Origin of the sequence: Couchioplanes azureus (assembly GCF_014648355.1) — a bacterium.
Classification (GTDB): Bacteria; Actinomycetota; Actinomycetes; order Mycobacteriales; family Micromonosporaceae; genus Actinoplanes; species Actinoplanes azureus.
This window is the reverse complement of the sequence record NZ_BMQY01000004.1, coordinates 285,862-399,743: the sequence shown is the minus strand read 5'-3', so window position 1 is coordinate 399,743 and position 113,882 is coordinate 285,862. Positions and strand designations below refer to the sequence as shown.

Below are 113,882 nucleotides of genomic sequence, written 5' to 3'. Positions count from 1 at the left end.
ACCCGGGTTGCGATGACGCCACCTCTTCCTCGTTGTCCCCGTCCCGCCCGTGGCCCGCCGCGCCGTCCGGCGGGGCCGGCGCGGGCGTCGCCGGGAGCCGGATCTCCGGCCCGCCGGCGGTCGCGACCAGCGAGCCGCCCACGGCCGCCAGCCGGGCGCGCAGCCCGGCGGCCACCTCGCCGCCGGGATCGGCGGGCATCGGCGTCACCGCGATCCGCAGCGGGTCGCCGGAGCGGTCCACCCGGACCGTCACCGGCCCGGTGTCCCCGGCGAGCAGCAGCTCCACCACGCGGTAGGCGGACAGGTCCACGTCCGGGCCCAGCGTACGGTCCTCGCCGGTCGTCTCGACCGCCACCGTCCGGCCCTTCGCACGCCAGCGTTCCACCAGCGCGGGCAGCGCCGCGAGGGTCGGTTGGGGCGTGCGGTCCTCGTCGGCGGGCGCCTCGCGCAGGTCGTTGAGCAGCCCGCGCATGCCGTCCAGCGCGGCCCGGGCGCGGGAGACGACCTGGTCCAGGTCCCCGCGGTCGGCGGCGTCGGCGACCAGGGCGGTGTCGCGCAGCACCGCCGCGCGCAGGCCCTCGGCGACCCGGGCCCGCTCCGCGGCGGCGTCGGCGAGCGCCCAGGCCGTGGCCGCGGCGACCGCGTGGTCCTGCTGGGCGCGGGCCCGCTCCCGGCGGCGGCGCACCACGAAGCCGGTCAGCCAGGCGCCGAACAGCGGCAGCGACAGCGGGATGCCGCACACCCCGGCCATGAACAGCAGCATGGCCCCGGGCGGGTCGCCGGCGAAGTCCTCGGGCGGTTCCAGCATGAGCATGAGCGTGACCGCCGGGATCGTGCTGAACAGCACCGCCAGCATGGCGAGCCAGGTCAGCACCGCGTCCCGGCCGTACCGGGCCACCGCGTGCACCGCCAGGATCTCGACGCCCAGACCGGCGAGGCCGAACCAGCCGAAGTCCTCCGGCAGCACGTGCGTGGCCACCAGCGCCGGCCAGGCCCAGGTCGTGACGGCGGCGACGCCCAGCACGACCCACGGCCGGTGGCGCCGCCACACCAGCGGGACGGCATGCGCGATCAGCGTCAGCGCGATCAGCGGCACCCACCCCGCCCCGGGCACGGTCTCGGAGCGGAACTCGGGGTCGGTGGCGACCAGCAGCATGGCGCTGGCCGGGACGAACAGCGCGAGCAGCAGCACCGCCGCGTCGATGACCCGCTCGGCGCTGGGCCGCCGCGGCCCGGGGCAGCCGGCCACGGGCAGGACCGCGCGCACCCGCCAGCCGCCGTCCTCGCGCGGGCCCGCCTCCAGGGTGCCGCCGAGCGCCTCGGCGCGCTCGCGCATCCCGGTGATCCCGCGCCCGGACCCGAGCCGATGCGGCGACGGCTGGTCCGCCGCGGCGGCGCCGTCGTCGGTGACGGTCAGCTCCACGCCGCCGGGACCGTCGTCGAGCCGGACGGCCACCGCGGAGCCCGGGGCGTACCGCAGCGTGTTGGTCAGGGACTCCCGGACGATCCCGTAGGCGGCGTCGGCCACGCCCGGCGCCAGCGCCACGGCCTGGCTCACCGTGACCCGCTGGCCCAGCCGGCGGAAGCCCTCCGCGAGCTCCTCCAGCCGGGGGCCGCCGACATCCGGGCGCTGGTCCGGCAGTTGCAGGAGCGCGACCAGGCGGTGCAGCGCGGCGAGGGTCTCCCGCCCGGTGCGCGCGGCGAAGTCGCGGGCCTCGGCGACCAGCTCCGGACGGGAGCCGCCGATCCGATGCGCCGCCGAGGCGATCACCACGATCGAGGTGAGGTGGTGCGCGGTGACGTCGTGCAGCTCCCGGGCCAGCCGGTGGCGTTCGGTGTCGGCGGCCCGCAGCCGCCGGTCCTCGGCCTCCGCCAGCTCGGCGGCCGAGCGGGCCCGGTCGGCGTGCCAGCGGTGCCGGGCCCGGCCCAGCGCGACGACGCACACGTAGAAGACCACGTTGATCGCGACGAGCAGCGGAAACTCGCTGCCGACGGGCTGGTACGCCGCGAAGGACACCGACTGCCAGACGATGAGGAACAGGCCGGTCAGCACGGCGGTGCGCTGGGTACGCCAGACCGCCACGCTGTAGAGGGTGATGAAGTCGGCGGACGAGATCCCCGTCGTCGCGTCGGTCGGCAGCCCCCACTGGCCGAGCGACAGCGCCGGCACGATCACCGCCAGGGCCGCCACCGGGGCGGTACGCCGCCACAGCAGCGCGACCGACGTCACCGCGGTGACCGCCAGCGCGGTGCAGGCCTGCACGGCGGTGACCGGGTCGCCCGCCAGCATGGGCAGCACGGGCCACGCCGCCAGCTGCAGCACGGCGAGCGCGGCGGGCACCAGCCAGATCGGAATCCTTCTCATGACGCCTGAGACCCTAGGCGGCGCGCGCACGTGCCACATCGGCCGCGGGTGCGATCGCGTCCTCTATCCCAGGTTCAGGGCGGTCCGCGCCGGGTGCCGGAATTCTCAGCTTCCCGTCCCGGGCGCCGACTTGTCTCTCGCCAGAGAACCGCCGACCGCAAGAGGGAACCGTGCCCAGCATGACGCCAGCAGCCCAGCGGGTGGGCCGCCGGCATGCGCGTCGACCGGCACGTCCCGCCCCGCTGCCGCTGGCGGCCGCGGCCGGCACGGTGGTGGCGGTGCTGGTGTGGCTGCTGGTGCGCGATCCGGGCGGGTCGATCCGTCCCGGCTACGCCGCCGGACCGGTCGCCATGGCGGCCGCGTTCCTCGCCTGCCACCGGATCGGTTCGACGATCGTCGTGGCCCGCCCGGTCCGCGGCTTCTGGCGGCTCTACTCGCATGCCGCGATCTGTGTGGGCGTCGGCGCGACGGTGAGCTTCGCGCTGTCCAACAACCGGCCGGGCATCTCACCGTACGTGGCCGGCCCGATGCTGATCGGCGTGGCCCTGCTGATGCTGGCGTTCCTGCATCTGCCGCGCGAGCGGCGGTCGGTGCTGCGCTGGGCCCAGCTGATGCTGGACGGCGCGACCGTCGCCGTGGCCGGGACCCTGATCTTCTGGTACGTCGTGCTCCAGCTCGCCCCGCCGGGCATCGACGCGCTGACCCAGTACGGCGCCGCCGTCGTCAACGTCGGCGGCCTCATCGCGTTCGTGGTGATCGGGCGCGCCGCGATGAGCCCGGCCAGCGTGGTGGACTCGCTGGCGCTGCGCATCCTCACCGTCGCGCCCCTCATCGGCGTGGTGGTGTCGGTGCTGATCGTGGTCGGCGGGGACACCGGGCGGCTGTGGCTCTCGGTGCTCGCCATACCGGTCGTCGGGGCGGCGATGGCGCTGGCGGCGTACCGCCAGCAGCTCGTCCTGGCGCGGCCGGGCGGCGCGCCGAGGCCGGCCGGGGGCCGCAGCCTCTACCACGCGCTGCCCCTGGCCTCGGTCCTCGCGACCGCCGCCCTGGTGGTCACCGTCTCCGCCCGCCAGCTCGACTCGGGCCCGCGGATGGTGATCATCGGCGCGGTCCTCATCGCCGCCTTCGTCGTCGCCCGGCAGTTGCTCGGCCGGCGGGAGAACGACCGGATGCTGGAGGGCACCCGCCGCCAGCAGGCCGAGCTCGCGCACCTGGCGATGCACGACCCGCTCACCGGCCTGGCCAACCGGGCGCGCTTCGGCGCGGTGCTGGCCGAGCGCCTGGACGCGCACCTGGCCGCCGCGGTGCTGCTGGTCGACATCGACGACTTCAAGATGGTCAACGACACCATGGGACACGCGGTCGGCGACCAGTTGCTCTACGAGGTCGCCCAGCGGCTGCGCCAGCACAGCGCCGTCACCCACCTGCCGGCGCGGCTGGGCGCCGACGAGTTCGGCGTCCTGGTCGGCACCGACGAGGCGGCCGAGGCCGAGGAGGCGGCGGCGGGCCTGCTGGCGGCACTCGCCCAGCCCTTCCGGGTCGGCGAGCACCAGCTGCTCGCGCACGCCAGCATCGGGGTCGCCCTGGCCGGTCCCGGCGACAGCGCGGACGAGGTCCTGCGCAACGCGGACATCGCCATGTACGAGGCCAAGGCCGCCGGCAAGGCCTCCTGGGCGCGCTTCGAGCCGCGGATGCGCCACGAGGTGGTCAACCACGCCCGCCTCGGCAGCGAGCTGCACAACGCGCTCGTCCGCAACGAGCTGCACCTGGTGTACCAGCCGGTCTTCGACCTCGTCACCGGGCGCATGGCCGGCGCCGAGGCGCTGGTCCGCTGGAACCACCCGGCCCGCGGCATGGTGCCGCCCGGCGAGTTCGTCCCGGTGGCCGAGCGCTCCGGGCTCATCGTCCCGCTCGGCTCCTGGGTGCTGCGCGAGGCGTGTACGCAGCTCGCCGCGTGGCGCGCCGAGTACGGCGAGGCCGCCATCGCCTCGGTCAACGTCAACGTGGCGGGCCGCCAGCTGCGCGACCCGGGCTTCGTCGACGAGGTGGCGGCGGTGCTGTCCGACACGGGGCTGGCGCCGGCGAACCTGGTCCTCGAGGTGACCGAGTCCTCGGTGGTGGACGGCCGCCAGGTGCGCGACACCCTCGAGGCGCTGCACGGGCTCGGCGTGCGCCTGGCGCTCGACGACTTCGGCACCGGTCAGTCCAGCCTGAGCCTGCTGCGCGCCTTCCCGGTGGACGTGCTGAAGCTCGACAAGTCCTTCGTCGACGGCATCTGCGAGGGCGAGGACCGGGGCCGCCTCGCGGTGGCGGCCGCCGTCTCCCAGCTCGCCGAGCACCTCGACCTGTACGCCGTGGCCGAGGGCATCGAGACCGCCGACCAGGCGGAGCGGCTGCGGCGGCTGGGCTACCGGCTCGGCCAGGGCTACCACCTGGCCAGGCCGTTGCCGCCGGCCGAGGTGGCGGTCCTGATGACCAGTCCCGCCACCGCGACCGTCGCGGTCTGAACCTAGGCGGTGACCTCGTTGCGGTCCGCGCCCCACATGGTGTGGAAGGAACCGTCCTTGTCCACCCGGCGGTAGGTGTGCGCACCGAAGAAGTCGCGCTGGCCCTGGATCAGCGCCGCCGGGAGCCGTCGCGAGCGCAGGCCGTCGTAGTAGGCCAGCGCCGAGGCGAAGCCCGGCGCCGGGATGCCCTGCTCGGCGGCGAGCGCCACCACCCGCCGCCACGCCGCCTGGGCGCCGCTGACCGCGTCGAGGAAGTAGTCGTCCACCAGCAGGGTCTGCAGGCCGGCCTGCTTGTCGTACGCCCGCTTGATGTGGTCGAGGAACTTGGCCCGGATGATGCAGCCGTCGCGCCAGATCTTCGCCATGGCGCCGGGGTCGATGTCCCAGCCGTACTCCGCGCTCGCGGCCTGGATCTGCTGGAAGCCCTGGGCGTACGCGACGATCTTGGAGGCGAAGAGCGCCTGCTCCACGTCCGCCTGCAGGTCCGCGGCGCCGGCGGTGGCCGACGGGCCGGGCAGCCGGCCGGCGGCCGCCGCGCGCACGTCCGCGCCGCCGGACAGGGCGCGGGCGAAGACGGCCTCGGCGATGCCGCTGACCGGGACGCCCAGGTCCAGCGCGGACTGCACGGTCCAGCGGCCGGTGCCCTTCTGCTCGGCCTGGTCCACGACCACGTCGACGAACGGCTTGCCGGTCTCGGCGTCGACCTGCTGCAGCACCTCGGCGGTGATCTCGATCAGGTACGAGCCGAGCCGGCCGGAGTTCCAGCCCCGGAAGATGTCCGCGATCTCGGCCGGCGCGTGGCCGCCCGCCTGCCGGAGCAGGTCGTACGCCTCGGCGATGAGCTGCATGTCGGCGTACTCGATGCCGTTGTGCACCATCTTGACGAAGTGGCCGGCGCCGTCCGGGCCGACGTGCACGCAGCACGGCTCGCCGTCGACCTTGGCCGCGATGTCCTCGAGCAGGGGACCGAGCGCCTCGTAGGACTCCGGCGAGCCGCCGGGCATGATGCTCGGGCCGTGCAGGGCGCCCTCCTCGCCGCCCGAGACCCCGGCGCCGACGAAGTGCAGGCCCCGCTCCCTGAGCGCCGCCTCGCGCCGGCGGGTGTCCGCGAAGTGGGCGTTGCCCGCATCGATGATCATGTCGCCGGGCTCCAGCAGCGGCGCGAACTCTTCGATCACCGCGTCGGTCGGCTCGCCGGCCTTCACCATGATCACCACGCGGCGCGGCCGTTCGAGGCTGGCGACGAAGTCCTCGGCGCTCTCCGCGGGGATGAAGGTCCCCTCGTGGCCGAACTCCTCGACCAGTTCCTTGGTCCGCCCGTAACTGCGGTTGTGCACGGCGACCGGGTGGCCGTGGCGGGCGAAGTTGCGGGCCAGGTTGCGGCCCATCACCGCCAGGCCGGTCACCCCGATTCGGGCCTTTTCCGTCATGAACGTCCTTCCTCCACGCGAGAGGCGGGCTGCAACCCGTCCGTCGCAAGCCGTTGCGCTCATTGTTACGGATCCACCACGTCCAGGGTTCGACCGGTCGTGAGGATCCCTCACCCGCCGGTGCCGGGTCGCGCGACGACCGGAGATCCGCCCGACGGTACGCTCGGCGCGTGAAGCGCGGCGAGATCTGGACCATCGGCAGCCGCACCGACCTGCGCTACCGGGTCCTCGTGCTCTCGGCCGACAGCTACAACGATCGGACCAACGCATCTCCGTTCTGCGCCCCGATCGTGCGCCAGCGCGGCATCACCGAACTGCCGCCGTACGCGGTGGCCCTCACCGAGCAGGACCCGATCACCGGCGTGGTCGTGATCAACCGGATGCGCCGCCTTCCGGCCTCCGTCGGCGCGGAGCGCATCGGCATGGTGACGGGCGCCAGCATGGCCCGGCTGACCGAGGCCATGCGCGAGTTCTTCGAGCTGTGACCGCCGTTGCGGCAGCGCCCGGTGCCCGCTCGCGGTAGCCCGTCCGGGTGATCCCGCCGCGCATGCGCCGCTGGTCGGATATGGGTGGGGGTGTTCGGGGGATGACGTCGTCGAGCGCCCTGGCGTATCCAGGATGACGATGGTGTCCGGCGGTGCTCGCGGGAGAGGGGGCGGGAAGGCGGATGGGCGGTCGGCAGGCGTACATCGAGGCGGTGGAGAGCCTGCGGACGGCCGCGAACCGGCCCGCCGAGGACGCCTCCCGCGCCGTCGTCGACCGGGCCGTCGGGCTGCTGGCCGGACGGACCCGGTGCCGGCTCACCGATGCGCACCGGCACCTGCTGCGGATGAGCGCCGAGCAGCACCGCGACCTCGCCGACGTGGCCGCCGGGGTGATCCGCCTGCTGGACGTGCCCGAGCACCGGACGGACGGCGCCGCGCTGCTGGTGCCGCCGTACTCCGCGGCCACCGCCGCCCCGCCGGACGCCCCGGGCCCCGCACCGGCGACGGGCTCTCCGGGGGCTGCCGCGCCGGCGTGCCGGCCGGAGGGCTGGCCGGACGTGGTCCAGGCCGTGCTCGACGCGATGCCCGGCCAGCACGCCCTGCTCATCCCGGTCCGCGACGCGGCCGGCCGGCTCGCCGACCTCGAGTTCGCGGCCACCAGCCCGGAGGCCGCGGCCGCCGACGGGCGGCACGGCCGCGGGCTGGTCGGCTCCCGGATCAGCATGCTCTTCCCGCAGACGCTCGTCACCGCCCGGTGGCTGATCTACGAACGGGTGCTGGACACCGGGGCACCGGCCGAGATCGGGCCGTTCGACCATGCCGGCGACCGCTACAGCGTGCGCGCGCACCGGCTCGGCCCGGGGTTGCTCGTGACCTGGGAGCAGCACGACCCCCATCCCGCCGAGAGCGACCGGATCGCGGCCACCGAGCGCCTCGGCAACCTCGGCTGGGGGGAGTGGGACCTGGTCAGCGGCGAGGTCCGCTGGTCCGAGCAGCTCTACCGCATCTACGAGCGCGACCCGGCGCTCGGCCCGCTGGCCCGCGAGGAGTCCGAGGCCCTCGGCGTCGCGGAGGACCTCCCGCTGCGGCTCGCCGCGGCGGAGGCGTTCCAGCGCGGCGAACAGGTCGACGTCACCACCCGGATCCGCATCAACGGCCGGATCAAGCACCTGCGCTCGGTCGTCGACGCGGTCCGCGACGGGGCCGGCGCGCCGCTGCGCATCTTCGGCATCGTCCAGGACGTCACCGCCCGCGAGACCAGCGTCCAGCGCCTCGCCGAGGTCGAGCACCAGCTCGCCGAGCAGCGCCGCTCGCTCGCCGCCGAGCACGAGCTGGCATCCCGGCTCCAGCAGATCATCCTGCCCATCCCCGACGGCCCGCTGGCGCTGCCCGGGCTGAAGGTGGCGGTGCGCTACCTCCCGGCGGAACAGGAGGGCATGGTCGGCGGCGACTGGTACCACGCGGCGGCGCTGCGCGACGGCTCGGTGCTGCTCGCGGTCGGCGACGTCGCGGGCCACGGCACCCAGGCCGCCACCACCATGGCCCAGCTGCGGCACTCCCTGCGCGCCCTCGCCGTCACCACCAGCGACCCCGGCGTCCTGCTCGGCCACCTCAACCGCCTGACCTGCGATCTCGACGAGGAGACCCCGGAGACCGCGGCCACGGCGATCGTGGCCCGCTTCGAGCCGGCCCGCCGCCGGCTCACCTGGGCCCAGGCCGGCCACCCGCCCCCGCTGCTGTCCCGGGGCGGCCGTACCGCCCCGCTGCCCCGCCCGACCGGCCCGATGCTCGGCGTGGTCGCCGACGCCGAGTACGGCTGCGCGGTCCTCGACCTGCAGATCGGCGACGTCCTGCTCTGCTACACCGACGGGCTCGTCGAACACCGCAGCCGGGGCCTGGACGACGGGCTCCAGGCGGTCATCCGCACGGTCGACGAGGCGGTCGCGGCCGCCCCCCGCCAGCCGCTCGCCGAGCTCCTCAGCCGCCTGCGCCGGGCCAACCCGGACGACGACACCTGCGTCCTGGCGGTCCGCCCGATCACCGGCGAGACCCAGGACCTGCGGCACTTCCTGCGTACCGGCTGATCCGGGCCGCCGAAGCCCGCCGTCAGGCCTCACGGGGCCGCTGGCGGGCCGGTGACGTCGACGGGGCGTTCGAAGAACGTCTCCAGCACGACGATGGTCTGGGTGCCGGTGACGCCGTCGATGTCGAAGAGGCGGCGCAGGACCGCCTGTAGATGTTCCGGCGTGGCGGCGCGGATCTTCACCAGCACCGACGCCGGTCCGGCGATGATGTGCGCCTCCTGGATCTCGGGGACGGCCGCGAGCGCGTCGTGCGTGGCCGGGTCGCCCATCCACGCGTCGGCCTGCAGCATGACGAAGGCGAGCACGCCGCGGCCGACGGCGGCGGGGTCGACGTCGACGGTGGTGCGCCGGATGACGCCGCGCTCGCGCAGCTTCCGGACCCGGTCGTGGGCCGCGCCCGCGGACAGGCCCACTTCCCTGGCGAGCGCCGCGTAGGGCTGGGTGGCGTCGGCCTGCAGGGCCGCCAGCAAGGCCCGGTCTGTCTCGTCCAACGCTTCCCCCTCCGAATGTCAGTTGCCTGCGCTCAGGCTTGACCATACCTGATTCGGAGATGATAGTTTTTCGCCGAACGAACCTCAGCTCTCTGCAGAGGAGTGCGCCATGGTGGAGACCATTCCCGCCGAGTTCCGGGTGCTCGACGAACGCTTCCGGTACATCGACGGCGACTTCGTCGTCGAGCGGCTGCACACCGGCGCGCGCAAGACCGAGGGGCCGGCGTACTTCCCGGCGGGGCGTTTCCTCGTGTGGAGCGACATCCCCAACGACCGGCTGCTGCGCTGGGACGAGACGACCGGCGCCGTCGGCGTCTTCCGGCAGGGCTCCGGCTACGCCAACGGCAACACCGTCGACCGCCGCGGCAGGCTCGTCACCTGCGAGCAGGGCAACCGGCGCGTCACCCGCACCGAACACGACGGCACCGTCACCGTGCTGGCCGACCGCTACCGGGGCCGGCGGCTCAACAGCCCGAACGACGTCGTCGTCCGCGCCGACGGCACGGTGTGGTTCACCGACCCGCCGTACGGCATCAACTCCGACTACGAGGGCAACCGGGCCGAGAGCGAGCTCGGCGGCGCCTGCTACGTCTTCCGGCTGGATCCGGCCACCGGTGAGCTGCGCGTGGTCGCCGACGACTTCTGCCGGCCCAACGGCCTGGCCTTCTCCCCGGACGAGCGGCGGCTCTACGTCGCCGACACCCGGCAGGAGCCCAGCCACCTGCGCGTCTTCGACGTCGCCGCGGACGGCACCCTGACCGGGGGGAAGATCTTCGCCGAATGCGACAACGGGCGCTTCGACGGCCTGCGGGTCGACGACGGCGGACGGGTCTGGGCCGCCGCCTGGGACGGCGTGCACTGCTTCGATCCCGACGGCACGCTGATCGGCAAGCTCCTGTTGCCCGAGCCGGCCGCCAACCTCACCTTCGGCGGCCCCAAGCGCAACCACCTCTTCATCACCGCCGGCGCCGCCGTGTACGCGCTGCGGGTCACCGTCAACGGCGCGGACTACCCGCGGCGGCCGGAGCCGATTTCCGCGGAATCGCCGACCGCGCACGGGATCGGCCAATCATCGGACGTATGAGGGTCCGGGGGTGGGGTATGCGACGGTCATGTCCCGCTACGGCGACGAAGTCGCCTCGCTGGCGACCGAGCTCACCGATCCCGGCGACCTCGACGTTCTCCTGGATCGTGCCTCGGGCGCGCGGGTCGTCATGCTCGGCGAGGCCAGTCACGGTACGCACGAGTACTACGCCTGGCGCTGCGCGTTCACCCGGCGGCTGATCGAGGAGCTCGGCTTCTCCTTCGTCGCCGTCGAGGGGGACTGGCCCGACTGCGAGCGGGTCGACCAGAGCGTGCGGGCGCTGCCCGGCGCGCCGGCGGATCCCCGCGAGGCGCTGCTGGCCTACGACCGGTGGCCGACCTGGATGTGGGCCAACGAGGAGGTCGTCGACTTCTGCCGGTGGCTGCGCCGGCACAACGAGACCCGGGAGCCCAGGGTGGGGTTCCACGGGCTCGACGTGTACTCGCTCTGGGAGTCGTTGCGCGAGATCCTGGTGCACCTGCAGGAGCACGATCCCGAGCGGGTGCCGGCCGCGCTGGAGGCGTACCGGTGCTTCGAGCCGTACGCGGAGGACCCGCAGTCGTACGCCTGGGCGACCCGTTTCGTCGGCGCGACCTGCGAGAGCCAGGTCGTCGACCTGCTGGTGCAGCTGCGGTCCCGCGCGGCGCAGCGCTCGGGCGAGTTCGCCGCCTGGCAGAACGCCGAGATCGTCGCGGGCGCCGAGCGGTACTACCGGGCGATGGTCACCGGCGGGCCGGAGTCGTGGAACATCCGCGACCGGCACATGGACGAGACCCTGGACCGCCTGCTCGCGCACTACGGTCCGGACGCGAAGGCCGTCGTCTGGGCGCACAACACCCACGTGGGCGACGCCCGGGCGACCGATCAGACGCTGCACGGCGAGGTGACCATCGGCGAGCTGGCCCGCAACCGCTTCGGCGCCGAGCGGGTGCTGCTGGTGGGCTTCGGCGGGCATCGCGGCACCGTCGTCGCCGGCAACGCCTGGGGTGCCCCGATGGAGGTGATGGGTGTGCCACCCGCCCGGCCCGACTCGCTGGAGGACGTCCTGCACGCGACGGCGCCCAGCCCCGCGCTCTTCGTCTTCCCGCCGGTCGACGACCAGCCGCCCCTGCTGACCGACGAGCTGGTCCACCGCGCGATCGGCGTGGTCTACCACCCCGAGCGTGAGCGCTGGGGCAACTACGTCCCGACGATCCTCGGCGAGCGGTACGACGCCTTCCTGTGGTTCGACGACACCAGTGCCCTGCGCCCCCTGCACACCCTGGCCGTCGACGTCCGCGAGCCGGAAGCGTTCCCGTCCGGTGTCTGAGTGCTGCTTCGCCGACCGCGCCGCGGCGGGACGACGACTGGGTGCCAGGGTGGCCCGGCACCTCGGGAACTTCGGTCTGGACCGGCGCCCGCTCGTGCTGGCTCTCCCGCGCGGCGGCGTGCCGGTCGCCGCGCGGGTCGCGGCCGCCGTCGCCGCCGACCTCGACCTCGTGGTCGCCCGCAAGATCGGCGCGCCGGGCCGGCCGGAGCTGGGCGTCGGGGCGATCGCCGAGGACGGCGAGCCGGTCTTCGACGACGGGCTGCTCGCGACGCTGGGGCTCACCCAGGCGGACCTGTCCGGGACCGTCGCGGCCGAGCGGCGGGAACTGGCCCGCCGGATCCAGGTCTACCGGGGCGATCGACCCCCGCCGGACGTCACCGACCGGCTGGCGATCCTGGTGGACGACGGCGTGGCGACCGGGGTGACCGCCCGGGCGGCGCTGCGCTGGATCCGGTCGCGCGGCGCCCACGCGCTCGTGCTGGCCGCGCCGGTCTGTTCCCGCGAGGCGGACCACTCGCTGGCCGCCGACGCCGACCTGGTGATCTGCCTGGAGCGGCCCGCGCGCTTCGGCGCGGTGGGCTGGTTCTACGAGGACTTCACCCAGCTCACCGACGCCGATGTGCGCGACGGCACGGCCGTGCCGGACCGCCAGGATCACGCGGTCTCGCCCGGGCGGTGACCCGGGCGGCGGGCGGCGGTCACCTCCGGGCGGCGATCCGGCCCGGGCCGGACCGCCACGGCGCGACGGTGGTGCGGCCGGCGTGGCGCAGCATCGCCCTGACCACCAGCGGGTGCACCAGGCGGACCACGGCGAGGTAGGCGCGGCCGGCGGGGGACCGGGTCGCCGCCAGGGTGGACACGGTGACCGTGGTGCCGTCGGCGTCCGGCTCGACCAGCACACCGGCGCGGAAGTCGAGGTGGCCGGCGTCGGTGCCGAGCAGCACCTCGCGGTCCGTACGGGTGATGGTGGCGAAGGCCGACTCGTCGCCGCGCTCGATGCCGAACGGGGCGACCAGCCGGTTGCGCAGCCGCAGCAGCGCGACCACCGCCCGGGGCGGGTTGCGGAACACCGCGTCCGCCCAGTCCTGCGGGTCGGTGGTGGTGCCGGGCGGCACCCGCAGCGCGAAGGCGTCGGCCAGGTCCGGCCGGCCGATCGTGCCCTCCAGCAGGGTCGCGGCGGGTACCGGCACGGCCCGCACCCGCACGCTCTCCACGCCGACGGCGAGGCGGGCCCGCCACGGGTACCGGACGGGGTGCCGGACGGTGCCGGTGACGGCGCGCTCGGCGTTGTCCAGCAGATGCTCGATGACGGTGTCGTGGCAGACGCGGACCACGGCCGGCCAGAGCAGCCGCATGCGCGCGGCCGGCCGGCCGGTGAGCCGGTGCCGCAGCACGCAGGCGTGCGGGCCGCGGTCCTCGATCTCCAGCGTGTGGGTGCCGGTCAGCCCGGTGTGCGGGTGGAACGTCAGCTCCACCCGGCGGCCGGGGTGGTAGCCGGTGACGTGGTAGCGGATCCCGCCGTGCCCGCCGTCGGCGCCGACGGCGAGCGGCCGGTCGAAGCGCACCGGCAGCCAGGCGGGCGCCGGCCAGAGCGGGTCGTCGACGGCGCCGAGCCGGTCGAGCAGGCGGCCGACCTCGGCCGCGGGAACCGGCAACTCTCGTTCGTGGACGTTGTGCACCGTGGACGTCATCATCGCCTCCATACGGTCCCGTATGTTTTCCATACGGTACCGTACAGTGATGAGCGAGCGACCCACCCCCCGCGGTGCCGGGAGACGGACGTCACCGCGGCTGACCGCCGACGACTGGACGGCGGCGGCCTTGGAGGCGATGGCCGGCGGCGGCCTGGCCGCGGTCGCGGTGGAGCCGCTCGCGGCCCGGCTGGGTGCCACGAAGGGCAGCTTCTACTGGCACTTCGCCAACCGGGACGCCCTCATCGAGGCGGCCGTGCTGCGCTGGGAGCGCGAGCACACCGACGCGGTCATCGGCCTCGTCGACGCCGAACCCGACCCCCTGGCCCGGCTGCGGCTGCTCATCGGCCTGGTCCTGGGCTCCACGGTCGTGCCGGACGAGGGCTCCATCGAGCTGGCGATGCTCGCCACCGCCGACCACCCGCACGTCGCGCCCGTGCTGGCCCGGGTGACCGAGCGGCGGGTGGCGTACACGGCCGGGCTGTTCGCGGCGCTCGGCTGGCCGGCCGCGGAGGCCCGGCGCCGGGGGTTGCTGGCGGTCACCGCGTACCTCGGCTATGCGCAGCTCGCGCACGTCGCGCCCGGCACCCTGCCCGCCGGCGAGGCGGCTCGGCGCCGCTACGTCGACCGGGTGGTCGGCCTGCTCACGGCCCCCGACGCCGGCTGACGCCGCCGGCCCGGGGCTGCTGGTCCTCGAACTCCGCGCCAGCGGCGGCGCGGGCAGCGGCATCGCTGCCCGCCCCGCCGGCGAGCGCCGAAGGCGGCCCGGTCAGCCGTACGGCAGGTAGTACGTCCCGCTGCCGCTGAAGTTGTGGCCGCCGCCCGCCGGGCAGTAGCCCGCACCGTTGCCGCTGTACGCCAGGCAGTAGCACTTGTTGCACCAGCGCCAGCCCGGCTGCTCCCCGGAGGGTGCGGTGCCGTAGGCGACCCGGTAGTCGGTGGTGGTGCGCAGGTGGGTGCCGCCGTTGTGGCAGCGCCCGTCGGAGGCGCTTCCCGCGTACCACAGGCTGTAGCACCGGTTGCACCAGCGCCAGCCGACCTGCCCAGCCCCCGAGGTGTGGGTCACGATGTAGTTGCTGCTGCCTCCGTAGTCGTGGCCGCCGCCCACGATGCACCAGGCCGTGGTGGTGCCGCCGCCGAAGAACAGGCACTGGCACCGGTTGCACCACCGCCACTGGGACTGCACCGAGGCGGTCCCCGACTCGCCGGCCCGCGCGGGGCCGGAGCTCACGGTGGCGGCGCCGATCACACCGGCGGTGACGGCGCCGGCCCGCAGGACGGCGCGGCGCGCCATTCCGGAATGCCCTGGAACAGCTGTCTCCACGATTTCTCCCTTCGACGGAAACATTGCCCATTCGCCATGGAAGGCTGCATCCGGCCGATGCGCCGGGACAAGGTGCCGTGCAATTGGCGGTGAAATGCGATTTCGACATCGGTGTGGCGAATTCCGGCACGCCGCTTTCATTTGTTCACGAGAATTCGTCCGGCCGGCGATCGCGGACGGCGGGCCCGCGGGTAAGGTCGTGGGCCGGGCACGCGGAGGTGGACGTGAAGAGGGTGACCCGTCGGCTCGCTCTCTGGCGGGCGGATCTGGACGGCGGCGTCTGCGCCGCCCCGGAGGAGTGCGTGGAGCCGCTGCGCGACGGCGGGCCGGTCACCGTCGTCCTCGAGCACCGCGACCGCGGTGGCGCACCCGCGCGACGCGTCTTCCGCTGTGCCCTCCAGCAGGACGTCGAGTGGCAGTTCACCGGCCTCGACTGGCCGGCCGACCTGCGGCCCGGGGTCCTGGTCACGGTCTCCTGGCAGGCCGGCCGGGACGAGGTCGTGGTGCGTACCACCGCCCTCGCCGAGCCGCTGCGGGTCGACGGTGCCCTCTACTTCCACGAGTACGACCCGAAGGTCGTCACCCGCGAGTTCGTCCCGGACGACTCCAACCGGGCCAAGGTGCTGGCCGCGGTGCGCCGCCACGGCCGGGTGTTCGCCGACGGCAGCGCGGTGCTCGTCGAGGCGGAGCTCGCCGGGCACTGCGGGCTGGGCCGGGGCGCGCGCGGCGCGTTCCTGCTCCGCAACGCCGTCGAGCAACTGGGTCGCGAGGGGTTCCTCACCCGGCTGACCGGCAGCACCGACTCGTCGGGATACCCGTCCTATCCCGCCGTCGACGGCCAGCGAACCGCCGGGATGCTGTTCTACGCGCCGCTGGTCGAACCCACGCCCTTTCCGGACGACGACGATTCCGCGAACGCCGAGCGGCAGGACCACTGGGTCAACGGATTCGTCCGCAGATTGCCGCCCGGGGCGCAGGCGTCCGAGAAACAGCGCATTCTCCACGAGCAGGCCGGCGGGGACGACGAGGCCGGCCGGGAGCCGTTGGCGCCCGGCTTCACCTACGTGAAACGGCACCATCGCCAGGGTTGATCCGCGATGCACCCGGGATGCATCCCAAGGGCGACCGGTCGGCTGCCGCCGGCGCCGACAGTGAGGGCATGGTGCCGATCAGCCGCTGGAGCGTCGACGACAAGCCCCAGAGCCGCCTCGAGGTGGCCCGCGAGCTGGTCACGGTCTGGGCCGTGCACCTGCACCGCTCCTACCGCCTGATCCGGGACGCCCGCAGGGCTTGACAGTGCCGCCGCCCGGGGTAGTCTCAACCCATCGGTTGATAAACCGAGTGGTTGATAACCCAGGTGGTTGAGCGCAAATGACAGCGGACCCTCTCAGCGGCCTCTTCGCCGCCCTCGCCGACCCGACCCGCCGGGCCATCCTCGCCCGGCTGGCCCGCGGTGAGGCGACCGTCGCCGAGCTGGGCGCCCCGTTCCCGATCACCGCCCAGGCCGTCTCCAAGCACCTCAACGTGCTGGAGCGCGCCGGCCTGATCGTGCGGACCCGCGAGGCCCAGTGGCGGCGCGTGCGGATCGAGCCCACCCCGCTGCGGGACGTCGCGGGCTGGGTCGCGCAGTACCGGCGGCTCTGGGAGGAGCGCTACGACGCGCTCGGCAGCTACCTGGACGCCCTGCAGCAGGAGCAGAAGGAGGAGTCGTGAGCACCATCGCCATCAGCACCCCGTCCGACACCGAGCTGGTCATGAGCCGCTCGTTCGACGCACCCCAGGAGCTGGTCTTCGCCGCGCACACCCAGGCCGAGCACATCCGGCACTGGTGGGGCCGGGGCAACCCGCTCGACGTCACCATCGACTTCCGGGTCGGCGGCGCCTGGCGCTTCGTCGAGACCGCCGACGGCCGGCAGCACGCGTTCCGCGGCGAGTTCCGCGAGATCCAGGCGCCGGACAGCTTCACCTGGACGTTCGAGTACGAGCCCATGGCCGGGCACGTCGCCGTCGAGCGCTACGTCTTCACCGAGCAGGACGGCAGGACCACGGTCACCAGCACGACCAGGTTCACGACCCGGGCCGACCGGGACGGCATGATCGAGTCCGGCATGGAGGCCGGCGCCGAGCAGAGCTACGCCGCGCTGGACGTCTACCTTGCCAAGCTGAAGGGCTGACCTTGGTCTAGAGTCGCTTCCATGGGCGTCCGTACGTGGATCCGGGACTGGCCGGTCTACCGGCAGCTCACCGGCCCCGACCCGCTCGGCCGGGGCGCGGCGGCGCAGTCCGCCCGGTCCCGGAGCCTGACGGCACGCACCGAGACCGCCGACTCGACGGCCCGGTCCGTCTGCCCGTACTGCGCGGTCGGCTGTGGCCAGCGGATCTCCGTGAAGGACGGCGAGGTCGTCCAGATCGAGGGCGACCCGGACAGCCCCATCTCCCGGGGCCGGCTCTGCCCCAAGGGCTCGGCCAGCAAGAGCCTGGTCACCAGCGACCGCCGGCAGCGCAAGGTCCTCTACCGCCGGCCGTACGGCACGCAGTGGGAGGAGCTCGACCTCGGCACCGCGATGTCCATGATCGCCGACCGGGTCCTCGCCGCGCGCGAACAGACCTGGCAGGACGCCGACGCCGACGGCCGCCCGCTGCACCGCACGACCGGCATCTCCAGCCTGGGCGGCGCGACGCTGGACAACGAAGAGAACTACCTGATCAAGAAGCTCTTCACCGCGCTGGGCGCCATCCAGATCGAGAACCAGGCGCGTATTTGACACTCCGCCACCGTCCCCGGTCTGGGGACCAGCTTCGGCCGTGGCGGGGCCACCGGATTCCTCCAGGATCTGGCCAACGCCGACTGCATCGTCATCCAGGGCTCCAACATGGCGGAGGCCCACCCCGTGGGCTTCCAGTACGTGGTGGAGGCGAAGAACCGCGGTGCCAAGGTCGTCCACATCGACCCGCGGTTCACCCGGACCAGCGCGCTGGCGCACACCTTCGTGCCGGTGCGCGCCGGCGCCGACATCGCCTTCCTGGGCGGCGTGATCAACTACATCCTCACCCACGAGAAGGACTTCCGGGAGTACGTGCTCGCGTACACCAACGCGTCCATGCTGGTCGGTGAGGACTTCCAGGACACCGAGGAGCTCGGCGGCCTGTTCTCCGGCTACGACCCCGAGACCCGCACGTACGACCAGAGCACCTGGCAGTACGCGGGTCAGCAGGAGCACGGCCAGCAGGAGGACGAGTCCCACACGGACCGGGAGACCGCCTCCGGGCTCGAACAGGAGGCGCACGGCCCGCCGATCCCCGCCGGCGTGCCCCGCGACCCGACGCTGCGGGATCCGCGCTGCGTCTACCAGGTGCTCAAGCGCCACTACGCCCGCTACACGCCCGAGGTCGTCGAGCGGCTCTGCGGCGTACCGGAGGACAAGTTCCTCGAAGTCTGCGAGGCGTGGACGGCCAACTCCGGCCGCGAGCGGACCACGGCGCTGGTCTACTCGGTCGGCTGGACCCAGCACAGCGTCGGCGTGCAGTACATCCGGGCCGGCGCGATCATCCAGCTCCTGCTGGGCAACATGGGCCGGCCCGGCGGCGGGGTGATGGCGTTGCGCGGGCACGCCAGCATCCAGGGCTCGACCGACATCCCCACCCTGTTCAACCTGCTGCCCGGCTATCTGCCGATGCCGCACCACCGCAGGCACGAGACGTTCCGGCAGTGGGTGGACACCATCCGCCACCCCGAGCAGAAGGGCTTCTGGGCGAACGCCGAGGCGTACGCCGTCAGCCTGCTCAAGGCCTACTTCGGCGACGCCGCCACCGCCGAGAACGACTTCGGGTACGACTGGCTGCCCCGGCTCACCGGCGACCACGGCACGTACCAGCAGGTGCTCGACATGATCGACGGCAAGATCAAGGGCTACTTCCTGCTGGGGCAGAACCCGGCGGTCGGCTCCGCGCACGGCCGCGCCCAGCGCCTGGGCATGGCCAACCTGGACTGGCTGGTCGTCCGCGACCTGTTCCTGATCGAGAGCGCGACCTTCTGGAAGGACGGCCCGGAGGTCGCCACCGGCGAGATCGTGCCCGAGCGGTGCCGGACCGAGGTCTTCTTCCTGCCGGCGGCCTCGCACGCGGAGAAGGAGGGCACCTTCACCCAGACCCAGCGGATGCTGCAGTGGCGCGAGAAGGCCGTCGAGCCGCCCGGCGACTGCCGCTCCGAGCTGTGGTTCTTCTACCACCTCGGCCGGCTCCTGCGGGAGCGGCTGGCCGGGTCCACCGCGGCGCGCGACCAGGGGCTGCTCCACCTCACCTGGGACTATCCGCTGCACGGCGAGCGCGGCGACGAGCCCGACGCCGAGGCGGTCCTCAAGGAGATCAACGGCTTCGAGGTCGCCACCGGGCGGCCGCTGTCCGCCTTCACCGAGCTGCAGCCGGACGGCTCCACCGCCGGCGGCTGCTGGATCTACACCGGCGTCTACGCCGGCGGCGTCAACCAGGCGGCGCGCCGCAAGCCCCGCACCGAGCAGGACTGGGTCGCCCGGGAATGGGGCTGGGTGTGGCCGGCCGACCGCCGCACGCTCTACAACCGCGCGTCCGCGGACCCGCAGGGCCGCCCCTGGTCCGAGCGCAAGAAGTACGTGTGGTGGGACCCCGACGCCGGCGAGTGGACCGGCTACGACGTGCCCGACTTCGAGCGGACCAAGCCGCCGTCGTACCGGCCGCCGGAGGGCGCGACCGGCGTCGAGGCGATCTCCGGCGACGACGCGTTCATCATGCAGGGCGACGGGAAGGGCTGGCTCTACGCGCCCAGCGGCCTCATCGACGGCCCCCTGCCGACCCACTACGAGCCGGCCGAGTCGACGGTGCGCAACCCGCTCTACGAGCAGCAGGCCAACCCGACCCGCAAGGTCTACGACCGGTCCGACAACCCGACCAACCCGAGCCCGGACACCACCGTCTTCCCGTACGTCTTCAGCACCAGCCGGCTCACCGAGCACCACACCGCCGGAGGGATGAGCCGCCAGCTCGCGTACCTGTCGGAGCTGCAGCCGGAGATGTTCGTCGAGGTGTCGCCCGCCCTGGCCGCCGAGCGCGGGCTGGAACACCTCGGCTGGGCGCACCTCGTCACCGCCCGGGCGGCGATCGAGGCCCGGGTGCTGGTCACCGAGCGGCTGCGGCCGCTGCGCATCGAGGACCGTACCGTGCACCAGGTGTGGCTGCCGTACCACTGGGGAAGCGAGGGCCTGGTCACCGGCGACTCGGCCAACGACCTCATCGGCATCATCCTGGACCCGAACGTGCTGATCCAGGAGAGCAAGGTCGGCACGTGCGACATCCGGCCGGGCCGGCGGCCCACCGGGCCGCAGCTGCTCGCGTACGTGAAAAGCTACCGTGAACGCGCGGGCCTGGAGCCGGGGGAGAGCTGACGTGGCCGGACCGAACAGCCTCTACGGGCCGCTGGACCCGGCGCCCGACGCCGGGCACGTCGACGCCCCGCCGCGGATGGGTTTCTTCACCGACACCAGCGTCTGCATCGGTTGCAAGGCGTGCGAGGTGGCGTGCAAGGAGTGGAACCTCGTCCCCGACGACGGCTTCGACCTCCTCGGCACCTCGTACGACAACACCGGCGGCCTGAGCGCCAACTCGTGGCGCCACGTCGCCTTCGTCGAACAGCCCGCCACCGCACCGCCGGACCGGGGCACCACGCAGTTCCTCGGGATGCCCCTGCGGGATCTGCCGGGCCGCACCGCCGACGCGCCCCGCAGCGACTTCCGCTGGCTGATGATGTCCAACGTGTGCAAGCACTGCACCCACGCCGGATGCCTGGACGTCTGCCCGACCGGCGCCCTGTTCCGCACCGAGTTCGGCACGGTCGTGGTGCAGGAGGACATCTGCAACGGTTGCGGCTACTGCATCCCGGCGTGCCCGTACGGCGTCATCGACCAGCGCAAGGACGACGGCCGCGCGTGGAAGTGCACGCTCTGCTACGACCGTATCGGCGACGGCCTCACGCCGGCCTGCGCGAAGGCCTGCCCGACCGCGTCCATCCAGTACGGCGAGCTCGACGAGCTCCGCGGCCGCGCCCGCCACCGCGTCGAGAAGCTCCACGAGCAGGGCGTCACCGAGGCCCGCCTGTACGGCCACGACCCGCACGACGGCGTCGGCGGCGACGGCGCCTTCTTCCTGCTCCTCGACGAGCCGGAGGTCTACGGCCTGCCGCCGGACCCGGTGGTGCCGACCCGCGACCTGAAGGCCATGTGGAAGCGCGCCGGGCTGGCCGCGCTCGCCATGGCCGCCACGGTCGTCGTGTCGTTCGCGGGACGCCGCCCATGACGCCGCGCCGGGGAGACCGGGCGATGGTGCCGCCGGCCGACTTCCGGTCCTACTACGGGCGGCCGATCGTCAAGCCGCCGGTCTGGCACCACGACATCGCCGCGTACCTGTTCACCGGGGGCCTGGCGGCCGGATCGGCGCTGCTGGCCGCCGGCGGCGACGCCACCGGACGGCCCGCGCTGCGCCGCGCCGGGCGGCTGACCGCGCTCGGCGCGCTCGGCGCCAGCACCTACTTCCTCATCCACGACCTCGGCCGCCCCGCACGCTTCGCGAACATGCTGCGGGTGGCGAAGCCCACCTCGCCGATGTCGATGGGTACGTGGATCCTCAGCGCCTTCGGCGGCGCGGCCGCGGTGGCGGCCGTCGCGGAGGCGGCCCCGCTGCTGCCCCGGCGGGGCATGCCCGGCCTCGCGCGCCGCGTCCTGCCCCCGGTCGGCGCCGCCGGCCAGTACGGCGCCGCCGTGCTCGCTCCGGCGCTGGCCACGTACACGGCGGTGCTGCTCGCCGACACGGCCACCCCGAGCTGGCACGAGGCGTACCCGCATCTGCCGTTCGTCTTCGCGGGAAGCGCGCTGGCCAGCGGCGCCGGCATCGGCCTGCTGGCGGCTCCCGGCGACCGGGCCAACCCGGCCCGGCGCATGGCCGTGGGCGGCGCGGCCCTGGAGCTGTACGGCGCCCACCGCATCGAGACCGGCCTGGGCATCCTCAGCGAGCCCTACCGGCAGGGCCGGGCCGGCCGCCTGCTCCGGGCCGGCCGCCTGCTGACGGCGGCCGGGACGGCCGGGGCCCTGCTCGGGCGGCGCAGCAGGGCGGTGTCGGCGCTGTCCGGTCTGGCCCTGCTCACCGCGTCGCTGGCGACCCGCTTCGGCATCTTCGACGGCGGCGTCGCGTCGGCGAAGGACCCGAAGTACACGGTGGTGCCGCAGCGCGAGCGCCTCGCCCGCCGCGCCGCCGGTCCCGGCTGAGCCCTCACCGGCCTCGTCGGGTCAGCGAACCTCGAGGGTCGTCCCGCCGGCCCGCGCCGGCACCAGCTCGCCCACGACCGGAAAGCCCGGCACCTCGCCCGCGACCAGTAGCCCACCGGAGGTCTGCGCGTCGGCCAGCAGCAGCAACTCGTCCATGGCGGCGCCGCCGGTGTCGGCGTGCGGCAGCACCCAGTCGAGGTTGCGCCGCGTGCCACCGCTGACGTACCCGGCAGCCAGCGCCTCCCGCGCACCGTCCAGGTACGGCACCGCGGCCGCCTCGATGCGGGCCGTCACCCCGCTGGCCCGGGCCAGCTTGTGCAGATGGCCGAGCAGCCCGAACCCGGTGACGTCGGTGGCGCACACCGCCCCGGCGGCGAGCGCGGCCCGCGAAGCGGCCCGGTTCAGCTCCACCATCGCGGCCACCGCCTGGGGAAACACCTCGCCGGTGGCCTTGTGCCGGCTGTTCAGCACGCCGATGCCGAGCGGCTTGGTGAGGGTGAGCGGAGTCCCGGGCACCCCGGCGTCGTTGCGCATCAGCCGGTCCGGGTCGGCGACACCGGTCACCGCCATGCCGTACTTCGGCTCCGGATCGTCCACACTGTGCCCGCCGGCCACGTGACACCCGGCCTCCCGCGCCACGTCCAGCCCACCCCGGAGCACCTCGCCGGCGAGCTCCATGGGCAGCACGTCCCGCGGCCAGGCCAGCAGGTTCACGGCCACGACGGGAGTGCCGCCCATGGCGTACACGTCGGACAGCGCGTTGGCGGCGGCGATCCGCCCCCAGTCGTACGCATCGTCGACCACCGGCGTGAAGAAGTCGGCGGTGGCGACCACGGCAAGCCCGGCATCCAGCCGCACCACGGCGGCGTCGTCGCCGTCGTCGAGGCCGACCACCAGCTCCCCGGGCCCCCGCGGCGCCGCCGGCCCGACCAGCCCGGCCACCACGGCCTCGAGCTCGCCGGGAGGAATCTTGCAGGCACACCCGCCGCCGTGCGCGTACTGGGTGAGCCGTCCACTCGTCGTCACCCCCGCACTGTCCCACGCCCGCCGGGCCGCCCGCCGGTCACGGTGGACCGGCGGCTAGGGTGATCGACGGAGGCGTTCAGGTGGCTGGTGCCCCTCCCGGTCTTCAACACCGGTGTGACGCGGTATCCGGGTCAGGCGGGTTCGATTCCCGTCCGCCTCCGCCAACCAGTGAGCATCCCGCCTGAGCAGCAGAAAAGCAGCCAGACGAGGTCGCTGGACCGATCCCCACGAGTTCTCGGTGAGTCCCACTGATGACCGCTATGGCCCACTGGTCGCGGCAAAGACGCGGCAAAGATTCGAGCGGATCAGACGGCGTCCGGATCGTCGCGCTCGTGGAGCGCCCGCTCCATCCTGCGCCGCGCGGCCTCCTGCTGTCCGTCGACGCACTTGGTACAGATCGTAGGGGCGTGCTGCGAGAGGCGAACGCTGCTGTGCCTCAGTGAGGGTCGCTTGCGGGCGAGTCGCCACGCGTAGGCGCAGGTCCACTACGAGACGGGTCTGCTGCCGTAGGTCGGGCTGCACGACACTCTGCCGTCGGGTTCGGGCGGCACGATCACGGCAGACCCTCCGGCGCCCGCCGCGCCGGGTACCGAGTATCAAGGCCGTCTTGACGCGGCGGGCGGCGGGTGCCCGCTCCTACGGTGGGCGGGTCGAGGGTGACGGGATGGCTGGGGCCACTTCCGCCCGGTTCTGCTTCGGAAGGTAGCGGCGAGGCTGACTGGGGTTGCGGCATTCTGGTAGACCTGTGGTGACGTTGTGCAAGGAGTTGATCACCCATGGTTGATCTTGGACTGTTGGTGCAGGACGTGATGCCGTTCCTCTCGGCTGCTGCCGGCGTGTACGGGGGTGCGGTGGTACAGAAGGTGACCGATACCGCCGCTGATGCCGGGGCCGACGCGACGCTCGGTTTGGGACGCCGGTTGTTGCGGCGGCTGTTCACGTCCGGTCGCGGCGATGAGGTGCAGGCGGCGGTGGTCGAGATGGCCGAGTCCCCGGGGGATGAGGCGACGGCGGCGATGTTGCGGGCGCACCTGGTGAAGGCGTTGTCGCAGGAGCCGGAACTGGTGCGGGATCTGTCGCAGATGCTAGGTGAGGCCGGCGTGGGCGGGGACAGGTACACGGTGACCGTCTCGGGCGGACAGGGGGTGCAGGTCGGCTCGGGCAATACCCAGACCAACACGTTCACGTCCTCGACGTGAGTGCCGACAAGCCGCCCGCGCCCACCACCGACGGCGGTAGTTACGAGGTGGAGGTCGCCGGCGGCCAGGGTGTGCAGGTCGGCTCGCACAACTCTCAGATCAACATCGGTGTGGCTGCGGACGGGCTGCCGCCGCCGCAGACTGCCGGTGTCGGTGCGATAGTCCACAACCTGCCGCGGGCGTCGGCGGTGTTTCTGGGCCGGGATCTGCGGGTGCTTGCCGATCAGCTCGGCGGCAACGACTCCGGTGTGGTGGTCGGGCAGGCGGGCGCGGTGCACGGCCTCGGCGGGATCGGTAAGAGCGAGCTGGCCAACCACTATGCCCGCGCGAACCTGACGCGGTACTCGCTGGTGTGGTGGATCACCGCTGACAGCACCGAGAAACTGAGTCTCGGGCTGGCGGCGCTGACCCGCCGGTTGCATCCGGTCGCGACGCTGGCAGACGCGCAGACGTGGGCCCTGGGATGGCTGCAAGCCCACACCGGCTGGCTGCTGGTGCTGGACAACGTCGAAGATGTCAACGACATCGCCGATCTGCTCGGCGTCGTCGGCGGTAACGGGCACATCCTGGTGACCACTCGACGTGATCTGGGAGCGGCCAGGTGGGCGACGCTCGGGTTGACCCCGTTCCGGCTAGGTGTGCTGGCCCGGGCGGCGTCGGTTGATCTACTGACCCGGCTCACCGGCCGGTCCGGTGACCGCGAAGGCGCTGACCGGCTGGCCGCCGAACTCGGGGACTTGCCGCTGGCCTTGGAACAGGCCGCCGCCTACGTCAGTCAGCACGATCGGATGAGCTTCGACGACTACCGCACCCTGCTCACCGATCAGTTCCCCCGGTTGGCCGGCAGCAGCGGCTTCGGCGGGAAAGACGGCCGGGCTGTCGCCTCGGTGTGGACGCTCACCATGAACTCCATCGCCGCAGACAACCGGCTCGCCGCGCAGGTGATGGACGTGCTCGCGTGGCTGGCTCCCGACGACCTGCCCGAGGACGTCCTGGTCTCGCTGGCCGACGACCCCGCGGACGTCGATGACGCCCTGGCTCTGCTGGCCTCCTACAGCATGATCAACCGGACCGATCGCACGGTGAGCGTGCACCGCCTGGTCCAAGCCGTCACCCGGTACAACCAGCAGGAGGCCACCACCGTTGCCGCGCAGCAGCAGGCTGCCCGACTGCTTGCGGACGCAATCCCGGACGACCCGATCAACAACGTGCAGGGGTGGCCGCGATGGGTCGCCCTCTTGCCTCATATCGACGCTCTCACCACCAACCTTGCCGACGATCACGAAATCGCCGCGATCCTCCATGTGGGAGATCGGGCTGCCACCTACCGGCAGTTTCAAGGCCAGACCAACGCTGCGATCGACCAGTTCGAGAGGGTGCTGGCCGACCGGCGGCGGCTGCGCGGGGTGGACCATCCGGACACGCTGACCTCGCGGAACAATCTTGCCTTTGCCTACCGGTCGGCGGGGCGGCTGGACGAGGCGATCAGGGAGTACGAGAGTGTGCTGGTCGATTTCCGGCGGCTGCGCGGGGTGGACCACCCGGACACGCTGGCCCTGCGGAACAATCTCGCCACCGCCTACCAGCTGGCGGGGCGGCTGGACGAGGCGATCACCGAGTTCGAGAGTGTGCTGGCCAATTCCCGCCGGTTGCTCGGCGAGGAGCACCCCAGCACGCTGACCTTGCGGAACAACCTCGCCTACGCCAACCAGGCGGCGGGGCGGCTGGACGAGGCGATCGGCGAGTACGAGAGTGTGTTGGCCGACCGGCGGCGGCTGCTCGGCGAGGAGCACCCCAGCACGCTGACCTCGCGGAACAACCTCGCCTACGCCTACCATGCGGCGGGGCGACTGGACGAGGCGATCAGCGAGTTCGAGAGTGTGCTGGCCGATTCCCGCCGGCTGCTCGGCGAGGAGCACCCCAGCACGCTGACCTCGCGGAGCAATCTCGCCTACGCCTACCAGGCGGCGGGGCGGCTGGACGAGGCGATCAGCGAGTTCGAGAGTGTGTTGGCCGACCGGCGGCGGCTGCTCGGTGAGGACAACCCGGACACGCTGACCTCGCGGAACAACCTCGCCTACGCCTACCGGGCGGCCGGGCGGCTCGACGAGGCGATCGCCTCCATCGTTCCTTGACACGGGAGAGGTCACCGAGGCGCTTCCTGGCCGATACGCGCAACGCCATTGCCAAGTTGGTGAGTCTGCTGTGCGATCCCCGGTCTTCACCACCGGTGTGACGCGGTGTCCGGGTCAGGCGGGTTCGATTCCCGTCCGCCCCGCCAGGTCGGATGCACCAGGCCGCGTGGCGAGACGCCCGAAGCGCGGCCCGTGAGGGTTCCCCTTCCGGGGTCGTCGGTGCAGGTCGAGTTGTCTGACCATGGCGATACGGCCGGCGCCCGTGTCCGGCGATTATGGTGCGCTCATGGAAAGCCTTCGGACAGAAAGCCGGAAGCCGCCCCCGGTCGCGCGACGCAAGAAACAGAATTCAGAATCTTGACCGTCTCGTCCATGTGGCGGCGGGCGGTGCCCATCGGCGCATTGATCTGACAAGTAGCGGACACTTCCCCGGAAGATTGAACTGGAGTGAGCCCTCGCGAGTGTGATCGGAGCGGCGCCGGAGATCATTTCGGCCTCCGATCGCCTGACCTGCTGGAGAGCGCCTCGTGCCGGCCATTCGGCGCATACGGGCTCATGACGGTGAGGTCGTTCATGCACCGGAGAGGATGACGACCGGCTCTGTGCGACGCTCCGCACTTCCCAGCGATCGGCCGCACCACATACTGTGAGTCCATCTTGCTCGCCCGTCGCCCAAAGCCCAAGGAGAACTCTGTTGTCGTCGGCTCCGTCCGTTGATCTCAATCCGTTCACGGAACAGACGGCGGGAAAGTACTTCGTCGGCAGAGAGGAGCAGTTGCTCAGTTTCAAGCGGACCCTGACCGGCCTCAAGCTGGGGCAACCGCGCCACCTGTTCGTCGCCGGCACACACGGCACCGGTAAGACGTCGTATCTCTACAAGCTGGTGGAATTGTCGCGAGCCGAGGACTTCCTCGCCGCATTGCCGACTCTGGACCCCGCGGCCACCGGACGCCAGCACATCGCGACGGTGGTCCAGTCCCTCATTTCGACGCTGGACGCCTGCCTCTCGGTGGATCCCCTCCAGCAATCGCGCACGCTGACCCGCGACTGGGAGAAGGGCGGGGAATCGACGAAATTTCGGCTGGCCCGCACCGAACGACTGCTGAACGACGACCTGAGAGCCGACCTGGAAACCATTCAGAGGTTGGCGAGCGAGGCCGGCAGGAAGCGCATCGTCGTCTGCATCGACGAGGGGCAGCGGATCGATGCCTTCGCTCTGTCGGCGCTCAAGAACGCACTTCAGCACCTGGACAGCTACCTGGTAGTCCTCTCACTCCGCCTGATAGACGACGCGAACGGGATCGTCGCCGGGGGCCGGGCGATCCTGGACACGAAGGCCAACGAGGCCGAAGGTGATCTCGGCGCCAGCCGTTTCTTTCTGGCCGGTGTGCCGCTCGGCCCTTTCGAGACGGATCAGGAAAGCCGCTCGTGCCTCATGAAGAGGCTAGAAGGCAACGCCGTCAGGTTCGACGACGACGTGATGTCGCTCGCCGGGCGGGTCACCGCGCGTCATCCGGCGAAGTTGATCGCTCTCGCCTCGAACCTGTACGACCTGGCAGCAGTCACTCCAACCAGGACGGCCGACATGGGAGCCTTTCGGAAGTCTTTCATCGATCACTACCGGACCGAGTACTGCGAGGCGGTGCAACTCGCCGGTTCGCTGCCGGAAACGAGCAGGAGCGTCATCATGGCCCTGCTCGACTTCGACCGTGCCGTGCGGCCGACCGAGCTGGCGCTGCACCTGGCGCCCAAGATCGATGGTTCGGCCCTGGAGATCGTCACGGCCGGGGTGGAGAGCGAACTGCACCAGCTCGAAGGGTCCTCCTTCCTCAGCGCGGCCGAGGACGGCTACCGGCTGAGCGATCCCGTGCGGCGATTCGCGCTCGGCGCGGTGCTGGGCAAGTCATGACCACCGTCGCGTCCTTCGAGCCCGACGAGCTGCAGGACCTCGAGGAGTCCTACATACCTCGGACCCTGCAGAAGTCCGTGGAGTTCCTCGCCAAGTCCCGCGAGCAGCGGGCCGCCTGGCCCCTGATGGCCGGGCTGCCGTCGAACCTGCGGAGCTCGGCGCTGGTGATAGCGGCCCTGCGGTGCGTCGACAAGGAACGTTTCGGCGTCGAGATCGCCGACGCGGCACTGTACGTGCGGGGGCAATGGGGAAGCCTGCAGAGCCCGGACGACCTCATCGACCTCCTGACGGTGGCGATCGCCGAGCATTCGGAGGCGCGGTACATCACCCAGCTTTTCGCGAGGCTGGACAAGAGCATCCGGGCGGCACGGGAGTCGGTCGAGGGTTGCCCCACGGTGGCGCTGAGCCGCGCCGCACTGGCTGCGGCGGACGGCGGGGACCGGCGGCTGCTGCAGGAGTGGTGCGACGCGCTGGTGGACCGGCAACGCACCGAGACCGGTTCGTGGCCCGACCTCGCCATCGCCAAGAACGAGTCGCTCGCCGCGACCGCCTGGGCCTTGCGCGCTCTGGTCAGGTCGGGGCTCGACAAGTACGCCGAGAACACCCGGAAGGGCTTGAGTTATCTGCTCGGCTACATCAACGAGCACGGCTGGGACGAGATCGCCGCCCAGGGGTCGTACGTGCACAGCATCGTGGTGCAGGCCCTGTCCGTCGAGACGCCTGAGGCACTGACCGCCCAGGACGGAGGGGTGCTGCTCCTTGCCCGCGCCATGAACCCCGACGGCGGCTGGGGGGTGGCCAAGGACGAGGTGAGTGGGACGGAGTACACCGCGCTCGCGATACGAGCCCTTTTCGAGGCCGGAATCGGACGCTACGTCCCGTGCCGGGCCGTGGAGAAGGTGTTGCTCAAGATAAGGACTCGCGCCGACGCCCTGGAGCTCGAACGGGACCGCATGCGGGAAAATCTCGAGGATCGCGTCAGAGAGGAGTGTGGTCGGGTGATCCAGGAGCGACGCCAGCTTCGACAAGAAATGGATGATCTCAAGAGCCGGCTCGATCGGCTCGAGCAGAAGTTGCGAGATCAGCGTCGGCAGAACGTCGCCCTGCGAAGGTTCCGTGACCGCGTGTTGTCGGGCGACGCCGTGTCGGAGTATGCCGAGGCCATGGAGGTCGCCGCCGCCGACCGTTCCAGCCGTTTCGGCGTGCTCACCCGTTACGTCGCCCTCGCCGCACTGGTTCTCGGTGCGACATCGCTGTTCATGTTCGACAGGTCCGCCACCTCCGGCGCCACCGGACAGACCGTTGCCGCCAGCATCGCCGCGGCCCTGACCGGTATAGCGCTGGCGCTGACGACCTGGGCCTTCATCTCCCGGCGTCGGCGCGCGGCCGGCGGTGCCGTTGAGCGGCTCATCGCCCAGCGCCTCGGCCTGGAGCTGGCCGACGACTCGCCGAGCCCGCTGACCGCCGTCAGTGAGCAGGTCGAGCTCTTCCGCTTCGCGACGGCCGACCTGCCGCCGGACGTCCGGGAGGAGATCATCTACCGGCTGGCTTCGGAGGGCTCGCACATGCCTTCCGAGCTCGCGCATCGCTTCACGATGGATCTCCTGATGCGGTTGCACATTCCGCCGCGTCAGACCGCAAGGCTCGAGCGCTGGCTCGAAGCCTTCGTCAAGCTGACGATAGACGAACGCCGGACGGTTCTGCTGCAGCTCCGAAGGTACGTTCTTTGAGCCTTGTCCGGGGCGCGCTGCTGATGGTGTCCCTGACGCTCCTCGGCGCGTTGTTCCTGCCGGGAGCCGCACTGTCGGCAGTCCCTCTCGTCGTCAAGGCCGCCGCGTTCCCGGCAGGTTCCTCGCACAGCGTCGTCGTGCAGCTGGAGAACGCCGGGGACCGCCCGGTGCACGTGTCCCGTGCTCTGTTGTCGGGACCTCACGCCGCGATCCCGGCGCCACGGCCCGCGGTGGTGATCCCCCCGCAGTCCACCGTCGTCATTCCCTTCGATGGGATTCCCTCCGCGCGGGGATCCTACGTCCTGGTCGAGTACTCCCTCGCGGGATCGTCGACGCCGTCGTCGTTGTTCGTGGCGGTCGCCACCGAACCCGCCGTCCCGGACAATCCCGCCGTTCTGGTCGGCGTGATCGCGGCGGTGACGAGTCTGTGCGGCGTGCTGGTCGGTGCGTTCGCCACGCATGTCATGACGGCCCGCCGGGAGAGGCGCAAGGAGCGTCACGACTGGAAGGCGATGATCTACAAGGAGCACTACGCCGACTACACCGACTTCCTGGCCACCCTGGGTGTCGATCTGAGCCCGACACTGCTGACCGAACGCTTCAGTGCCTTGCGCGCGAAGGTGCCGATCTCCGCGGACGCCATCGCGGCGTTCCGTGCCACGCAGGCGATGCTGACGAGCGCGCAGCACACCAAGGACGAGAAGCTGGCGGCTGTCGCCGTTCTCAACGATGTGATCCGCGCCGAGCTGACCGAGCTGAAGTAGCCCGGCACGGTCGTCGGCCACTGCGCCCCAGACCGGATCTGACCATCTTGTGGCGCACCCCGCCGGTCCCGGGTGTGGCCGATGTGACGGGCGGCCGCCCCGTCCCGCCGGAGCTCGGCGACGTGAGCTGGGAACCGGCCTGAGTTCGGCTCGACCCGGAGTTGTGTCAAAACGCAACATTCGAAAGATCAGGTTATGTCGGCGCGCCCGGATCTGTCGGATAGCGCCCTTCCGGCTGCCTGTTCACCCGGCAGTGACTGCTTTACTCTCACATTGATCGACGGCAATGTCCTAACTGGGCGGACGGCTCGCTCTACTAGGTACTGACGTGGAGCGTCGGAAATGTCCGTTGGACGTGCCGTAAACACCGGACAAGAAAGAGGTGGACATGCACGATCGTGCATGGAAAATCCGCGCCCGGGCCGCAGTGGCCGTCGCCGCCGGCGTCCTGGCCCTGGTAGCGGGTGGCGCTCAGGCCGCCGCCAGCCCGGCCGGCGCCGCGGACTCGTCGAGCTCCCCGGCGATCCAGATCACCCAGAGTCCCTTCGAGCTCGTCCTTCCGGGCGCTCAGGCCGGGAAGTCCGCCAAGGTACCGGCAGACGGCTCGGTTACGGCGTTCCACGGCTTCAGCACCTTCCGGAGCATCAAGATCGAGTCGCAGGGCTTCGATCTCGAGGGGCGCATTCAGGGCCGACTCCGCAGCCACAATTTCGAGAGCCTGTGGCAGGTCTACAACCTCCCGTCGTCGTCCGGGTGGAATCTCTGGGTGCTCAAATTCAAACAGGACACCAGTCAGAGCGTCCTGAAGGAGACCTTCCACCGTGAGGAGCTGATCGATGTCAACATCGATATCAGGTTCCGGGTCTCGGCAGCCGCATTGCGGAACGTTTCCACACTGCGCATCGGCTTCGAGACACTGAGGCTGGAACTCGACGGCGAGACGAAGGACTTCACCGTGGTCAACGGTGCTTCCGGCGGCGGCAGGGACCAGAACGGCAACGAGGTCCCGGTGGATTTCGAGCCGGTCTGAGGAAAGTCCGGCCAGGTCTTCGCTGACCGGCCGGTGAGGCGTTGACGGCGGCGGCCGGTGCCGGGGCGTGTCCGGTGCCGGTCGCCGCCGGGCACGCGGGCGCGCCGCCCGCGGCCCGGGACTGGTGACCGGAAAAGGTCAGATGAGGATCACGAAGGCCAGGGAGGCCGGCATGCCATCCACTCCGAGCACACCGAGATCACCCCGGACGCTGCGGCGGGCCCTGGCGAGATCCGCCGTGGCCGCCATGACCGTCCTCGCGGCCCTTGTGGCCGGCGGCTCCGGCGCCGCAGGGGCGGCCGGTGCCCGTTTCGTGCCGGAGGCCGCGGAGGCCCGCTGGGACGGCGCCGTCGCCACCGTCGTCTTCCAGGAGGTGGATGTGGCGCTGGCGGGCGACCTGACCACCATCTCCGTCACCGCGACCGTGGACGTGGACATCACCTGCCGCCGCGGCGAGTCGACTGTCGACATCCACCGGTCCGCGACCGTCACGAAGGCGAACGACTACCCGATCGGCGCCGACGGCACCGTCGCAGGCACCGCCAGGCTGCCGCTGGAGGTGACGGGGTGGCAGGTGCCCGGCTACTCGTGCGCGGCACGGCACTGGTCGGTCACCGCGGTCCTGGAGGACTTCTGGACCGGCGCCACCCTGACCCACAAGGCCTGAGGGACGGAACCGGCCACCTCCGGTAGTTTGGTGCTGCTGCATCGGCCGCGGAGGAGGAACGCTGTGGGGCAGACTCCGGCGGACCCCCGGCGGCGGATCCCGCGCACCGACGCCGTGCTCGGCGAGCCGCTCCTCGTCGCCGCCGCGGAGCGGCTCGGGCGGGCACCGGTCAAGGCCGCCGTCGTCGCCGCCCAGGCGCGGGCACGGGCCGGGGAGATCGATCCCGGCGACGTCGTCTCCGTCGCCGTCGCCGCGCTCCCGGCGGCGCCCGGTGGCCTGCGCCGCGTCGTCAACGCCACCGGGGTGGTGCTGCACACCAACCTCGGGCGGGCCGCGCTGTCGGCCGCCGCCGTCGAGGCCGTCGCCGCCGCGGCGGGGCACACCGACGTCGAGCTCGATCTCGGCAGCGGGCGGCGGGCCATGCGGGGCCGGGACGCCCTGGCCGCGCTCGCCGCCGCCGTGCCCGTGGCCGGGGGTGTGCACGTGGTCAACAACGGCGCGGCCGCGCTGGTCCTGGCCGCGACCGTGCTGGCCGCCGGGCGGGAGATCGTCGTCAGCCGCGGGGAGCTGGTCGAGATCGGCGACGGTTTCCGCCTGCCCGACCTGCTCGTCTCCACCGGCGCCCGGCTGCGCGAGGTCGGCACCACCAACCGCACCCGCCTCGCCGACTACGCCGCGGCGGTGGGGCCGGAGACCGGGTTCGTGCTCAAGGTGCATCCGTCCAACTTCGTCGTGCGCGGGTTCACCCGGGCCGTGCCGGTCGAGGAGCTCACCGGGCTCGGGGTCCCGGTCGTCGTCGACATCGGTTCCGGGTTGCTCGGCCCCGACCCGCTGCTGCCGGACGAGCCGGACGCGGCGACCACCCTGCGGTGCGGCGCCGATCTCGTCGTCGCCAGCGGTGACAAGCTGCTCGGCGGCCCGCAGGCCGGGCTGCTGCTGGGCGAGGCCTCGCTGGTGGAGCGGCTGCGGCGGCACCCGCTGGCGCGGGCCCTGCGGGTGGACAAGCTCACCCTCGCCGCGTTGCACGCCACCGTCGCCGGGCCGCAGACGCCGACCTGGCGGGCGCTGCGGACCGATCCCGACGCGCTGCGGGTACGCACGGAGCGCGCCGCCGCCGATCTCGCCGCCGCCGGTGTCCGCGCCGAGGTGGTCGCCTCGGTCGCCGTGGTGGGCGGGGGCGGCGCGCCGGAGCTGGAGCTGCCGTCGTGGGCCCTCGCGCTGCCCGGGGAGTACGCACGGCCCCTGCGTCTGGGGGAACCGCCGGTCGTCGGGCGGGTCGCCCGCGGCCGGCTGCTGCTCGATCTGCGCTGCGTGCCGGCCGAGCGGGACCCGGCCCTCGTCGCGGCGGTGTCCACCGCCGCCCGGGCGCGGGAAGCCGGCGTCGAGGAAGCCGCCGGAGGGTGACGATGCACGTCGTCGCCACCGCCGGGCACGTCGACCACGGGAAGTCGACGCTGGTCCGGGCCCTGACCGGGATGGAGCCCGACCGGTTGGCCGAGGAGCGCCGCCGCGGCATGACCATCGACCTCGGGTACGCCTGGACCACCCTGGACCCCGGCGGCACGGTCGCGTTCGTCGACGTGCCGGGGCACGAGCGGTTCGTGCCCACCATGCTCGCCGGGGTGGGCCCGGCGCCGGCCGCGATGGTCGTCGTCGCGGCCGACGAGGGGTGGATGCCGCAGTCGGCGGAGCACCTGGCCGCGCTCGACGCCCTCGGCGTGCGCCACGGGCTGCTGGTCGTGTCCCGCGCCGACCTCGCCGATCCGGGGCCCGCGGCGGCCGCGGCGGCCGCGCGGATCGCCGCGACGTCGCTCGGCGCGGTCGAGGCGGTCGCCGTCAGCGCGGTCACCGGGGCGGGGATGGCCGAGCTGCGGGCTGCGCTCGGCCGGCTCGTCCTCGGGCTGCCCGCGCCGGCGGAGGGGCCGGTACGGCTGTGGGTCGACCGGGCCTTCACGATCCGGGGCGCGGGCACGGTGGTGACCGGGACGCTCGGCGCGGGGGAGCTGCGTACCGGTGACGAGCTGGAGCTGACCGGGGCCGGCCGGCCGGTGCGCGTGCGGGGGTTGCAGAGTCTGGGCGAGCCGGTCGCGGCGGTGCGCGGCACGGCCCGGGTCGCCGTCAATCTCCGCGGCGTGCCCCGCGACGCGGTCGCGCGCGGGGCCGCCCTGCTGACGCCGGGGCGTTTCGTGCTCACCGACCTGGTCGACGTGCGGGTGCACGGCGACCCCGTCGCGGACCTGCCGGCGACGCTCACGCTGCATGCCGGGTCGGCCGCGGTGCCGGCACGGGTACGCCCCCTCGGCGCCGACACGGCGCGTCTGCGGCTGGCCCGGCGGCTGCCGCTGCGGGTCGGCGACCGGGTGCTGCTGCGCGACCCCGGCCGGCACCACGTCGCCGGCGGCGTGACCGTGCTGGACGTCATGCCGCCGGGTCTGCGGCGGCGCGGTGCGGCCGCGGCGCGGGCGGCCACGCTGTCCGGGATGGACGGTGCCGTCGACCTGGCCGGCGAGCTGCGGCGCCGGGGGCTGGTCCACCGCGACGACCTCGCGCGGATGGGGGTGCCGCCGGACCGTGCCCCCGTGGCGGGTGGGTGGTTCGCCGATCCGGCGCATTGGGCGCGGCTGCGGGACCGGCTCGCCGACGAGGTCGGCGCCTACGCCCGCGAGCGCCCGCTCGAGCCCGGGGTTCCCGTGGAGGCGGTGCGGCACCGGCTCGGCTTGCCGGAACGGTCCCTGGTGGAGGCCCTGGTGGCGCCGCCGCTCGCGCTGCGGTCGGGGCGGGTCTCGGCCGGGCCGGCCGGCGTGCCCGGCGAGCTGGCCGCCGCGGTGGGGCGGGCCTTCGACCCCGGCCGGCCGTTCGCGGCGCCGGAGACGCACCGGCTGGCCGAGCTGGGGCTGGGGGCGCGGCAGCTCGCGGCGGCCGCCCGGGCGGGGCTGGTGGTGGTGCTCGCGGAGAACGTCGTGCTGCCCGTGGACGCGCCGGAGCGGGCGGTGGGTGTGCTGGCCGGCCTCGCCCAGCCGTTCACCCTCAGCGAGGCCCGCCGGGCGCTGGACACGACCCGGCGGGTGGCGGTGCCGCTGCTCGGGCTGCTCGACCGCACCGGCGCGACCCACCGGCTGAGCGACGACCGCCGTACGGTCGCCGGGCGGGGTCGATGCGCAAACCGCTGGGGTAGGTGCGAGCCATGACCCCCCTCAGCGTCTGGCCGGGCAACCCCTATCCCCTCGGTGCGACCTACGACGGCGGCGGCACCAACTTCGCGCTCTTCTCCGAGGTCGCCCGGCGCGTGGAACTGTGCCTGTTCGACGACGACGGCGTGGAGACCCGCATCGACCTGCCGGAGCGCGAGGCGCTGGTGTGGCACGGATACCTGCCCCGGATCGTGCCCGGGCAGCGCTACGGCTACCGGGTGCACGGGCCGTACGACCCGTCGCGGGGCGTGCGGTGCAACCCGCACAAGTTGCTGCTCGACCCGTACGCGAAGGCGATCGACGGGCACCACGAGTGGGACAACGCGCTGTTCTCGTACCACTTCGGCGATCCGGGCTCGTACAACGACGCGGACTCGGCCCCGTACGCGATGCGCTCGGTGGTGGTGAACCCGTACTTCGACTGGGCCAACGACCGGCCGCTGCGGATCCCGTTCCACCAGACGGTCATCTACGAGGCGCACGTCAAGGGCATGACGGTGCGCCACCAGCGGATCCCCGAGGACGTCCGGGGCACCTACTCGGGCCTGGCGCACCCCGAGATGATCAAGCACTTCCGGGAGCTCGGCGTGACCGCCGTCGAGCTGATGCCGGTGCACCAGTTCGTGCACGACAGCGGGCTGGTCGAGCGCGGGCTGAGCAACTACTGGGGTTACAACACCATCGGCTTCTTCGCCCCGCACAACGACTACGCCTCCTTCGGCGGCCGGGGCGGGCAGGTCCAGGAGTTCAAGTCGATGGTCAAGGCGCTGCACGCGGCCGGCATCGAGGTGATCCTGGACGTCGTCTACAACCACACCGCCGAGGGCAACCACCTCGGCCCCACGCTGTCGTTCCGGGGCATCGACAACCCGGCGTACTACCGGCTGGTGGACGGCGACAGGCAGTACTACTACGACACCACCGGCACCGGGAACAGCCTCAACGTGCGCCACCACGAGTCGTTGCGACTGATCATGGACTCGTTGCGCTACTGGGTGACCGAGATGCACGTCGACGGCTTCCGCTTCGACCTGGCCGCCTCGCTGGCCCGCGAGTTCCACGAGGTCGACCGCCTCGCCGCCTTCTTCGACCTGGTCAACCAGGACCCGGTGGTGAGCCAGGTGAAGCTGATCGCCGAGCCGTGGGACGTCGGCGACGGCGGCTACCAGGTCGGCGGCTTCCCGCCGCTGTGGACCGAGTGGAACGGCAAGTACCGCGACAGCGTCCGCGACTTCTGGCGCGGCGAGCCGGCCAGCCTCGGCGAGTTCGCCTCGCGCTTCACCGGCTCGTCGGACCTGTACGAGATCGACGGCCGCCGTCCCATCGCCTCGATCAACTTCGTCACCGCGCACGACGGCTTCACCCTCACCGACCTGGTCTCGTACAACGGCAAGCACAACGAGGCCAACGGCGAGGACAACCGCGACGGCGAGAGCCACAACCGTTCCTGGAACTGCGGCGCCGAGGGTGCGGCCGACGACCCGGACATCATCGCGCTGCGCGAGCGGCAGAAACGCAACTTCCTCGCCACGCTGCTGCTGTCCCAGGGCGTGCCGATGATCTCGCACGGCGACGAGCTGGGCCGCACCCAGCACGGCAACAACAACGTCTACGCCCAGGACAACGCGCTGAGCTGGATCGACTGGGCCGACGCCCGGCACCACGACGTGCTCACCCTGTTCACCCGGAGCCTGACGAAGCTGCGCGCCGAGCATCCCATCTTCCGCCGCCGGCGGTTCTTCACCGGCGGGCCGGCGGGCGACTCGAAGCTGCCGGACATCGCCTGGCTGCGCCGCGACGGCGAGCCGATGACGCCGCAGGACTGGACCGCGCAGTCCGGCATGACGATGACGGTCTTCCTCAACGGCCACGGCATCCCGGAGCGTGACGCCCTCGGCGAGCCGATCGTGGACGACTCGTTCCTGGTGCTGTTCAACCCGCTGCCCCAGCGGGTCACCTTCACGGTGCCGCCGCGCGAGTACGGACGGACCTGGGAGAAGGTGATCGACACGGCCGACCCGCTGCTGGCCGGCCGACGCCGGTCGGTGCGGGCCGCGGGGTCGCTGGAGGTGGGCGGCCACACCATGGTCGTCCTGCGCTGTAGTTACTGAGCGTCACCGATTACTGACAGTTACCTTTGCGGCAACGCGGACGCCGCCTTGCGGTGGCCTTGAGGCTCCGCTGGCATCGTTTCCCACCTCGGCACACGACGGGAAGGAACGAGCAGATGAAGCTGGCACGCCTGGCCGCCATCCTGGGGGTGGCCGTGACGGCCGTCCTGGTGGCCCCGCACCCGGCCTCGGCTGCCGCGAGCATTCCCGGCACGCCGATGGGCCTGCGGAACGTGCGCTCGGCGCAGAACGCCGCGCAGACCCTGGTGTACTGGAAGCCGGTCGCCGGCGCCACCAACTACCGCGTCACCGTCACGGACGGTGTCACCAGCTGGTCGTACGTCGTCGCGGCGACCCAGCCGCTGAACGCCGGCGGCACCCACCAGCTGACGGTCGCCACGCCGGACAAGTGCTCCCGCTACCAGATCACGGTCGCCTCGCGGGACGCCGAGGGGCAGGGCAGCAGCATCTCCGTGACGGAGAAGTCGCTGGTGCCGACGATGGTGATCAAGGCGAAGGCGGTCCGCGGCACCGACCGCACCAAGGCGACCTTCACCTACACCGCGCCGCAGTGGAAGGGCTACCTGGGTGGTCCGACCGGCGGAGCGCAGCCGGACGACCCGCGCAACCCGAAGATGAGCTTCACCAGCACCGCCCAGCTCGTCCGGCTCTCCGACAACAAGGTCGTCGCCACCAACGCCGCCACCGGTGCCAGCTGGACCAGAGCCCGGTCGCTGAACTTCAGCGGCCTGGAGCCGAACCGGGCGTACGTTCTCAAGATCACGAACGCCAACAAGTGGGGCAGCTGCGCCGCCCAGACCGGCCGGATCCTGCTCAAGGCCAACTGACGTCATCCCATCCCCCCGAAGGACTCGCCCGGCCCTGGTGGCCGGGCGAGTCCGCGTGTCTGTCGCCAACCCGACTGTCACCGCGCCGCGCTACCTGCCATGGCGAAGGATGGCGGGATGGCGGATGTCATCGTGGTGGGCGGCGGGATCATCGGGATGACGGCGGCGATGCGGCTGCGCGAGCGCGGCGCCGACGTGACGCTGTGGAGTCCCGACGCGCCGGCGGACACGGTCTCCGCGGTCGCCGCGGCGGCCTGGTATCCGACCGGCCTCGTCTTCGAGCCACGGGTGCTGGCCTGGGCCGCCGCCACGTACGCGTACTTCCGCCGCCAGGCCCGCGACGGCGTGCCCGGGGTGATGGTCCGCGAGACCCGCAACCTCGAGCGCGACGGCGCGACCGGCGAGCCGTGGTGGGCGCCGGCCGCCGGCCGGGTGCGCTACCTGCCGGCCGAGGCGCCGTGGACCCGAGAGGTGCGCTTCGACGCCCCGGCGGTCGAGATGGACGTCTACCTGCCATGGCTGCGGCAGCGGTTCGAACGCGCCGGCGGGCGCGTGGTGCGCCGGCGCGTCGACCGGCTGGAGGAGGCGCTCGCCGAGGCGCCGGTGATCGTCAACGCCACCGGCCTGGCCGCCGGGTCGCTCTGCGGCGACCCCGAGGTCTATCCGGTCCGCGGCCAGATCGTGCTGGTCGCCAACCCGGGCGTCTTCGTCTCGGTGCGCGACCTGACCCGGCCCAGCACGTACGTGCATCCGCGCACCCGCGACGTGGTGCTCGGCGGCACCTTCGACGAGAACAGCTGGAGCACCACCCCGGATCCGGCGACCCGCACCGCGATCGTCGAGCGCTGCCTGGCGCTCGTGCCGGAACTGGCGGGCGCGCCGGTGGTGGGGGAGAAGGTGGGCCTGCGCCCGGCCCGGCGCGGCGGGCCGCGGGTGGAGGTCGAGAAGCTGTCCGGCGGGACGGTCGTGCACGCGTACGGCCACGGCGGCGCGGGCATGACCCTGTCCTGGGGTTGCGCGGACGAGGTCGCCTCCCTGGCCCTTTGATTGCCTACCGTTAACCTTCCGTTTACGCACCGTCGCCCTTAGACTCACCGCAGTCCATCTGCGAGGAGCTTTGAGGCGATGATGTCCGGGCGACCGAAGCCGCTGCCGCTGCTGTCCACCCACTCCGGCCGCGACCGGATGACGTGCCTCTACCGGTGCGCCAACGCCTGCGACCATCCGGTGCCCAACACCTCCGCCAACCCGTACCTCGGCGACCTGGTCCGGGCCGGGCTGACCCGGCGGGGTCTGGTCCGGCTCGGCGCGGCCGGTGCCCTGGTGCTCGGCGTCGGCGCCGGGTCGCAGGCCGGGACCCGGCCCGCGCGGGCCGCGGCCGCTCCCGGGCAGGCGGCGCCCCACCCCGCCGGCGCACTCACCTTCACCCCCGTCCCGCCGAACACGCTCGACGCGGTGATCGTGCCGCACGGCTACGACTCCGCCGTGGTGATCCGGTGGGGCGATCCCGTGCTGCCCGGCGCACCCGCGTTCGACGTGCACCGGCAGAGCGCCGAGCGGCAGGCCGCCCAGTTCGGGTACAACAACGACTTCCTCGCCGTGCTGCCGCTCGGCCGTGACGGGCGGCGGGCGCTGCTCGTGTCCAACCACGAGTACACCAACGAGGAGCTCATGTTCCCGGGCTTCACCACCCAGGAGGCCATGTCGGTGGAGCAGGTGCGGGTGGCGATGGCCGCCCACGGCATGTCGGTGGTGGAGCTGGAGCGGGTGGGCCGGACCGGCCGGTGGCGTCCGGCGCGCGGCGACCGGCTGCCGTACAACCGCCGGATCACGATGCTCGCGTCGCCGTTCCGCTTCACCGGTCCCGCCGCCGGCTCGCCCCTGCTGCGCACCGCCGAGGACCCGGCCGGCACGACCCCGATCGGTACGCTGAACAACTGCTCGGGTGGCGTGACGCCGTGGGGCACGGTGCTCTCGGGTGAGGAGAACTTCAACCAGTACTTCGTGGGCGGCGACCAGGCCCCGGAGGACCTGAAGCCGAAGCTCGCCCGATACGGCATCTCCACCACCGCGCGCTACCCCAGCGGCTCGCGGCGGTGGGAGCGGGCGCAGGAGCGGTTCGATCTGGCGAGGCATCCGCACGAGGCGCACCGGTTCGGCTGGATCGTGGAGGTGGATCCGCAGGATCCGCACGGGCGGCCGCGGAAGCACACCGCGATGGGCCGGTTCAAGCACGAGGGCGCCAATGTGATCGTGGCGAGGAGCGGTCACGTGGTGGCGTACATGGGTGACGACGAGCGGTTCGACTATCTGTACAAGTTCGTGTCGGCGAAGAGGTTCGTTCCGGGTAACCGGGGGCACAACCTGACCCTGCTGGAGTCCGGCACCCTGTACGTGGCGAAGCTGTCCGGTGACAGCCCCGCGGCGGAGATCGACGGCACCGGCAGGCTGCCCTCCGACGGCGCCTTCGACGGCACCGGCCGCTGGATCAAGCTCGCCTCCGGTCACCGGTCGTACGTGCCGGGCATGAGCGTCGTGGAGGTGCTCACCTTCACCCGCCTCGCCGGGGACGCGGTGGGCGCGACCAAGCTGGACCGCCCGGAGGACGTGCAGCCCAGCCTCGTCACGGGGAAGATCTATGCGGCGCTGACCAACAACACCAACCGCGGCGTGGGCAGCTATCCGGGCGTGGACGAGGCCAATCCGCGCAGCCCCAACCGGCACGGCCAGATCCTCGAGATCGTCGAGGACGGCGGCGACCACACCGGGGAGACCTTCACCTGGTCGCTGCCGATCGTCTGCGGCGACCCGGAGGATCCGTCGACGTACTTCGCGGGCTACGACAAGCGGGCGGTCTCGCCGATCTCGTGCCCGGACAACGTCGCCTTCGACCGTACGGGAAACCTCTGGATCGCGACCGACGGCAACGCGCTGGGCAGCAACGACGGCCTGTTCGCGACCGCGATCGAGGGCCCCGAACGGGGCCGTCTCAAGCAGTTCCTCACCGTGCCGCCTGGCGCGGAGACCTGCGGCCCGTTCCTCACCGGCGACGACCGCTCGGTGTTCGTGGCGGTGCAGCACCCCGGCGAGATCTCCGGCGCCACCGTGGACGACCCCGCGTCCACCTGGCCCGACGGCGACTTCGCCAAACCCGCCGTGGTCGTCACCTGGCGACCGGACGGCTGTCCCATCGGCACCTGACGGCCGGCTCGTCGCGGGCCGGGCCGGTCCGTCCCGGGGGCCCGTCGCCGAGAGAACCCCGGAGCCGTCGTGCGAAAGCCCGAGCCGTCGTCAGGCTCAGGGCCGCCGCCCGGAAGCCGGGAGCCGCCGGCCGGAGGCCGGTGGGGAGCACGCTGCCTACGCCCGGTCGGCCGGGCGGTCCCAGCCGTCGCAGCGGTCGTCGCCCTCGCCGCCGGCCGGATCGCCCGGGCCGAGCAGGTCGAGCAGATCCGGCCCGGAATGTCCCGTGTCGACCGTCCGGCCGATGAGTCCCAGCTGCGCCGCACAGTCCCGGCCGAAGCCCTTGACCATGCGGTCGGCGCGGGTGGGATGCCCGCACCGCGGACATTTCCGCATCGGCGCTCGACCGCGTCTCATGATCCGAGTATGGGCGCCCGGAGCCCGATTCAGCCGGAACCGGCCGGGCCCGTCGGGTCGTCGGAGGACGTCGCCGCCGGCTCCCCGGCGGTCGCCGGCCGGTCGAGGTGGCCGCGCTGGCCGAGGTGGTCCGCCGCGTCGCTCTGCCGGCGGCGGCGCGCGCGGAGCCAGGTGAAGGCCGCGGCGCCGCCCAGGACCACCAGCAGGGCCGCCTTGAAGCCGGCCTTGGTGAAGGCCAGGAACGACGCCGCCCGCAGCAGGCCGCTGGTCCACCACGAGAGATCGGTGAGGCGCTCCCAGTCGTCCCGCGGCTCCCAGCCGGCGACCCACCAGCCGACCGTCAGCAGGCCCAGGCCGGCGGCGCCGGCCACCAGCGCCGCGACCGCGAGATGTCCCCGGCGAATGTTCTGCGTGTCACCCACGATGTCACCGTACGGGCACAGCACCCGTTCGCCATCCGGCCATGGTAGGAGCTCCGACCCCCACCAAAGTTGGAGTCGTCAGACGGCGACCGGGGTGGGCCGCCACTGCTCCGAGCCGAACACCTCGTAGTGGATCCGCTCGTCGTTCACCCCACGGCGGTGCAGGCCGGCGCGGACGAGCTGCATGAACGGCACCGGCCCGCACAGGTAGACCTCGGCGCGCGGTTCCAGCGGGATCAGGTCGGGGTCGAGGAGTCCCGGCTGGGCCCCGGCGGCGCCGCCCGGGTTCTCGTACCAGACGAGGTGGCGGAAGGAGCGCAGCCGGGAGCCGTGGCTGCGGATGTCCGCGAGCAGTGCGTGCCGGTCGGGGCCGCGGTCCGCGTGCACGACGGTGACGTCGCGCTCCGGCCGGGTCCGGGCGACGTGGTCCAGCATGGACGCCATCGGCGTGATGCCCACGCCCGCGCTGACCAGCACCAGCGGCGTGTCGTCGTCGCGCAGGGCGAGGTCGCCGTACGGGCGGCTCAGCCGTAGCCGGTCGCCGGGCCCGACCCGGTCGTGCAGGAAGCCGGAGACGACCCCGTCCGGTGCGCCCCCGGTGCCGCGGACGCGGCGTACGGTGATGCGCAGCGTGCCCCCGGTCGGTGCCTGCGACAGCGAGTACTGCCGGAGCTGACGGCCCTCGCCGGGCAGGTCGACGGCGACGGTGACGTACTGCCCGGGGCGGAAGGCGGGGGCCGGGCCGCCGTCGGCCGGGGCCAGCACGAACGACACCGTGTCGTCGGCCTCCGGGATCCTGCTGACCACGGTGGCCTCGAGCCACGGGTCGTCGCGGACCCCCGCCTCCGCGAACAGGCGCGCCTCGCGGCCGATCAGGCGGGCGGCGAACAGCCAGTAGACCTCGTCCCAGGCGGCGGCGACCGCGGGCGTGACGGCGTCGCCCAGCACGGTGCGCACCGCTCCCATCAGGTAGCGGCCGACCATCGTGTACTGCTCGGGGCGGATGCCGAGGGCGCAGTGCCGGTGGGCGATCCGCTCGACGACGTGGTCGACGACCTCCGCCGCGCTCCCGGTGCCGACCAGGTGGGATGCGAACGCCGCCACCGCCCCGGCCAGCGCGGACCGCTGCCGGCCGGTGGCCTGCGCGCTGCGGCTGAACAGGTTGAGCAGGTCGGGGTTCTCGCCGAGCATCGTGTCGTAGAAGACGTCCGAGATCGCCGGCAGGTGGTCGGCGACCACCGGCAGGGTCGCGTCGATCACCGGGGCGCTGGTGGCGGACAGCATGGTTCCTCCTGTCGAGGGGGTGGCACGGTCAGCGGCGGGCGAGGCTCAGCAGCACCTGCCGGGCCGGCGGCGCGGCGAGGTCGCCGACCGTGATCGGGTCGAGGCTGGTGTAGAACGCCTCCTGCGCGCGCCGCAACGCTCCGCGGAGCCGGCAGCCGCCGCTGAGCGGGCAGGCCGGTTCGCCGTCGCAGTCCACGACCTCGCCGTCGCCCTCGAGGCCGCGCACTATCGCGCCGAGGGAGGCCGCCGGGGCGGTGGGGGCGAGGCGGACGCCGCCGCTGCGGCCCCGCACGGTATCGAGCAGGCCGAGGTGCTGGAGCCGTTGCACCACCTTGGCGAGGTGGTGGCGGGGCACCGCCAGGGCCTCGGCCAGCTCGTCGATGGTGAGCCGGTCGTCGCGGGTCGCACCGAGCATGAGGATCCGCAGGCCGATGTCCGTGGAGCGTTGGAGTCGCACGGCAAGGACCCTACGGAAAAAAGACTTTCATAGTCCTGTTTTATGGCCAGGATCACGACTGTCCGTCAGGGACGGTTGTTGCGGGGCAGCGCGGCGAGGCTGCGCCCGCGGACCAGGGCCTGACGGCGGCCGATCTCGCGTCCGTCGGCCGTGACCTCGACTCCGTCGACCTCGTACCAGTTGTCGTTGTCGTACAGCACCGGGCGGTTCCAGTCGATGCGCTCGACCCGCATCCGCAGCGGGCCGGCTCCGAACCGGTAGTCCGACTCGGGGAAGTGACTGACCGGACCCACCGGGCCGCGATTCCTGTCCATCATCGCTCCTCGGTCATCGCGTCCGTTGGCCCGGACGCCGTGCTCGCCGCCGCCGTCGATCCTCGGCGGCGACGCCCCCTACCGAGCACGTGCCCAAGCATGGCCATATGCCATCGCCGATGCAAGTACTGCTGCACGTGCATATGCACAATGAGCCGGAAACGGAAGGTTCGGCGGTGCGACGGGGACCGATCGGCCGATGCCGGCCGGATGATCAGTGAGCCGGACCGGCGGTCTCGTCGAGGATGGTGCGCAGGACGGCGGGTGTGCGATCCGGCGGCTCCGCCTCCACACAGGCGCGTTCCATCGTCTCGGCGTAGTGGTCCACATCGGTCCGTTTGTCGAGGTAGAGCGCGCTGGTGAGCTGCTCGATGTAGACGACGTCGGAGAGCTCCGGCTCGGCGAAGCGCAGGATCGTGAAGGGCAGGCCGGCGGCTGCGTGCGACGCCGCGCCCAGGGGTGCGACCTGGATGCGGACGTTCGGCAGGTCCGCCGCCTTGATCAGCGCCTCGAGCTGGCCGCGCATGACCGCCCGCCCGCCGATGCGCCGGCGCAGCACGGCCTCGTCGAGCACCGTCCAGAACTGCGGCGGGTTGGCCCGGTGCAGCACCCGCTGGCGGCCCAGCCGCAGCGCCACCCGCCGGTCGACCTCGGTGGCGGGGGCGGCGGCGTGGCTGCGGGCGATCACCGCGCGGGCGTAGTCGCCGGTCTGCAGCAGCCCGGGGACGAAGTGGGCCTCGTGCGAGCGGATCAGCGCCGCCGCCTCCTCGAGGCCCAGGTACGGCAGGAACCACGGCGGCGCGACGTCGGCGAACTCCTGCCACCACCCGGGCGCGCTGGCCTGCCGGGCGAGCGAGAGCAGGCCGTCGCGCTCCTCCTCGGGTACGCCGTAGAAGGCGAGCAGGTCGGCGACGTCGCGTTCCTTGAACGGCACCCGGCCGAGCTCCATCCGGCTGATCTTCGACTCGGAGGCGCGGATCTCCCAGCCCGCGGCCTCGCGCGTGATCTCCCGGTGCTTGCGCAGCCGGCGGAGCTGGGCGCCCAGCCGGATGCGCAGTGCCACGGGGCCGGTGCCACCGTCTCCACCCAGCGCCGCCATCCGCGTCACCCCGATCGGCCGTCCGTCGCCTCGGGACGTTTCATAACCCAGTGCACGTGCATCCAAACGTGCAGCTTCACCGGACGATGCGCAGTCACTTGCACGATCATAGGGCCGCGCGGCCGCCCGTCCACCTCGTTCACCCTCCCGCTGGGGTGCGCCATCGGCATCCATGGATGCGCTCGGGCCGATTGCGTGGTAGATCGATGACAGGGGCGGCCCCGGCCGGTGGCCGCCGTGGCGTACCGCAAAGGAGCGTGGCCATGACGACGACACCGGAACGGTTCGGCCGCGGAAGCGGGATGTTCCGGCGCAAGCCGGTCGAGGATCTCACCGACGAGCGAGAGACGGACCTGTCCCGCTCCCTAGGCCTGTGGCAGCTCACCGCGATCGGCGTCGGCGGCATCATCGGCGCCGGCATCTTCGCGCTGGCCGGCGCGGTCGCGAACGAGACGGCCGGGCCGGCCGTGCTGATCTCCTTCCTGCTGGCCGGCGTCGCCAGCGGCGCCGCGGCACTGTCCTACGCGGAGTTCGCCGGCATGATCCCCAAGGCCGGATCCGCCTACACGTACGGCTACGTCGTGCTGGGCGAGGTCGTGGGCTGGTTCATCGGCTGGGACCTGCTGCTGGAGTACACGGCCATCGTCTCCGTGGTGGCGATCGGCATCTCCGGCTACTTCTCGTTCCTCATGGCCGAGCTCGGCGCCGACCTGCCGGCCTGGATGCTGGGCGCGCCCGGCACCGGGGACGGGCACGTCGTGGACCTGTTCGCCGTGCTGTTGTGCCTGCTGATCGCCTACCTGCTGAACCGGGGGATCCGGGCCGCGGCCCGCTTCGAGACGGCGGTGGTCGCGCTGAAGGTCGCGGTGGTCCTGCTGGTCGTCGGGGTCGGCGTCTTCTACGTCCGTACGGAGAACTACCAGCCCTTCTTCCCGTTCGGCGTGAGCGGGGCGATCACCGGCGCGGCCACCGTGTTCTTCGCCGTCTTCGGCTACGACGCGATGAGCACGGCAGCCGAGGAGTCGCGCGACGCCCGCCGGCACCTGCCCCGGGCGATCATCTACTCGCTGGTGCTGTCCATGCTGCTCTACGTCGCGGCGACGCTCGTACTGACCGGCATGCAGAACTACCGCGACATCGACCCGGAGAGCGGCTTCTCCTCCGCCTTCGCCGCCGTGGGCCTCTCCGGGCTGGCCGACGTCATCGCCGTCGGCGCGATCGTCGGCATCCTCACCGTCATGTTCACGTTCATGCTCGGCGTCACCCGCGTCTGGTACGCGATGAGCCGCGACGGCCTGCTCCCCGGCTGGTTCGCCCGCCTGCACCCGGTGCGCCGGGTGCCGAGCCGGGTGACCTGGATCGCCGGGGCGGCCTCCGCCGTCATCGCGGGCTTCCTGCCCATCCGCGAGGCCGCCGAGCTCACGAACATCGGCATCCTGCTCGCCTTCGTCGTGGTCTGCGTCGCGGTGATCGTGCTGCGCTACCGGCGCCCGGAGCTGCCGCGCTCCTTCCGGCTGCCCGGGATGCCGGTGATCCCGGCGATCGGAGTGATCTTCTCGCTCTGGCTGATCACCTTCCTGGCCCCGGTCACGTGGCTACGCTTCGGGGTGTGGTTCCTGCTGGGGCTGGTCGTCTACCTGGCCTACGGCCGCCGCCACTCCCAGCTGAACCGCTGAGTCAGCGGCTCCAGTCGTCGAGCACGGCCGACACCTCGACCCGGTCCCGGACCGGGTCCGGTGCCGGCCGCGGCGCGGCGGCGGGCGTACGGCCGAAGCGGGGCGCCGGGGCCGGCTGCACCTCGGCGCCGACGTCCACGAAGGTGTCGCGGGCCGTGTGGTGCGGGTGGCCGGGCGCCTCCGCGGGCGAGAGCACGGGGGCCACGCACGCGTCCAGATCCTCGAAGATCTTCGTCCACTCCGCCCGGGTGCGCCGGGCGAACCGGTCCGCGAGGCGCCGCCGCAGCTCGTCGCGGCCCGCGGGATCGTCGCGGTCCGGCAGCGTGTCGTCCCCGTCCAGCCCGAGACCGGCGAGCAGCTGTGCGTAGAACGCCGGCTCGAGCGCGCCCACGGCCATGTGAGCGCCGTCGGCCGTGGCGTACGTGTCGTAGTAGGGCGACCCGCCGTCCAGCAGGTTGGTGCCGCGCGGCCCGGACCACTGACCGGCGGCGATCATCCCGTGCAGGAACGCGGTCAGCAGCGCCGCACCGTCCACCATCGCCGCGTCCACGACCTGCCCCGTGCCCGAGCGTTCCCGTTCCAGCAGGGCGGCGAGCACCCCCACCGCCAGCAGCATGCCGCCGCCGGCGAAGTCGCCGAGCAGGTTCAGCGGGGCGTGCGGGGGCTGACCGGCGCGGCCCAGCGGCTCCAGCGCCCCGGCGAGCGCGATGTAGTCGATGTCGTGCCCGGCGCGGTGCGCCAGCGGGCCGTGCTGGCCCCAGCCGGTCATCCGGGCGTACACCAGGCGGGGATTGCGCCGCAGGCACACCTCGGGCCCGAAGCCGAGCCGCTCGGCGACGCCCGGCCGGTACGCCTCCACGAGCACGTCGGCGTGCGCGACGAGCCGCAGCAGGTCGCCGACCCCCGCGGGCGTCTTCAGGTCCAGGGCGGTGACCCGGCGGCTGCGGTGCAGCGGCCCGCGGGCGGGTGGCGCAAGGCCGCCGGGGCGGGAACCGGGCCGGTCGACGCGCACCACGTCGGCGCCCAGGTCGGCGAGCACCATGCAGCCGAACGGTGCGGGCGCCAGGCCGGCCAGCTCCACCACCCGGATCCCGGCCAGTGGCCCCTGCGCGGGCGGGTTCACGACGCGGGGTGACCCGTCCCGGGCTCCACGCGCGCCTCCGGCCCGGGGAACACCAGGGCCTCGCCGCCGTTGTCCTCCCAGTGCACGCGGTACGGCGGGGTGCCGTCCGGGTGGGGCACCTCGACGATCACGCCGACCCGCCGGGGATCGCCGACGTGGATGCCTTCCAGGACGAGCCGGTCACCGACCTGCGCGTTCATCGTTCCTCCAGCGAGTGGTCGCGGTCCCGGCGGGCCGGGACGGGGTGGGGTGAGGCGCCACGCGGCGCCGGCACCGAGGGGGTGGAAACGCCGGGGATCACCACGGCGAGCGGGCAGTGCGTCGTCCCCAGCAGGCCGCGGGCCGTCCGGCCGACGGGTTCCGCGGTGCCGCCGCAGCGGCTGCGTGCGGCCACCACGAGCAGCGAGGCGCCGGCGCTCAGGGCGACCAGCGCCCGCACCGGGTCGTCGTCGTGCAGGATCTCCCGCTCGGCCTCGGCGGCCACCTCGGGACTGAGGTGGTCGTAGAGGACGGCGGACAACAGCCGGTCGGCGTCGGACATGCGGGGACAGCCCCGGGCACCCGGGCGGGCGTCGCCGCGCGCCCCCCACACGTGCACGACCCGCAGCGGCACCGAGCGCCGGCGGGCCTCGGTGGCGGCGTACCGCAGCAGGGGGCCGCAGTTGCCGTCGTCGTCCACTGCGGCGACGACGGCCGTCCCCCGGCCACGGGACTCTCCGATCACGACGGTGGTGCCGGGCTCGGCGGCCCGGACCAGTGCGAGAGACGCCGCGCCGGCGTCGCCGGACCGCGAGCCGGCCGCGGAGAGCCCAGTCGTCATCGATCACTCCTCGTGCTCGCGTCTTCACCAGTATCCGACAGCCGGTGTGACGGAGTCCACTTAAGCCTTCGCTCACGACGGCGTCATCCACCGTTCACCTGCAGGGGCGAGGATCCGTCGATGACGGTACGGACACCGGTCCTCACCACAGCCGCCCGGGAGATCGCCGAGGAGCTCCTCGCTCCGCTCGGCGACCGCTGGCGGCACACCCGGGGCGTGGCCGAACGCGCGTCCGAGCTGGCGCCCGCGCTGGACCTCGACCCCGACGTCCTCGTCGCCGCCGCCTGGCTGCACGACATCGGGTACGCCCCGCAGACCGTCGTCACCGGCTTCCACCCGCTCGACGGCGCCGACCATCTCGCCGCGCGCGGCTGGCCGCTGTCGGTGGCCGCGCGCGTCGCCCACCACTCCGGCGCGCGCTTCGTCGCCGCGGCGCGCGGACTGGGGGAGCGGCTCGCCGCGTACCCGTACGAGGAGGGCCTGCTGTCGGACGCGCTGACCTACGCCGATCAGACGGTGGGGCCGCGCGGCGAGCGGGTGACGCCCGCGAGGCGGTACGAGGAGATGCTGCGCCGGCACGGGCCCGCGTCGTGGAACGCGAAGGTCGGCCACCTGCGCGGGCCGTACCTGCGGGCGGTGGCCGACCGGGTCGAGCGGTGCCTGCGGGCGGCGCACTGACGGTCGTCAGCCGGCGGTGAGACGGCGCTGCCCGATCACCCCGTCGTGGCGTCAGGTCAGGGGCGGCAGGCCGAAGACGTCGGCCAGGCCGGTCACCTGGATCGCCTTGCGCACCGGCTGCGACGGGTTGACCAGCGTGAGCGTGACACCCTCCGCGGCCGCCGAGTTGCGGGCGCTGACCAGCGCACCGAGGGCGTAGGAGTCGATGAACGTCAGCCGGCTCACGTCGACCTGCAGGTGCCGGCAGCCGGTGCCGCGGGCGGCCGAGACGAGGCTGTCGCGCACCTCGTCGGCGCAGTCGAGGTCGAGGTCGCCGTCGAGCGCCGCGGCGAGCCGTCCGTCGGGGGTGACCGGCTCGTACGCGACCAAGGTGTTCCTTGACATCTGCCCGAGGATAGCCGGGTTCGGGCCGCCCGGCTCGCCGGGCGGACGCGGCTCCCCGGGCGGACGCGGCTCGACGGTGGGCGCGGCCTGCCGGGCCGGGCGGTCCCGTGCCGCTACGGACGGGCCGCGGTCAGCGTCGCGAGGGCGGACACCAGCCGGTCGATGTCGTCGTCGCGGGTGCCGAGGCCGAAGCTCGCCCTCAGCAGGCTCGGGGACCCGGCCCCGCACGGGGCGGACGCCCGCTCGGCGGTGAGCCGCCGGGTCAGCGGGTGGGCGCAGAACTGCCCGGCGCGCACGCCGATCCCGTAGCGGTCGGCGAGCTGGGTGGCCACCACGGCCGGATCATGGCCCGGCAGGGCGAGCGACACGATGCCGACCCGGGGTGCCGCCCCGCGGAACGCCGTCACCTCCACGGCGCCGGGGACCGTCGCCAGCCCGGCGCGCAGCCTGGTGAGCAGCTCCTGCTCGCGCTCGTGCAGCGCGGCCCGGTCGGCGCGGCCCAGTGCCGCGCACACGGCGCCGAGGGCCGCAGCGCCGAGCAGGTTGGGGGTGCCGCCCTCGTGCCGGGCCGGCCCGGTCGCCCAGGTCACCTCGCCCGGCCGGTCGCCGACCGTCGCGCTGGCGCCGCCGCCGCTGAGGTACGGCTCCGCCGCGTCCAGCCAGTCGGCCGCGCCGGCCAGCACGCCGGCGCCGAACGGGGCGTAGAGCTTGTGGCCCGAGAACGCCACATAGTCGGCGTCCAGGTCGGTCAGGGCCACGGGGGAGTGCGGGGCGAGCTGGGCGGCGTCGACGGCCACCCGGGCGCCGTGGGCGTGCGCCACGGCGGCGATGCGGCGTACCGGCCACACCTCCCCGGTGACGTTGCTGGCGCCGGTGACCGCGACGAGGGCGGGTCCGCGTACCGTCGCGAGGGCCTTGGCGACCGCCGCCACCGCCGCGTCCGGGGTCTCCGGACAGGCCAGGCGCAGCTGCCGGGGCCAGGGCAGCAGGTTGGCGTGGTGCTCGCCGTCGAAGACGATCGTGGTGGTGCCGGCCGGCAGGACCCGGGCGAGCAGGTTCAGCGCGTCGGTGGTGTTGCGGGTGAAGACGACGGCGTCGCCCGGGCGGGCCCCGACGAACGCGGCCACCCGCTCCCGGGCGCGCTCGTACGCCAGCGTCGACGTGCGGGCGCGCACGCCGGTGCCGCGGTGCACGCTGCCGTACCAGGGGAGCAGGCCCTCGACGGCGTCCGCGGCGGCCCGCACGCAGGGTGCCGACGCGGCGTAGTCGAGGTGCGCGAAGCGGACGCTCTCGCCGTCGGCCAGCGCGACGTTCGCGTTGGGGTCGACGACGTCCAGGTCGTGCCGCACGGTCGAGATCACGGAAACCTCCACGGGGTCGGGGACCCCGCCGGGGGCCCGCGCTTGCCCGCGTCGTCATCGACGCCGGCCCGGTCCTCACCCGGGGCACCCCATCGCGGACGCAAGGGTTGCCGGCCAGCTAGCCGGGGCTTGTCGCTGGCACTCATGACCAGTGCCGACGGTAGCAGACGTCACCCAGGAGGGTTCTACCGCCGAAATGGCCACTGATTGTGATAACGGAACTACGGTGAGTCCTGGCATGTGTCGGAAAATAGCGAAAGGTACGACATGAAACTGGTCAAACGTCTGGCAGTCGGCGCCGGTGTGGCCGCCGCGGCGCTCGTCCTGAGCGCGGGACCCGCGAGTGCCCACGACCACGACGACCACAACGGCAACGTCAACGTGGGCCTGCTGAACGGCAACAGCATCGACATCCCGGTGCACGTCCCGGTCAACGTCTGCGGCAACGGCCTGGCCGTCCTGGGCATCGCCAGCACCGACGCCACCTGCGTCAACGACGACTGACGACACCGCACCGGCGACGGCGTCCGGAACCGGGTGGCACGCAGGATCACCCGCTCCGGGCGCCGCGCCGTCTCGAAGATCGGCCTAATGGCTCAGCCGCGGTGATCGGGTGCCGATCGGAGGATGGGCGGCATCTGACGCCGCCATCCAAGCGGAGGGATTTCCACGTGCGGCGGTTCTCTATCGGCACCCGGTTGTTCGGGACCTTCGCCGCTGTACTCGTGCTGCTGCTCGGCGTCGCCGCGATGGGCTTCGTCACGATCCTCGCCCAGCGGGGCTCCGCCAACGAGGTCCGGCGGCTCGAGGTGCTGACCCGGCAGGCGGAGGAGATCAAGACCCACGCCGCCACGCTCAACGGCTGGCAGGCGAGCTACATCAACGACATCTACCGGCTCGGCGCCCAGCGCGCGATCGGCGGCGACTCGGTCGCCTTCAAGGCCTGGCAGCAGGAACGCGACACCTTCAAGACGTTCCTCTCCCAGGTGGACGCCGGGGCCTTCACCGGCACCGAGCGGCAGCTGTTCGATCAGGTCGGCACCGAGCTGGACACCTACATCGCGGTCAACGAGAAGCTCGTGGCCGCGTACAAGCCGGGCACCCCGCAGGCGCTGTGGAACGCCGACCAGATCGCCATCTACGACAGCTTCAACAGCTACTACCGGATCATGGTCCACTCGCAGAAGCTCGCCAGCTCGGTGGACGCCCGCAGCGTCGCGGCCGTGCAGGAATCCGCCGAGGAGGCGCAGCGCGCGCAGTGGGCGATCGGCGTGGCCACCGTCCTCGCGCTGCTGCTCGGCGCCGTCTCCGCCTGGGTCGTCACCCGCAGCATCGTGCGGCCCGTGGGCGCCGCCCGCGACGCGCTGCGCCGGGTGGCCGACGGCGACCTGACCGAGACGCCGAAGAGCAAGTGGAACGACGAGGTGGGCCAGATGGCGGTCGCGCTGGGACAGGCCGTCGACTCGGTGCGGGCCATCGTCTCCGACGTCGCCGTGCAGGCCGACGCGCTCACCCGCACGTCCGCGGACCTGGACGCCGTCTCGGCGGCCTTCGCCCAGAGCGTCGGGGACACCTCGCTGCAGGCGGACCTGGTCGCCGGGGCCGCCGAGGACGTCAGCCGCAACGTGGACACGATGGCCTCCGGCTCGGAGGAGATGGGCATCTCCATCCAGGAGATCTCGCGCAACGCCACGGACGCCGCCAACGTCGCCGCGGAGGCGGTCGCCGCCGCGGAGACCGCCAACGGCACCGTCGCCAACCTCGGCTCGTCGTCCTCGGCGATCGGTGACGCCGTCCGGCTGATCACCAGCATCGCCGAGCAGACCAACCTGCTGGCGCTGAACGCCACCATCGAGGCGGCCCGCGCGGGCGAGCTCGGCAAGGGCTTCGCCGTGGTCGCCGGGGAGGTCAAGGACCTGGCGCAGGAGAGCGCCAAGGCCGCCGAGGAGATCGACAGCCTGGTCAAGGCGATCCAGGGCGACACCGAGGCGGCCGTGGTCGCCATCGGGCACATCGGCGGGGTCATCGCCCGGATCAGCGACTACCAGACCAGCATCGCCGGCGCCGTCGAGGAGCAGACGGCCACCACCGTCGAGATGAGCCGCGGCGCCGTCGCCGCCTCCAGCGGCACGGCCAGCATCGCCGAGAACATCCGTGCCGTCGCCGCCGCGACGTCGACGACCTCGGCGGAGGTGGCCCGCGCCCGGGAGGCCGCCGCCGAACTGACCCGCATGTCCACCACCCTGCGCGACGCCGTCGGGCAGTTCCGGTACTGAGGATGCAGATGCGCAGAAGGATCACCGCCGCCCTGCTCGCCGCCGCCGTCGCGATGCTGTCGGCGTGCACCGCCGCGCCCGTCACCGACAAGAGCGGCGCCGCGCTGATCGGTCTCGGCCGCGAGGCGATCCACGTCGGCATCGCGTACGACCACGCGGGCCGGGGCGACAAGAGCTTCAACGACGCGGCCGGCGAGGGCATCGACCGGGCGAAGAAGGAGCTGCTCGTCCAGGCGAGCGAGGTCACCACGAAGACCGAGGACGACGAGGGGCGCTCGGCGGCGCTGCGCGAGCTCGTGCAGGCGGGCAGCAACCCGATCATCGCCGTCGGCTTCCTCTACGCCGGCGCCGTCAAGGCGGTCGCCGCGGAGCACCCGGACCGGCTGTTCGCCATCATCGACGACGACTCGGTGCAGGCCAAGAACGTGGTGGCGCTGATCTTCTCCGAGGAGCAGGGCTCCTTCCTGGTCGGCGTCGCGGCGGCCCTGGCCTCCAAGAGCGGCCGGGTGGGCTTCGTCGGCGGGGTGGACGTACCGGTCATCCGCAAGTTCTGGGCGGGCTACGAGGCCGGGGCGCGCAGCGTCGACCCGGGCATCCGGGTCGAGAGCCGCTTCCTGAGCAAGCCGCCGGACTTCAGCGGCTTCGGCTCGCCGGACAAGGGCAAGGCCGCCGCGGCGGCGCTGATCGCCGACGGCGCGGACGTCGTCTACTCGGCCGCCGGCGGCTCGGGCCAGGGCTCGTTCGAGGCCGTCGCGGCCGCCGGCGACGTGTGGGCGATCGGCGTCGACAGCGACCAGTACGCCAGCGCCGAGGGCAAGGTGAAGGAGCGGATCCTGACCTCGATGCTCAAGCGCGTCGACAACGCGGTCTTCCAGGAGATCCAGGCGTTCATCAAGGGCGACCGGTCCGGCGGCGTCCGGCGCTACGACCTCAAGGTCGACGGCCTCGGGTACGCGACCTCCAACCCGGCCATCAAGAAGTACGTGGCCAGTATGGAGAAGGCCCGCTTCCGCATCCTGAGCGGCGCGGAGAAGGTCCCGACGAGCTAGGGGGCCCGCAGGGCGGCCACGATCCCGGCCGGGATCCCGTCGGCCTCCGGGCCGGACAGCAGCGGCCGCAGGGCGGCCCGCAGCGCCACCACGGGGTCGCGGCCGAGCACCCCGCGCAGCGCCACCGCGAGCGCCCGCAGGTCCGCGTTGGGCCCGTCCAGCCAGCGCCGCACCTCGCGGCCCAGCCCCGAGTCCATGGTGACCGGCCGCCCGGCCCCGCGCGCCGCCTGCTCCAGGGCCTCGGCGAGGCCGGGCGCGTCCGCGACGCCGAGGGTCGCGGCGAGCCGGCGCACCTGGGCGACCGCGACCTCCCGCCGGCGCTCGTCGCCGGCCGCGTCGATCGCGGCGAACACCTCGGCGAACCGGCGCCCGGGCCGCAGCAGGTCGCCGGGGCGCGCCGGACCCACGAACCACGGCTCGATCCGCGCGGACAGCCGGGGCACGCCGAGCGCGTCCTCGGGGATCCGCGCGCCGGTGAGCCGCTGGGCCAGGACGATCGCCCTGGCCTCGGCGTCGCGCCAGGTCTCCTCGTCCTCACCGGCCGGCTCGCGCAGCCCGACGGCGCCCATCACGTGGCGCAGCAGCTCGGGGTCGGCGCCCCAGGTCAGCTCGGGCGACGGGTACGCCGGGTCGAACGCGACCGTGGTGGTGCCGGCCACGGCGTAGGTGAACCGCGGCGACGCCGCGTCGTCGCGCAGCACCGACAGCGCCTCCGTGCCGCGGGAGACCTCCTCCAGCAGCACGTGGTCGGCACCCTCGGCGCCGCCCGGCTCGATCACCACGCTCCACCGGCCGAGGTCGATCGCGGCGGCGGCGCCGTCCAGCTCCGAGCCGGTGCGCCGCGCGACCGTGTCCGGGTACGCGCCCATCCGGGTCAGGGCCGTGCGCTCGTCGGCGCCCTTGACGAAGGTCAGGCAGAACCGCGGGCCGAGTTCCGCCGCCCGGGCCCGGGCGTACGCGAGGTCATCCACGCGCAAAGCCTACGGCCTGGGCCGTGGCGCCCCAGCTCAGCGGCGGTACGGCGCGGTGGCCCGGTCGACCACGTCGTCGGCGGGGCAGCGGCCGCGCATCACGTAGCGGTCGATGAAGGCCGCCACCGCGTCGCGCAGCTCCCGCGCGACGCCCAGCCGGGCGAGCGCCTCGTACGCCGCCACGAAGCACAGCCGCGCGGCGACGGCCAGCATCGGGTCGGTGAGGGCGTCGCGGGAGGCGCGTTCCCAGAGCCCGGGCGTGGTGCGCAGCGGCTCGGCGGCGGCGAGCGCCCGCGCCGCCGCCGTGGGGTCGTCCATCAGCGCGGCGATCACCGCGACCGGGACTCGCCAGCCGGCGCCCGGCTGGCGGTCGGCCACGTCGATCTCCAGGTGCCCGTGCGCGGCGACCGGGAACCGGACCGTCCCCAGGTGGCGGGCGAGGTCGGCGACGTCCGGGCGGCCGTCCGGCGCGGCCCGGGTCCACTCGCGGAAGGTCCGGGAGCCGCGGGCCACCGGCGCGTCCAGCACCCGGGCGGCCCAGTCGGCGCGCGGGTCGGGGCCGCACGGCGGCAGCCGGCGCAGCGCCTGGCGGTTGCTGCGCCAGCCGGTCGGCCGCCCGTGCCGCAGTGGGGAGTTGGCGAACGCGGCGGCCAGCACCGGCGCCAGCGCGTGCGCCAGGCTCCAGCGCCGGCGCAGCCCCAGCAGCCCGTCCTCGTCGAGGCCCGCCTCGAGCCCGACGCGCACGCCCGCGGTGGCCCAGCCCGCGGAGGCGCCCGGCGCCGCCGGGTCCACGGTGTCCGATGCCTCGTCGAGGACGGTCAGGCCGTGCCCGCCGAACAGCGGCTGCGGCAGCGGCAGGTCGTCGCCCAGGCGCGCGATCGCCGCGTCGATGCCCGGCGACGGCGGCCCGCTCACCACCGCGATCCGCGGCGAGCGCACGGTCACGAAGCCGTGGCGCAGGCGGGGACGCTCGGTGAGCAGCGAGCCGGTCAGCGAGCCGGGCAGGCCGGGCTGGGACAGCAACAGGTCCACGGCGGCGCCGACGAAGCCCGGCCGCGCGGGCGCGAACGCGCGGTCGGCGAGCAGCGTCTCGGCGGCTCGTTCGGTCAGCGGCAGCATGGACCCCATCATGGCCGGAATCCTACCGTGCCCATAGAGATTGTGGGTAGCGTCTCCCTTCGCATCGACGGGCTTGCATTGCCTAGCGGTCAAGTAGGTAGGGTGGGCCATGCGCAGACCCGTCCCCCTCGCCCTCGCCGCGACGCTGCTGGCCGGATCCCTCTCCGCCTGCCAGGGCGGCGGCGGTGGCGGCTCCTCGTCCGCCGCCTTCGACCCCGCGACCTGCCAGGGCGGGACGCTGTCGGTGCTCAACCAGGGCGGCATCACCCACCTCGACCCGGCCCGCCTCTACACTTCCGGGGGCGGCAACATCCCGTCACTGCTGTTCCGCACCCTCACCACCCGCAACCGGCTGCCCGGCGACGCCGGCACCAGGCCCGCCCCCGACCTCGCCACCGACCTGGGCACGCCGTCGGACGGCGCCCGGACCTGGACCTACCGGCTGCGCGACGACATCTTCTTCGAGGACGGCACGCCGATCACCGCCGCGGACGTCAAGTACGGCATCGAGCGCTCCTTCGCGCCCGAGCTGCCCGGCGGCGCGCCGTACCTGCGGGACTGGCTGGAAGGCGCCGCCGGATACCAGGGGCCCTACAAGCAGCCCGGGGGCCTGCGGGCCATCGAGACGCCGGACGACCGGACGATCGTCTTCCGGCTGCGCAAGCCCGAGGGCGACTTCCCGTACCTGGCCACGGCCACGCAGTTCGCGCCGGTGCCGAAGAGCAAGGACTCCGGCGTCGGCTACGAGAAGCACCCGATCTCGTCCGGGCCGTACATGGTGGCGGCGTACGAGCAGAAGAAGACCCTCTCCCTGGTCCGCAACCCGCACTGGAAGCGGTCGTCGGACTCGCTGCGGTACGCCTGCCCCGACAGGATCGAGGTGACCGCCGGCCTCGACGCCGCCGTCATCAACCAGCGGCTGAGCACCGGCGCCGGGGCCGACGCCAACGCCGTCACCACCGACGCGGTCGTCGGGCCCGAGCAGCTGGCCCAGCTCGGCACCGGGTCCGAGCTGGACCGCCGGGTGGCCCGCGGAGAGTTCCCGTCGACCACGTACCTCGCCTTCGACACCACCCAGAAGCCGTTCGACGACGTGCGGGTGCGCCAGGCGCTGTCGTACGCGGTCAACCGCACCTCGGTCGTCAACGCCCTCGGCGGCAGCGCGGTCGCCGGCCCCTCGACCACCTTCCTGCCCCCGCAGGCGGCGCTGGGCCACCAGCCCTACGACTACTTCCCGGCCGGTGACACCGGCAACCCGGCCAAGGCCAGGGAGCTGCTCGCCGCCGCCGGGCACAGCGGCCTCGCCATCGAGCTGGCCCACGAGAACGACGACGCGCAGGGCCTCGGCCCGAAGGTCGCCGCCGCCGTGCAGGAGGCGTTCAAGCAGGCCGGCGTGACCGTCACGCTGAACGCCATCGACAGCGCCACCTACCGCGACGTCACCGGCAAGCCGGCCACCCAGCCCGCGCTGTCGCTGCAGAGCTGGGGCGCCGACTGGCCCTCCGGCGGCCCGTTCCTGATCCCCGTCTTCGACGGCCGCCAGATCGTCACCGCGGGCGGCAACTTCAACCTCGCGCAGTACGACGACCCGGCCGTCAACGCCGAGATCGACGCGATCAACGCGCTCACCGACCCGGCCGCCGCCGCACCGCGCTGGGGCGCCCTGGACGCCAGGCTCGGCAAGCTCGCCCTGGTCATCCCGCTCACCCACCCCAAGGACGTCTACCTGTACGGCAAGAACGTGAAGAACGCCGTGCCGGACGGCTGGCGGGGCACCTACGACCTGGCCCGGGTCTCGGTCAAGTGACCGTCCTGCGCCGCCTGCTCGCCGACCGCGCCTTCCTCACCGGCGCGGTCGTCGCCGCGGTCATGGTGCTCGTCGCCCTGACCGCGCCCCTGCTGACCGCACTGTCCGGGCAGGACCCGACGACGTTCCACAGCGAACTGCTCGACTCGGCCCGCGGCGGCGTGCCGACCGGCCGCTTCGGCGGGATCAGCGGCGAGCACTGGCTCGGCGTCGAGCCCGGCACCGGCCGCGACCTCTTCGCCCGGGTCGTGCACGGCGCCCGGGTCTCGCTCGGCGTCGCGGTCTCGGCGCTGCTGCTGCAACTGCTGTTCGGCGTGGGCGTGGGCGTCGCCGCGGGTCTGGGCGGGCGCTGGGCCGACGCCGCCCTGAGCCGCCTGGCCGACCTGGTGCTCGCGTTCCCCAGCCTGGTGCTCGCCATCGCCCTGCTCGCCATCGTGCCGCAGAGCTGGCCCCGCCCGGCCCTGCTGGCCGTGGTCATCGCGGTGCTCGGGTGGGGCGGCATGGCCCGGATCACCCGGGGCGAGACGCTGTCGCTCAAGACCCGCGACTATGTGGCCGCCGCCCGGGTATCGGGGGCGGGGCCGCTGCGGGTGGCGCGCCGGGAGATCCTGCCCGGCCTGGCCGCGCCGGTGCTCGCGTACGCCGCCCTGGTGCTGCCCGCCAACATGATCGCCGAGGCCGGGCTGTCGTTCCTCGGCGTCGGGGTCCGGCCGCCGACGCCGTCCTGGGGGCAGATGCTCTCCAGCGCCACCACCTGGTTCCGCGCCGACCCCGCGTACGTCTGGATCCCCGGTGGTCTGCTCTTCCTCACCCTGCTCGCCTTCGTGCTGGTCGCCGACGGCGTCCGCTGCGTCCTCGACCCCCGCCAGAGCGAGCTGCTGCGGTGATCGGCTACCTGGTACGCCGCGGCGGCGGGGCCCTGCTCGTCCTGCTCGGACTCTCGGCCGTCGTGTACGGGCTGTTCTACCTGGCGCCGCAGGATCCCGCCGTGCTCACCTGCGGCAAGGGCTGCACCCCGGAACGCCTCGCCGAGGTCCGCGCCGCGATGGGCCTCGACCGGTCGGTGCCCGCCCAGTACGGCGAGTTCCTGCGCGGCCTGGTCCTCGGCCGCGACTATCCCGCCGGGCCGCAGGTCCGGCACTGCCCGGCGCCCTGCCTCGGCTACTCCTTCGAGACCGACCAGCCGGTCACCGCCCTGCTCGCCGACCGCCTGCCGGTCTCGGCGTCGCTGGCGCTCGGGGCGGAGGTCCTCTCGCTCGCCGTCGGCATCGGCGCCGGGCTGCTCTCCGGGCTGCGCCGCTTCCGGGTGCTCGACCGGTTCGTCAACGGCCTCGTCCTCGCCGGCTACGCCGTCCCGGTCTTCCTGGTCGGGCTCTTCCTGCTGATGCTCTTCTGCGTCCAGCTGCAGTGGCTGCCGTTCCCGACGTACGTGCCGTTCGGCACCGACCCGCTCGCCTGGGCGCAGAACCTGCTGCTGCCGTGGCTCGCCCTGGCCGTGATCCAGTCCGCCGCGTATGCCCGGCTCACCCGCGCCGGGGTGCGGCAGACCCTGGCGGAGGACCACGTGCGCACCGCCCGGGCGTACGGCTTCTCCGAGCGCCGCATCGTGTTCCGCCGGGCGCTGCGCGGCGCCCTGGTGCCGCTGGTCACCCTCACCGCCGTGGACGTCGCCGCCATCATGGCCAGCGCCGTGCTCACCGAGACCATGTTCGGCCTGCCCGGCGTCGGCCGGCTCCTGGTCGGCGCGGTCAACCAGATCGACCTGCCGGTCGTCGTCGGGGTCACCCTGCTCACCGGCTTCCTCGTCGTCGTGGCCAACGCCGTCGCCGACCTGCTGTACGCCGCCGTCGACCCGAGAGTGCACCTGCGATGACCCTGCTGTCGGTGCGCGACCTGCGGATCAGCTTCGGCGCGACCCGGGCGGTCGACGGCCTCTCGTTCGACCTGGCCGCGGGCGGCGCCCTGGGCCTGGTCGGCGAGTCCGGCTCCGGCAAGAGCGCGACCGCGCTGGCTCTGCTCGGTCTGCACCGCGGCGCCACCCTCGGCGGGCGGATCGACTTCGAGGGAACCGACCTCACCGCCGCCTCCGAACGGCAGCTGCGCGCGATCCGCGGCGCCGGGATCGCCATGGTCTTCCAGGAACCGCTCACCGCGCTCAGCCCCTTCCACACCGTCGGGGACCAGATCGCGGAGGTGTACCGGCTGCACACCGGCGCCACCCGCCGGGCCGCCCGGGAACGCGCGGTCGAGGTGCTCGGCCGGGTCCACATCCCGGAGCCGGCGCGGCGCGCGGGCGCGTACCCGCACCAGTTCTCCGGCGGCATGCGCCAGCGCGCCCTGATCGCCATGGCGCTGGCCTGCCGCCCCCGGCTGATCGTCGCCGACGAGCCGACGACCGCCCTCGACGTCACGGTGCAGGCGCAGATCCTCGACCTGCTCGACGAGGTCCGCACCACGACCGGCGCGGCCCTGCTGCTGATCAGCCACGACCTGGGCGTGGTGGCGGGGGCCACGGACTCGGTCGTGGTCATGCGCGGCGGCGTCGCGGTGGAGCAGGGGCCCACCGCCGCCGTGCTGACCACGCCGCGGGCCGCGTACACGAAGGACCTGCTCGCGGCCGTGCCCCGGCCCGGAGCGCCACGAACGGTCGCCGGCGAGCCGCTGCTGCGGCTGCGCGAGGTCCACAAGCACTTCCCGCAGCGGCGCCGCCGGTCCCTGCGCCGCCCGGCGCCGGTGCGCGCCGTCGCCGGCGTCACCCTCGACGTCCGCGAGGGCGAGACGCTCGGCGTCGTCGGCGAGAGCGGCACCGGCAAGACCACCCTGGCCCGGATGATGGTGGGCCTGGTCCGCCCCAGCGCCGGCACGATCACCTTCGCCGGCACGGACGTCGCGCGCCGGCGCGGCCGCTCGGTGCAGATGGTCTTCCAGGACCCGATGTCCTCGCTCAACCCCCGCCGCACGGTGGGGGAGAGCATCGCCGACCCGCTGCGCCTGCTCGGCGAGCCGGCGCCCCGGGCCCGGGTCGAGGACCTGCTGGTCCGCGTCGGCCTGACCCCGGCGGCCTACGACCGCTACCCGCACCAGCTTTCCGGCGGCATGCGCCAGCGCGTCGGCATCGCCCGGGCGCTGGCGCCGCGCCCCCGGCTGATCGTCTGCGACGAGCCGGTGTCCTCCCTCGACGTCACCACCCAGGCACAGGTGCTGGCGCTGCTCGAGGACGTGCGGCGCGAGTTCGGCCTGACGCTGGTCTTCGTGTCGCACGACCTCGCCGTGGTCCGCCAGATCTGCGACCGGGTGGCGGTCCTGCACGCCGGCGCGGTCGTGGAGCTGGGCGACGTGGCGCAGGTGTACGAACTGCCGCAGCACCCGTACACCCGGCAGCTGCTGGCGGCCGTGCCGGTCACCGACCCGCAGGAGGCCCGCCGGCGCCGGGACGCACGCCGGGCGCTCGCCGCACGCCCGTAGGCTGGGGCCATGGCCGACTGGTACGAGTCGCACCTCGATCGCAAGATCCGCGAGGCCCAGGAGCAGGGGCAGTTCGACGACCTGCCCGGGGCCGGCAAGCCGCTGAGCGACCACGGCCGCGAGTACGACGAGGACTGGTGGGTCAAGGACTGGCTGCGCCGCGAGGGCGCCACGTCCGGCGCGCTGCCACCCACGCTGGCGCTGCGCCGCGAGGCGCAGGACCTGCGGGAGACGGTCGACCGGCGCACGTCGGAGGCGGACGTGCGCCGGTACGTGACGGACCTGAACGAGCAGCTGCGCAAGGCCCGGGCCGGCCTGCTGGACGGCCCGCCGGTGCTGCTGCCGCCGCTGGACGCCGACGAGGTCGTCCGCGGGTGGCGCGAGCGCCGCGCGGGGCGCCCGTCCTAGGCCGTGCTGCCCGACGACCGCGCCGCGGCGCTGCGCAGCGCGGGATTGGAGATCGTCGCGGGAGCGCCCGAGGACGACACACAGCCGTTCGACGCGATGGTCGCCCGGAGCGACCACCTGTATGTCGAGTCACCCTCGTGGAGCACGGCGGCGTCGCCGGCTTCGAGCTGGAGGCCACCGCCGACACCGTCGCCGGGCCGCCGAGGCACTCTGACCGCGTGGTCGGATGAGTCCTAGGACTTCTCGGTCAGCTTGAGGGGCTCGGCGGTGAGGGTGTCGCAGCGGACGAAGGCCAGCTGGATCTTCACGTCGGTGAACCACAGGATCGGCAGCGTCAGCGGCGGCGGCTTGTCCGGGGTGAAGGTGACCGGGATGAGGCCGAAGAGCTTGCCCTGGAACCTCGGCGTGTAGAAGCGCACGTTGCCTTCGGTGATGAGCTCGTCGCTGTTGATCACCGTGCTCGCGGTGCCCTGCTCGGGGACGGTCAGCTGGAACGGCTTGGTCACCGTCTTCTTCATGCTGAACTTCAGGGCCTTGAGGGTGCCCTCCGCGGTCGGCAGGTCGATCACGCCGTCGTAGCTGGAGTTGTACATCGTCAGCGACTTGCTCTCGAGCGTGCCGCCGCGCATCGAGACCGTCGGCACGTCGTCCGGGCCGGCGACCTTGAAGACCCGGGGGCCCAGGCAGGGGATGTCCGGCAGGCTCGGCGTGGGCGAGGCCGACGCGGGCGTGGAGGCCGAGCCGGAGGGCGCGCCGGGCGCCGGCGCGCCCGGGGCGTCCGGCGCGGGCTGGCCGGGGGTCGTGCCCGCCGGATCGGCCGGCGTGGCCGGCTCGGCCGGGACCGGCGCGGAGGGCGCCGGGGCGGGCGCGGGCGGCGGAGCCGACGGCGGCGCGCTGGGCTCCGCGGCGGCCTCGGCGCCCTCGGCCGTCTTGCCGGCCTCCGTCGCCTCGGCCGCGTCCGCGGCGTCCCCGCCCTCGTCGTCGCCGAGGCCGAGCAGGTCACCGACGCCGTCGACGAGGTTGTTCCAGCCCTCGACGATGATGTTGCCGGATTCCCCGTCACCCTCCTCGGCGTCGTCCGCCTTCGCCGGCGCGCTGTCGCTCGGCGAGGACGGGGTGGCGCCGCGGCGGGCCGCCTGCGGTGCCGGTGCCTTGGTCGTGGCCGTCTTGGCCTTCGCCGGGGCGGAGGGGGAGAGCGAGGCGGCCGACTGCCGGGCCGCCTCCTTCTTGGCGGCCGCGGCCGGGCGGGACGGGAGGCCCTCCGGGCACTCCTCCTCCGCGCGGGCCGGGGTCCGGCCGCTCGTCACGACGATCGCGCCCACCACGAGCGGCACGATGCCGATGGCGAGCGCCTTGCGGGGCGCGTCGCCGAACCGCCGGGGATGCTGGCCGGGCTCGTCCGGTCGGGCCTCGCCGCCCGGGAAGCCGGGCACGATGCCGTGCTGGCCGTGCTGGCCGTGCTGGCCGTGCTGGCCGTGCTCACCGTGCTGGCCGGCCGGGCGCAGCACCGCGGTGTCGTCGAGGTCGGGCGCCCGGTCGTGCGGCGCCGGCGCGTCGCGCGGCGCCTGCGGCTGCGCCGGGTCACCGGCCGGTTCCGCCGGGTCGACGGCTTCGTCCACGTCGGCCGGGATCGCGATCTCGGGCTGCGGCCGCTGCGGCGTCCACGCGAGCACGAGGGCGCCGCCGAGGATGCCGATGAGCATGCCGACGGCGAAGCCGCCCAGGTTGAGCCCGATCAGCGAGTAGACCGCGGTCAGCAGTCCGAGGATGCCGTAGAAGACCCGCTGGCCGGGGGTGAACCAGCTCAGCAGGCCACAGAGCCACAACAGCAGGGGCAGCAGGTAGGACAGGAAGCCCTCCGGCCCGAAGTGGACCTGCAGGTCGCCCAGCGTCAGGTTGGCGCTGAGGAACAGCTCCAACCCGGCGAGCAGCAGCAGAAGCCCGCCCCAGAAGGGCCGGGTGCGCCGCCAGTGACGGAATCCGCCGCCGGCCGAGGTCCTTGGTGTTGCCACGTACTCCTCCAGTCAGGTGGTGCTGTGCCGCCCCGGCATGGGTGAGGCCCGCGGACGGTGCGTTCCGCGGGCCTCGGGTCGTGCGTCAGAAACACTCCGCCGGCGGCTTGCCGTCGGCACCGGGCAGGTTGACCTTCATGTTCAGCCCGCTCAGGGTGAACGTGCCGGCCGTGGTGGACACGGCCGTCTGGCGCAGGTCGGTGATGGTGACGTGCTTGGCCTCCTGGCCGAAGTCGCCCGGCTTGCCCTTGGCCGCCTTGCCGCCCAGGCCCAGCGTGCTGGCGTCCTGGCCGATGTTGATGTCGGTGAACTTCGCCTCGCCGCTCAGCTCGCTGACACCGATGACCAGGTCGGTGGCCTTGGCCGGCTTGCCGGCCTCCCGGCCCGCCCGGATGGTGAGGACGACGGGCAGACCCGGCGTCTTCACCGACTGGCACAGGTTGTACAACTCGGCGGAGGCGATACCCGAGACAGCGACGGGGATCTGCTTGCCGTTCACCGTGTCGTCATGACCGCCGTACTGCGCGAAGCCGTTGCCCTCGAGCCTGTCGGCGGAGATCTTGAACGCCTGACCTGAGACGGTGAACGAGGCCGCGAACGCCCCGTTGGCCATCCCGAAAACCAAGGCACCGGCAGCCGCGGCAGGCACCGCCGCCGCTACGGCGAAACGGCGCCAGTTGGTGCGACCGTAAGCCGGATCGCCTTGCGCATCCTTCACGGATCCTCCTCGTACATGATGGAACGGCCCGGCCGCCGTACGGTCCGCATCGCGGTCGACTCTGGTCGGTCCGGAAGTGAGACCCGTCAATGCGGCCGTGTGAACGTGGGGGGAATGTTGCCTCTACCGGGTGACGGGAACAAGGGGCTCCGCTACCGGCCGGTAACGTGCCCGACACAAAATCCGTTACCGACAGTGACTACTTTTCTCGCCCGGCCGTAAAAGATGTGTCGATACTGGACACAAGGGTCGGCAAAGTCACATGTGACCGTCACCACACGTACGCAAAGATCAAAGGTTACGGATAGATAACAACTTTCAGGAAGCTCACAGGTCTGTGCACTACCCGTGCGGCGAGCGCGAGTTCAGATGGCGGCCATCCGTGCCGAAATACCTCATGTCGGGACCACGCGAGGGCAGGGGCGGCGGCAGGTGAGCGCAGAGGAGCAGCGGCGCCTCGCGGCGTTGCACGAGTACCGCCTGCTCGACGCGCCCGCCGACGACGAGCTCGAGGCGGTCGTCCGGGTGGCCGCCATGGTGGCCGGCGTGCCGACCGCGACGCTGAACCTCATCGACGAGCACCGCCAGTGCCAGCTCACCACGACCGGCTTCGCCGGGGGCGACTCCCCGCGGAGCGACTCGATGTGCGCGGTACGGTTCCAGACCGGCGAGTTCACCTATGTGCCCGACGCCAGCGCCGACCCCACCTACGCCGCCAACCCCTGGGTCACCGGGCTGCTCGCCGACGTCCGGTTCTACGCCTCGGCGCCGCTGGTGACGCCGCAGGGCTACGCGCTGGGCACCCTGTGCGTCTTCGACTCGCAGCCGCGCGAGCTCAGCGAGGACCAGATCGCCCGCCTGAAGGACCTCGCCAAGGTGGTCCTCGCCCTGTTCGAGCGCCGCCGGCAGGCCCGGGTCAACGCCCAGCTGCTGGCCGAGGCCGAGGACCGCCGGCAGTTCACCAACGCGGTCCTGGACACCATCGACGTGGCCGTGATGGCCGCCGACCCGTCCGGCCGCGTGACCGTGTTCAACCGGACCGGGCGCGAGTGGCACTCGGACATGAGCCGGGAACCGGACGTCGCGCCCGAGCAGGTTGCCGAGCGCTACAAGTTGTTCCGCACCGACGGGGTCACGCCGCTGACGCCCGAGGAGGTGCCCCTCCTGCGCGCTCTGCGCGGCGGCACGGTCTCCGGTGCGGAGATCGTCATCCGGTCGCCCGGCACCGCGCCGCGGCATGTCGTCGTGGGCGGCCGGGGTCTGCGCTCCACGAGCGGCGCGCCGCTCGGCGCGGTCATCGCCATGACCGACGTGACCGCGGACCGGGCCCGGCGCCGGGCCCTGGAGAAGGCGCACACCGACCTCGCCGTCACCATCGCGGAGCTGCAGCGCTCGAACACCGAGCTGGAGCAGTTCGCCGGCGTGGTCAGTCACGACCTCGCCGCCCCGCTCGCGGTGGTCAACGGCTACCTCGAGCTGCTCGCCGACGAGTACCGCGAGCGCCTCGACGAGCAGGCCGACAAGTGGATAACCTCCGCCACCCGGGCGGTCGCGCGGATGCAGGAGCTGATCCGGGCGCTGCTGAGCTACGCCCGGGCCGGCAGCGAACCCTGCCGCCGCGAGAAGGCGAACCTCGGCGAGGTGGCCGAGCACGCGCTCCTGGACCTGCGGGACACCATCCGTACGGCCGGAGCCGAGGTCGTCGTCGCCGGCGAGATGCCGTGGCTCGCGCTCGACCCCACGCTGGTGCGCCAGCTCCTGCAGAACCTGGTCGGCAACGCGGTCAAGTACCGCCACCCGGACCGCCCGAGCCGGGTGACCGTGGCGGCGGAACCGCGCGGGACCGAGTGGCTGGTCACCGTGACCGACAACGGCATCGGCATCCCCGAGTCCGAGCGGCTGCGCGTCTTCGAGATGTTCGCGCAGCTCGGCGTGGCCGGGCGCGCGGGCCACGGCGTGGGCCTGGCCACCTGCCAGCGCATCGTCGAGCGCCACGGCGGCCACATCTGGGCCGACGGGGCACCCGGTGGCGGTACGACCATCGCCTTCACGCTCCCGGGCGCCTGACGTGGGCTCCATGCGCCGGCGCGCGAACGCCGCCTTCCTCACCCTCCTGACGCTGTTCGCCGCGGTCGTGGTGCTCCAGCTCGTGGTCGGCGATCGGCTACGGGTCGCGCAGGCCGGCCGCGCCGCCCGGCTCGAGCAGGCCCGCGACGCCAACACCGCGGTGCTGCAGCACCTGACCGACGCCGAGACCGGCGTCCGCGGCTTCCAGCTCACCGGCGTGCGGGACTTCCTGGAACCGTACGACCGGGGCCGGGCCTCCGCCTTCACCTCCTTCGACGCGGTCGCCACCACCACCGCCGACCCGGGCGTACGGCGCCTGCTCGCCGCGGAGCGGACGGCCGCGTCGCAGTGGCTGAACGCGTACGCGACACCGATCGTCGTCGCCGGCACCGCGGCCCCCGAGTTCTCCCACACCGAACGCGGCAAGCAGCTGTTCGACCAGTTCCGCACGGCCAACGCCGCGGTCGACGCCGCGCTGGCGAACCTGCAGGAGAAGAACGCCGCGGCCGCCCGGCGCGAGTCCGGCATCGCGCAGCTGATCTTCGCCGTGCTGGGCGCGGCGGTGCTCGCCGTGGCGCTGGTGGCGGGCGCGTGGGGACGCCGCTTCCTGCTCGCACCGCTGGAGCACCTGCGGGAGACCCTCGACCGGCTCGCCGGCGGCGAGTGGTCCGCGCGGGCGGTCCCGTCCGGGCCGGGGGAGATCCGCGCCGTGATCGGCACGCTCAACCGCCTCGCCGCCGAGACCGAGCGCCTGCACGCGGCCGACCTGGCCCGGCTGCGACGCACGGAGCTGCGCGCGGCGGTCGCCGGCGTGCTGCGCGACAGCCACGACGCCGCGCGGGGGGCCGCCCGGGTGGCGGAGCTGATCGGTGTGGCCCTCGGCGCGGACGCCGTCCACGGCAGCAGCAGGATCGCCGCGGCCGGGCTGGTCGAGGCCCACTGGCCGCCCGGAACGCCGCCGCTGCCGGTGTCCGCCCTGGTGGACGTCATCGCCGCCGAGCCCGGCACCGTCACGGACGTCCCGCAGGTGCCGGGCGCGCTCGCCGTCTCGCTCGGCGGCGACGCCGAGCATCCGCCCGGCTTTCTCTGCGTCGTCCACGGTGACCGGCCCGGGTGGAGTGCCGAGGACCGGCGCCTGCTGGCCACGATCGCCCGGGAGATCGACCATTTCGTGCGCCAGCACCGGCTCCGCGAGCGCCAGGAGAAGCTCATCACCGAGCTGCGCGTGCTCGACGAGCGCAAGGACGCCTTCGTCGCCACGGTCACGCACGAGCTGAGGACTCCGCTGGCGAGCATCCTCGGGTACGCGGAGATGCTGACCGAGGGCGACGCCGGCGACCTGGCGCCGATGCAGCAGCGCGGTCTGGAGGCGATCCTGCGCAACGCGCACCGGCTGCACGACACGGTGTCCGACCTGCTCGTGCTCGACCCGAGCCAGCGCCCGGCCACCGACCACGCCGTCGCCGTGGACCTCGCCGCCGTGGCCTCGGCCGTGCACGCGCAGGTGGCGCCGGCGGCCGGCGGCCGGGACGTCGCGCTGAGCGGCCAGACCGAGGCCGTCTGGGTGGACGGCGACCCCCGCCGGCTCGAACGTGCCCTGCGCAACCTGCTCGACAACGCGGTCAAGTTCACTCCTGCGGGCGGCCGGGTCGACTATCGCGTCCACGCCGAGGGGGGGCAGGGCGGTCGTGGTGGTGACGGACACCGGCATCGGCATCCCGGACGGCGACCTGCCCGGGATGTTCACCCCGTTCCACCGCGGCGCCAACGCCATGGACCGCGCGGTGCAGGGCTCGGGCCTCGGGCTGGCCATCGTGCGCACCATCGTCACCGAGCACGGCGGCACGGTGGCGGTGGAGTCGAAGCTCGACCAGGGCAGCACCTTCACCATCACGCTGCCGCTGCGGCCGCCGCCCTCCTGAGGCCCGCCGGTGCCGCGCACTACCGGCATGCACCACGACCGGCAACCGAGCTGCAACCGACCGTGGTGAAGCTGGAGTCTCCCCTGAACCGAGGAGTACCGCTCACATGCGTATGCGCCGTACCGCTGTTGCCGCCCTGCTTGCCACCGGGATCGTCGTTCCCGCCGTGTCGACCGCCGCCATCGCGGTTGCGAAGTCGCCGGCCTCGTCGTCGGCGTCGGCGTCGAAGGGTGGCGCGAAGCCGAAGCCGTCCAGCACGCCGAAGTCCACCACCTCGACCAAGACCACGACGACCAAGACCACGAAGACCACCAAGCCCGTCAAGGCGGTGCGCTTCCAGGCCTCCGGCACCGTCAGCGCCGTCGACGCCGCGACCGGAGCCGTGACGCTGAAGACCAAGGTCACGGTCAAGAAGGGCAAGAAGACCACCAAGAAGACCGTCGTCACCAGCGTCGTCGTCGCCGAGAAGGCGATGGTCGTGGTGAACGGCAAGAAGGGCACGCTCGCCCTCGTCGCCGTGGGCCACCGGATCGTCGTGAGCGGCACCCGCAGCGGCGCCGTCTACACCGCCACCAAGGTGGTGACGTCGGGCAAGGTGGTCACGCCCAAGCCGGCCCCCACGCCGGAGCCGACCACCGAGCCGACGGACGGCCCGACGACCGAGCCGACCACCGAGCCGACGGACGCCCCGACGACCGAGCCCACCACCGAGCCGACGGACGCCCCGACCGAGGAGCCCTCGAGCGAGCCGACCGTGTCGCCGACGCCCGAGCCGGGCGCCGAGGACTGAGCGCCGGCACCATCTGCGTCCCGAACACACCGCGGCCGCCCGGATCATCCGGGCGGCCGCGGTGTTCGTCCGGCACGCGGTGCCGAGCGGTCAGCCCTTGACGCTGCCGGCGAGCAGGCCGCGGACGAAGTACCGCTGCAGCAGCAGGAAGATCGTCACCGGGACCAGGATGGAGACGAAGGCCCCCGCCGACAGCAGGTGCCACGCCGTGCCCCGGGTGCCGCTCAGGTTGGCCAGCGCCACGGTGACCGGGGCGACCGCGTCGCCGCCACCGGCGAAGGTGAGGGCGACCAGCAGGTCGTTCCACACCCAGAGGAACTGGAAGATGCCGAACGCGGCCAGTGCCGGGCGCAGCAGCGGCAGCAGCACCTTGAAGAAGATCGACACGTGGCCGGCGCCGTCCATGCGGGCCGCCTCCAGCAGGGTCGAGGGCACCTCCCGCATGAAGTTGTGCAGCAGGTAGATGGCCAGCGGCAGGCCGAAGATGGAGTGCGACAGCCAGATCGTCCAGAAGGTGTTCGCCAGGCCCGCGTCCACGTAGAGGGTGAGCAGCGGGATCAGCGTCACCTGCAACGGCACGATCTGCAGGGCGAAGATCACCAGGAACAGGATGTTGCGGCCCGGGAACTTCATCCAGGCGAAGGCGTACGCCGCGATCGTCGCCAGGGTCAGCGGGATGAGCACCGAGGGAATGGTGATCACCAGCGAGTTGACGAAGTACGCGCCCAGCCCGGCCCCGCTCTCCGAGTCGAGCACGGCGCGGTAGTTGTCCAGCGTGAGCTTCGGGTCGGTGAAGAACGTCCACCAGCCGGTCGTCTTGATCGCCCGCTCGGGGCGGAAGGACGACACGAGCAGGCCGAAGGTCGGCAGGGTCCACAGCACCGCGATGACGATCGCCGCCAGCGAGGCCCACGGCGAGCTGAGCTTGCGCTTCGCGACGGCCGCCGCGGAGGGCTGCCCGGCCGCGACCGGCACGGCGGCCGCGGGTGGGGTGGTGGTGGTCATAGCGCCTCCGATCGGCGGAGCTGCCGGATGTTGTAGACGACGATCGGGATCACCAGCAGGAACAGCAGGACCGCGAGCGCCGCGCCCAGGCCCTGGTTGTCGCTGCGGAAGCTCTGGCTGTAGAACTCGTTGGCGACGACGCTGGTGTCGAACTGGCCGCCGGTGGCCGTCCGCACGATGTCGAAGACCTTGAGCGTGCCGATGCCGATGGTGGTCAGCACCACGACCACCGCCGGCCGGATCGCCGGCAGGGTGACGAAGCGGAACATGCCCCAGGCGGTGACGCCGTCGAGCCGGGCGGCCTCGACGATGTCGTCCGGGATCGCCTTGATGGCCGCGGAGAGCACGGTCATCGCGAAGCCGGCCTGGATCCAGATCATGATCACGATCAGCAGGAACGTGTTCAGCGGCGAGTCGACCAGCCATTGCTGGGGCTTGCCGCCGAACCACACCAGGATCTGGTTGAGCAGACCGATCTGCTTCACGTTGCCCTGGTCGGGCCGGTACTCGTAGACGAACTTCCAGATGATCGACGCGCCGACGAAGGAGATCGCCATGGGCAGGAAGACCAGCGCCTTGGCCGCCGACTCGAACGGCGACTTGTCGACCAGGATGGCGTAGAGCAGGCCGACGGCGGTGGCCACGAACGGCGTGACGACGACCCAGAACACCGTGTTGCGCAGCACCGTGAGCTGGTCGGCGTCGGTGAAGATGGTCTGGTAGTTGTCCAGCCCGATGAACGCCTTGCCGGCGGCGTCGAAGAACGACTGGTAGATCGTGCGCAGGCCCGGATAGACCAGGCCGACCAGCAGCATGAGCAGGGTCGGGGCGAGATAGGCGTACGCGACCCAGCGGTCGGCGCGGCGGCCGCGGAACAGGGTGGCGACGAACAGGATGACGCCCACGACCGCGGCGAAGAGCAGGATCGCGGCGAGCATCAGCCCGATCTTCGCGGTGTTGGTCTCGGCGGTTAACACGCGACCCGTACCTCCTTGAAGGGCCAGCGGGGCCGGTCACCTCGCGGCGACCGGCCCCGGGGATGGTTCTAGATCACTTGGGCCACGCGTTCTCGATGTTGTTCACGGTGGTCTTGGTGTCCTGACCGGTGATCCAGCTCGTCGTCTGCTTCCAGAACGCGTTCGAGCCGATCGCGGCCGGCATCTGGTCCGAGCCGTCGAACCGGAACACGGTGTTCGGGTCCTTCAGGATGGTCGCGGCCAGCTTGTCGATGGGGTTGCTCAGGTTGTTGGGGTCGATGCCCTTGTTGGCGCTGACCCAGCCCTGCGAGACCTTGGCCTTGTTGTTGGCCCAGGTGTCGGTGGACAGGTACGTCTGGAAGGCCTTGACCTCGGGCCGGTCGGCGAACGCCAGGTTGAACTCGCCGCCGCCGAGCACCGGCTTGCTGCTGGCGTCCTTGCCGGGCAGGTAGAACGCGAAGACGTCGCCGTCCTCGGCCACCTTGACGTCCTTCGGGAAGTTCGCCGCGTAGAAGCTCGCCTGACGGTGCAGGGAGCAGGTGTTGCCGTCGACGATGGGCAGGCCGGCGTCCTGGAACGTCGTGGTCGCGATGCTCTTGACGTCGCCGAGGCCGCCGTTGACGTACTTGTCGTTCTTCAGGTACGCGCCGACCGCGTCCAGGGCCGCGGTGGACTCGGGGCCGTTGAACGGGATCTGGTGGTTGACCCACTTGTCGTACGTCTCCGGCCCGGAGAGCCGGAGCATGAAGTCCTCCATCCAGTCGGTGATCGGCCAACCCGTGGCCTCACCGCTGGCGATGCCGGCGCACCACGGCTTGCGGCCGCCGTCCGCGGCGATCTTGTCGCTCAGCTCCTTGAGCTGGTCCAGCGTGGTCGGGACCTGGTAGCCCTTCTCCTTGAACTCGGTGGGCGAGTACCAGACCAGGGACTTGACGCTGGCGCCCGACGGCGCGGCGTAGAACTTGCCGTCGACCGTGGCGTAGCCCTTCCAGTCCTTGCCCCAGAACTTGTCGACGTTGGCGGCGACCTCGGCCGGCGCCTCGACGGCCTTGCCGGTGGCGACGAGCTGCTTGAGCAGGCCCGGCTGCGGCACGATCGCGATGTCCGGCGGGTTGCCGGCCTTGGCCTGCACGAGGACCTGGGTCTCGAAGGACTTGTCGCCCTGGTACACGATGTCGACGCCGGTGCAGTCCTCGAACGGCTTGTACGAGTCCGTGTACGCCTTGTCCTCCGGCGTCACGATGCTTGCGAACACGGTGACCTTCTTGCCCTTCAGGTCGCCGTACGAGCTGAAGGCCGAGCAGTCGATGGACTGCTTCGCCGTGGAATCGTCGTCCGAGTCGCCGCCGCCGCCACAGGCGGCCAGGCCGACCACCAGGCCGACGCCCAGTGTGCCGGCGAGCGCGCCCCGCAGACGCTGACTCCTGGATTGACCGAACATGCCTCTCCCTATGTCACATCACGCCGGTGCGTGACAAAACCGTCACTGTCTCCGGTTCCCCCGGCTGTCAGTCAAGAGCGGGCGGCGGGCTTTCGCAATGTTTCCGATTGATCAAGCAAGTAACGATTCGGCACCGGAGCGGCCGGAGAGTTGGCAGCTTAATAAAACGTAAGGTGCCTTTGCGCTGACCAGGGGCAATAATCCAGTTATCAAGATCGATGCGTGAGGCTTGCCGTGACCGCAAGAATTTTCACGTCCGAACGGCTGGCGACAGCGGGCGTCCGCATGGTGTATCCGCGCGCGCCGAGGTCACGTCACGAAGCCGTCCGGTGGTCCCGGCGGCTCCGCCGTCATCGGTTCCCGGGCATGCCGAAGGGGCCCCGTCGCCGTGCGCGGGGCCCCTTCGGCGCGGATCACTGCCGCGGCGTGCGGTCCCGGTACGTCCAGCTGGCGTCGCCCAGCGCCGAGCGGCGCTGCCGCGGGACGCGCCCGGTGCCGTGCGCATCGCCCGCGGCCGGCGCCGGGGCGGGGGCCGGGGCGCTCGAGGGGGTGCCGCCGAACGCCGGCCGCTGCTGGCCGGCCGGGGCGCCGCCGAACGCCGGCTGCTGCGCGGCGGCCGGGGTGCCGCCGAACGCCGGTCGCTGCGCGGCGGCCGGGGTGCGCTCGCCGTGCCGGGCGCGGGCGGCCAGGTAGGCGGCCGCCTCGCGGTCCTCGTCGGTCGGGATGGCCATCAGTGCGGACACCAGGCCGAGGATGGCGAAGATCGCGGCGAGGCCGATCGGGATGAGCAGCGACGATCCGGTCACGCCGGCCGGGGAGCCGTCGGGGGCGCCGGAGCGCACCGACATCGCCGCCATGCCGGTGTAGTGCATGCCGTTGACGGCGATGCCCATCACCAGGGCGCCGACGGCGATCGCGGCCGGCCGCCGGACCGTGGCGGTGAGCCAGAGCGCCGCGGTGGCCGCCACGACGGCGACGAGCACGGAGGCGGCGACCTTCGTCGTGTCGTACAGGATCTCGCCGTTGAGGTGCACGCCCTCCATGCCCACGTAGTGCATCCCGGCGACGCCCAGCCCGGCGAGCAGGCCGCCGGCGAGCAGTCGCAGGGTGCGGGCCCGTTCCCCGCCGAAGACGACCAGCAGGCCGGCACCGACCGCCACGATCGCCAGGCCCGCGCTGGCGGCGGTCATGCCGGGGTCGTACCGGATCGGCGTGCCCACCACGTCGAAGCCCAGCATGCCCACGAAGTGCATGGTCCAGATGCCGGTGCCGCCGATGGCGACCGCGGAGAGCATGAGCCACCAGGCGCGGCCGCCGCCGGTCCGGGCCGCGCGCAGGCGCGTCGCACACATCAGTCCGAGCAGCGAGCCGAGCACCGACAGCAGGTAGCTGGCGGTCGGCGTGACCCAGCCGTGCTCGAAGTGGTGGATCTCCATGTCGGTCATCTCCTGCGAAAGTGCGTACCGATGCATCGTGCCGGGTGCGGAGCGACCTTGGGCAATCAGCGAGGGGATATTAGGGCAGAACCGGCCGTTGGGACGAGGCGCCGGCGCCCTTCCGGATGATCACATAGGTGATCTCCACCTCCCGATCGCCCGCCGTCGATGCCGATCGGGCCGCCGCGGCCGTCGCCGCGCCCCCGGCGACGGTCCGCGCCGCGTCCACCTGGCGGGAAGGCGGCCGCCTCCGGAGGCGATACGACCGCCTTCGGGTAACCTTGTGCGCCAGGCCGAGGGGCGCTGCGACGGGGACAACCCGCCACGCTCGGACTGGAAACACCGACACAAGGGCGCCTCCGAGATTTCCGCGGAGGTGGTCACTGTGTCAGTCACAGCGCAGAACCGGGACGTGACGGCGACGCTGCGCCGGCTGATGGGCGAGCGGGTCCTGGTGCTCGACGGCGCCTGGGGCACCATGCTGCAGGGCGCGAAGCTGACCCCCGCCGACTACCGCGGCGACCTCATCGCCGCCGGCCACCCCAAGGACGTCACCGGCGACCCCGACCTGCTCAACCTGACCCGGCCCGACGTCATCCTCGACGTCCACCGGCAGTATCTCGCCGCGGGCGCCGACATCACCACGACCAACACCTTCACGGCGACCGGCATCGCCCAGGCCGACTACGGCCTCGAGCCGCTCGTGCGCGAGATGAACCTGCGCGGCGCCCAGCTCGCCCGGCAGGCCGCCGACGAGGCCGGTGGCAAGTTCGTCGCCGGCTCGGTCGGGCCGCTCAACGTGACCCTCTCGCTCTCCCCGCGGGTCGAGGACCCGGCCTACCGTACGGTGACCTTCGACCAGGTCAAGGCCACGTACGCGGAGCAGATCCAGGCGCTGGCCGAGGGCGGCGTGGACCTGCTGCTGGTCGAGACGATCTTCGACACGCTCAACGCCAAGGCCGCGATCGCCGCCGCCCGCGAGGTCGCCCCGGAGCTGCCGCTGTGGATCTCCGTGACCATCGTGGACCTGTCCGGGCGCACCCTGTCCGGGCAGACCGTCGAGGCCTTCTGGCGCTCGATCGAGCGGGCCGAGCCGCTGGTGGTCGGCGTCAACTGCTCGCTGGGCGCGACCGAGATGCGCCCGCACGTCGCCGAGCTGTCCCGGCTGGCCGGCACGTTCGTCGCCTGCCACCCCAACGCCGGGCTGCCCAACGCGTTCGGCGGCTACGACCAGACCCCGGAGGAGACCGCGGGCCTGATCCGCGAGTTCGCCGCCGACGGCATGGTCAACATCGTCGGCGGCTGCTGCGGCACCTCGCCGGCGCACATCGCCGCGATCGCCGGCGCGGTGCGCCACAGCGCCCCGCGCCCGGTCGCCGAGCCCGCGCGCACCACCCGGTTCAGCGGCCTCGAGCCGTTCGCCATCGGGCCGGACACCGGCTTCGTCATGATCGGCGAGCGCACCAACGTCACCGGTTCGGCGAAGTTCCGCCGCCTCATCGAGGCCGGCGACCACCAGGCCGCCGTGGACGTCGCGCTGGAGCAGGTGCGCGGCGGTGCCAACCTGCTCGACGTCAACATGGACGCGGACCTGCTCGACAGCGAGCGGGCGATGACCACGTTCCTCAACCTGATCGCCACCGAGCCGGAGGTGGCGCGCATCCCTGTCATGATCGACAGCTCCAAGTGGAGCGTGCTCGAGGCCGGCCTCAAGTGCGTGCAGGGCAAGGGCGTGGTCAACTCGATCAGCCTCAAGGAGGGCGAGGAGCCCTTCCTGGCGCAGGCCCGCAAGATCCGCGACTACGGCGCCGGCGTGGTCGTCATGGCCTTCGACGAGCAGGGCCAGGCCGACACCACCGAGCGCAAGGTCGAAATCTGTGCCCGGGCGTACGACCTGCTGGTGCAGCAGGCCGGCTTCGCGCCCGAGGACATCATCTTCGACCCCAACGTGCTGGCCGTGGCCACCGGCATCGCCGAGCACAACGGCTACGCCAAGGCCTTCATCGACGCGCTGCCGCTGATCAAGCAGCGCTGCCCGGGCGCGCGCACCAGCGGCGGCATCTCCAACCTGTCGTTCGCGTTCCGCGGCAACGACGTCGTCCGTGAGGCCATGCACTCGGCCTTCCTGTTCCACGCCGTGCGCGCCGGCCTGGACATGGGCATCGTCAACGCCGGCCAGCTCGCCGTCTACCAGGACATCCCGGCCGACCTGCTGGAGCTCGTCGAGGACGTGATCTTCGACCGCCGCGAGGACGCCACCGACCGGCTCGTCACCTTCGCCTCCACGGTCACCGGCTCCGGCACCAAGCGCACGGTCGATCTCTCCTGGCGCGAGACCCCGGTCGCCGAGCGCCTCTCCTACGCCCTGGTCCACGGCATCGTCGACTTCGTCGAGCAGGACACCGAGGAGGCGCGGCAGCTGCTGGACCGTCCCCTCGACGTCATCGAGGGCCCGCTGATGGACGGCATGAAGGTCGTCGGCGACCTGTTCGGCTCGGGCCGGATGTTCCTGCCCCAGGTGGTCAAGAGCGCCCGCGTGATGAAGCGCTCGGTCGCTTACCTGGAACCCTTCATGGAGAAGGAGAAGGCCGGCGGCCGCGGCCAGGGCAAGGTCGTGCTCGCCACGGTCAAGGGCGACGTGCACGACATCGGCAAGAACATCGTCGGCGTGGTGCTGGGCTGCAACAACTACGAGGTGATCGACCTCGGCGTGATGGTGCCCGCCGCCAGGATCCTCGACACCGCGATCGCCGAGGGCGCCGACGCGATCGGCCTCTCCGGCCTGATCACCCCGTCGCTCGACGAGATGGTCGCGGTCGGCGCCGAGATGCAGCGCCGGGGGATCACCCTGCCGCTGCTCATCGGTGGGGCCACCACGTCGCGGCAGCACACGGCGGTGCGCATCGCCCCCGTGTACGAGGGCCCCACCGTGCACGTCCTGGACGCCTCGCGGGTCGTCGGGGTGGTCTCCGACCTGCTCGACCCGGACCGCGCCCGCAGCCTGGACGAGGCCAACCGCGCCGAGCAGCAGCGGTTGCGCGAGCAGCACGCCGGCCGGCACAGCCAGCCGCTGCTGACCCTGGAGCAGGCGCGGGCCAACCGTGAGGTCGTCGACTTCACCGACCTGCCGACGCCGGCCTTCACGGGCGTCCGCACGGTCGCGCCGGACCTCGCCGTCCTGCGCGGGATGATCGACTGGCAGTTCCTCTTCCTGGCCTGGGAGCTCAAGGGCAAGTACCCGGCGATCCTGGAGCAACCGGTCGCCCGCGAGCTCTACGACGACGCCAACGCCATGCTCGACAAGATCATCGCGGACGGTGCGTTCCAGGCCCGGGGCGCGTACGCCTTCTGGCCCGCCCACGCCGACGGCGACGACATCGTGCTGGACAACGGCGTGCGCTTCCCGATGCTGCGCCAGCAGACCGCCAAGCCGGAGGGCCGCGCCAACCGCTGCCTCGCCGACTACATCGCGCCGGCCGGGACGCAGCAGGACCACCTGGGCGGCTTCGCCGTCGCGATCCACGGCGCCGAGGAGCTGGCGGCCCGCTACGAGGCCGAGCACGACGACTACCGCGCCATCATGGTCAAGGCGCTCGCCGACCGCCTCGCCGAGGCCTTCGCCGAGCACCTGCACCTGCAGGCCCGCCGCGACTGGTTCGAGCCGGACGCCGACCCGGTGATCGAGGACCTGCACGCCGAGCGCTTCCGCGGCATCCGCCCGGCGCTCGGCTACCCGGCCAGCCCCGACCACAGCGAGAAGAAGGACCTCTTCGAGCTGCTCGGCGCGCAGTCGCTGGGCATCGGCCTCACCGAGTCGTACGCGATGACCCCGGCGGCGGCGGTCAGCGGCCTGATCTTCGCCCACCCGCAGTCCCGCTACTTCACCGTGGGCCGGCTGGGCAGGGACCAGATCGAGGACTACGCGGCCCGACGCGGCCTCACCGTCGACGAGGTCGAGCGGTGGCTGCGCCCCAACCTGGCCTACGAGATCTCGTAGGCCGGTCGCCGCTGGCCCGGCGCCGGGCCGGCGGCGTGGTCGTACGCCCTGCGGCTCGTGCTCGGCGCCCGGCCGCGATCTTTCCGGGCGCCCCGCGCTGAACCGCGAGGGGCGTGCCGTCCGTATCAGCGGCCATGAGGGTTCTGCTGGTGGCACACGACGCGTCCGTCGCCGAGCCTTTGGTCGGCGGCCTGGCCCACTACGGCATCGTCGCCGAGCACGTCACGACCGGCGCCGCCGCGCTCGCCGCGCGCCCCGCCGACCTGGTGCTGCTCGACGCGGGGCTGCCCGACCTCGACGGCATCGAGGTCCGCCGGCGTACCGGCGACGCCAAGCTCATCATGCTCACGGCGCCCGGCGACGACGCGCAACGCATCCTCGGCACGGCCCTCGGCGCCGACGACTACCTGCCCAAGCCGGTCAGCGTCCGCGACGTCGTGGACCGGATGCGCGCGGTCGGCGGCCGCCCCGCCGCGCCGCCGGTACGCGCCTGTGGACCGCTCACCATCGATGTCGGCGCCCGCCAGGTACGGGTCCACAAGATACCCGTGTCGCTGAGCCCCAAGGAGTTCGACCTGCTGGCGTTGCTGGCCGAGGCCCCGGGCGCCGTGGTCGACCGCCACCGGATACTGCAGACGGTGTGGGGACCGGAGTTCGCGGGGCCGGGCCGTACGCTCGACTTCCACGTGGCCAGCCTGCGCCGCAAGCTCGGCGACCCGGCCTGGATCGAGAACCGGCGCGGGGTCGGCTTCCGCCTGACGCCCCCGGCCTGAGCCGGCGCGGATCCTGCCGCTATTGCCCGGCCGCGGAGAGTGCCTCGTCCAGGGTGGGGTGCACGCCCAGATAACGGTCGAGGTTGGCGACGTCGAGCACGAACCGGACCTGGTCCTGCGGGCCCGCAAGCCGCAGCCAGCCGCCCCGGGCCGTGGCGCGCCGGTGGGTCTCGACGAACAGGCTCAGGCCGCCCGAGTCGCAGAACGGCACGGCCGAGAGGTCGCACACGAGGCGGTCCCGGCCGTCGGCCAGGGCCCGTTCCACCGCGTCGCGCAGCACCTCGACGCTGTCGTGGTCGATCTCCCCGGCCACCGACAGCACCCTGACCCCGTCCGCCGGGTCGTGGAAGGTCACGCTGAGGATGTCGGGATTCATGCTGCCTGTTCGCCCCCTCGTGAGGTGGGCGGCACGGTTCGCCGTGCCGCGCCCGCCGACCATTCCACCAGGAGCAGGGTGAGGTCGTCGGCCGGGGGTCCGCTCTGGTGGGCGAGGACGGTGTGCGAGAGCCGGCGCAGGGTCTCGGGGATCGGCAACCCCTCGGCGGCGTGCCGTTCCAGGCTGTCGGCGAGGCGGTTCTGCCCGAAGGGCACGCCGGCGGCGTCCCGTGCCTCGGTGACACCGTCGGTGTAGAGCAGCAGGCGGTCGCCGGGCCGCAGGGTGATCTCGGCACATGTGGCGCGCGGGTCCGCGATGCCGAGCGGCAGCCGGCGCCCCTCGGCCAGCGTCTCGACGACCGCGCCGTCCCGCAGCACGAGCGGCGGCGGGTGACCGGCGTTGAGGTAGCGCAGCACGCCGGTGTCGAGGTCCAGCTCGGCGAGGACCGCCGTGACGAACCGGGCGTCCGGGAACTGCCGCAGCAGCTCCTCGTCGGCGGCCCGGGCCTGGTCCGGCAGGTCGCCGCCGGAGCGCCGCGCGGCGCGGAGGCAGGCGAGCGCGACCGCCGCGGCCAGGCCGGCCTTCAGGCCGTGTCCCGCGGCGTCCAGGACGACGAACTGCGGCCGGCGGCCGTCCACCGTGTAGTCGAAGGCGTCGCCGCCGACGTCGTACGTCGGCTCCAGCACCGCGGCGACGGCGAAGTCGGCGATGCTGACCGTCAGCGGCGGCAGCAGCTGCCAGAGCAGTTCGGCGCCGGCGGTCATCGGCCTCGACCGGCGGGCCCGGTGCAGGTGGTCGCCTCGGGGGAGCGTGGTGGTGATCAGGTGCCCGACCAGGCCGGAGACGACCTCGCACGGCCGGGCCAGCCGCTCGTCCGGCGCGGTCCCGTCCGGCGTCGCCACCTCGACGACCCCGATCCGGTCGGTGCCGTTGACCATCGGCACCCACCGCCGGCCGTCCGCGACCACCGACTCGACCAGGGAGAAGGCCCGTCCGGCGGCATGCGCGTCGATGGGCAGCGGGGCGGGGGCGGAGCGTCCCGGCACGGCGAGCGGCCGCAGCGAGCGCTGCTCGGCGTCGGCGACGTACACCGTCATCCGCAGGCCGAGGCGCTCGGCCGCCCCGTCCAGCACGCCGCCCATGTCCTCGGGGCGCCACAGATGGGACCGGTCCAGAAGCTCCACGATGAGCCCGTACCAGGGGTCCGCCTCGACAATCATGCCGCCACCCTACGGGGCGTGCCCACTTTCGTACGGAGGACAAGAAAGTTCTCCCGACCGATAGAGAAGTTTCTCGATATTGAGGGTTTCCTTTGGCGCCGGGACTGCGTTAGCGTCGCCTCACGTAACGCACAAGACACATCGCGTTACTGCGAGCCGGGTCCGTGTCTTCGGAGGGGATGCCGCATGCGTACCGGAGTCTGGTTGATCGGCGCGCGCGGCTCCGTCGCGGTCACCGCGCTGACCGGAGCCCTCGCCCTGCGGGCCCGCCTGGCCGGGCCCACGGGCTGCGTCACCGAGCTGCCGGAGCTGCGCGGCGCCCCCCTCCCCGGCTGGGCGGACCTGGTGTTCGGCGGCCACGACGTGGTGACCCTGCCGGTGACGAAGAAGGCCGAGGACCTGGCCGCCGCCGGCGTGCTGCCCGGCCGCCTCGTCGCCGCCCTCGCCGACGAGCTCGGCCGGGCCGAGCAGGATCTGCGCCCGCTGCCCGACGGCGGAACCCAGGCGTGGATCGCCGGGGCGATCGCCGCCGACCTGCGCGACTTCCGCCGGCGCCACGCCCTCGAGCGGGTCGTGGTCGTCAACGTCGCCGCCACCGAGCCGGCCGTGGCCCGCCACGGCGCGCACGCCTCGCTCGCGGCGCTGCGCGAGGCGCTCGCCGGTCCGGAGGCCGTGCTGCCGCCGAGCTCGCTGGCCGCGTACGCGTCCTTCGTGGCGGGCTGCTCCTTCGTGGACTTCACCCCGTCGACCGGCGCGCGCCTGCCCGCGCTGGCCGAGCTCGCCGCCGCGGCCGCCGTGCCCTACGCCGGCCACGACGGCAAGACCGGCGAGACGCTGGTCAAGTCCGTGCTCGCGCCGATGTTCGCCCGGCGCCATCTGCGGGTGACCAGCTGGTCCGGCGTCAACCTGCTCGGCGGCGGCGACGGCGCCAACCTCGCCGACCCGGCCGCGAACGCCGCCAAGGTCGCCAGCAAGCAGCGGGTGCTCGGCGACGCGCTCGGCTACCGCCCGGAGGGCACCAGCCGCATCGACCACGTCGCCGAGCTCGGCGACTTCAAGACCGCCTGGGACCTGATCACCTTCGCCGGCTTCCTCGGCACCCGGATGCGCATGGAGTTCACCTGGCACGGCTGCGACTCCGCGCTCGCCGCGCCGCTCGTGCTCGACCTGGCCCGGCTCACCGCGGCGGCGCACCGGGCCGGGCGGCACGGACCCCTGACCGAGCTGGGCTTCTTCTTCAAGGACCCGCTCGGCGACGGCCCCTGCGCGCTGGCCGCGCAGTGGGACGCGCTCGCCGGGTTCGCCGCCGGGCTGGGCCGATGAAGGCGCCGCTGCGGGCCCTCGCCGAGCTGGTCCGCGCGCCCGCCGCGCTGTCCGTACCCGGGGACGTGGTGGCGGGCGCCGCCGCCGCGGGCACCCTCGGCGCCCGCAGCGCCGGGCTCGCGGCCGCGTCGGTCTGCCTCTACTGGGCCGGGATGGCCGCGAACGACTGGGCCGACCGCGATCTCGACGCCGTGCAGCGCCCGGAGCGCCCCATCCCGTCGGGCCGGGTGAGCCCGCCGGTCGCGCTGGGCGTCGCCGCCGGGCTCACCGCCGCCGGGCTGGCGATCGCCGGCCGCGCCGGCGGTTCCCGGGCGCTCACCGCCGCGGTCCCGCTGGCCGCCGCGGTGTGGGCCTACGACCTGCGCCTCAAGGACACCGCCGCCGGACCGGCCGGGATGGCCGCCTGCCGGGCACTCGACGTGCTGCTGGGCGCCAGCGCCGGAGCTGCGGTCCGGGCGCTGCCGACCGCCGCGACGATCGCCGTGCACACGTACGTGGTCACCGTCATGTCCCGGCACGAGGTCGCGGGATGTCCCACGCCGTCGCTGCCCGCCGCCGCCCTGGCGACCACCACGGCGGTGGCCGGCGTGACGGCCGCCCGGGGCGGACCGGCGGCCGCGCTGCTCGCCGGCCGGTACGCCGCCGACGTAGGCCGGGCGCAGGCCGCGGTGATCGCCGATCCGCGGGCCGCCCGGGTGCGTGCCGCCGTCGGGGCGGGCATCACGGCGCTGCCCGCGCTGCAGGGCGCGCTCACCGCCGGGGCCGGCCGCACGCTCGCCGGTCTCGCGGTCGCGGCCGCCGCGCCGCTCGGCCGCCGGCTCGCCCGCCGGGTGTCGCCCACATGAGCGCCCTGCGGTACGGCTACGGCACCAACGGCTTCGCCGGCCACCGCCTCACCGAGGCGATCGAGGTGATCGCCGGCCTCGGCTACCGCGGTGTCGCGCTCACCCTCGACCACGGCCACCTGGACCCGTTCGCCCCCGGGCTCGCCCGCCGGGTCGCCGCGGTCGCCGACCGGCTCCGCGACCGCGACCTCGGCGTGGTCGTCGAGACCGGCGCCCGTTACCTGCTCGATCCGTGGCGCAAGCACGCGCCCACCCTGCTGCACGACGACCGCAAGCTGCGGCTGGACTTCCTGCGCCGGGCCGTCTCCGTCGCCGCCGACCTCGGCGCCGAGGCGGTGTCGTTCTGGGCCGGGACCCGTCCCGCCGAGGTGGACGAGCGCACCGCCTGGCGCCGCCTGGTCGACGGATGCGCCGAGATCACCGGCGTGGCCGCCGCGCTCGGGGTGCCGGTCGGCTTCGAACCCGAGCCGGGGATGCTCGTGGCGGACCTCGCCGGCTGGCACCGGCTGCGCGGCGAGCTGGGCGCCCCCGCCGCGTTCGGGCTCACCCTCGACATCGGGCACTGCCGCTGCGTCGAGCCCGAGCCCGTGCCGGACTGCGTCGCGGCGGCGGTGCCGTACCTGGTCAACGTGCAGATCGACGACATGCGGCGGGGCGTGCACGAGCACCTGGAGCTCGGCACCGGGGAGATCGACTTCCCACCCGTGCTGCGGGCCCTGATCGACGGCGGATACCGCGGCCTGGTCGCCGTCGAGCTGCCCCGGCACTCCCACGCGGCACCCACGGTCGCCCGGGAGTCGCTCGCCTTTCTGCGGGCCGCCGAGCGGGAGGTGCCGCGGTGACCCTCGAGGAGCTGCGGGCGGTGGTGGCCGCCGTACCCGGCAAGGCCTGGTTCGACGAGGCGGAGGCCCGGGTCCGGGCCGACCCGGACAGCGCCGGGCCGCTGTTCGCCCGGGCCGGTCGCAAGCTCGGCCGCCAGCCGCTGCCGGAGCGTCCCGGCTGGACCGCCGGGCAGGCCGGACGGGTCCTGCTGCTGCTCGCCGTCGCCGCCGCCGACCGGGTCGCCGAGCTCTACTGGTACGGCGACTCCGCCGAGCGCCTCGCCGTGCTGCACGCCCTGCCCCTGCTGGACATCGGCGCCGCCGGGGTGCCGCTGGCCGAGGACGCGCTGCGCAGCAACGACCCGCGGCTCGTGGCGGCCGCGCTCGGGCCGTACGCGGCGCACCTCGACGCCGCCACCTGGCGCCAGGGCGTGGTGAAGTGCGTGTTCATGGGCATCGCGCTCAGCGGTGTCGACCGCCTCGACGACCGCACCGACGCGGCGCTGGTCGCCATGCTCGCCGCCCTGGCCACCGAGCGCGCGGCCGCCGGACGCCGGCTGAGCGCCGACGCCGTCGCGCTGCTCAACCGCCACCTGCTGCGCAAGGAGGACTGATGCGCGTCTTCGACCCGCACATCCACATGACCTCTCGGACCACCGACGACTACCGCAGGATGGCGGACCACGGGATACGGGCGGTGGTCGAGCCCGCGTTCTGGCTCGGGCAGCCGCGCACCAACCCGGGCTCCTTCGCCGACTACTTCGACTCGCTGCTCGGGTGGGAGCCGTACCGGGCCTCGCAGTTCGGCATCCGCCACCACGCCACCCTCGCGCTCAACCCCAAGGAGGCCAACGACCCGCGCTGCAAGGGAGTGCTCGACCTGCTGCCGCGCTACCTCGACAAGGACGGGGTGGTCGCGGTCGGTGAGATCGGGTACGACGCGATGACGCCGGCCGAGGACGAGGCCTTCGCCGCCCAGCTGGAGCTGGCGGTGCGCTACGAGCTGCCCGCGCTGGTGCACACCCCGCACCGGGACAAGGCGGCGGGCACCCGCCGCAGCCTGGAGGTCGTCGCCGCCTGCGGCATCGACCCCGGCATGGTCGCCGTCGACCACCTCAACGAGGTCACGGTCGCCATGGTCCGCGACTCCGGCTGCTGGCTGGGCTTCTCCATCTACCCCGAGACCAAGATGTCGCCGTCGCGGATGGTGGAGATCCTGACGCAGTACGGCACCGAGCGCGTGCTGGTCAACTCCGCCGCCGACTGGGGCCACTCGGACCCGCTGCTGACCGTCGCCACCGGGCGGGCGATGCTCGAGGCCGGGTTCACCGCCGACGAGGTCGACCGGGTGCTGTGGCGCAACCCCGCCGAGTTCTACGGGCGGTCGGGGCGCCTGGACCTCTCGCCGCCCGACGGATCGGGGGCGTACGCCGGCAGCTCGATCGCCCGGGGAGGCAGCTGATGCGCCTGTACCACCCCGACGGGACGACCGTGCACCTGTCGTACTGCACCAACGTCCATGCCGCCGAAAGCCTCGACGGGATCCTGGCGCAGCTCGACACTTACGCCGTGCCGATCCGCGAGCGCCTCGGCGCCGACGTGCTCGGGCTCGGCCTGTGGCTGGCCGCGCCGGTCGCCGCCGGGCTCGCCGGGGCGCCCGCCGACCGCCGGCGCCTGCGCCGCGCCCTGGACGCCCGGGGGCTGGAGGTGGTGACCCTCAACGGGTTCCCGTACCAGGCGTTCCAGGAGCCGGTGGTCAAGCACGCCGTCTACCAGCCCGACTGGACCAGGCCGCAGCGGCTCGCGTACACCCTCGACCTGGCCCGGATCCTGACCGACCTGCTGCCGGGTGACGCCGCGCGCGGGTCGATCTCCACGCTGCCGCTGGCCTGGCGGGAACCCTGGGACGCGGACCGGGCGGGCGCCTGCCGGCGGGCCCTCGACGACCTGGCCCGCGGCCTGCACGAGCTGCCGCGGCCGGTACGGGTGGCCTTCGAGCCGGAGCCCGGCTGCGTCGTCGAGACGACCGCGGAGGCGGTCGCCCTGCTCGGCGAGGCCGACACGTCGGTGCTCGGTGTCTGCCTCGACCTCGCCCACCTCGCCTGCGCGTGGGAGGAGCCGGCGCAGGCCCTGCGGCGGCTGCGCCGAGCGGGGCTGCCGGTGGTCAAGACCCAGCTGTCGGCGGCGCTGGCCAGCGCCGACCCGCGCCGCGACGCCGCCGTGCTCGGCGAGTACGCCGAACCGCGCTTCCTGCACCAGACCCGGGGCTCGGCCGGGCTGGCCGCCGACGACCTGGACGAGGCGCTGGCCACGCCCGGCGGCGACGCGCAGCCGTGGCGGGTGCACTACCACGTGCCGCTGCACCAGGCGCCGGTCCCGCCGCTGCGCTCCACCGTCGACGTGCTCGCCGCCGCCCTGCGGGAGCTGCTGGGCGGTGACACGGCCGGCTGCGACCACCTGGACGTGGAGACGTACACCTGGCATGTGCTGCCGCCGGCGTCGCGGCCGGCGGGCCCCGCGGAGCTGGCGTCCGGCATCGCCGCGGAGCTCTTCTTCGCCCGCGCCCGGCTGGCCGCGCTCGGGCTCGCGACCGCCCAGGGGGTGCCGTCGTGAGGCCCGTGGTCGTGCTCGACGTCGTCGGCCTGACCCCGCGGCTGCTGCGGCACATGCCCCGCCTGACGCGGCTCGCCGAGGCCGGCTTCCAGGCGCCGCTGGGCACCGTGCTGCCCGCGGTGACGTGCACGGTGCAGTCGACGTTCCTCACCGGCACGCTGCCCAGCGGGCACGGCATCGTCGGCAACGGCTGGTACTTCCGCGACCTCGGCGAGGTGCTCCTCTGGCGCCAGCACCACGCCCTGGTCCGCGGCGAGAAGGTGTGGGACGCCGCCCGCTCGCTCGTACCCGGCTACACCGTCGCCAACGTCTGCTGGTGGTACGCGATGGGCGCCCCGGTCGACTGGACGGTGACCCCGCGGCCGATCTACCACGCCGACGGGCGCAAGGACCCGGACTGCTACACGTACCCGCCGCAGCTGCACGACACCCTGACCGCCGAGCTCGGCACCTTCCCGCTGTTCAGCTACTGGGGCGCGAAGGCCGGGATCGCCTCCTCGGCCTGGATCTGCGGCGCGGCGCAGCGGATCATGGCCGCGCACGACCCGGACCTCACCCTGGTCTACGTTCCGCACCTCGACTACGACCTGCAACGCCACGGCCCGTCGGCCCCGCAGGCCGCCCGGGCCGCCGCCGAGCTGGACGCCACCCTCGGCCCGCTGCTCGACGCCGCCGCCCGGCGCGGGGCGGTCGTCGCCGTCGTGTCCGAGTACGGCATCACCGACGTGTCCCGGCCCGTCGACGTCAACCGGCTGCTGCGCGCCGAGGGGTTGCTGCACGTGTACACCCAGGCCGGGATGGAGTACCTCGATCCCTGGACCTCGCGGGCCTTCGCCGTGGCCGACCACCAGATCGCCCACGTCTACGTGGCGTCCGCCGACGACGTCCCGGCGGTGGCGAAGCTCTGCGCCGGCCTGCCCGGCGTCGCCGAGGTGCTGGACCGGCCCGCCCAGGCCGCGCACGGGCTCGACCACGAACGCTCGGGCGAGCTGGTCGTCGTCGCCGAGCCCGACTCCTGGTTCACCTACTACTACTGGCTCGACGACGCCGCGGCGCCCGACTTCGCGCGGCTGGTCGAGATCCACCGCAAGCCGGGCTACGACCCCGCCGAGCTCTTCTTCGACCCGGCCGGCCCGGCCGCGGCCCGGGGCCGCGCCGCGCTCGCCCTGCTGCGCAGGAAGCTCGGCCTGCGCTACACGATGAGCGTGGTGGGCCTGGACGCCGGCGCCCGCGCGGTCCGCGGCTCGCACGGGCGCCCGCCCACCGACCCGGCCGACGCGCCGGTGCTGCTCTGCTCCGACCCGGCGGCCCAGCGCCCGGCGGTCGCCGCCACCGAGGTGAAGGGGCTGCTGCTCGAGCTCGCGGGGCTGAGGTCGTGACCGTCGGGACGGCCGCGCAGACCGACGCGGCCGGGCTGGCCCGCCGGTGCGAGGCGGCGCTCGTCGCGTACCTGGACCGGCAGCGCCCGCACTGGCCGGACGGCACACCCCGCGGGGTGCTCGACGCCGTCCGCCGGTTCGTGCTCGCCGACGGCAAGCGCCTGCGCCCGATGTTCTGCTACTGGGGCTGGCGCGGCGCCGGGCAGCCCGACGGCCAGGCGATCGTCGCGGCCGCCGCGGCGCTGGAGCTGTTCCACGCCTTCGCCCTCATCCACGACGACATCATGGACGGCAGCGCGCTGCGCCGCGGCCAGCCGACCGTCCACCGCCACTTCGCCGACCTGCACGCCCGCCACCGCTGGCGGGGCGAGGCCGTCCGGTACGGCCAGAGCGCCGCCCTGCTCTGCGGCGATCTCTGCGCCGCCTGGGCGGACCACATGTTCCACGACTGCGGTCTGCCCGTCGAGTGGATCCACCGCGGCTACCGGATGTTCACGGCGATGCGCACGGAGGTCATCGCCGGTCAGTACCTCGATCTCGTGTCCGGCGTCGGCCACGGCTCGGTCGCCGGGGCGCTCACCGTGATCCGGATGAAGGCCGCCCGCTACACCGTCACCCGGCCGCTGCAGATCGGCGCCGGACTGGCCGGGGCCGGCCCGCGGCTGCAGGCGGCGCTGCAGGCCTTCGGCGATCCGCTCGGCGACGCCTTCCAGCTGCGCGACGACGTGCTCGGCGTCTTCGGCGACCCCGCCGTCACCGGCAAGCCGGTCCTCGACGACCTGCGCGAGGGCAAGCCCACCGCGATGCTGGCGCTGGCCCGCGACCGCGCCGACCGGGCCCAGCACGCCCGGATCCGGGAGCTCTTCGGCGATCCCGGCCTCGACGAGGCGGGCGCGGGGGAGCTGCGGGCGATCATCGAGGCGACCGGCGCCAGGGACGGGATCGAGGAGCTGATCGGGCGGCGCGCCGCCGCGGCCACCGCGGCCCTGGACCGCGCGCCGCTCACCCCGGACGCGCGGGCGGCCCTGGCCACGCTGGCTGCCTCGGTCGTCACCCGTCATCGCTGATCCCCTCCCCGCCCCTGCGCCGGGGATGGCATCATCACGCCATGCGTGAAGTGGTGGACGGCGTCTTCGAGGTCGGGATCGGCTATGTCCACGTGCACCTCGTCGTCACCGACGACGGCGTGGTGCTCGTCGACACCGGACTGCCGGGCCGGTCGGCGCGCATCGGGCGGGCCCTGCACGACATCCGCCGCACGATCGGCGACGTCACCACCGTGCTGCTCACCCACCACCATCCCGACCACACCGGCGGCCTCGCCGAGGTGCGCCGCCGGTCCGGGGCGCGGGTCGTCGCCCACCGCGACGACGTGCCGTACGTGACCGGAGAGATCCAGGCGGTCTCGCGCCACCCGGTGGTGAAGCTGGTCGGCCTCGTCATGGGCCGGGCGGAGCCCGCGACGGTCGACGAGGTGGTGAGCGAGGACGGCGCCGTGCCCGTGCCGGGCTTCACCGCCCTGCACACCCCCGGGCACACCCCCGGCCACATGTCGTACCTGCTGGACCGCGCGGGAGGGGTGCTCTTCGCCGGCGACGCGGCGGGCGGGCGGCGCGGGGGCCGGATCGGCAGTGCCCCGAAGATGGTCTCGGCGGATCTGGACGCGCAGCGCCGCAGCGTCGCCCGGCTCGCCGAGCTGGACTTCGACCACGCCGTCTTCGGCCACGGTCGCGCCCTGACCGGGCGCGCCGTCGAGGCGTTCCGCGCCTACGTCGCCGCCGACCGCTGAACATCGACCGGCATCTGCGTCCTCGTTCGGGTCGACGGTGGACAAACCTGCGGTCCGCGGTGCTAGCTTGCTGGGGTGTCCGAGCTTTCGGGGATGTCGCCGGAGGAGCGCCGTCAGCTCCTCGCCGAGTACGAAGCGCTGCGCGACGACATAGCGGTGCGTGCCGTCAACCGTGACCTGGCCGCCCTCTCGGCGGCCGATGCCCAGCAGGCCGCCCACCGCGACGAGCGCCTGGCCTGGGAGCTGCTCACCGTGCTGCGCGACGCGCACCGCGAGGAGCCCGGCAACCTCAGGCTCGTCGCGCAGGTCGACCAGGCCGAGGCGGCGCACGCGGTGGCCCGCGAGGTCGCCGAGACGGTCAGCCGTGCCGCCGAGCAGCTCGCCACGCGCGCGCTGGAATACGCCCAGACCGACGCCCGCCGACTGTACGAGCTGGGCGTGCGCATCCGGGCGGCGCGGGCCGCCGAGCCGGACATCCCCATCCCGCCCTCCTGACCTCGCCTCTTCATCCGGAGTCGGCTGTCGACCCGGGGACCCGACGTGATCGAAAGCTGCCGGTTCCTCGCCCCGCCCGCGTCCGTGCTCCCGGCCGATCCTGCATGACGTGCGTCGATGTGGTGGAAACGGGCCGGTCCTCGTCCGGGACCGGCCGTCCTCGTAGGATGGCCACCATGCTCGCGGTCTCGTGGCGTGACGTCGTCCTCGCGGTGCTGCCCTCGGCCACGCTCGCCGGTGCCGCGGCCCCGCAGGACGTCGCGGCCGCGGGGGAGCGGCTCGGTGCGGCGCTCCCGGAGGACCTCGCCGAGCTGCTGTGCGAGACCGGCGGCGTGCGCGGCCGTGGCGGCCTGCCCGTGGTGTGGCCGGTCGAGCGCATCGTGCGCGACAACCTTGCGCTGCGGCCCGGCGCTCTGCTCCTGTTCGGGGGCGGTGGCGCGGACGGCGACGAGCTGGTCGGCTGCGTCCCCGCGGACCCGTCGCGCGGCATCGTCGCCTGGGAGCGGCGCACCGGTGTGTGTCGCACGGTCGCGACCGACCTGGCGGACTACGTGACCCGCGCGCTCGCCGGCGACGACCTCGGCTGATCCGCGCCGGGGCCCGCATGAACGCCTCGTCCGCGGGTACGCGCCCGGGATGACCGTGAACGCGAGCGTGACCTTCGTGGGCAACGCGACCACCGTGCTCCGCCTGGGCGGCTTCAGCCTGCTGACCGACCCGGCCTTCGGGCCGGCGGGCAGCCGGGTGTACCTCGGCAACGGCCTGTGGACCAAGCGCGTCCTCGACCCGGTCCTGGAGGTGGTCGACGTCGCGGCGCTGGACGCCGTGCTGCTGTCGCACCTGCACGGCGACCACTTCGACCGGGCCGCGCGCCGCGACCTGCCGTCCGGGCTGCCGATCGTCACCACCCCGCAGGCGCAGCGCAGGTTGCGGCGCAAGCGGTTCAGCGACGCCCGAGGGCTGGCGACCTGGGAGACCTGCGAGTGGGAGCGCGGCGGCCAGCGGCTGCGCGTCACGGCCGTACCCGGCAGGCACGGGCCCGGCCCGGTCGACCTGCTGCTGCCGGCGGTGATGGGCTCGGTGCTCGAGCTGGAAGCCGAGGGCCGCTGCCGCCTGCGCCTGTACATCACGGGCGACACCCTGCACGGCCCGTGGCTGCAGGAGATCCCGCAGCGGTGCGGCCCGATCGACGCCATGCTCATCCACCTCGGGGGCACCCGGGTGCTCGGCATGCTGCTGACCATGGACGACCGGCACGGCGTCGCCACCACCGAGCTGATCCGGCCCGGGCTGACCGTGCCGATCCACAACGACGACTACAAGGTCCAGAAGATGCCGGTCTCCACGTACCTGGACCGGGCGCGCGAGGCGGGCCTGACGGGCATCCGGCCGGTGGAGCGGGGCCAGACCCTGGAGCTCCCGGTACGCGTCTGAGCGTCGGCGCCTCCGCGGTCAGGCGGGCCCGGGGAGCAGGCCCGGCGCCGGGTTGCTGACCTGCTGGTAGATGACGGACGTGCGGAAGCCGGTGACCTCGCGGCGTTTGCTGAGCCGGTCGAGGAGGAAGGCGTGCATCGCGTCGAGATCGGGCACCCCGACGTGCAGCAGGAAGTCGTCACCGCCGGCCAGGACGAAGACGCTGAGCACCTCGGGCATCTGCGCCGCCGATGCCTTGAAGGTGTCGATGACGGCCCGGCTCAGCGGCCGGACCTGCACCGAGATCATCGCCTGTACGCCGCGGTTGAGCGCCGCCGGGTCGATGTCGGCGTGATAGCCCCTGATCACGCCGCGGCGGGCCAGCGACCGGACCCGCTCCAGGCAGGTCGACGGGGCGACGCCGAGCTGCCGGGCGAGCTCCCGGTTGGAGAGCCGGGCATCTGACTGGAGCAGGCCGACGATTCGCGCGTCAAGTTCGTCCACCGGCCCATTTTGCCATCGGGTTTCGACCATTCGTTCGGCGTGCGGGGGCTCGGATCGAACGGTTGCCTACCGTCGTCGCATGACACGGCATCGATTGGGAGTGTGGCAGGGGACGGCGACCGTGCTCGGTGGTGTGCTGGGACCCGGCATGCTGGTGCTTCCGCACCTGGCCGCGGAGGCGGCGGGACCCGGATCGGTTCTGGCCTGGGCGGCGCTGATCCTCATCAGCGTCCCGGTCGCGTTCACGTTCGCACTGCTCGGGCTGCGCCATCCGGACGGCGGCGGGGTGGCGCACTTCGCCGGGATGGCGATGGGCCGCTGGGCGTACTCGATCGCCGGATGGTGGTTCCTCGCCGCGGTGCCGCTCGGCACGCTGGCCGGGGCGCTCGCGGGTGGCGTCTACGCGGCGCAGGCGTTCGGCGGGGACGGCCGGGTCGCCGCGGTGTTCGCCTGCGGACTGCTGGCGTCGGCGTTCGCCGCCAACGCGGCGGGTCTGCGGACCAGCGGTCGCATGCAGGTCGTGATGGTCGGCATCCTGCTCGCGGTGCTGACCGCCGCGGTCGCCGCGAGCCTGCCCGCGGTCCGCGCCGGCCGTTTCGAGCCCTTCCTGCCGCACGGCCTCGGCGGCGTCGGCAGCGCGGCCGGTGTCCTGATCTTCGCCTTCGTGGGCTGGGAGGCCGCCAGCCACCTCTCGGCGGAGTTCGCCGGGCGGCGCCTGCTGACGGCGACCGGCCTCACCCTGGCGGCGATCACCATGGTCTATCTGGGCGTGGCGGTCACGGTCGTCGGCTCCGGCGCGGCGTCCTCGCCGGTGCCGCTCACGGCCATGCTGGCCACGCGGATCGGCGCGGCCGCCGGACCGGTGACCACGGTCGCGGCCCTGGTCCTGACGTTCGGCGCGATCAACACGTACGTGGCCGGGGCGTCCCGCCTGGCGGTGGCGCTCGCCGGGCGACGGCTGCTGCCGCACCGGATCTCGTCGCCGTACCGCAGTCTGGTGGCGCTGGGCGCGGGGGTCGCCGTCGTCGGCGCGGCCACGCTGCTCCGGCCGGTCGGCCTGGATCCCCTTCTGCGGGCGACCTCGGCATGCCTGGCCGCCGTCATGGCCCTGGGCAGCCTGGCGGCGGTCCGGCTGCTGCCGGCGGGCCCGATGCGCGCGACCGCGATCGCCGGCACTGCGCTCACCGGACTGACACTCCTGCTCAGCGGCAGCTACGTGGTGGTGCCCGCGGTCGTCGCGCTCGCCGGGTTCACGGCTAGGGCTCTCACCCGCCGTGCCGGCGGGGGCCGTGCCGGCGCAGACCGCGCTGGCAGTCGTGGCGCGGGGGCCTTTGCCCGGCGCCGGCCGGAGGGCACGCAGGCGGGCCCGGGCCCGGACGCGGGGCGGGCCCGGGCAGGGTGCCGCCAACTGTGACCGGCCAGCTCGGCCAGCAGTTGGTGCCTGTGGGGCGAGCGGTTCAGCTGAGCCGCAACCCACGAAATGGCGCTCCGGGGAATGCTGGTACTCGTGCTGTTCCTGTTTAGGCAGTGGTCCCTCGAAGGGTCCCTTCACTCGCCCCTACGACACATTGGTCTATAAAGGCGTGTGTTCGGCCGAGGTCGTCCGCCCGAACGGTCAAGGGTGCCGCCAGTGAGATAGCGAGATTGTCCGCCAACAGGGCGTTGATCCGCAGGTCTTTCCGCAGCAAGCTTTCCTGGCGCCCCCGAGCGGGGGTGAGAACATTGACAGATGTGCCCCGCGTCGATGGACGCCCGTCTGTCCTTTCGTCAGGAGTTTTTGTGTCGAAGAGCAAGAACATCGTCGCTGCCATCGGCCTGGGAAGCCTCGCTGCGCTCGCGATCGGGTCGTCCGCCTACGCCTACGGCAGTGGAACGCTCGATCTGGGCGATGACAAGATGCGCTTCAAGGGTTCCTACACCTTCAACGGCACCTACCGTGGTGGAATGAAGGTGAGTGGCACGGTGTGTGACACTGCGGCTGACGGCAATGGTGTGTACGGTCAGGGCAAGATTCTCGGATACGCCTGGAGTTCGAAGGTCAGTGACGGGAACGGCAGCGCTTCCGGATGTGGCACGGAGAGCCGTACGTTCTCTTCCAACGACGTAAACTTCGTTTCGTACGGCTGGTACCAGATCTGCACCGACGACTGGGGCTCGGACACCTGCGACATCAGCAGCCGACTCAACCGATAGAAGCTAGGAACGTCTTTGCTGTCCGCAGCTGATCTTTCGTTGTCATACGGTGACACGGTGGCACTCGCGAAAGCGAGCGCCACCGTGTCACCGGGGGAACTGCTGGCTCTGGTCGGCCCAAGCGGCTCCGGGAAGTCGACGATGTTGTACTGCCTGGCGGGTATCCTCCAACCGGATTCCGGAGAGGTGCTGTTCAACGGGCGGGACCTGTGCCGGATGTCCGACGACGAACGGTCGGACGTTCGCCGGCGCCATTTCGGATTCGTCTTCCAGTTCGCCGACCTCGTGCCTGAACTGACGCTGCGGGAGAATATCGAACTACCGTTGACACTGAACGGTGTCGGCCGCCGGGACCGCCGGAAACGGGTCGCCGAGCTTGTGGAGACGCTCGGCCTGCAGGGGCAGGCCGGGCGTCGACCGGCGTTTGTCTCTGGGGGTCAGGCGCAGCGTGCCGCGGTGGCCCGGGCGCTCGCGCACCGCCCCGCCGTACTCTTCGCCGACGAGCCGACAGGCGCGCTCGACACCGAGAACGGCGCCGTCGTGTTCAACGCCCTGATCGAACTGGCCAACGGTAGCGGCGCCGCGGTCGTCCTGGTGACGCACGACAATGCCCTGGCCGCCCGGGCGCACCGCGTCGTCACCATGCGCGATGGTAAGACGGACGAGGAGTCTTGGTGACCTGGCTACTGACGCTGCGGTTGCTGCGCGGTGGCGGATGGGCGGGACTCGCCCGGCTCATCTTGATGATTCTCGGCTTCGGGGTTGGCGCGCTGGTGGTCGCCACTGCCATGGCGCTGCCGACGGTTCTGGACGACCGGGCGATGCGATCGTCCGACCGTCTACCCAATTCGGCAATGGAGGAGAACGCCGCCTTCGGTTTCACGTTCGTCACCGACTCGTGGCACGACGAGCGGTTCACTCGGGTCTTCCTGGCCAAGGTGAAGGAGGCGGCACCGCCGCCGCCGGGCCTCAGCCGGTTCCCGGCGCCCGGCGAGATCTTCGCCTCGCCCAGAGCGTTGCAGGTCATGCGGGCCGACCCACTGGTCGCCGAGCGGATGCCGGGTACGGTGGTGGGCACGATCGGGCCGTCCGGGCTGCTCGGTCCGAACGAGCTGTACGCGTATGTCGGTGTCGTGCCGGACGACCTTGCCGGCGGTAGCGCCGGAATCTCGTTCGGCAATGCGACCCCCGACCAGAGCGTCGCCGAGCAACTCGGCGGGGTGTCGTATGAGCTGATGCTGCTCATGTTCATCCCGGTCTCCGTCTTCTTGGTCATCTGCGGGCGGCTGGCAGCGCGCACGCGGGCCCAGCGGTATGCCGCGCTGCGGCTGCTCGGTGTGCGTCGAAAGCAGACCGTTCGGATGGCTGCCACCGAGGCTGCCGTCGCGGGCGTCGGCGGTGCTGTGCTCGGCGTCCTGTCGTTCAACTCGATCAATCGGGAGCTCGCGGACTCGAAGGTGCTGGGTTTCACCTGGTATGCCGAGGTATCCCGGCTAGATCTGCCGACAGCGGTCCTGCTCGTTGTGATAGCCGCCGCCGGTGCCGCTTTTCTGGGCGCACTGGGACTGCGGCAAAGCGTCAAGAAGCCGCTACAGGCCCGCGCGTCCGCCGGACGCCGGCTCACCGTCTGGATGCTTGCTCCCTTGGTCGTCGGCCTCGGCCTGCTGCTGCCGCCGCTGATATCGGCCCAGTCGGCCGCCGACGCCCGGCAGGGCGTCAGCGACACCACCGCCTACCTCATCCTCGCCGGCATCGCCGCTTGCGTCGTCGGCACGATGATGGCCCTGCGGTACGCGATCCCTCTGCTGGGCCACTCCTTGCGAGGGCAGCGCTATCCACTGTTCCTTCGAGTAGCGGGCGCCAGACTCGCTGCCGATCCAGGCTCGCTGCTGCGCCTGACCAGCGGACCGGTCCTGCTGGTACTGATCGCCGGCATCAGCGCCGGCGTGCTCCGCGACGCCGCGCTGGCTGCTGGACCGACGGTCACCGCACGTACAGTAGTGATCGACACCCGCACCGTCGCCACTGCGGACCAGCGGCGGGCGATCGCCGCCACTCCGTCGATCGCCACCTGGCGCCTGCAGCAGAGCATCGTCGAAGACGTGCCGGACCTGTCGACCCCGGAACAGCGCGTGCGGGGTATCGGAATGACAATGGTGATGGCGAGCTGCGACGACGTCCGGACGATGGTCGGGCAGCCCTTGCCCGACTGCCGAGAGGGCACCGACTACCGTTTCGGGGATCCGGCGCTCAACGGCACCGTCTCCGAGGTGCCCGCGGGCGTCACCGTGAAGTTCCGCAACGAAACCGGCCAAGAGGTCGCGTACACCACCCCGGCCGCGTTCCTCCCGATTCCCGAGGCCGACCGCACGCCGCTGGGCGAGAACGGTGTCATCTCGGCGGCACCGCAGCCCAAGTTCGGCTGGTCGCCAGACCTCAGTATGACGTTCGTCATCGGAGCGTCAGGCGCCGATCTCGAACGGTTCAAGTCAGCCGTTCAGCGGATCTCTCCCACCGCGAGCATGCACGTGAAGCAGCTCAACCTCGATGCCTTGGAGGCCTACCGCGTACATCGTGGCACGGTGAGCTTCGGTGTCATCGCCGGACTCGGGCTCTGTCTACTTGCCTTCGCCGTCGCGGCGGTCGACCGCATGGTGGAGCGACGACGCGAAGTCGTCGCGCTCGCCGTCCTCGGTGTCCGGCGGCGCACCGTCCGGGTAATTCAGATTGTTCAGCTGGGTGTGCCCCTGGTCGGCGGGATCCTCCTCGCGACCGCGGTCGGCTACCTGGCCGGCAACGCCTGGCTGAAAGTCAACGGCCGACAGGCCGGCTGGTACAACGGTGCGCTCGATTCCATGTATCCGGCGATCGGCCTCTCCGTGTTCGTTTGCATAGCAGTCGGTGCGCTCGTGGTCGGCTACCGGATCAAGGCAGAGGATATCCGTCGTGAATGACACCGTAAGCACAACGAAGGCACCGCGGTTCGCTCGACGTCGCACCGCGGCTGGCCTGGCCGGCGTCGTCCTCATCGTTGCGGCGGCGGTCTTCCTGGCTCTGCGGTTCGACGTCTACACGGTACGAAGCACGGCGATGAGCGGTTCCCTGGAGCCGGACGAGCGAGCTGTACAGGAGAAGGTCACCACCAGCGACATCCAGCGCGGCGATGTCATCACCTTCCGCGGTGGAACGTGGGAAGGTGATCCGCCCGACGCGATCTACGCCATGCGCGTCATCGGCTTGCCGGGCGACCGCGTCGCCGCCAACCCCGAAGGCCAGTTGCTGGTGAACGACAAGCCGATCGCGGAAAAGTACGCCGAGGGCGACAACCGGCAGGAAGGCCGGCCCTTCAGCGTCACCGTCCCCGCCGGACGCTACTTCGTCATGGGCGACAATCGAGCCGTCGCTCGTGACTCTCGGGCCCGGATCGACACCCAGGGAAGTGGCGCGATTCCCTCCGATCGGGTGGAGGGACGACTCATCGCCATCGCGTTACCGGTCTGGCATTTCGGCTCTCTCACGCCGGGTGACGCCTTCACCGCCGTGGGCCCGACAGCGGAGGCGTACAACCTGGCGCCGTTACTCGCCGCGGTCGTGTGCGTCCTGGCGGGCGTCCTCATCGTGATCAGCGTCTCAGGTGGATCAGTTCGTCGGCGACTGGCGGGCCGACGGCGCTGAGCCTTGCCGCAATCCAGCAAGACCTCGGGTTGGCCGGTCAGGTGTGCTGGGCCAGCACGGCCAGCAGGCGGTCGATGTGCTCCTCGGTGGTGCCGATGCCCGCGCTGGCCCGGATCGCCGCACCGGGCGGGGCGGCCGCCGGGTCGAGGCGGTCGGTGGCCTCGCGCAGCAGGCGGTGGGTCAGCGGGTGGGCGCAGAACAGCCCGGTCCGTACCCCGATCGCATGGTCGCGGCCGAGGATCGTGCCCAGCTCGTCGTGGTCGCGGCCGAGCACCGCGAACGACACGATGCCGACCCGGGGTGCCTGCGGGCCGAACAGGCGCAGCTCCTCGACGCGGGGCAGGGCGGCGATGCCGGCGCGCAGGCGCGCCACGAGGCGGTGCTCCTGGGTGAGGTCGGCCTCGGCCAGGGCCCGGCAGGCGGTCGCCAGGGCCACCGCCCCGAGCAGGTTGGGCGTGCCGGCCTCGTGCCGGGCCGGGCCGTCGTGCCACCGTACGGTGAAGTCGGACGACACCGCCGCGGTCGCGCCGCCGCCGGCCAGGTAGGGCGGTGCGGCGTCGAGCCAGTCGGCGCGCCCGGCGAGCACGCCCGCCCCGAACGGGGCGTAGACCTTGTGCCCGGACAGCGCCACGTAGTCGGCGCCCAGCGCGGTGATGTCCACGGGCCCGTGCGGGGCCAGCTGCGCGGCGTCGACGGCGATCCGGGCGCCGTGGCGGTGCGCCGTCTCGGCCAGCTCGGCGATCGGCCACAGCTCCCCGGTCACGTTGCTGGCCGCGGTGACCGCCACCAGCGCGGGGCCGGGCAGCGCGCGCAGCGCCTCGTCCAGCGTGGAGACCGCCTCCGCGGCCGAGCGGGGCACGCCGAGGCGCACCGGCGCGCGCCACGGCAGCAGGTTGGCGTGGTGCTCGGCGTCGAAGGTCACCACGGTGGTGCCCTCGGGCAGGACATGGGCGAGCAGGTTGAGCGCGTCGGTGGTGTTGCGGGTGAAGACCACGGTGTCCTGCGGGCCGCATCCGAGGTGCTCGTAGAGCGTCTCGCGGGCCTGCTCGTACTCGCGGGTGCTGCGCCGGGCGAGCGCCCCGGCTCCTCGGTGGACGCTGCCGTACCAGGGCAGCAGGTCGGCCACCGCCTCGGCGACGACGTCGAGGCAGGGGGCGGTGGCGGCGATGTCGAGGTTGGCGAACTCGACGCTGCTGCCGTCGGGGAGTTTGACCTCTGCGGGGCTCAGGACGCTGACCATGGGTCAGACGGTAATCGCTGGTAAATCTACCTGCAAGATAGGATTTCTGCGCGGCGTGTCGCGGACGGTCGCCAGGGCGGTCCGCCGCTCGCTAGTCTGACGGCACTCGGGCGGCAACGGCGCCAGGTCCGGAGAGGAAGCGATGACACTCGGAACCGCAGTGGTGGAGACCTCGTCCCTCGGTGACCGCACCTACCTCGTGCACGACGGCGAGGTCGCGGTGGTCGTCGACCCGCAACGCGACATCGACCGGGTCCTGGCCCTCGCCGGCCGGCTCGGCGTCCGGATCACCCACGTGGCCGAGACGCACCTGCACAACGACTACGTCTCCGGGGGCCTCGCCCTCGCCCGGGTCACCGGCGCGGCCTACCTGGTCGCCGCCGCCGAGCGGGTGCGGTTCGCCCGGGTCCCGGTCGCCGACGGCGACCGGATCGCGGTCTCCGACCGGCTCACCCTCACGGCGGTGGCCACTCCCGGCCACACCTTCCACCACCTGTCCTACGTGGTCGGTCACGACGGCGAGGTCGCGGGCGTCTGCACCGGCGGCTCCCTGCTCTTCGGTACGACCGGACGCACCGACCTGCTCGGCGCCGACCACGCCCGCACCCTCGCCCACCACCAGCACGCCTCCGCGCGCCGCCTCGCCGACCTGCTGCCCGACGGCACGCCGGTCTGGCCCACCCACGGCTTCGGCAGCTTCTGCTCGGCCACCCCGCCGGACGCCGACACGTCCACGATCGGCCGGGAGAAGCGCGTCAACCCGGTGCTGCGGCTGCACGCCGACGCGTACGTCGAGCATCTGCTCGCCGGGCTGGGGGCGTACCCGGCGTACTACGCGCACATGGGCGTCCGCAACGCCCAGGGCGCCGACCTGATCGACCTCACCCCGGCCCGGCGCGCCGACCCGGCCGAGCTGCGCCGGCGCATCGACGCGGGGGAGTGGGTGGTCGATCTGCGCTCGCGCAAGGCGTACGCCTACCGGCACCTGGCCGGAACGCTGAGCTTCGGCACCGACGGCCCGCTGGCCACCTGGCTCGGCTGGACCCTGCCGCACGGCACCCCGCTGACCCTGCTCGGCGACTCTCCCCAGCAGGTCGCCGCCGCCCAGCGGGAGCTGGCCCGCATCGGCATCGCCGGCTCGGCCGCGGCGGCCGCCGGCACACCCGACGACTGGGCCCGCGGCCCCGCCGACCTCGCCGAGGGCCGCCGGGCCACCTTCGCCGACCTCGCGGCGAGCGAGCCGGACGCGATCCTCGACGTCCGCGCCGACGCCGAATGGCGGGCCGGCCACCTGGCCGGGGCCGTCCACATCCCGCTGCCCGAGCTCACCACCCGCCTCACCGAGCTCGGCGAGGGGACGATCTGGGTCCACTGCGCGGCCGGCTACCGGGCGGCCGCGGCGGCGAGCATGCTGACCCGGGCCGGCCGCCGCACGGTCGCCGTCGACGACGACTGGGCCAACGCGGCCGCCGCCGGCCTGCCCATCGTCTGACCTGCCGCGGTGCGGCCACTCAAGGCCCTCCGGAGGGCCGCCGCGCGCCAGGCCTCGGCGGCCCTCCTGACCGATGCGGCATCCCGCCCGGGCCAGCTTGCCGCCAGATCGGCGATGAGCAGCGATCACTTTGCCGCGGCGGTGGCGGCGACGTTGTCAGGGGTGATGGCCTCTTCGGTGTCGTCGTCCCGGACCGCTGCGCCCAGCGACTCGGCTGCCGACTGCAGGGTGTTCAGCAACCTCGGGTAGCCGCTCACCGCGGCTCCGTGTCGGCCTCCTCGGGTGCTCCCACGACGATCTCCAAGCCGGCGTCTCGCAGGGCGGCGGCAACGGCGGCAACGGATGCGGCCCAGGCCGATGGTGTAGATGCTGATCGCGTGGGCGTTGGCCCGCAGTTCGATCAGGTCGCGCCTCGGCCGTGGTGTCGGTGTTGTCGCTGACCGAGTACGAACCGGCCGGCTCGGCCGGCTTCGCCGCCGAGGGCCTGGGGTCGCCCGGCTGTGCCGAGTCGAGTGCGGCGGCCGCGTCCTGGATCGCCGCGTCTGCGGTCAACCGGCCGGGCCAGGATCGCGTCCACGGTCGGAAGGGCTTTTCAGGCCTCGTTCCAGCAAACCTCGAGACTGGGTGTTCGCGGTGGGCCGTCCCCGCGCTCGCCTAGGACGTCATCCGCCGCACGAGCTCGCGGGCCCGGAACTGTTGCACCGAGCGTGCCTGGCCCACCACGAAGCCGCGGAGCAACCGGGGGAAGGACACGGTCACGCCCTCGGTGACCCGGGTGCCCTCCTGCTCCGGAACCAGGTCGACCGTGGCGACCAGCGCCACCCGGCCGGGACTGCGCACGTCGCTGACCAGCCGGCGGCCCGGCACCGGGCAGGTCATCCGCACGCGGATCGGGTTGTCCCAGCGCAACGGCCCGAGGCGGAACCGTTCCACGGCCACGTACGAGACCGCGTCGTCCGTACGCCGGATGTCGCGGACCGCCACGACGAGCGGCGACAGGCCGACGTAGCTCTCCGGGCGGCTCAGGTGTGCGTGGATGCGCCCGGGCGGGGCGGGCGCCCAAAAGGTGTGGCTGAACTGTTCGGTGGACACGACGGGCATGGTGGCACGGGGCCGCCAGCGCCGCCGAACCTGTGGGAAACCTTTACCGCCGAAATTGCTTTGAACCGCTTCGCGGGTGGCTTCGTACTGATGGCTGTCGACGACGTCTGTCCGGGCAACATTCCCGATTTGCGCCGCCGGGGGAGACCTCGGAGCGCGTGACGAAAGGCCGAGCATGAGTCGTGTCCACTACGGCACGCGGGGGGTCTCCCGCCTGTCCCGCCGTCGGGTTCTTACGATCGCCGCGACCGTGGGAGTCACTGCCTCGGCCGCCGGGGTGGCCGGTCTGAGCCTTGCTGGGGAGAAGGCGGGCAAGGCCGGTGACAACGAGCCGCTGGTGCTCTCGCTGCGCGACGCGGAGAAGGGCACGTTCGACGTGTTCTCCGGCGGCGCGAAGGTGACGATCACCGACGCCGAACTGGCGAAGAAGCTGCTCAAAGCCGTCAAGCGCTGATCAGGAAGGCAACCCATGTCCTCGCACCGCGAAGCCCCGGAGATCAGCAAGGATCCCGTGGCCGACAGCTCCGACCTGTACGCGTTCGTGAGCCCGGACCATCCGGACACCGTGACGCTCATCGCCAACTACGTGCCCATGCAGTCGCCGGCGAGCGGGCCGAACTTCTTCGAATTCGGCGACGACGTGCTCTACGAGGTGCACGTCGACAACAACGGTGACGGGCGTCCCGATCTGACGTACCAGTTCCGATTCCGCACCGAACTGCGAAACGACCGGACGTTCCTCTACAACACCGGGCCGATCGAGTCGCTGGACAGTGAGAACTGGAACCGCCGCCAGTTCTACTCGGTGACCCGCGTGGATTCGCACGGTAAGCACACCGTGCTCGCCGAGAAACTGCCGTGCCCGCCGTGCAACGTCGGTCCGCTGTCCATTCCGGACTACGACAAGCTCGCCGAGGACGCGGTGCACAAGCTGAAGACGGGCGAGAAGGTCTTCGCCGGCCAGCGGGCGGACCCGTTCTTCGTCGACCTGGGCTCCATCTTCGACCTGGGCACCCTGCGCCCGTTCCAGGACAAGCACCTGGTCGGCCAGAAGCTGTTCAACTACGCCGGCAAGGCGGTCAACGCCACCGACAAGACGAACGTGCACAGCATCGCGATCCAGGTCCCGATGCACATGGTCCGCAAGGACGGCAAGAAGAAGGTCCGCGGGCGCGACGCGGGAGCGGTCATCGGCGTGTGGACCTCGGCCAGCCGCCGCCAGGTGCAGGTCCGGCACGGCAGGAAGAACGACGAGGACGTGTACGTCGGCCCGCACGTGCAGGTGTCGCGCCTGGGCAACCCGCTGTTCAACGAGGTCATCGTGCCGATGGCGCAGAAGGACCTGTGGAACAGCCTGCCGCCCAGCGAGGACAAGCGCTTCGCGGAGTTCGTCGAGCAGCCGGAGCTGGCGCAGCTGCTGCCGGTGCTCTACCCGGGCCTGTTCGACCGGCTCGCCGAGCTCAACGAGGCCAAGACCGCCCGCGCGGACCTCGTCGCGATCCTGCTGACCGGCATCCCGGACGGCATCATCGACAACTTCCAGAACAACACCGGCGAGACCCAGGCCGACATGCTGCGGCTCAACACCGCGGTGCCGCCGACCAAGGACGAGAACGGCTTCGGCATCCTCGGCGGTGACCTGGCCGGGTTCCCGAACGGGCGGCGGGTCGCCGACGACGTGGTGTCCATCTCGCTGCGGGCGATCGCCGGCGTGACCGTGCCGCTGGTCGACGAGAAGTTCAAGCCGGACGAGGCGGCCGCGCTGGTGGAGCAGGGTCTGACGATCAAGGACGGTAGCGCGAAGCTGCTCAAGAAGTTCCCCTACCTGGGCGTGCCGTTCGACGGCTTCAACAACCCACCGGCGGAGGACGGCAAGTGAGCGTCGGCGTTCACCACCACCACACCCTCGCCCCCTCCGGCCAGGGCACCGTGGTGCTCAACATCGGTGCCGGGATCGGCGCCCTGGTCATCCACACCCCGGGCAGCCTGCACGGGCACGAGATCGAGGTCAGCCCGGTGGGCGACGCGACCCGGCGGACCCACGCGGCGGTCCGGGCCCGCTACGTCAGCGACGGCGTCATGTTCAGTGTGGTCATCGACAGCCTGCCGGCCGGCCGGTACGTCGTCTGGCGCGATCCGGTGACCCCGCTGGCCGAGGTCGACGTGGCCGGCGGGGCCGTCGCCGAGTACGAATGGCCGGAAGCGGCCATTCTGTAACTCCCGGTGACCCCTGTGTCGGTCTAGGGTGAGCTGATGGACACGGCAGGGGAGGCTGATCGGGATCCTGGTCCGGTGCTGACGGACGTGCCGGGCCGCTCCACGCTGAGAACGACGGACGTGGACGAGGCGCGCGCCTTCTGCCGCCGGATGTTCTACGGCCCGCTCGAGGTGAAACCGGCCGGCGGCATCGAGGGCTTCGCCTTCTCGGGCGACGTCGTGCAGCTCGGCCCGCTGACCGTGGGCGAGGTCAGCTACGGGGTGGAGATCTGCGTGGCGATCGGCGACCTGCGCACGGCCTACCACGTGCTGGCGCCGCTCACCGGGCAGGTCCATGCGCTGCACCGCGGCGCGGCGACGACCGCCGATCCGGGCCGCGCCGCGGTGTTCCAGCCGGTCGGCGACATCGACCTGCGCTGGTCGGCCGACTGCCGCCTCTACAGCGTCAAGGTGGAGCGGCTCGCGTTCGAACGCGAGCTGGAGGCGCTGGACCCGCCCGGCGGCGCGCCGCTGCCGCTGGGCGCCACCTTCGGCACGGCCGCCGGCCCGGGGCGCAGCTGGATGGGGCTGATCCGCCTGCTGCACGCCGAGCTGCGCGAGACCGACGGGCTGATCGCCCTGCCCTGGCTGTTGCGCCGCTGGCGCGACCTGGTGATCAGCGGCCTGGCCGGCGCGGTCGAGCACGCCTCCGGCGACGGCGTCCCCGGCCAGCCGACCGCGCGGCGCCCGCGCACGGTCAAGCGCACGCTCGACGCGATGCACGCCGAACCGGGCCGCGCCTTCACCGCGACCGAGCTGGCCGCCATCGCCGGGGTCGGCATCCGTGTGCTGCAGGAGTCGTTCCGCCAGCACGTGGGCGTGCCACCGCTGACCTACCTGCGCCGGCTGCGCCTGGAAGGGGTGCACGCCGAGCTGACCCGGGCGGACAAGAACGAGGTCAGCGTCAGCGAGGTCGCGTACCGGTGGGGCTTCACCCACCTGGGCCGCTTCGCGGGCGCCTACCGCGCCCGCTACGGCGTCTCACCGTCCCAGACCCTGCGCGGCGACCGGGTGTAGCCCGGCCGCTCAGGAAGGCGGGGCCGCCTCGCGGACGATGTCGGCGTAGAGCCGGAACAGCCGGGGCTCTCCGCCGGTCGGCGGCCGGATCTCGAGCAGGCGGGTCCAGCAGCGGGCCGCGAGGTGCCGGGCGTGGGCGCCGCTCCAGGGCTGGGGGAGCAGTTCCGGTGGCAGCAGCGGATCGGGTTCCATCGCGCGGGTGAACTCGGCGGCCAGTTCCAGCGCGAGGACCAGCTGATCGGTGCCGGACAGCGCGGCGGTGCCCGCGAGCCGGTCGAGGCCGGCGCCGGCGAGCGCGGCCAGCCGGTCGTAGCGGGCGGCGAGCTCGTCGAGCGGCCAGAGCCTCGCGGCCAGCGCGGCGGGATCCTGCTGTCCGCCGATGCGCAGGTCGCGGCTGGTGAGGAAGGTGACCGAGTCCAGCACGCCGAGCCGGCGGGCTGCGGCCTCGACCAGCGGGGTGACGGGGTTGGCCGTCACGTACAGTCCGCCCTGGACGGCGGCCGCGCCGAGTCGCAGGATGGTGTCGCGCAGGGTGTCGCGGGCCGCGCGGGCCGACTCGGGAATCGCGAACGCGACGAGGTGCCAGGTGCCGTCCCAGCCGGCGTCGCCGCGGTCCTGGCGGTACGCGTACCGGACGTAGCCGGCCTCGGGGGCGACGGCGCCGGTGATGTCGGCGGTGGTGCGCAGCGATGCCTTGCGGCCCCGCCCCTGCTGGGTGAAGCGCCCTTCGGCCACGAGTCGTTTGAGGCAGAGGCGCACCTGCTGGTCCGTCATGCCCAGCGCGCCGGCCACCGTGTACAGACCGTCGGTGTCCACCGTGCCGTCCTCGCGGACCATCGCGTGCACCAGCAGGCGGGTGGTGATCACGTCGCGGGTCATCGCCGCTCGTCCCGGCGGTCGCCGAGGGTGCGCTGCATGGTGGTGACGGCGCCGAATCCCATGAGGCGCCGCAGGTAGGGGGTTTGCTCGGTGCGCACGGCGGTGAACCCGTGCCGTTCGTACAGCGCCCGCGCCCGGGGGTTGACGTCGACGACGTCCAGGCGGATGCGGTCGCAACCGCTGCCGGCTGCGACGCGGGCGATCTCCGCGAGCAGGGCGCTGCCGATGCCGCGGCCGCGGTGGTCCGCGTCGACGGCGATGCCGTCCATGACGAGCTGCCCGGGCGCCGGGGTGCGGTCCAGGAGCGCGAGAAGCGCGAGCCGCGGCAGGCCCCGCACGATGCCGTAGGCGCGCAGGACGTCGGCGGCGCCGCCACCGGTGAGCCCCCGGCCGCCGAGCTGGTAGCCGGCGACGCCGACCACGCGGTCGCCGGCGAGCGCGACCACTGCCCGATCGTGGTGCAGGTGGGCGGCGAGGAAGCGCCGTCCCGTCTCCGGCGGGTGCAGCGCCGGGCCCAGTTTGCGCCCGAAGGCCGCCCAGTACAGCTCGGCCACGCGCCGCTCGGCGCCCGCGGGCACGTCGCGCCGCACCGTGATCTCGCGGCGGTCACCCGTGCGCACGGTCACGCCTCCTCGTCTCGCTCTCGTTGTGCAAACTCTATCATCCGCTGTACGTTCATCGGCGCAACGATCGTTTGACGAGCGATAGATTTGGAGCGGGGCATGCACCAGGCGGTAAGCGGGGCGCGGGAGACGGTGACACCGCAGGCCGGCGGGGGAGGCCGCCTGCCGGTCGTGGACGCGCTGCGGGGCTTCGCCCTGCTGGGCATCCTCATGGTCAACATCACCTACTTCGCCTCGGCGTACCAGGGCACGGGGCTGGAGGATCCCGGTTTCACGGCGCCGCTCGACCGCGCGGTGCGCTACCTCGTGACGATCCTGTTCGAGACGAAGTTCTATCTGCTGTTCTCGTTCCTCTTCGGATACAGCGTCACCCTGCAGATGGACTCGGCGGCGCGCAGCGGAAGCCGCTTCGTGCCCCGCTTCCTGCGCCGCCTGGCGGCGCTGTTCGCGATCGGTGCGTTGCACGCCGTCGTCCTCTTCCCGGGCGACATCCTCACCACGTACGCCTGCCTGGGCCTGCTGCTGCTCGCGCTGCGCCGCCTCCGTCCGCGCACCGCGGTGCGGACCGCGATCGCGTTGCTGGCCGTCACCGCCGCGGGCTACCTGGGCCTCGCCGCCGTCCAGGCGGCCGCCGGCGGCGGTGGCCTCGACACCGCCGCGGTGAGCGCGCAGGCCCAGCGCACCGCCGACGGACTGCGGGGCGGTCCGGCGTCGGTGGTCGCGACCTACCTGGACCAGCTGCCGGAGGTCATGCAGCTGCTGGTCTTCTTCCAGGCCCCGGCCGCCCTGGCAGCCTTCCTGCTGGGCCTGGCGGCCGGCAAGAACCGCCTGCTGGCCGACCCCGGCCGCAGCGCCCGCACGCTGCGCCGGTTCCCGTGGGTCGGGGTGCCGGTGGGGCTGGCCGGGGGGATCGTCTACGCCCACGCGAGCCTGGACCACCCGGGCACCGCCTACCAGCTGTTCGCGCTCGGCGTGGACATGCTCACCGCGCCCCTGCTGGCGGCCGCCTACGCGGCCACCGTGCTGCGGTGGGCCTCGGGCGTCCGGGGCCGCCGGGCGGTCCGGTGGCTGTCGCCGGCCGGCCGGATGACGCTGACGGCCTACCTCACCCAGTCGATGGTCTGTGCGCTCGTCTTCACCGGGTACGGCGCCGCGATGGTCGGCCGCCTGTCGCCCTTGCCGGTGGTCGCCCTGGCGCTCGGGGTGTTCGCCGTGCAGCTCGCGGCCTGCCACTGGTGGATGGGCCGGCACCCGCACGGCCCGCTCGAATGGGTGCTCCGGGCGGCGACCAACGCCACCTGGCCGCGCTGGCGGACCGCGCCGGCGGCCGTCCCCGCGGACGGCGGCGACCGGCGGGACCTCGCCTAGTCCGGTGCGGCGGGGACGGTGGTGACGGGATTGCTCGGCGGGCTCTCGTTGCCGGAGCGGTCCAGCGCGCTCAGGCAGTAGGTGGCGCCCCCGGCCGGCGGGGCGGGATCCACCACCTGCTGCACACCCGCCCGGCCGGTGGCCACGAGGTTCGCCGCGGCGCCGTCGACCCGGTAGAGCGCCCAGGAGACCGGTTCCGCGCCGCCGCCCGCCTGCCACTCCACGGCCGTGACGCCGCCGGCGTGCCGGGCGGCGGTCACCCGCGGCGCGGACGGCGCCCGCGCCGGCAGGCGCTCCATGGCCGGCAGCAGCGCGGGCGTCGCGTAGTGCCGGGTGCGGTAGCGGGTGACCGCGCCCAGCCGGTCGGCGCGGACCTGCTTGGCGCTGAAGTGGACGCTGCCGTGCACGCCGTAGGTGTCGTTGAGGGCGAGCTGACGGTCGAGCTGGCCGGGCTCGCGCCACGGGCCCTTCTCGCCGACCCGGTAGTCGCCCTGACCGATGTAGAGCTGCACGCCGGTGCCCTCGACCAGCTCCGCCCACCAGGGCAGGATCTTGGCGTAGTCGGCCTTGTCGAAGCCGATCGCCCAGTAGAGCTGCGGCACCACGTAGTCGAGCCAGCGCTCGCGGACCCACGTGCGGGTGTCGGCGTAGATGGTGTCGTAGCTCTGCAGCCCCCGGCTGTCGGAGCCGGCCGGGTCGGTGCTCTTGTTGCGCCAGATGCCGAACGGGCTGATCCCGAACTTGACCCACGGCTTGAGCTGCTTGATCCGCTCGCTCATCTCCCGGACCAGCGTGTTCACGTTCTGCCGGCGCCACTGGGCACGGCCGAGAGACTTGTCCGCCCGGGCGGCGAAGCTGGCGTCGTCGCGGAAGGTGTTGCCGCCGCCCTCCGGGTACGGGTAGAAGAAGTCGTCGAAGTGCACGCCGTCCACGTCGTAGCGCTGCACCGCCTCCAGCATGGCGTCCTCGACGAACCGGCGGGCCGCGGGGTTGCCGGGGTCGAAGTAGAGCCGGGCCCGCGGGCCGTCCGGATACGCGATCGCCCAGTCGCGGTGGGCGCGCAGCGGATGGTTCGGCGCCAGCTTCGCGAAGTCCGCGCCGGGGCCGCGGGGGCCGGGCTGGGTCCCCCGGTACGGGTTGAACCAGGCGTGGAACTCCAGGTTGCGCGCGTGCGCCTCGGCCACCATGAACGCCATCGGGTCCCACCCGGGCGACCGGCCGTCCCGCTTGCCGGTGAGCCACTCGGACCAGGGCGCGTACGCCGAGGGCCAGAACGCGTCCCCGGACGGCCGGACGTGCACGAAGATCGCGTTGTGGCGCTGGGCCACGGCCAGGTCGAGCCACCGCAGGTACTCGGCGCGGACCTGCGCCTCGCCCAGGCCGGGCCGGCTGGGCCAGTCGATGTTCATGACCGTGGTCAGCCACATGCCGCGCAGCTCCCGGGTGGCCCGCACCGGCACGGCGCCGCAGCGCCCGGCCGCGCTCACCGCCGCCTGGCCGGTGACCGGGGCCGGCGGCGGGTCGTCGGGGGCGGCGGAGCGCACGAGGGCGGCGCCGAGCGCGACGACCGCCAGCAGCACGACGGCGGAGATCAGGATGAGCCTGGCGGGGGGACGGGGCACCCACCCAGTGTGCCCGCTCCTAGAGTCGTGGCATGAACGTGGTCGTCGTCGGGGCCGGCATCGCGGGGCTGGCGTGCGCGCGGGAGCTCACCGCCGCCGGGGTGCGGGTCCGGGTCCTCGAGCGCGGCCGGGTTGTCGGCGGGCGGCTCGCGAGCGAGCGTCACCACGGGCGGTGGGCCGACATCGGTGCCGCCTACTTCGTCGCCGACGACCCGGACTTCGCCGCGCTCGCCGAGCGGTGGCGCTCGCGCGGGCTCGCCCGGCCCTGGACGGACACGTTCGCCGTGCACCCCGGCTCGCCGGCCGCGGGTCCGATGCGGTGGGCGGCGCCGGGCGGCCTGCGCTCGCTCGCCGGTGACCTCGCCGCCGGGCTCGACGTCCGGCTCGGCCACGAGGTGCGGGCCGTGCCGGACGACGCCGACGCCGTCGTCCTGGCCATGCCCGGCCCGCAGGCGTTGCTTCTGCGCCCGAGCGCCGCGGTGGCCGAGGCCGCCCGGCGGCAACGGTGGCAGCCGGTGCTGGCGGCCGTACTGGCGTACCCGGAAAGGGTCTGGGGCGACTTCCACGGCGCGTTCGTGAACGACCACCCGGTGCTGGCGACGGTGTGCGACGACGGCGACCGGCGCGGCGACCGCGCCCCGGTGCTGGTCGCGCACTCGACCCCGGGGCTGGCGCGCGACCACCTCGACGTCCCGGACGCGGCCGCCGCGGTCATCGCCCGCGCGACCGGTGAGCTGCTCGGCATCGCGGCCGAGCCGCGGGTCCACATGCACCGCTGGACCCACGCCCAGCCGGCTGCGACGGATGCCCCCTACGCCACCGACGGCAGAGTGTGGCTCTGCGGGGACGCGTTCGGCCGGCCGCGCGTCCAGACGGCCTGGGCGTCCGGGCGCGCGGTCGCCGCCGCCCTGCTTCAGAGCAGCGAGCGGTAGACCTCCAGGGTGTCCTGGGCGATGGTGGCCCAGGAGAACTTCTCCACCGCGCGGCGGCGCCCGGCGAGACCCATGTCCCGGGCCCGGTCCGGGTCCTCGACGAGCCCGCGGATCGCGGCGGCCAGGTCGGCGACGAACTTGTCCGGGTCGACCGGGGTGCCGGTGCCGTCGGTGACCTGGTCGATCGGCACGAGCAGGCCGGTCTCGCCGTCCGCGACCACCTCGGGGATGCCGCCGGTCGCGGTGGCGACCACGGCGGTCTCGCAGGCCATCGCCTCCAGGTTCACGATGCCCATGGGCTCGTAGACCGAGGGGCAGACGAAGACGGTCGCGTGGGTCAGCACCTGCACGACCTCGTGCTTGGGCAGCATCTCCTGCACCCAGATCACGCCGCGCGCGTCGCGGGCGTGGCGCAGCTGGATCGCCAGACCCTCCACCTCGGCGGCGATCTCCCTGGTGTCGGGTGCGCCGGCGAGCAGCACGATCTGCGTCTCGGGGGGCAGGTCGTGGCAGGCGCGCATCAGGTACGGCAGGCCCTTCTGCCGGGTGATGCGCCCGACGAAGACGACGCTGGGGCGCGCCGGGTCGATGCCGAGCCGCTCCAGCACGTCCGTGCCGTGGTCCGGGGCGTACTGCGCGGTGTCGATGCCGTTGTAGACCACGCGGATCTTGTCGGCGTCGACGCCCGGGTACGCCGCCAGCACGTCGCGTTTCATCCCGGCGGACACGGCGATGATCGCGTCGGCCGCCTCGATCGCCGTGCGCTCGATGAAGGACGAGAGGGCGTACCCGCCGCCGAGCTGCTCCGCCTTCCACGGGCGCAACGGCTCCAGGCTGTGCGTGGTGACCACGTGCGGGACCCCGTACAGCAGCTTGGCGGTGTGCCCGGCCAGGTTGGCGTACCAGGTGTGGCTGTGCACGATGTCGGTGCCCTCGGCGCCCGCCGCCATCTCGAGGTCGACGCCCATCGTGCGCAGGGCGGCGTTCGCCCCGGAGAGCCCGGCGGGATCGGCGTACGCGGTGACTCCCGGCTCGTCGCGCGCGCCGCCGAAGCAGTGCACCCGCACGTCGGTGAGCGGGCGCAGGTCCCGGGCGAGGTACTCGACGTGCACGCCCGCGCCGCCGTACACCTCCGGCGGGTACTCCCGGGTGAACAGGTCGACGCGAAGCGGGGTACGAGAGTCGGTCACGTCAGGCAGAATAAGCCTTTCGACTGGCGTGAGTGCGGCGGGAAAGTTAGCGTCACGTCATGGCTGTCAAGGTGCTCGCGATCGTTCTGGCCGGGGGCGAGGGCAAGCGCCTGATGCCCCTCACCGCGGACCGGGCCAAGCCCGGCGTCCCGTTCGGCGGCAGCTACCGCATGATCGACTTCGTGCTGTCGAACCTGGCCAACGGCGGGTTCCTGAAGATCGTCGTGCTGACCCAGTACAAGTCGCACTCCCTCGACCGGCACATCACCAAGACCTGGCGGATGTCGACGCTGCTGGGCAACTACGTGACGCCGGTGCCGGCGCAGCAGCGGCTCGGCCCGCGCTGGTTCGCCGGGTCCGCCGACGCGATCTACCAGAGCCTCAACCTGATCAACGACGAGAACCCGGACTACGTCATCGTGTTCGGCGCGGACCACATCTACCGGATGGATCCGAAGCAGATGGTCAACGACCACATCGCCTCGGGCGCCGCGGTGACCGTGGCCGGCATCCGCCAGCCGAAGGCCATGTCCGACCAGTTCGGCGTCATCGACGTCGCGGAGGACGGCCGGCGCATCCGCGCGTTCCGGGAGAAGCCCACCGAGGTCGACGGCCTGCCGGACTCCCCGGACGAGATCTACGCGTCGATGGGCAACTACGTCTTCACCACCCGGGCCCTGTGCGAGGCGGTGACCGCCGACGCGGAGAACCCCGACAGCAAGCACGACATGGGCGGCAACATCATCCCGATGCTGGTGGACAAGGGCGAGGCCAACGTCTACGACTTCCGCGACAACGAGGTGCCGGGCAGCACCGAGCGCGACCGCGGCTACTGGCGCGACGTGGGCACCCTGGACTCGTTCTACGAGGCCCACATGGACCTCATCGCGACGCTGCCGGTCTTCAACCTCTACAACATGGACTGGCCGATCTTCACCAACTACGGGTCCTGGCCGCCGGCCAAGTTCGTCCACGGGTACGACGACCGCCAGGGCCGCGCCGTCGAGTCGATGATCTCGCCCGGGGTGGTGGTGTCCGGCTCGCTGGTCGAACGGTCGGTGATCTCGCCCAACGTCCGGGTCAACTCGTGGGCGCACGTGGAGGGCTCGGTGCTCATGGAGGGCGTGTCGGTGGGCCGGCGCGCGGTCGTCCGCAACGCGATCATCGACAAGAACGTGACCATCCCCGAGGGCGCCCGCATCGGCGTCGACCTCGACCGGGACCGCAAGCTCTACACGGTCAGCGACGGCGGCATCGTGGTCGTCGGCAAGGGCCAGCGCATCGAGCCCTGACGCGCGTGGCGCGGGACGCCCTAGCCCGTGACGACGCCGCCGGCCACCTCGAAGTGGCGGTTGGTGCGCACCGCCTTGAGCATCCGCCGGTCGTGGGTGACCAGCAG

103 protein-coding genes, 1 tRNA gene, 1 pseudogene and 2 riboswitches (3 of these 107 cut by a window edge) are annotated in these 113,882 nt (G+C 73.0%); of the genes and pseudogenes, 68 read left to right on the top strand and 37 right to left on the bottom strand.

The annotated features are described in order from the left end of the window. Window positions 1–14 carry the beginning of a response regulator gene (locus IEY99_RS16975; RefSeq protein WP_189204841.1) on the bottom strand. It extends 649 nt beyond the left edge of the window, so 14 of the gene's 663 nt are visible here — the first part of the coding sequence; it begins with the start codon at window positions 12–14; its stop codon lies beyond the left edge, outside the window. Further along, window positions 1–2,365, bottom strand: partial view of an ATP-binding protein gene (locus tag IEY99_RS16970; protein WP_189204270.1) — the 5' portion only. It extends 2 nt beyond the left edge of the window; 2,365 of the gene's 2,367 nt are visible here — the first part of the coding sequence; the start codon lies at window positions 2,363–2,365; its stop codon straddles the left edge of the window (only 1 of its three bases is visible, at window position 1). Before IEY99_RS16970 ends, IEY99_RS16975 begins: the two co-directional genes overlap by 16 nt. 179 nt (window positions 2,366–2,544) lie before the next feature. Between IEY99_RS16970 and IEY99_RS16965 the strand changes: the two genes are divergently transcribed. Then, complete coding sequence (locus IEY99_RS16965) at window positions 2,545–4,872, top strand: putative bifunctional diguanylate cyclase/phosphodiesterase (RefSeq protein WP_189204267.1); 2,328 nt, start codon at window positions 2,545–2,547, stop codon at window positions 4,870–4,872. Window positions 4,873–4,874: 2 nt separating this feature from the next. On the opposite strand, the gene gnd is transcribed toward IEY99_RS16965, so the two are convergent. Beyond that, window positions 4,875–6,302, bottom strand: a complete 1,428-nt coding sequence (gene gnd, locus IEY99_RS16960; RefSeq protein ID WP_189204265.1) for an NADP-dependent phosphogluconate dehydrogenase — start codon at window positions 6,300–6,302, stop codon at window positions 4,875–4,877. Between the two features lie 170 nt (window positions 6,303–6,472). Here gnd and IEY99_RS16955 point away from each other — a divergent pair, with 170 nt between their 5' ends. Both IEY99_RS16955 and IEY99_RS16950 read left to right on the top strand, forming a co-directional pair. Further along, window positions 6,473–6,787, top strand: coding sequence for a type II toxin-antitoxin system PemK/MazF family toxin (locus IEY99_RS16955; protein WP_189204263.1), 315 nt, complete (start codon window positions 6,473–6,475; stop codon window positions 6,785–6,787). Window positions 6,788–6,969: 182 nt separating this feature from the next. Beyond that, window positions 6,970–8,871, top strand: a complete 1,902-nt coding sequence (locus IEY99_RS16950) for a SpoIIE family protein phosphatase (RefSeq protein WP_189204261.1) — start codon at window positions 6,970–6,972, stop codon at window positions 8,869–8,871. Window positions 8,872–8,900: 29 nt separating this feature from the next. Here the strand turns inward: IEY99_RS16950 and IEY99_RS16945 are convergent, their stop codons facing one another. After that, window positions 8,901–9,362, bottom strand: a complete 462-nt coding sequence (locus tag IEY99_RS16945) for an Lrp/AsnC family transcriptional regulator (protein ID WP_189204259.1) — start codon at window positions 9,360–9,362, stop codon at window positions 8,901–8,903. Between the two features lie 109 nt (window positions 9,363–9,471). Between IEY99_RS16945 and IEY99_RS16940 the strand changes: the two genes are divergently transcribed. Genes IEY99_RS16940 through IEY99_RS16930 form a run of 3 tightly spaced genes read left to right on the top strand, consistent with a single transcriptional unit; the run spans window position 9,472 to window position 12,434 of the window. Beyond that, complete coding sequence (locus IEY99_RS16940; protein WP_189204257.1) at window positions 9,472–10,446, top strand: SMP-30/gluconolactonase/LRE family protein; 975 nt, start codon at window positions 9,472–9,474, stop codon at window positions 10,444–10,446. A gap of 28 nt (window positions 10,447–10,474) precedes the next feature. Next, complete coding sequence (locus tag IEY99_RS16935; RefSeq protein ID WP_189204839.1) at window positions 10,475–11,755, top strand: erythromycin esterase family protein; 1,281 nt, start codon at window positions 10,475–10,477, stop codon at window positions 11,753–11,755. Between the two features lie 49 nt (window positions 11,756–11,804). Next, window positions 11,805–12,434, top strand: a complete 630-nt coding sequence (locus IEY99_RS16930; protein WP_229798813.1) for a phosphoribosyltransferase — start codon at window positions 11,805–11,807, stop codon at window positions 12,432–12,434. Window positions 12,435–12,453: 19 nt separating this feature from the next. Here IEY99_RS16930 and IEY99_RS16925 read toward each other — a convergent pair whose 3' ends face one another. Next, the gene (locus IEY99_RS16925) at window positions 12,454–13,446 is read right to left on the bottom strand and encodes a DUF2867 domain-containing protein (protein ID WP_229798811.1); all 993 of its coding nucleotides are present in this window, start codon (window positions 13,444–13,446) and stop codon (window positions 12,454–12,456) included. 49 nt (window positions 13,447–13,495) lie between these two features. Between IEY99_RS16925 and IEY99_RS16920 the strand changes: the two genes are divergently transcribed. Then, window positions 13,496–14,113, top strand: coding sequence for a TetR/AcrR family transcriptional regulator (locus IEY99_RS16920; RefSeq protein WP_189204254.1), 618 nt, complete (start codon window positions 13,496–13,498; stop codon window positions 14,111–14,113). Between the two features lie 102 nt (window positions 14,114–14,215). On the opposite strand, the gene IEY99_RS16915 is transcribed toward IEY99_RS16920, so the two are convergent. Next, window positions 14,216–14,770, bottom strand: coding sequence for a hypothetical protein (locus IEY99_RS16915; RefSeq protein ID WP_189204253.1), 555 nt, complete (start codon window positions 14,768–14,770; stop codon window positions 14,216–14,218). 224 nt (window positions 14,771–14,994) lie between these two features. Here IEY99_RS16915 and IEY99_RS16910 point away from each other — a divergent pair, with 224 nt between their 5' ends. From IEY99_RS16910 to nrfD, 7 genes and pseudogenes are all read left to right on the top strand, one after another. Further along, window positions 14,995–15,861 carry a hypothetical protein gene (locus tag IEY99_RS16910; RefSeq protein WP_189204252.1) on the top strand — a complete coding sequence of 289 codons (867 nt, stop codon included), beginning with the start codon at window positions 14,995–14,997 and terminating at the stop codon, window positions 15,859–15,861. Between the two features lie 68 nt (window positions 15,862–15,929). Then, a complete protein-coding gene (locus IEY99_RS34920) occupies window positions 15,930–16,064 on the top strand; it encodes a hypothetical protein (RefSeq protein WP_268245121.1) in 135 nt (44 codons plus the stop codon). A 77-nt stretch (window positions 16,065–16,141) separates the two neighbouring features. Continuing rightward, window positions 16,142–16,483 (top strand): ArsR/SmtB family transcription factor, encoded by a 342-nt coding sequence (locus tag IEY99_RS16905; RefSeq protein ID WP_189204251.1) that lies wholly within the window; start codon window positions 16,142–16,144, stop codon window positions 16,481–16,483. Next, window positions 16,480–16,944 (top strand): SRPBCC domain-containing protein, encoded by a 465-nt coding sequence (locus IEY99_RS16900; protein ID WP_229798809.1) that lies wholly within the window; start codon window positions 16,480–16,482, stop codon window positions 16,942–16,944. The genes IEY99_RS16905 and IEY99_RS16900 overlap by 4 nt, the downstream gene beginning before the upstream one ends. 21 nt (window positions 16,945–16,965) lie before the next feature. Then, window positions 16,966–20,175, top strand: a pseudogene (gene fdh, locus IEY99_RS16895) (formate dehydrogenase); the annotation flags it as partial. 13 nt (window positions 20,176–20,188) lie between these two features. Then, window positions 20,189–21,094: a 4Fe-4S dicluster domain-containing protein gene (locus tag IEY99_RS16890; RefSeq protein WP_189204249.1), complete on the top strand. Its 906-nt coding sequence runs from the start codon at window positions 20,189–20,191 to the stop codon at window positions 21,092–21,094. Then, window positions 21,091–22,059 carry an NrfD/PsrC family molybdoenzyme membrane anchor subunit gene (gene nrfD, locus IEY99_RS16885; RefSeq protein WP_189204248.1) on the top strand — a complete coding sequence of 323 codons (969 nt, stop codon included), beginning with the start codon at window positions 21,091–21,093 and terminating at the stop codon, window positions 22,057–22,059. The genes IEY99_RS16890 and nrfD overlap by 4 nt, the downstream gene beginning before the upstream one ends. 21 nt (window positions 22,060–22,080) lie before the next feature. On the opposite strand, the gene selD is transcribed toward nrfD, so the two are convergent. Continuing rightward, window positions 22,081–23,085, bottom strand: coding sequence for a selenide, water dikinase SelD (selD, locus tag IEY99_RS16880; RefSeq protein ID WP_189204245.1), 1,005 nt, complete (start codon window positions 23,083–23,085; stop codon window positions 22,081–22,083). 68 nt (window positions 23,086–23,153) lie between these two features. On the opposite strand from selD, the gene IEY99_RS16875 reads away from it, so the two are divergent. From IEY99_RS16875 to IEY99_RS16810, 14 genes are all read left to right on the top strand, one after another. Next, window positions 23,154–23,249, top strand: a tRNA-Sec gene (locus tag IEY99_RS16875). A 612-nt stretch (window positions 23,250–23,861) separates the two neighbouring features. Continuing rightward, complete coding sequence (locus tag IEY99_RS16870) at window positions 23,862–24,284, top strand: hypothetical protein (RefSeq protein WP_189204243.1); 423 nt, start codon at window positions 23,862–23,864, stop codon at window positions 24,282–24,284. Then, window positions 24,281–26,419, top strand: a complete 2,139-nt coding sequence (gene fxsT / locus IEY99_RS16865; protein ID WP_189204241.1) for an FxSxx-COOH system tetratricopeptide repeat protein — start codon at window positions 24,281–24,283, stop codon at window positions 26,417–26,419. The genes IEY99_RS16870 and fxsT overlap by 4 nt, the downstream gene beginning before the upstream one ends. A gap of 694 nt (window positions 26,420–27,113) precedes the next feature. Further along, window positions 27,114–28,328 (top strand): ATP-binding protein, encoded by a 1,215-nt coding sequence (locus IEY99_RS16860; protein ID WP_189204239.1) that lies wholly within the window; start codon window positions 27,114–27,116, stop codon window positions 28,326–28,328. Next, window positions 28,325–30,058, top strand: coding sequence for a hypothetical protein (locus IEY99_RS16855; protein WP_189204237.1), 1,734 nt, complete (start codon window positions 28,325–28,327; stop codon window positions 30,056–30,058). The genes IEY99_RS16860 and IEY99_RS16855 overlap by 4 nt, the downstream gene beginning before the upstream one ends. Continuing rightward, complete coding sequence (locus IEY99_RS16850) at window positions 30,055–30,822, top strand: hypothetical protein (RefSeq protein WP_189204235.1); 768 nt, start codon at window positions 30,055–30,057, stop codon at window positions 30,820–30,822. Before IEY99_RS16855 ends, IEY99_RS16850 begins: the two co-directional genes overlap by 4 nt. A gap of 388 nt (window positions 30,823–31,210) precedes the next feature. Continuing rightward, on the top strand, window positions 31,211–31,852 hold the full coding sequence (locus IEY99_RS16845; protein ID WP_189204233.1) for a hypothetical protein: 642 nt from the start codon (window positions 31,211–31,213) through the stop codon (window positions 31,850–31,852). A 172-nt stretch (window positions 31,853–32,024) separates the two neighbouring features. After that, on the top strand, window positions 32,025–32,519 hold the full coding sequence (locus tag IEY99_RS16840; protein WP_189204231.1) for a hypothetical protein: 495 nt from the start codon (window positions 32,025–32,027) through the stop codon (window positions 32,517–32,519). A 63-nt stretch (window positions 32,520–32,582) separates the two neighbouring features. Next, complete coding sequence (gene selA / locus IEY99_RS16835) at window positions 32,583–33,923, top strand: L-seryl-tRNA(Sec) selenium transferase (RefSeq protein WP_189204229.1); 1,341 nt, start codon at window positions 32,583–32,585, stop codon at window positions 33,921–33,923. Window positions 33,924–33,925: 2 nt separating this feature from the next. Next, on the top strand, window positions 33,926–35,707 hold the full coding sequence (gene selB / locus IEY99_RS16830) for a selenocysteine-specific translation elongation factor (RefSeq protein ID WP_189204835.1): 1,782 nt from the start codon (window positions 33,926–33,928) through the stop codon (window positions 35,705–35,707). After that, on the top strand, window positions 35,704–37,821 hold the full coding sequence (glgX, locus tag IEY99_RS16825; protein WP_189204227.1) for a glycogen debranching protein GlgX: 2,118 nt from the start codon (window positions 35,704–35,706) through the stop codon (window positions 37,819–37,821). The genes selB and glgX overlap by 4 nt, the downstream gene beginning before the upstream one ends. Before the next feature lie 116 nt (window positions 37,822–37,937). Further along, on the top strand, window positions 37,938–38,669 hold the full coding sequence (locus IEY99_RS16820) for a hypothetical protein (RefSeq protein ID WP_189204225.1): 732 nt from the start codon (window positions 37,938–37,940) through the stop codon (window positions 38,667–38,669). Between the two features lie 117 nt (window positions 38,670–38,786). Beyond that, window positions 38,787–39,716: an FAD-dependent oxidoreductase gene (locus tag IEY99_RS16815; RefSeq protein WP_189204223.1), complete on the top strand. Its 930-nt coding sequence runs from the start codon at window positions 38,787–38,789 to the stop codon at window positions 39,714–39,716. 81 nt (window positions 39,717–39,797) lie between these two features. Next, complete coding sequence (locus IEY99_RS16810; RefSeq protein WP_189204833.1) at window positions 39,798–41,870, top strand: PhoX family protein; 2,073 nt, start codon at window positions 39,798–39,800, stop codon at window positions 41,868–41,870. Window positions 41,871–42,026: 156 nt separating this feature from the next. Here IEY99_RS16810 and IEY99_RS16805 read toward each other — a convergent pair whose 3' ends face one another. The 6 genes from IEY99_RS16805 to IEY99_RS16780 form a co-directional block, all read right to left on the bottom strand. Continuing rightward, window positions 42,027–42,266, bottom strand: a complete 240-nt coding sequence (locus tag IEY99_RS16805) for a hypothetical protein (RefSeq protein ID WP_189204222.1) — start codon at window positions 42,264–42,266, stop codon at window positions 42,027–42,029. A 29-nt stretch (window positions 42,267–42,295) separates the two neighbouring features. Then, window positions 42,296–42,688: a hypothetical protein gene (locus IEY99_RS16800; RefSeq protein ID WP_189204220.1), complete on the bottom strand. Its 393-nt coding sequence runs from the start codon at window positions 42,686–42,688 to the stop codon at window positions 42,296–42,298. Window positions 42,689–42,766: 78 nt separating this feature from the next. Beyond that, on the bottom strand, window positions 42,767–43,972 hold the full coding sequence (locus tag IEY99_RS16795; RefSeq protein ID WP_189204218.1) for a globin domain-containing protein: 1,206 nt from the start codon (window positions 43,970–43,972) through the stop codon (window positions 42,767–42,769). A 28-nt stretch (window positions 43,973–44,000) separates the two neighbouring features. After that, window positions 44,001–44,429, bottom strand: a complete 429-nt coding sequence (locus IEY99_RS16790; RefSeq protein ID WP_189204216.1) for an RrF2 family transcriptional regulator — start codon at window positions 44,427–44,429, stop codon at window positions 44,001–44,003. 65 nt (window positions 44,430–44,494) lie between these two features. Continuing rightward, the gene (locus IEY99_RS16785) at window positions 44,495–44,743 is read right to left on the bottom strand and encodes a hypothetical protein (protein WP_189204214.1); all 249 of its coding nucleotides are present in this window, start codon (window positions 44,741–44,743) and stop codon (window positions 44,495–44,497) included. Between the two features lie 214 nt (window positions 44,744–44,957). Continuing rightward, window positions 44,958–45,842 (bottom strand): Sco1979 family transcriptional regulator, encoded by an 885-nt coding sequence (locus tag IEY99_RS16780; protein WP_189204212.1) that lies wholly within the window; start codon window positions 45,840–45,842, stop codon window positions 44,958–44,960. A gap of 263 nt (window positions 45,843–46,105) precedes the next feature. On the opposite strand from IEY99_RS16780, the gene IEY99_RS16775 reads away from it, so the two are divergent. Next, entirely contained in the window at window positions 46,106–47,518 is a 1,413-nt protein-coding gene (locus IEY99_RS16775) for an amino acid permease (RefSeq protein WP_229798807.1), read from the top strand. Between the two features lies 1 nt (window position 47,519). Here the strand turns inward: IEY99_RS16775 and IEY99_RS16770 are convergent, their stop codons facing one another. The 3 genes from IEY99_RS16770 to IEY99_RS16760 are packed head-to-tail and all read right to left on the bottom strand — an operon-like array spanning window position 47,520 to window position 49,461. Then, window positions 47,520–48,641 (bottom strand): CaiB/BaiF CoA transferase family protein, encoded by a 1,122-nt coding sequence (locus IEY99_RS16770; RefSeq protein ID WP_189204210.1) that lies wholly within the window; start codon window positions 48,639–48,641, stop codon window positions 47,520–47,522. Further along, a complete protein-coding gene (locus IEY99_RS16765; RefSeq protein WP_189204208.1) occupies window positions 48,638–48,841 on the bottom strand; it encodes a DUF1918 domain-containing protein in 204 nt (67 codons plus the stop codon). The genes IEY99_RS16770 and IEY99_RS16765 overlap by 4 nt, the downstream gene beginning before the upstream one ends. Continuing rightward, window positions 48,838–49,461, bottom strand: coding sequence for a universal stress protein (locus tag IEY99_RS16760; RefSeq protein ID WP_189204206.1), 624 nt, complete (start codon window positions 49,459–49,461; stop codon window positions 48,838–48,840). Before IEY99_RS16760 ends, IEY99_RS16765 begins: the two co-directional genes overlap by 4 nt. A 120-nt stretch (window positions 49,462–49,581) precedes the next feature. On the opposite strand from IEY99_RS16760, the gene IEY99_RS16755 reads away from it, so the two are divergent. Further along, window positions 49,582–50,139, top strand: coding sequence for an HD domain-containing protein (locus IEY99_RS16755; RefSeq protein WP_189204204.1), 558 nt, complete (start codon window positions 49,582–49,584; stop codon window positions 50,137–50,139). 51 nt (window positions 50,140–50,190) lie between these two features. Here the strand turns inward: IEY99_RS16755 and IEY99_RS16750 are convergent, their stop codons facing one another. Then, entirely contained in the window at window positions 50,191–50,523 is a 333-nt protein-coding gene (locus IEY99_RS16750; protein WP_189204202.1) for an STAS domain-containing protein, read from the bottom strand. A 113-nt stretch (window positions 50,524–50,636) separates the two neighbouring features. Continuing rightward, entirely contained in the window at window positions 50,637–51,827 is a 1,191-nt protein-coding gene (locus tag IEY99_RS16745; protein WP_229798916.1) for an aminotransferase class V-fold PLP-dependent enzyme, read from the bottom strand. A 90-nt stretch (window positions 51,828–51,917) separates the two neighbouring features. Beyond that, a riboswitch (SAM riboswitch) is annotated at window positions 51,918–52,034 on the bottom strand. A gap of 117 nt (window positions 52,035–52,151) precedes the next feature. Here IEY99_RS16745 and IEY99_RS16740 point away from each other — a divergent pair. The 3 genes from IEY99_RS16740 (at window position 52,152) to IEY99_RS16730 (ending at window position 55,209) form a co-directional block, all read left to right on the top strand. Further along, on the top strand, window positions 52,152–52,388 hold the full coding sequence (locus IEY99_RS16740) for a chaplin (RefSeq protein WP_189204200.1): 237 nt from the start codon (window positions 52,152–52,154) through the stop codon (window positions 52,386–52,388). A 167-nt stretch (window positions 52,389–52,555) separates the two neighbouring features. After that, window positions 52,556–54,160 carry a methyl-accepting chemotaxis protein gene (locus IEY99_RS16735; RefSeq protein WP_189204198.1) on the top strand — a complete coding sequence of 535 codons (1,605 nt, stop codon included), beginning with the start codon at window positions 52,556–52,558 and terminating at the stop codon, window positions 54,158–54,160. 8 nt (window positions 54,161–54,168) lie between these two features. Next, window positions 54,169–55,209 (top strand): BMP family lipoprotein, encoded by a 1,041-nt coding sequence (locus IEY99_RS16730; protein ID WP_229798805.1) that lies wholly within the window; start codon window positions 54,169–54,171, stop codon window positions 55,207–55,209. On the opposite strand, the gene IEY99_RS16725 is transcribed toward IEY99_RS16730, so the two are convergent. After that, complete coding sequence (locus IEY99_RS16725) at window positions 55,206–56,180, bottom strand: DUF6461 domain-containing protein (RefSeq protein ID WP_189204194.1); 975 nt, start codon at window positions 56,178–56,180, stop codon at window positions 55,206–55,208. The two genes, IEY99_RS16730 and IEY99_RS16725, sit on opposite strands and share 4 nt — an antisense overlap. A 36-nt stretch (window positions 56,181–56,216) precedes the next feature. Further along, window positions 56,217–57,311 carry a glutamate-cysteine ligase family protein gene (locus tag IEY99_RS16720; RefSeq protein ID WP_189204193.1) on the bottom strand — a complete coding sequence of 365 codons (1,095 nt, stop codon included), beginning with the start codon at window positions 57,309–57,311 and terminating at the stop codon, window positions 56,217–56,219. Window positions 57,312–57,408: 97 nt separating this feature from the next. On the opposite strand from IEY99_RS16720, the gene IEY99_RS16715 reads away from it, so the two are divergent. The 5 genes from IEY99_RS16715 to IEY99_RS16695 are packed head-to-tail and all read left to right on the top strand — an operon-like array spanning window position 57,409 to window position 62,979. Next, the gene (locus tag IEY99_RS16715) at window positions 57,409–59,106 is read left to right on the top strand and encodes an ABC transporter substrate-binding protein (RefSeq protein ID WP_189204191.1); all 1,698 of its coding nucleotides are present in this window, start codon (window positions 57,409–57,411) and stop codon (window positions 59,104–59,106) included. Beyond that, entirely contained in the window at window positions 59,103–59,993 is an 891-nt protein-coding gene (locus tag IEY99_RS16710; RefSeq protein ID WP_229798803.1) for an ABC transporter permease, read from the top strand. Before IEY99_RS16715 ends, IEY99_RS16710 begins: the two co-directional genes overlap by 4 nt. Continuing rightward, window positions 59,990–60,979, top strand: a complete 990-nt coding sequence (locus tag IEY99_RS16705) for an ABC transporter permease (protein WP_189204189.1) — start codon at window positions 59,990–59,992, stop codon at window positions 60,977–60,979. The genes IEY99_RS16710 and IEY99_RS16705 overlap by 4 nt, the downstream gene beginning before the upstream one ends. After that, a complete protein-coding gene (locus IEY99_RS16700; RefSeq protein WP_189204187.1) occupies window positions 60,976–62,571 on the top strand; it encodes a dipeptide ABC transporter ATP-binding protein in 1,596 nt (531 codons plus the stop codon). The genes IEY99_RS16705 and IEY99_RS16700 overlap by 4 nt, the downstream gene beginning before the upstream one ends. A gap of 9 nt (window positions 62,572–62,580) precedes the next feature. Continuing rightward, window positions 62,581–62,979, top strand: coding sequence for a DnaJ family domain-containing protein (locus tag IEY99_RS16695; protein ID WP_189204185.1), 399 nt, complete (start codon window positions 62,581–62,583; stop codon window positions 62,977–62,979). Between the two features lie 233 nt (window positions 62,980–63,212). On the opposite strand, the gene IEY99_RS16690 is transcribed toward IEY99_RS16695, so the two are convergent. After that, window positions 63,213–64,991 (bottom strand): DUF6114 domain-containing protein, encoded by a 1,779-nt coding sequence (locus IEY99_RS16690; RefSeq protein WP_189204182.1) that lies wholly within the window; start codon window positions 64,989–64,991, stop codon window positions 63,213–63,215. 85 nt (window positions 64,992–65,076) lie between these two features. Beyond that, on the bottom strand, window positions 65,077–65,709 hold the full coding sequence (locus tag IEY99_RS16685; protein WP_189204180.1) for a DUF6230 family protein: 633 nt from the start codon (window positions 65,707–65,709) through the stop codon (window positions 65,077–65,079). 432 nt (window positions 65,710–66,141) lie between these two features. Here IEY99_RS16685 and IEY99_RS16680 point away from each other — a divergent pair, with 432 nt between their 5' ends. From IEY99_RS16680 to IEY99_RS16670, 3 genes are read left to right on the top strand one after another with little or no spacing between them, the layout of a single operon-like run. Continuing rightward, complete coding sequence (locus tag IEY99_RS16680; protein WP_229798801.1) at window positions 66,142–67,776, top strand: sensor histidine kinase; 1,635 nt, start codon at window positions 66,142–66,144, stop codon at window positions 67,774–67,776. Between the two features lie 10 nt (window positions 67,777–67,786). Next, window positions 67,787–70,084, top strand: coding sequence for a CHASE3 domain-containing protein (locus IEY99_RS35370; protein WP_189204176.1), 2,298 nt, complete (start codon window positions 67,787–67,789; stop codon window positions 70,082–70,084). Beyond that, window positions 70,027–70,488, top strand: a complete 462-nt coding sequence (locus IEY99_RS16670) for a hypothetical protein (RefSeq protein ID WP_189204174.1) — start codon at window positions 70,027–70,029, stop codon at window positions 70,486–70,488. Before IEY99_RS35370 ends, IEY99_RS16670 begins: the two co-directional genes overlap by 58 nt. 90 nt (window positions 70,489–70,578) lie before the next feature. Here IEY99_RS16670 and IEY99_RS16665 read toward each other — a convergent pair whose 3' ends face one another. From IEY99_RS16665 to IEY99_RS16650, 4 genes are all read right to left on the bottom strand, one after another. After that, window positions 70,579–71,493, bottom strand: coding sequence for a carbohydrate ABC transporter permease (locus IEY99_RS16665; protein WP_189204172.1), 915 nt, complete (start codon window positions 71,491–71,493; stop codon window positions 70,579–70,581). Next, window positions 71,490–72,431 (bottom strand): carbohydrate ABC transporter permease, encoded by a 942-nt coding sequence (locus tag IEY99_RS16660; RefSeq protein ID WP_189204824.1) that lies wholly within the window; start codon window positions 72,429–72,431, stop codon window positions 71,490–71,492. Before IEY99_RS16660 ends, IEY99_RS16665 begins: the two co-directional genes overlap by 4 nt. Window positions 72,432–72,543: 112 nt before the next feature. Then, window positions 72,544–73,911, bottom strand: a complete 1,368-nt coding sequence (locus tag IEY99_RS16655; protein ID WP_189204170.1) for an ABC transporter substrate-binding protein — start codon at window positions 73,909–73,911, stop codon at window positions 72,544–72,546. Window positions 73,912–74,324: 413 nt separating this feature from the next. Further along, window positions 74,325–75,356, bottom strand: a complete 1,032-nt coding sequence (locus IEY99_RS16650; protein WP_229798799.1) for an MHYT domain-containing protein — start codon at window positions 75,354–75,356, stop codon at window positions 74,325–74,327. Window positions 75,357–75,636: 280 nt separating this feature from the next. Further along, a riboswitch (S-adenosyl-L-homocysteine riboswitch) is annotated at window positions 75,637–75,713 on the top strand. 19 nt (window positions 75,714–75,732) lie between these two features. Between IEY99_RS16650 and metH the strand changes: the two genes are divergently transcribed. Beyond that, window positions 75,733–79,344: a methionine synthase gene (gene metH / locus IEY99_RS16645; RefSeq protein ID WP_268245120.1), complete on the top strand. Its 3,612-nt coding sequence runs from the start codon at window positions 75,733–75,735 to the stop codon at window positions 79,342–79,344. A gap of 134 nt (window positions 79,345–79,478) precedes the next feature. Beyond that, window positions 79,479–80,117, top strand: a complete 639-nt coding sequence (locus IEY99_RS16640; RefSeq protein WP_189204168.1) for a response regulator transcription factor — start codon at window positions 79,479–79,481, stop codon at window positions 80,115–80,117. A gap of 19 nt (window positions 80,118–80,136) precedes the next feature. Here IEY99_RS16640 and IEY99_RS16635 read toward each other — a convergent pair whose 3' ends face one another. After that, window positions 80,137–80,493 (bottom strand): STAS domain-containing protein, encoded by a 357-nt coding sequence (locus tag IEY99_RS16635; RefSeq protein ID WP_189204166.1) that lies wholly within the window; start codon window positions 80,491–80,493, stop codon window positions 80,137–80,139. Next, window positions 80,490–81,713 carry a PP2C family protein-serine/threonine phosphatase gene (locus tag IEY99_RS16630; RefSeq protein WP_189204164.1) on the bottom strand — a complete coding sequence of 408 codons (1,224 nt, stop codon included), beginning with the start codon at window positions 81,711–81,713 and terminating at the stop codon, window positions 80,490–80,492. Before IEY99_RS16630 ends, IEY99_RS16635 begins: the two co-directional genes overlap by 4 nt. A gap of 186 nt (window positions 81,714–81,899) precedes the next feature. Here IEY99_RS16630 and IEY99_RS16625 point away from each other — a divergent pair, with 186 nt between their 5' ends. From IEY99_RS16625 to IEY99_RS16570, 12 genes are all read left to right on the top strand, one after another. Continuing rightward, window positions 81,900–83,036, top strand: a complete 1,137-nt coding sequence (locus IEY99_RS16625) for an inositol-3-phosphate synthase (RefSeq protein WP_189204162.1) — start codon at window positions 81,900–81,902, stop codon at window positions 83,034–83,036. Then, the gene (locus IEY99_RS16620; protein ID WP_189204160.1) at window positions 83,033–83,881 is read left to right on the top strand and encodes an SCO3242 family prenyltransferase; all 849 of its coding nucleotides are present in this window, start codon (window positions 83,033–83,035) and stop codon (window positions 83,879–83,881) included. The genes IEY99_RS16625 and IEY99_RS16620 overlap by 4 nt, the downstream gene beginning before the upstream one ends. Continuing rightward, complete coding sequence (locus IEY99_RS16615; RefSeq protein WP_189204158.1) at window positions 83,878–84,723, top strand: sugar phosphate isomerase/epimerase family protein; 846 nt, start codon at window positions 83,878–83,880, stop codon at window positions 84,721–84,723. Before IEY99_RS16620 ends, IEY99_RS16615 begins: the two co-directional genes overlap by 4 nt. Continuing rightward, complete coding sequence (locus tag IEY99_RS16610; RefSeq protein ID WP_189204156.1) at window positions 84,720–85,316, top strand: EboA domain-containing protein; 597 nt, start codon at window positions 84,720–84,722, stop codon at window positions 85,314–85,316. The genes IEY99_RS16615 and IEY99_RS16610 overlap by 4 nt, the downstream gene beginning before the upstream one ends. Continuing rightward, entirely contained in the window at window positions 85,316–86,164 is an 849-nt protein-coding gene (locus IEY99_RS16605; RefSeq protein WP_189204154.1) for a TatD family hydrolase, read from the top strand. Before IEY99_RS16610 ends, IEY99_RS16605 begins: the two co-directional genes overlap by 1 nt. Then, window positions 86,164–87,315, top strand: coding sequence for a metabolite traffic protein EboE (gene eboE / locus IEY99_RS16600; RefSeq protein WP_189204152.1), 1,152 nt, complete (start codon window positions 86,164–86,166; stop codon window positions 87,313–87,315). Before IEY99_RS16605 ends, eboE begins: the two co-directional genes overlap by 1 nt. After that, on the top strand, window positions 87,312–88,694 hold the full coding sequence (locus tag IEY99_RS16595) for an alkaline phosphatase family protein (RefSeq protein ID WP_189204150.1): 1,383 nt from the start codon (window positions 87,312–87,314) through the stop codon (window positions 88,692–88,694). Before eboE ends, IEY99_RS16595 begins: the two co-directional genes overlap by 4 nt. Beyond that, on the top strand, window positions 88,691–89,761 hold the full coding sequence (locus IEY99_RS16590; protein ID WP_189204148.1) for a polyprenyl synthetase family protein: 1,071 nt from the start codon (window positions 88,691–88,693) through the stop codon (window positions 89,759–89,761). The genes IEY99_RS16595 and IEY99_RS16590 overlap by 4 nt, the downstream gene beginning before the upstream one ends. A 41-nt stretch (window positions 89,762–89,802) precedes the next feature. Further along, on the top strand, window positions 89,803–90,483 hold the full coding sequence (locus tag IEY99_RS16585) for an MBL fold metallo-hydrolase (RefSeq protein WP_189204146.1): 681 nt from the start codon (window positions 89,803–89,805) through the stop codon (window positions 90,481–90,483). Window positions 90,484–90,558: 75 nt separating this feature from the next. Beyond that, a complete protein-coding gene (locus tag IEY99_RS16580; protein ID WP_189204144.1) occupies window positions 90,559–90,978 on the top strand; it encodes a hypothetical protein in 420 nt (139 codons plus the stop codon). 176 nt (window positions 90,979–91,154) lie between these two features. Beyond that, entirely contained in the window at window positions 91,155–91,565 is a 411-nt protein-coding gene (locus IEY99_RS16575) for an SMI1/KNR4 family protein (protein ID WP_189204142.1), read from the top strand. 49 nt (window positions 91,566–91,614) lie between these two features. Next, window positions 91,615–92,412 carry an MBL fold metallo-hydrolase gene (locus IEY99_RS16570; RefSeq protein WP_189204140.1) on the top strand — a complete coding sequence of 266 codons (798 nt, stop codon included), beginning with the start codon at window positions 91,615–91,617 and terminating at the stop codon, window positions 92,410–92,412. Between the two features lie 18 nt (window positions 92,413–92,430). Here the strand turns inward: IEY99_RS16570 and IEY99_RS16565 are convergent, their stop codons facing one another. After that, window positions 92,431–92,895, bottom strand: coding sequence for an Lrp/AsnC family transcriptional regulator (locus IEY99_RS16565; protein WP_189204138.1), 465 nt, complete (start codon window positions 92,893–92,895; stop codon window positions 92,431–92,433). Between the two features lie 79 nt (window positions 92,896–92,974). Between IEY99_RS16565 and IEY99_RS16560 the strand changes: the two genes are divergently transcribed. The 5 genes from IEY99_RS16560 (at window position 92,975) to lepB (ending at window position 98,763) form a co-directional block, all read left to right on the top strand. Next, window positions 92,975–94,309: an APC family permease gene (locus IEY99_RS16560; RefSeq protein WP_229798797.1), complete on the top strand. Its 1,335-nt coding sequence runs from the start codon at window positions 92,975–92,977 to the stop codon at window positions 94,307–94,309. Window positions 94,310–94,674: 365 nt separating this feature from the next. Then, window positions 94,675–95,088 carry a hypothetical protein gene (locus tag IEY99_RS16555; protein WP_189204136.1) on the top strand — a complete coding sequence of 138 codons (414 nt, stop codon included), beginning with the start codon at window positions 94,675–94,677 and terminating at the stop codon, window positions 95,086–95,088. 57 nt (window positions 95,089–95,145) lie between these two features. Beyond that, a complete protein-coding gene (locus IEY99_RS16550; RefSeq protein ID WP_229798795.1) occupies window positions 95,146–95,766 on the top strand; it encodes an ABC transporter ATP-binding protein in 621 nt (206 codons plus the stop codon). Continuing rightward, window positions 95,763–98,042, top strand: a complete 2,280-nt coding sequence (locus IEY99_RS16545; RefSeq protein WP_189204132.1) for an FtsX-like permease family protein — start codon at window positions 95,763–95,765, stop codon at window positions 98,040–98,042. Before IEY99_RS16550 ends, IEY99_RS16545 begins: the two co-directional genes overlap by 4 nt. Then, a complete protein-coding gene (lepB, locus tag IEY99_RS16540) occupies window positions 98,035–98,763 on the top strand; it encodes a signal peptidase I (protein ID WP_189204130.1) in 729 nt (242 codons plus the stop codon). The genes IEY99_RS16545 and lepB overlap by 8 nt, the downstream gene beginning before the upstream one ends. A 37-nt stretch (window positions 98,764–98,800) precedes the next feature. Here the strand turns inward: lepB and IEY99_RS16535 are convergent, their stop codons facing one another. Beyond that, window positions 98,801–100,003 (bottom strand): aminotransferase class V-fold PLP-dependent enzyme, encoded by a 1,203-nt coding sequence (locus IEY99_RS16535; protein ID WP_189204128.1) that lies wholly within the window; start codon window positions 100,001–100,003, stop codon window positions 98,801–98,803. A gap of 142 nt (window positions 100,004–100,145) precedes the next feature. Here IEY99_RS16535 and IEY99_RS16530 point away from each other — a divergent pair, with 142 nt between their 5' ends. Next, window positions 100,146–101,495 (top strand): MBL fold metallo-hydrolase, encoded by a 1,350-nt coding sequence (locus IEY99_RS16530; RefSeq protein WP_189204126.1) that lies wholly within the window; start codon window positions 100,146–100,148, stop codon window positions 101,493–101,495. 125 nt (window positions 101,496–101,620) lie between these two features. Here IEY99_RS16530 and IEY99_RS34915 read toward each other — a convergent pair whose 3' ends face one another. Continuing rightward, window positions 101,621–101,752 (bottom strand): hypothetical protein, encoded by a 132-nt coding sequence (locus IEY99_RS34915; RefSeq protein ID WP_268245119.1) that lies wholly within the window; start codon window positions 101,750–101,752, stop codon window positions 101,621–101,623. A 397-nt stretch (window positions 101,753–102,149) separates the two neighbouring features. Next, window positions 102,150–102,587, bottom strand: coding sequence for an SRPBCC family protein (locus tag IEY99_RS16525; protein WP_229798793.1), 438 nt, complete (start codon window positions 102,585–102,587; stop codon window positions 102,150–102,152). A 259-nt stretch (window positions 102,588–102,846) separates the two neighbouring features. On the opposite strand from IEY99_RS16525, the gene IEY99_RS16520 reads away from it, so the two are divergent. The 4 genes from IEY99_RS16520 (at window position 102,847) to IEY99_RS16505 (ending at window position 105,869) form a co-directional block, all read left to right on the top strand. After that, window positions 102,847–103,050, top strand: coding sequence for a hypothetical protein (locus IEY99_RS16520; RefSeq protein WP_229798791.1), 204 nt, complete (start codon window positions 102,847–102,849; stop codon window positions 103,048–103,050). A gap of 15 nt (window positions 103,051–103,065) precedes the next feature. After that, on the top strand, window positions 103,066–104,475 hold the full coding sequence (locus IEY99_RS16515) for a DUF4331 domain-containing protein (RefSeq protein WP_189204122.1): 1,410 nt from the start codon (window positions 103,066–103,068) through the stop codon (window positions 104,473–104,475). Continuing rightward, the gene (locus tag IEY99_RS16510; protein WP_189204120.1) at window positions 104,472–104,813 is read left to right on the top strand and encodes a phospholipase; all 342 of its coding nucleotides are present in this window, start codon (window positions 104,472–104,474) and stop codon (window positions 104,811–104,813) included. The genes IEY99_RS16515 and IEY99_RS16510 overlap by 4 nt, the downstream gene beginning before the upstream one ends. A gap of 75 nt (window positions 104,814–104,888) precedes the next feature. Continuing rightward, window positions 104,889–105,869: an AraC family transcriptional regulator gene (locus tag IEY99_RS16505; RefSeq protein WP_229798788.1), complete on the top strand. Its 981-nt coding sequence runs from the start codon at window positions 104,889–104,891 to the stop codon at window positions 105,867–105,869. Window positions 105,870–105,878: 9 nt separating this feature from the next. Here IEY99_RS16505 and IEY99_RS16500 read toward each other — a convergent pair whose 3' ends face one another. After that, window positions 105,879–106,748, bottom strand: coding sequence for a PaaX family transcriptional regulator C-terminal domain-containing protein (locus IEY99_RS16500; RefSeq protein WP_189204117.1), 870 nt, complete (start codon window positions 106,746–106,748; stop codon window positions 105,879–105,881). Continuing rightward, on the bottom strand, window positions 106,745–107,374 hold the full coding sequence (locus IEY99_RS16495) for a GNAT family N-acetyltransferase (protein ID WP_229798786.1): 630 nt from the start codon (window positions 107,372–107,374) through the stop codon (window positions 106,745–106,747). The genes IEY99_RS16500 and IEY99_RS16495 overlap by 4 nt, the downstream gene beginning before the upstream one ends. A gap of 96 nt (window positions 107,375–107,470) precedes the next feature. Here IEY99_RS16495 and IEY99_RS16490 point away from each other — a divergent pair, with 96 nt between their 5' ends. Then, a complete protein-coding gene (locus IEY99_RS16490; RefSeq protein WP_189204115.1) occupies window positions 107,471–108,739 on the top strand; it encodes a DUF418 domain-containing protein in 1,269 nt (422 codons plus the stop codon). On the opposite strand, the gene IEY99_RS16485 is transcribed toward IEY99_RS16490, so the two are convergent. Further along, window positions 108,736–110,361, bottom strand: a complete 1,626-nt coding sequence (locus IEY99_RS16485; RefSeq protein ID WP_189204113.1) for a glycoside hydrolase family 10-like protein — start codon at window positions 110,359–110,361, stop codon at window positions 108,736–108,738. The genes IEY99_RS16490 and IEY99_RS16485 overlap by 4 nt on opposite strands. A gap of 32 nt (window positions 110,362–110,393) precedes the next feature. On the opposite strand from IEY99_RS16485, the gene IEY99_RS16480 reads away from it, so the two are divergent. Next, entirely contained in the window at window positions 110,394–111,293 is a 900-nt protein-coding gene (locus IEY99_RS16480; protein WP_189204111.1) for an NAD(P)/FAD-dependent oxidoreductase, read from the top strand. On the opposite strand, the gene glgA is transcribed toward IEY99_RS16480, so the two are convergent. Continuing rightward, the gene (gene glgA / locus IEY99_RS16475; RefSeq protein WP_189204109.1) at window positions 111,275–112,483 is read right to left on the bottom strand and encodes a glycogen synthase; all 1,209 of its coding nucleotides are present in this window, start codon (window positions 112,481–112,483) and stop codon (window positions 111,275–111,277) included. The two genes, IEY99_RS16480 and glgA, sit on opposite strands and share 19 nt — an antisense overlap. A gap of 59 nt (window positions 112,484–112,542) precedes the next feature. Here glgA and glgC point away from each other — a divergent pair, with 59 nt between their 5' ends. Continuing rightward, window positions 112,543–113,775, top strand: coding sequence for a glucose-1-phosphate adenylyltransferase (gene glgC / locus IEY99_RS16470; RefSeq protein ID WP_189204107.1), 1,233 nt, complete (start codon window positions 112,543–112,545; stop codon window positions 113,773–113,775). Between the two features lie 20 nt (window positions 113,776–113,795). On the opposite strand, the gene IEY99_RS16465 is transcribed toward glgC, so the two are convergent. Further along, window positions 113,796–113,882: the end of an ABC-F family ATP-binding cassette domain-containing protein gene (locus IEY99_RS16465; RefSeq protein WP_189204105.1), read on the bottom strand. It continues 1,548 nt past the right edge of the window; the window shows 87 of its 1,635 coding nt (coding positions 1,549–1,635); its start codon lies off the right edge, out of view; the stop codon is at window positions 113,796–113,798.

Excerpts from the sequence above, each read along its gene's own strand:
- IEY99_RS16730 (WP_229798805.1), top strand. The coding sequence starts at position 54,169 with ATGCGCAGAAGGATCACCGCCGCCCTGCTCGCCGCCGCCGTCGCGATG.
- IEY99_RS16855 (WP_189204237.1), top strand. The coding sequence starts at position 28,325 with ATGACCACCGTCGCGTCCTTCGAGCCCGACGAGCTGCAGGACCTCGAG.
- IEY99_RS16785 (WP_189204214.1), bottom strand. The coding sequence starts at position 44,743 with ATGGACAGGAATCGCGGCCCGGTGGGTCCGGTCAGTCACTTCCCCGAG.
- IEY99_RS16605 (WP_189204154.1), top strand. The coding sequence starts at position 85,316 with ATGCGCGTCTTCGACCCGCACATCCACATGACCTCTCGGACCACCGAC.
- IEY99_RS16615 (WP_189204158.1), top strand. The coding sequence starts at position 83,878 with ATGAGCGCCCTGCGGTACGGCTACGGCACCAACGGCTTCGCCGGCCAC.
- IEY99_RS16815 (WP_189204223.1), top strand. The coding sequence starts at position 38,787 with ATGGCGGATGTCATCGTGGTGGGCGGCGGGATCATCGGGATGACGGCG.
- IEY99_RS34920 (WP_268245121.1), top strand. The coding sequence starts at position 15,930 with ATGGTGCCGATCAGCCGCTGGAGCGTCGACGACAAGCCCCAGAGCCGC.
- IEY99_RS16925 (WP_229798811.1), bottom strand. The coding sequence starts at position 13,446 with ATGACGTCCACGGTGCACAACGTCCACGAACGAGAGTTGCCGGTTCCC.
- IEY99_RS16575 (WP_189204142.1), top strand. The coding sequence starts at position 91,155 with ATGCTCGCGGTCTCGTGGCGTGACGTCGTCCTCGCGGTGCTGCCCTCG.
- IEY99_RS16870 (WP_189204243.1), top strand. The coding sequence starts at position 23,862 with ATGGTTGATCTTGGACTGTTGGTGCAGGACGTGATGCCGTTCCTCTCG.
- IEY99_RS16905 (WP_189204251.1), top strand. The coding sequence starts at position 16,142 with ATGACAGCGGACCCTCTCAGCGGCCTCTTCGCCGCCCTCGCCGACCCG.
- IEY99_RS16635 (WP_189204166.1), bottom strand. The coding sequence starts at position 80,493 with ATGAATCCCGACATCCTCAGCGTGACCTTCCACGACCCGGCGGACGGG.
- IEY99_RS16950 (WP_189204261.1), top strand. The coding sequence starts at position 6,970 with ATGGGCGGTCGGCAGGCGTACATCGAGGCGGTGGAGAGCCTGCGGACG.
- IEY99_RS16490 (WP_189204115.1), top strand. The coding sequence starts at position 107,471 with ATGCACCAGGCGGTAAGCGGGGCGCGGGAGACGGTGACACCGCAGGCC.
- IEY99_RS16630 (WP_189204164.1), bottom strand. The coding sequence starts at position 81,713 with ATGATTGTCGAGGCGGACCCCTGGTACGGGCTCATCGTGGAGCTTCTG.
- IEY99_RS16535 (WP_189204128.1), bottom strand. The coding sequence starts at position 100,003 with ATGGTCAGCGTCCTGAGCCCCGCAGAGGTCAAACTCCCCGACGGCAGC.
- gnd (WP_189204265.1), bottom strand. The coding sequence starts at position 6,302 with ATGACGGAAAAGGCCCGAATCGGGGTGACCGGCCTGGCGGTGATGGGC.
- IEY99_RS16500 (WP_189204117.1), bottom strand. The coding sequence starts at position 106,748 with ATGACCCGCGACGTGATCACCACCCGCCTGCTGGTGCACGCGATGGTC.
- IEY99_RS16695 (WP_189204185.1), top strand. The coding sequence starts at position 62,581 with ATGGCCGACTGGTACGAGTCGCACCTCGATCGCAAGATCCGCGAGGCC.
- IEY99_RS16965 (WP_189204267.1), top strand. The coding sequence starts at position 2,545 with ATGACGCCAGCAGCCCAGCGGGTGGGCCGCCGGCATGCGCGTCGACCG.
- IEY99_RS16570 (WP_189204140.1), top strand. The coding sequence starts at position 91,615 with ATGACCGTGAACGCGAGCGTGACCTTCGTGGGCAACGCGACCACCGTG.
- IEY99_RS16780 (WP_189204212.1), bottom strand. The coding sequence starts at position 45,842 with ATGGCGGCGCTGGGTGGAGACGGTGGCACCGGCCCCGTGGCACTGCGC.
- IEY99_RS16530 (WP_189204126.1), top strand. The coding sequence starts at position 100,146 with ATGACACTCGGAACCGCAGTGGTGGAGACCTCGTCCCTCGGTGACCGC.
- IEY99_RS16665 (WP_189204172.1), bottom strand. The coding sequence starts at position 71,493 with ATGACCACCACCACCCCACCCGCGGCCGCCGTGCCGGTCGCGGCCGGG.
- IEY99_RS16810 (WP_189204833.1), top strand. The coding sequence starts at position 39,798 with ATGTCCGGGCGACCGAAGCCGCTGCCGCTGCTGTCCACCCACTCCGGC.
- IEY99_RS16775 (WP_229798807.1), top strand. The coding sequence starts at position 46,106 with ATGACGACGACACCGGAACGGTTCGGCCGCGGAAGCGGGATGTTCCGG.
- IEY99_RS16640 (WP_189204168.1), top strand. The coding sequence starts at position 79,479 with ATGAGGGTTCTGCTGGTGGCACACGACGCGTCCGTCGCCGAGCCTTTG.
- IEY99_RS16740 (WP_189204200.1), top strand. The coding sequence starts at position 52,152 with ATGAAACTGGTCAAACGTCTGGCAGTCGGCGCCGGTGTGGCCGCCGCG.
- IEY99_RS16845 (WP_189204233.1), top strand. The coding sequence starts at position 31,211 with ATGCACGATCGTGCATGGAAAATCCGCGCCCGGGCCGCAGTGGCCGTC.
- IEY99_RS16765 (WP_189204208.1), bottom strand. The coding sequence starts at position 48,841 with ATGAACGCGCAGGTCGGTGACCGGCTCGTCCTGGAAGGCATCCACGTC.
- IEY99_RS16795 (WP_189204218.1), bottom strand. The coding sequence starts at position 43,972 with ATGCTGTCCGCCACCAGCGCCCCGGTGATCGACGCGACCCTGCCGGTG.
- IEY99_RS16715 (WP_189204191.1), top strand. The coding sequence starts at position 57,409 with ATGCGCAGACCCGTCCCCCTCGCCCTCGCCGCGACGCTGCTGGCCGGA.
- IEY99_RS16820 (WP_189204225.1), top strand. The coding sequence starts at position 37,938 with ATGAAGCTGGCACGCCTGGCCGCCATCCTGGGGGTGGCCGTGACGGCC.
- IEY99_RS16660 (WP_189204824.1), bottom strand. The coding sequence starts at position 72,431 with ATGCTCGCCGCGATCCTGCTCTTCGCCGCGGTCGTGGGCGTCATCCTG.
- IEY99_RS16920 (WP_189204254.1), top strand. The coding sequence starts at position 13,496 with ATGAGCGAGCGACCCACCCCCCGCGGTGCCGGGAGACGGACGTCACCG.
- IEY99_RS16755 (WP_189204204.1), top strand. The coding sequence starts at position 49,582 with ATGACGGTACGGACACCGGTCCTCACCACAGCCGCCCGGGAGATCGCC.
- glgC (WP_189204107.1), top strand. The coding sequence starts at position 112,543 with ATGGCTGTCAAGGTGCTCGCGATCGTTCTGGCCGGGGGCGAGGGCAAG.
- glgX (WP_189204227.1), top strand. The coding sequence starts at position 35,704 with ATGACCCCCCTCAGCGTCTGGCCGGGCAACCCCTATCCCCTCGGTGCG.
- IEY99_RS16720 (WP_189204193.1), bottom strand. The coding sequence starts at position 57,311 with ATGATGGGGTCCATGCTGCCGCTGACCGAACGAGCCGCCGAGACGCTG.
- IEY99_RS16655 (WP_189204170.1), bottom strand. The coding sequence starts at position 73,911 with ATGTTCGGTCAATCCAGGAGTCAGCGTCTGCGGGGCGCGCTCGCCGGC.
- selB (WP_189204835.1), top strand. The coding sequence starts at position 33,926 with ATGCACGTCGTCGCCACCGCCGGGCACGTCGACCACGGGAAGTCGACG.
- IEY99_RS16515 (WP_189204122.1), top strand. The coding sequence starts at position 103,066 with ATGTCCTCGCACCGCGAAGCCCCGGAGATCAGCAAGGATCCCGTGGCC.
- IEY99_RS16840 (WP_189204231.1), top strand. The coding sequence starts at position 32,025 with ATGCCATCCACTCCGAGCACACCGAGATCACCCCGGACGCTGCGGCGG.
- IEY99_RS16760 (WP_189204206.1), bottom strand. The coding sequence starts at position 49,461 with ATGACGACTGGGCTCTCCGCGGCCGGCTCGCGGTCCGGCGACGCCGGC.
- IEY99_RS16650 (WP_229798799.1), bottom strand. The coding sequence starts at position 75,356 with ATGACCGACATGGAGATCCACCACTTCGAGCACGGCTGGGTCACGCCG.
- IEY99_RS16625 (WP_189204162.1), top strand. The coding sequence starts at position 81,900 with ATGCGTACCGGAGTCTGGTTGATCGGCGCGCGCGGCTCCGTCGCGGTC.
- IEY99_RS16805 (WP_189204222.1), bottom strand. The coding sequence starts at position 42,266 with ATGAGACGCGGTCGAGCGCCGATGCGGAAATGTCCGCGGTGCGGGCAT.
- eboE (WP_189204152.1), top strand. The coding sequence starts at position 86,164 with ATGCGCCTGTACCACCCCGACGGGACGACCGTGCACCTGTCGTACTGC.
- IEY99_RS16700 (WP_189204187.1), top strand. The coding sequence starts at position 60,976 with ATGACCCTGCTGTCGGTGCGCGACCTGCGGATCAGCTTCGGCGCGACC.
- IEY99_RS16620 (WP_189204160.1), top strand. The coding sequence starts at position 83,033 with ATGAAGGCGCCGCTGCGGGCCCTCGCCGAGCTGGTCCGCGCGCCCGCC.
- IEY99_RS16480 (WP_189204111.1), top strand. The coding sequence starts at position 110,394 with ATGAACGTGGTCGTCGTCGGGGCCGGCATCGCGGGGCTGGCGTGCGCG.
- IEY99_RS16940 (WP_189204257.1), top strand. The coding sequence starts at position 9,472 with ATGGTGGAGACCATTCCCGCCGAGTTCCGGGTGCTCGACGAACGCTTC.
- nrfD (WP_189204248.1), top strand. The coding sequence starts at position 21,091 with ATGACGCCGCGCCGGGGAGACCGGGCGATGGTGCCGCCGGCCGACTTC.
- IEY99_RS16585 (WP_189204146.1), top strand. The coding sequence starts at position 89,803 with ATGCGTGAAGTGGTGGACGGCGTCTTCGAGGTCGGGATCGGCTATGTC.
- IEY99_RS35370 (WP_189204176.1), top strand. The coding sequence starts at position 67,787 with ATGCGCCGGCGCGCGAACGCCGCCTTCCTCACCCTCCTGACGCTGTTC.
- IEY99_RS16750 (WP_189204202.1), bottom strand. The coding sequence starts at position 50,523 with ATGTCAAGGAACACCTTGGTCGCGTACGAGCCGGTCACCCCCGACGGA.
- IEY99_RS16560 (WP_229798797.1), top strand. The coding sequence starts at position 92,975 with ATGACACGGCATCGATTGGGAGTGTGGCAGGGGACGGCGACCGTGCTC.
- IEY99_RS16935 (WP_189204839.1), top strand. The coding sequence starts at position 10,475 with ATGTCCCGCTACGGCGACGAAGTCGCCTCGCTGGCGACCGAGCTCACC.